The 113,156-nt window shown below is 54.7% G+C and carries 110 protein-coding genes, 2 tRNA genes and 2 pseudogenes (2 of these 114 only partly in view); 71 read left to right on the top strand and 43 right to left on the bottom strand.

The genetic code is table 11. The features are described 5' to 3' along the window. The 8 genes from tolA to nadA all read left to right on the top strand — a co-directional run. On the top strand, window positions 1–683 hold the 3' portion of the coding sequence (gene tolA / locus ACIGCM_RS13060) for a cell envelope integrity protein TolA (protein ID WP_397502487.1). The gene continues 325 nt to the left of window position 1, outside the view; only the last 683 of its 1,008 coding nucleotides appear in the window; the start codon falls outside the window, past its left edge; the stop codon is at window positions 681–683. Continuing rightward, window positions 680–1,978, top strand: coding sequence for a Tol-Pal system beta propeller repeat protein TolB (tolB, locus tag ACIGCM_RS13055; protein ID WP_397502486.1), 1,299 nt, complete (start codon window positions 680–682; stop codon window positions 1,976–1,978). Before tolA ends, tolB begins: the two co-directional genes overlap by 4 nt. Before the next feature lie 67 nt (window positions 1,979–2,045). Next, on the top strand, window positions 2,046–2,543 hold the full coding sequence (gene pal / locus ACIGCM_RS13050; RefSeq protein ID WP_397502484.1) for a peptidoglycan-associated lipoprotein Pal: 498 nt from the start codon (window positions 2,046–2,048) through the stop codon (window positions 2,541–2,543). 6 nt (window positions 2,544–2,549) lie between these two features. Continuing rightward, complete coding sequence (gene ybgF, locus ACIGCM_RS13045) at window positions 2,550–3,350, top strand: tol-pal system protein YbgF (RefSeq protein WP_397502483.1); 801 nt, start codon at window positions 2,550–2,552, stop codon at window positions 3,348–3,350. A gap of 169 nt (window positions 3,351–3,519) precedes the next feature. After that, complete coding sequence (queE, locus tag ACIGCM_RS13040; RefSeq protein ID WP_397502482.1) at window positions 3,520–4,167, top strand: 7-carboxy-7-deazaguanine synthase QueE; 648 nt, start codon at window positions 3,520–3,522, stop codon at window positions 4,165–4,167. Window positions 4,168–4,235: 68 nt separating this feature from the next. Further along, window positions 4,236–4,910 carry a 7-cyano-7-deazaguanine synthase QueC gene (queC, locus tag ACIGCM_RS13035; RefSeq protein ID WP_397502481.1) on the top strand — a complete coding sequence of 225 codons (675 nt, stop codon included), beginning with the start codon at window positions 4,236–4,238 and terminating at the stop codon, window positions 4,908–4,910. Window positions 4,911–4,967: 57 nt separating this feature from the next. After that, window positions 4,968–5,043: transfer RNA gene (locus ACIGCM_RS13030), tRNA-Lys, on the top strand. A 301-nt stretch (window positions 5,044–5,344) separates the two neighbouring features. After that, entirely contained in the window at window positions 5,345–6,403 is a 1,059-nt protein-coding gene (nadA, locus tag ACIGCM_RS13025) for a quinolinate synthase NadA (protein ID WP_397502480.1), read from the top strand. 49 nt (window positions 6,404–6,452) lie between these two features. Here nadA and ACIGCM_RS13020 read toward each other — a convergent pair whose 3' ends face one another. Beyond that, window positions 6,453–7,886 carry a M48 family metalloprotease gene (locus ACIGCM_RS13020; RefSeq protein WP_397502479.1) on the bottom strand — a complete coding sequence of 478 codons (1,434 nt, stop codon included), beginning with the start codon at window positions 7,884–7,886 and terminating at the stop codon, window positions 6,453–6,455. A gap of 204 nt (window positions 7,887–8,090) precedes the next feature. On the opposite strand from ACIGCM_RS13020, the gene ACIGCM_RS13015 reads away from it, so the two are divergent. From ACIGCM_RS13015 to ACIGCM_RS13000, 4 genes are all read left to right on the top strand, one after another. Further along, complete coding sequence (locus ACIGCM_RS13015; RefSeq protein ID WP_397502477.1) at window positions 8,091–8,342, top strand: sulfurtransferase TusA family protein; 252 nt, start codon at window positions 8,091–8,093, stop codon at window positions 8,340–8,342. 50 nt (window positions 8,343–8,392) lie between these two features. After that, complete coding sequence (locus ACIGCM_RS13010; RefSeq protein ID WP_397502476.1) at window positions 8,393–9,472, top strand: AI-2E family transporter; 1,080 nt, start codon at window positions 8,393–8,395, stop codon at window positions 9,470–9,472. A 238-nt stretch (window positions 9,473–9,710) separates the two neighbouring features. After that, window positions 9,711–9,938, top strand: coding sequence for a CopG family transcriptional regulator (locus ACIGCM_RS13005; protein ID WP_339487313.1), 228 nt, complete (start codon window positions 9,711–9,713; stop codon window positions 9,936–9,938). Further along, complete coding sequence (locus tag ACIGCM_RS13000) at window positions 9,922–10,188, top strand: type II toxin-antitoxin system RelE/ParE family toxin (protein ID WP_397502475.1); 267 nt, start codon at window positions 9,922–9,924, stop codon at window positions 10,186–10,188. Before ACIGCM_RS13005 ends, ACIGCM_RS13000 begins: the two co-directional genes overlap by 17 nt. Window position 10,189: 1 nt before the next feature. On the opposite strand, the gene ACIGCM_RS12995 is transcribed toward ACIGCM_RS13000, so the two are convergent. Beyond that, window positions 10,190–10,663, bottom strand: a complete 474-nt coding sequence (locus ACIGCM_RS12995) for a peroxiredoxin (protein ID WP_397502474.1) — start codon at window positions 10,661–10,663, stop codon at window positions 10,190–10,192. 71 nt (window positions 10,664–10,734) lie between these two features. Further along, on the bottom strand, window positions 10,735–11,292 hold the full coding sequence (locus ACIGCM_RS12990) for a glycine cleavage system protein R (protein ID WP_397502473.1): 558 nt from the start codon (window positions 11,290–11,292) through the stop codon (window positions 10,735–10,737). Window positions 11,293–11,685: 393 nt separating this feature from the next. Here ACIGCM_RS12990 and dapA point away from each other — a divergent pair, with 393 nt between their 5' ends. The 4 genes from dapA (at window position 11,686) to ACIGCM_RS12970 (ending at window position 15,948) form a co-directional block, all read left to right on the top strand. After that, window positions 11,686–12,564, top strand: a complete 879-nt coding sequence (gene dapA / locus ACIGCM_RS12985) for a 4-hydroxy-tetrahydrodipicolinate synthase (RefSeq protein WP_397502472.1) — start codon at window positions 11,686–11,688, stop codon at window positions 12,562–12,564. A gap of 17 nt (window positions 12,565–12,581) precedes the next feature. After that, window positions 12,582–13,700 carry an outer membrane protein assembly factor BamC gene (gene bamC, locus ACIGCM_RS12980; protein WP_397502471.1) on the top strand — a complete coding sequence of 373 codons (1,119 nt, stop codon included), beginning with the start codon at window positions 12,582–12,584 and terminating at the stop codon, window positions 13,698–13,700. 128 nt (window positions 13,701–13,828) lie between these two features. After that, window positions 13,829–14,698 (top strand): phosphoribosylaminoimidazolesuccinocarboxamide synthase, encoded by an 870-nt coding sequence (locus ACIGCM_RS12975; protein WP_397502470.1) that lies wholly within the window; start codon window positions 13,829–13,831, stop codon window positions 14,696–14,698. 143 nt (window positions 14,699–14,841) lie between these two features. Beyond that, window positions 14,842–15,948, top strand: a complete 1,107-nt coding sequence (locus tag ACIGCM_RS12970) for an endonuclease/exonuclease/phosphatase family protein (RefSeq protein WP_397502468.1) — start codon at window positions 14,842–14,844, stop codon at window positions 15,946–15,948. A 76-nt stretch (window positions 15,949–16,024) separates the two neighbouring features. Here the strand turns inward: ACIGCM_RS12970 and paaZ are convergent, their stop codons facing one another. The 12 genes from paaZ to paaF all read right to left on the bottom strand — a co-directional run bounded on the left by paaZ (window position 16,025) and on the right by paaF (window position 28,265). After that, complete coding sequence (gene paaZ, locus ACIGCM_RS12965) at window positions 16,025–18,076, bottom strand: phenylacetic acid degradation bifunctional protein PaaZ (protein ID WP_397502467.1); 2,052 nt, start codon at window positions 18,074–18,076, stop codon at window positions 16,025–16,027. 121 nt (window positions 18,077–18,197) lie between these two features. Then, window positions 18,198–19,274, bottom strand: a complete 1,077-nt coding sequence (gene paaE / locus ACIGCM_RS12960) for a 1,2-phenylacetyl-CoA epoxidase subunit PaaE (protein ID WP_397502466.1) — start codon at window positions 19,272–19,274, stop codon at window positions 18,198–18,200. Between the two features lie 25 nt (window positions 19,275–19,299). Then, window positions 19,300–19,833, bottom strand: coding sequence for a 1,2-phenylacetyl-CoA epoxidase subunit PaaD (paaD, locus tag ACIGCM_RS12955; protein ID WP_397502465.1), 534 nt, complete (start codon window positions 19,831–19,833; stop codon window positions 19,300–19,302). Beyond that, window positions 19,820–20,575, bottom strand: a complete 756-nt coding sequence (gene paaC / locus ACIGCM_RS12950) for a 1,2-phenylacetyl-CoA epoxidase subunit PaaC (RefSeq protein ID WP_397502464.1) — start codon at window positions 20,573–20,575, stop codon at window positions 19,820–19,822. Before paaC ends, paaD begins: the two co-directional genes overlap by 14 nt. An 8-nt stretch (window positions 20,576–20,583) precedes the next feature. Then, window positions 20,584–20,865 (bottom strand): 1,2-phenylacetyl-CoA epoxidase subunit PaaB, encoded by a 282-nt coding sequence (paaB, locus tag ACIGCM_RS12945; protein WP_397502463.1) that lies wholly within the window; start codon window positions 20,863–20,865, stop codon window positions 20,584–20,586. A 23-nt stretch (window positions 20,866–20,888) separates the two neighbouring features. Next, window positions 20,889–21,881, bottom strand: a complete 993-nt coding sequence (gene paaA / locus ACIGCM_RS12940; RefSeq protein ID WP_397502462.1) for a 1,2-phenylacetyl-CoA epoxidase subunit PaaA — start codon at window positions 21,879–21,881, stop codon at window positions 20,889–20,891. Window positions 21,882–22,089: 208 nt separating this feature from the next. Next, on the bottom strand, window positions 22,090–23,403 hold the full coding sequence (gene paaK / locus ACIGCM_RS12935) for a phenylacetate--CoA ligase PaaK (protein ID WP_397502461.1): 1,314 nt from the start codon (window positions 23,401–23,403) through the stop codon (window positions 22,090–22,092). Between the two features lie 97 nt (window positions 23,404–23,500). Next, on the bottom strand, window positions 23,501–24,706 hold the full coding sequence (gene pcaF / locus ACIGCM_RS12930; protein WP_397502460.1) for a 3-oxoadipyl-CoA thiolase: 1,206 nt from the start codon (window positions 24,704–24,706) through the stop codon (window positions 23,501–23,503). Beyond that, the gene (paaI, locus tag ACIGCM_RS12925) at window positions 24,699–25,148 is read right to left on the bottom strand and encodes a hydroxyphenylacetyl-CoA thioesterase PaaI (protein ID WP_397502459.1); all 450 of its coding nucleotides are present in this window, start codon (window positions 25,146–25,148) and stop codon (window positions 24,699–24,701) included. Before paaI ends, pcaF begins: the two co-directional genes overlap by 8 nt. Next, window positions 25,141–26,658, bottom strand: a complete 1,518-nt coding sequence (paaH, locus tag ACIGCM_RS12920) for a 3-hydroxyacyl-CoA dehydrogenase PaaH (protein WP_397502458.1) — start codon at window positions 26,656–26,658, stop codon at window positions 25,141–25,143. The genes paaI and paaH overlap by 8 nt, the downstream gene beginning before the upstream one ends. A 2-nt stretch (window positions 26,659–26,660) precedes the next feature. Next, the gene (paaG, locus tag ACIGCM_RS12915; RefSeq protein WP_397502457.1) at window positions 26,661–27,452 is read right to left on the bottom strand and encodes a 2-(1,2-epoxy-1,2-dihydrophenyl)acetyl-CoA isomerase PaaG; all 792 of its coding nucleotides are present in this window, start codon (window positions 27,450–27,452) and stop codon (window positions 26,661–26,663) included. A gap of 39 nt (window positions 27,453–27,491) precedes the next feature. Next, window positions 27,492–28,265 carry a 2,3-dehydroadipyl-CoA hydratase PaaF gene (paaF, locus tag ACIGCM_RS12910; protein WP_397502456.1) on the bottom strand — a complete coding sequence of 258 codons (774 nt, stop codon included), beginning with the start codon at window positions 28,263–28,265 and terminating at the stop codon, window positions 27,492–27,494. A 398-nt stretch (window positions 28,266–28,663) separates the two neighbouring features. Here paaF and paaY point away from each other — a divergent pair, with 398 nt between their 5' ends. The 5 genes from paaY to ACIGCM_RS12885 all read left to right on the top strand — a co-directional run bounded on the left by paaY (window position 28,664) and on the right by ACIGCM_RS12885 (window position 33,544). Next, the gene (gene paaY / locus ACIGCM_RS12905; RefSeq protein ID WP_397502455.1) at window positions 28,664–29,260 is read left to right on the top strand and encodes a phenylacetic acid degradation protein PaaY; all 597 of its coding nucleotides are present in this window, start codon (window positions 28,664–28,666) and stop codon (window positions 29,258–29,260) included. A 79-nt stretch (window positions 29,261–29,339) separates the two neighbouring features. Continuing rightward, the gene (paaX, locus tag ACIGCM_RS12900; protein ID WP_397502454.1) at window positions 29,340–30,263 is read left to right on the top strand and encodes a phenylacetic acid degradation operon negative regulatory protein PaaX; all 924 of its coding nucleotides are present in this window, start codon (window positions 29,340–29,342) and stop codon (window positions 30,261–30,263) included. A 106-nt stretch (window positions 30,264–30,369) separates the two neighbouring features. Next, the gene (feaR, locus tag ACIGCM_RS12895) at window positions 30,370–31,287 is read left to right on the top strand and encodes a transcriptional regulator FeaR (RefSeq protein WP_397502734.1); all 918 of its coding nucleotides are present in this window, start codon (window positions 30,370–30,372) and stop codon (window positions 31,285–31,287) included. A gap of 284 nt (window positions 31,288–31,571) precedes the next feature. After that, window positions 31,572–31,970 (top strand): c-type cytochrome, encoded by a 399-nt coding sequence (locus tag ACIGCM_RS12890; protein ID WP_397502452.1) that lies wholly within the window; start codon window positions 31,572–31,574, stop codon window positions 31,968–31,970. Window positions 31,971–32,056: 86 nt separating this feature from the next. Continuing rightward, entirely contained in the window at window positions 32,057–33,544 is a 1,488-nt protein-coding gene (locus tag ACIGCM_RS12885) for an aldehyde dehydrogenase family protein (RefSeq protein ID WP_397502451.1), read from the top strand. A 320-nt stretch (window positions 33,545–33,864) separates the two neighbouring features. On the opposite strand, the gene ACIGCM_RS12880 is transcribed toward ACIGCM_RS12885, so the two are convergent. The 7 genes from ACIGCM_RS12880 to ACIGCM_RS12850 all read right to left on the bottom strand — a co-directional run bounded on the left by ACIGCM_RS12880 (window position 33,865) and on the right by ACIGCM_RS12850 (window position 40,608). After that, window positions 33,865–34,389: a cytochrome C gene (locus tag ACIGCM_RS12880; protein ID WP_397502733.1), complete on the bottom strand. Its 525-nt coding sequence runs from the start codon at window positions 34,387–34,389 to the stop codon at window positions 33,865–33,867. Between the two features lie 7 nt (window positions 34,390–34,396). Next, window positions 34,397–34,918 (bottom strand): methylamine dehydrogenase light chain, encoded by a 522-nt coding sequence (locus tag ACIGCM_RS12875; protein ID WP_339487287.1) that lies wholly within the window; start codon window positions 34,916–34,918, stop codon window positions 34,397–34,399. A 19-nt stretch (window positions 34,919–34,937) separates the two neighbouring features. Further along, on the bottom strand, window positions 34,938–35,552 hold the full coding sequence (gene mauD, locus ACIGCM_RS12870; RefSeq protein ID WP_397502450.1) for a methylamine dehydrogenase accessory protein MauD: 615 nt from the start codon (window positions 35,550–35,552) through the stop codon (window positions 34,938–34,940). A gap of 2 nt (window positions 35,553–35,554) precedes the next feature. Continuing rightward, window positions 35,555–36,094, bottom strand: coding sequence for a MauE/DoxX family redox-associated membrane protein (locus ACIGCM_RS12865; RefSeq protein WP_397502449.1), 540 nt, complete (start codon window positions 36,092–36,094; stop codon window positions 35,555–35,557). Window positions 36,095–36,105: 11 nt separating this feature from the next. After that, window positions 36,106–37,257 (bottom strand): amine dehydrogenase large subunit, encoded by a 1,152-nt coding sequence (locus ACIGCM_RS12860; RefSeq protein ID WP_397502448.1) that lies wholly within the window; start codon window positions 37,255–37,257, stop codon window positions 36,106–36,108. 194 nt (window positions 37,258–37,451) lie between these two features. Then, window positions 37,452–38,777: a hypothetical protein gene (locus ACIGCM_RS12855; protein ID WP_397502447.1), complete on the bottom strand. Its 1,326-nt coding sequence runs from the start codon at window positions 38,775–38,777 to the stop codon at window positions 37,452–37,454. A 355-nt stretch (window positions 38,778–39,132) separates the two neighbouring features. Further along, window positions 39,133–40,608, bottom strand: a complete 1,476-nt coding sequence (locus ACIGCM_RS12850; protein ID WP_397502446.1) for an ATP-binding protein — start codon at window positions 40,606–40,608, stop codon at window positions 39,133–39,135. A gap of 239 nt (window positions 40,609–40,847) precedes the next feature. Between ACIGCM_RS12850 and ACIGCM_RS12845 the strand changes: the two genes are divergently transcribed. From ACIGCM_RS12845 to ACIGCM_RS12810, 8 genes are all read left to right on the top strand, one after another. Next, window positions 40,848–42,017, top strand: a complete 1,170-nt coding sequence (locus ACIGCM_RS12845) for an acyl-CoA dehydrogenase family protein (protein WP_397502445.1) — start codon at window positions 40,848–40,850, stop codon at window positions 42,015–42,017. Between the two features lie 200 nt (window positions 42,018–42,217). Beyond that, window positions 42,218–42,586, top strand: a complete 369-nt coding sequence (locus ACIGCM_RS12840) for a hypothetical protein (protein WP_397502444.1) — start codon at window positions 42,218–42,220, stop codon at window positions 42,584–42,586. 2 nt (window positions 42,587–42,588) lie between these two features. Then, window positions 42,589–43,089 (top strand): nuclear transport factor 2 family protein, encoded by a 501-nt coding sequence (locus tag ACIGCM_RS12835; RefSeq protein WP_397502442.1) that lies wholly within the window; start codon window positions 42,589–42,591, stop codon window positions 43,087–43,089. Next, window positions 43,086–44,228 carry an amidase gene (locus tag ACIGCM_RS12830; RefSeq protein WP_397502441.1) on the top strand — a complete coding sequence of 381 codons (1,143 nt, stop codon included), beginning with the start codon at window positions 43,086–43,088 and terminating at the stop codon, window positions 44,226–44,228. The genes ACIGCM_RS12835 and ACIGCM_RS12830 overlap by 4 nt, the downstream gene beginning before the upstream one ends. A 10-nt stretch (window positions 44,229–44,238) precedes the next feature. Beyond that, window positions 44,239–45,525: an aromatic ring-hydroxylating dioxygenase subunit alpha gene (locus tag ACIGCM_RS12825; RefSeq protein WP_397502440.1), complete on the top strand. Its 1,287-nt coding sequence runs from the start codon at window positions 44,239–44,241 to the stop codon at window positions 45,523–45,525. Next, window positions 45,518–46,018, top strand: coding sequence for an aromatic-ring-hydroxylating dioxygenase subunit beta (locus tag ACIGCM_RS12820; protein WP_397502439.1), 501 nt, complete (start codon window positions 45,518–45,520; stop codon window positions 46,016–46,018). Before ACIGCM_RS12825 ends, ACIGCM_RS12820 begins: the two co-directional genes overlap by 8 nt. Before the next feature lie 10 nt (window positions 46,019–46,028). After that, on the top strand, window positions 46,029–46,769 hold the full coding sequence (locus tag ACIGCM_RS12815) for an SDR family NAD(P)-dependent oxidoreductase (RefSeq protein WP_397502438.1): 741 nt from the start codon (window positions 46,029–46,031) through the stop codon (window positions 46,767–46,769). Between the two features lie 69 nt (window positions 46,770–46,838). Next, entirely contained in the window at window positions 46,839–47,792 is a 954-nt protein-coding gene (locus ACIGCM_RS12810) for a PDR/VanB family oxidoreductase (RefSeq protein ID WP_397502437.1), read from the top strand. 196 nt (window positions 47,793–47,988) lie between these two features. On the opposite strand, the gene ACIGCM_RS12805 is transcribed toward ACIGCM_RS12810, so the two are convergent. Continuing rightward, window positions 47,989–48,633 (bottom strand): response regulator transcription factor, encoded by a 645-nt coding sequence (locus ACIGCM_RS12805; protein ID WP_397502436.1) that lies wholly within the window; start codon window positions 48,631–48,633, stop codon window positions 47,989–47,991. Window positions 48,634–48,917: 284 nt separating this feature from the next. Here ACIGCM_RS12805 and hpaC point away from each other — a divergent pair, with 284 nt between their 5' ends. The 6 genes from hpaC (at window position 48,918) to ACIGCM_RS12775 (ending at window position 53,087) form a co-directional block, all read left to right on the top strand. Then, window positions 48,918–49,439, top strand: a complete 522-nt coding sequence (hpaC, locus tag ACIGCM_RS12800; RefSeq protein ID WP_397502434.1) for a 4-hydroxyphenylacetate 3-monooxygenase, reductase component — start codon at window positions 48,918–48,920, stop codon at window positions 49,437–49,439. A 23-nt stretch (window positions 49,440–49,462) separates the two neighbouring features. Then, entirely contained in the window at window positions 49,463–50,584 is a 1,122-nt protein-coding gene (locus ACIGCM_RS12795; RefSeq protein ID WP_397502432.1) for a muconate cycloisomerase family protein, read from the top strand. A gap of 16 nt (window positions 50,585–50,600) precedes the next feature. Further along, window positions 50,601–50,891, top strand: a complete 291-nt coding sequence (catC, locus tag ACIGCM_RS12790; protein ID WP_397502431.1) for a muconolactone Delta-isomerase — start codon at window positions 50,601–50,603, stop codon at window positions 50,889–50,891. 26 nt (window positions 50,892–50,917) lie between these two features. Then, the gene (gene catA / locus ACIGCM_RS12785; RefSeq protein WP_397502430.1) at window positions 50,918–51,850 is read left to right on the top strand and encodes a catechol 1,2-dioxygenase; all 933 of its coding nucleotides are present in this window, start codon (window positions 50,918–50,920) and stop codon (window positions 51,848–51,850) included. A gap of 164 nt (window positions 51,851–52,014) precedes the next feature. Next, window positions 52,015–52,725 (top strand): ferric reductase-like transmembrane domain-containing protein, encoded by a 711-nt coding sequence (locus ACIGCM_RS12780; RefSeq protein WP_397502429.1) that lies wholly within the window; start codon window positions 52,015–52,017, stop codon window positions 52,723–52,725. Continuing rightward, window positions 52,722–53,087 carry a cytochrome c3 family protein gene (locus ACIGCM_RS12775; protein WP_397502428.1) on the top strand — a complete coding sequence of 122 codons (366 nt, stop codon included), beginning with the start codon at window positions 52,722–52,724 and terminating at the stop codon, window positions 53,085–53,087. The genes ACIGCM_RS12780 and ACIGCM_RS12775 overlap by 4 nt, the downstream gene beginning before the upstream one ends. A gap of 20 nt (window positions 53,088–53,107) precedes the next feature. On the opposite strand, the gene ACIGCM_RS12770 is transcribed toward ACIGCM_RS12775, so the two are convergent. Then, window positions 53,108–54,547, bottom strand: coding sequence for an MFS transporter (locus tag ACIGCM_RS12770; RefSeq protein WP_397502427.1), 1,440 nt, complete (start codon window positions 54,545–54,547; stop codon window positions 53,108–53,110). 845 nt (window positions 54,548–55,392) lie between these two features. Here ACIGCM_RS12770 and ACIGCM_RS12765 point away from each other — a divergent pair. After that, window positions 55,393–55,644, top strand: coding sequence for a DUF2790 domain-containing protein (locus ACIGCM_RS12765; RefSeq protein ID WP_397502426.1), 252 nt, complete (start codon window positions 55,393–55,395; stop codon window positions 55,642–55,644). A gap of 173 nt (window positions 55,645–55,817) precedes the next feature. Next, entirely contained in the window at window positions 55,818–56,024 is a 207-nt protein-coding gene (locus ACIGCM_RS12760; RefSeq protein WP_397502425.1) for a hypothetical protein, read from the top strand. Window positions 56,025–56,056: 32 nt separating this feature from the next. Here ACIGCM_RS12760 and ACIGCM_RS12755 read toward each other — a convergent pair whose 3' ends face one another. Beyond that, the gene (locus ACIGCM_RS12755; RefSeq protein WP_397502424.1) at window positions 56,057–56,482 is read right to left on the bottom strand and encodes a hypothetical protein; all 426 of its coding nucleotides are present in this window, start codon (window positions 56,480–56,482) and stop codon (window positions 56,057–56,059) included. Window positions 56,483–56,612: 130 nt separating this feature from the next. Between ACIGCM_RS12755 and ACIGCM_RS12750 the strand changes: the two genes are divergently transcribed. The 3 genes and pseudogenes from ACIGCM_RS12750 to ACIGCM_RS12740 all read left to right on the top strand — a co-directional run bounded on the left by ACIGCM_RS12750 (window position 56,613) and on the right by ACIGCM_RS12740 (window position 59,039). Then, window positions 56,613–57,083, top strand: coding sequence for an Lrp/AsnC family transcriptional regulator (locus tag ACIGCM_RS12750; RefSeq protein WP_397502423.1), 471 nt, complete (start codon window positions 56,613–56,615; stop codon window positions 57,081–57,083). Between the two features lie 398 nt (window positions 57,084–57,481). Continuing rightward, window positions 57,482–57,679 (top strand): annotated as a pseudogene (locus tag ACIGCM_RS12745) (aromatic ring-hydroxylating dioxygenase subunit alpha); the annotation flags it as partial. Between the two features lie 112 nt (window positions 57,680–57,791). Beyond that, the gene (locus ACIGCM_RS12740; protein ID WP_397502422.1) at window positions 57,792–59,039 is read left to right on the top strand and encodes a M24 family metallopeptidase; all 1,248 of its coding nucleotides are present in this window, start codon (window positions 57,792–57,794) and stop codon (window positions 59,037–59,039) included. A gap of 552 nt (window positions 59,040–59,591) precedes the next feature. Here ACIGCM_RS12740 and ACIGCM_RS12735 read toward each other — a convergent pair. Next, the gene (locus ACIGCM_RS12735) at window positions 59,592–60,488 is read right to left on the bottom strand and encodes a LysR family transcriptional regulator (RefSeq protein ID WP_397502421.1); all 897 of its coding nucleotides are present in this window, start codon (window positions 60,486–60,488) and stop codon (window positions 59,592–59,594) included. 100 nt (window positions 60,489–60,588) lie between these two features. Here ACIGCM_RS12735 and ACIGCM_RS12730 point away from each other — a divergent pair, with 100 nt between their 5' ends. The 4 genes from ACIGCM_RS12730 (at window position 60,589) to ACIGCM_RS12715 (ending at window position 63,478) form a co-directional block, all read left to right on the top strand. After that, window positions 60,589–61,032: a cupin domain-containing protein gene (locus tag ACIGCM_RS12730; RefSeq protein ID WP_397502419.1), complete on the top strand. Its 444-nt coding sequence runs from the start codon at window positions 60,589–60,591 to the stop codon at window positions 61,030–61,032. 86 nt (window positions 61,033–61,118) lie between these two features. After that, window positions 61,119–61,601 carry a cupin domain-containing protein gene (locus ACIGCM_RS12725; RefSeq protein WP_397502418.1) on the top strand — a complete coding sequence of 161 codons (483 nt, stop codon included), beginning with the start codon at window positions 61,119–61,121 and terminating at the stop codon, window positions 61,599–61,601. Further along, window positions 61,570–62,337 (top strand): carboxymuconolactone decarboxylase family protein, encoded by a 768-nt coding sequence (locus ACIGCM_RS12720; RefSeq protein WP_397502417.1) that lies wholly within the window; start codon window positions 61,570–61,572, stop codon window positions 62,335–62,337. Before ACIGCM_RS12725 ends, ACIGCM_RS12720 begins: the two co-directional genes overlap by 32 nt. 247 nt (window positions 62,338–62,584) lie before the next feature. Continuing rightward, window positions 62,585–63,478 (top strand): aldo/keto reductase, encoded by an 894-nt coding sequence (locus ACIGCM_RS12715; RefSeq protein WP_397502415.1) that lies wholly within the window; start codon window positions 62,585–62,587, stop codon window positions 63,476–63,478. A 110-nt stretch (window positions 63,479–63,588) separates the two neighbouring features. On the opposite strand, the gene ACIGCM_RS12710 is transcribed toward ACIGCM_RS12715, so the two are convergent. From ACIGCM_RS12710 to ACIGCM_RS12695, 4 genes are all read right to left on the bottom strand, one after another. Beyond that, a complete protein-coding gene (locus ACIGCM_RS12710) occupies window positions 63,589–64,812 on the bottom strand; it encodes an MFS transporter (protein WP_397502413.1) in 1,224 nt (407 codons plus the stop codon). A 177-nt stretch (window positions 64,813–64,989) separates the two neighbouring features. Continuing rightward, complete coding sequence (locus ACIGCM_RS12705) at window positions 64,990–65,667, bottom strand: DUF4405 domain-containing protein (protein ID WP_397502412.1); 678 nt, start codon at window positions 65,665–65,667, stop codon at window positions 64,990–64,992. A gap of 43 nt (window positions 65,668–65,710) precedes the next feature. Continuing rightward, entirely contained in the window at window positions 65,711–66,175 is a 465-nt protein-coding gene (locus tag ACIGCM_RS12700) for a cytochrome P460 family protein (protein WP_397502411.1), read from the bottom strand. 19 nt (window positions 66,176–66,194) lie between these two features. Then, the gene (locus tag ACIGCM_RS12695) at window positions 66,195–67,355 is read right to left on the bottom strand and encodes an alpha/beta hydrolase (RefSeq protein WP_397502410.1); all 1,161 of its coding nucleotides are present in this window, start codon (window positions 67,353–67,355) and stop codon (window positions 66,195–66,197) included. Window positions 67,356–67,500: 145 nt separating this feature from the next. On the opposite strand from ACIGCM_RS12695, the gene ACIGCM_RS12690 reads away from it, so the two are divergent. Continuing rightward, on the top strand, window positions 67,501–68,394 hold the full coding sequence (locus ACIGCM_RS12690; protein WP_397502409.1) for a LysR family transcriptional regulator: 894 nt from the start codon (window positions 67,501–67,503) through the stop codon (window positions 68,392–68,394). Window positions 68,395–68,454: 60 nt separating this feature from the next. Here ACIGCM_RS12690 and ACIGCM_RS12685 read toward each other — a convergent pair whose 3' ends face one another. The 4 genes from ACIGCM_RS12685 to ACIGCM_RS12670 all read right to left on the bottom strand — a co-directional run bounded on the left by ACIGCM_RS12685 (window position 68,455) and on the right by ACIGCM_RS12670 (window position 73,541). Next, a complete protein-coding gene (locus tag ACIGCM_RS12685) occupies window positions 68,455–69,807 on the bottom strand; it encodes a c-type cytochrome (RefSeq protein WP_397502408.1) in 1,353 nt (450 codons plus the stop codon). Window positions 69,808–69,824: 17 nt separating this feature from the next. After that, window positions 69,825–72,071, bottom strand: coding sequence for a molybdopterin cofactor-binding domain-containing protein (locus ACIGCM_RS12680; protein WP_397502407.1), 2,247 nt, complete (start codon window positions 72,069–72,071; stop codon window positions 69,825–69,827). Continuing rightward, the gene (locus ACIGCM_RS12675; protein WP_397502406.1) at window positions 72,071–72,538 is read right to left on the bottom strand and encodes a (2Fe-2S)-binding protein; all 468 of its coding nucleotides are present in this window, start codon (window positions 72,536–72,538) and stop codon (window positions 72,071–72,073) included. Before ACIGCM_RS12675 ends, ACIGCM_RS12680 begins: the two co-directional genes overlap by 1 nt. Before the next feature lie 79 nt (window positions 72,539–72,617). Beyond that, window positions 72,618–73,541 carry an AraC family transcriptional regulator N-terminal domain-containing protein gene (locus tag ACIGCM_RS12670; protein WP_397502405.1) on the bottom strand — a complete coding sequence of 308 codons (924 nt, stop codon included), beginning with the start codon at window positions 73,539–73,541 and terminating at the stop codon, window positions 72,618–72,620. A 160-nt stretch (window positions 73,542–73,701) separates the two neighbouring features. Between ACIGCM_RS12670 and ACIGCM_RS12665 the strand changes: the two genes are divergently transcribed. The 3 genes from ACIGCM_RS12665 (at window position 73,702) to ACIGCM_RS12655 (ending at window position 77,635) form a co-directional block, all read left to right on the top strand. After that, the gene (locus tag ACIGCM_RS12665) at window positions 73,702–74,751 is read left to right on the top strand and encodes an NAD(P)-dependent alcohol dehydrogenase (RefSeq protein ID WP_397502404.1); all 1,050 of its coding nucleotides are present in this window, start codon (window positions 73,702–73,704) and stop codon (window positions 74,749–74,751) included. Between the two features lie 405 nt (window positions 74,752–75,156). Continuing rightward, window positions 75,157–76,788, top strand: a complete 1,632-nt coding sequence (locus ACIGCM_RS12660; RefSeq protein WP_397502403.1) for a hypothetical protein — start codon at window positions 75,157–75,159, stop codon at window positions 76,786–76,788. A 172-nt stretch (window positions 76,789–76,960) separates the two neighbouring features. After that, a complete protein-coding gene (locus ACIGCM_RS12655; protein WP_397502402.1) occupies window positions 76,961–77,635 on the top strand; it encodes an acetoacetate decarboxylase family protein in 675 nt (224 codons plus the stop codon). Between the two features lie 146 nt (window positions 77,636–77,781). Here ACIGCM_RS12655 and ACIGCM_RS12650 read toward each other — a convergent pair whose 3' ends face one another. After that, window positions 77,782–78,537 (bottom strand): SDR family NAD(P)-dependent oxidoreductase, encoded by a 756-nt coding sequence (locus ACIGCM_RS12650; protein ID WP_397502401.1) that lies wholly within the window; start codon window positions 78,535–78,537, stop codon window positions 77,782–77,784. Window positions 78,538–78,648: 111 nt separating this feature from the next. Between ACIGCM_RS12650 and ACIGCM_RS12645 the strand changes: the two are divergent. Further along, a pseudogene (locus ACIGCM_RS12645) lies at window positions 78,649–78,738 on the top strand (integrase); the annotation flags it as partial. A gap of 127 nt (window positions 78,739–78,865) precedes the next feature. Here the strand turns inward: ACIGCM_RS12645 and ACIGCM_RS12640 are convergent. From ACIGCM_RS12640 to ACIGCM_RS12630, 3 genes are all read right to left on the bottom strand, one after another. Continuing rightward, window positions 78,866–79,429, bottom strand: coding sequence for a type 1 glutamine amidotransferase domain-containing protein (locus ACIGCM_RS12640; protein WP_397502400.1), 564 nt, complete (start codon window positions 79,427–79,429; stop codon window positions 78,866–78,868). A gap of 432 nt (window positions 79,430–79,861) precedes the next feature. Beyond that, window positions 79,862–82,222: a DNA polymerase II gene (locus tag ACIGCM_RS12635; protein ID WP_397502399.1), complete on the bottom strand. Its 2,361-nt coding sequence runs from the start codon at window positions 82,220–82,222 to the stop codon at window positions 79,862–79,864. A gap of 413 nt (window positions 82,223–82,635) precedes the next feature. Next, window positions 82,636–83,577: a cupin domain-containing protein gene (locus ACIGCM_RS12630; RefSeq protein ID WP_397502398.1), complete on the bottom strand. Its 942-nt coding sequence runs from the start codon at window positions 83,575–83,577 to the stop codon at window positions 82,636–82,638. A gap of 110 nt (window positions 83,578–83,687) precedes the next feature. Between ACIGCM_RS12630 and ACIGCM_RS12625 the strand changes: the two genes are divergently transcribed. Next, the gene (locus tag ACIGCM_RS12625; protein WP_397502397.1) at window positions 83,688–84,920 is read left to right on the top strand and encodes an FAD-dependent oxidoreductase; all 1,233 of its coding nucleotides are present in this window, start codon (window positions 83,688–83,690) and stop codon (window positions 84,918–84,920) included. Window positions 84,921–85,285: 365 nt separating this feature from the next. Here the strand turns inward: ACIGCM_RS12625 and ACIGCM_RS12620 are convergent, their stop codons facing one another. Beyond that, complete coding sequence (locus ACIGCM_RS12620) at window positions 85,286–86,443, bottom strand: alpha/beta hydrolase family protein (protein WP_397502396.1); 1,158 nt, start codon at window positions 86,441–86,443, stop codon at window positions 85,286–85,288. Between the two features lie 342 nt (window positions 86,444–86,785). After that, entirely contained in the window at window positions 86,786–87,709 is a 924-nt protein-coding gene (locus ACIGCM_RS12615) for a LysR family transcriptional regulator (RefSeq protein WP_397502395.1), read from the bottom strand. 389 nt (window positions 87,710–88,098) lie between these two features. Here ACIGCM_RS12615 and ACIGCM_RS12610 point away from each other — a divergent pair, with 389 nt between their 5' ends. The 19 genes from ACIGCM_RS12610 (at window position 88,099) to ACIGCM_RS12520 (ending at window position 109,101) form a co-directional block, all read left to right on the top strand. After that, complete coding sequence (locus ACIGCM_RS12610) at window positions 88,099–89,025, top strand: LysR family transcriptional regulator (protein WP_397502394.1); 927 nt, start codon at window positions 88,099–88,101, stop codon at window positions 89,023–89,025. A gap of 108 nt (window positions 89,026–89,133) precedes the next feature. Beyond that, on the top strand, window positions 89,134–90,495 hold the full coding sequence (locus tag ACIGCM_RS12605; protein ID WP_397502393.1) for an amidohydrolase family protein: 1,362 nt from the start codon (window positions 89,134–89,136) through the stop codon (window positions 90,493–90,495). 10 nt (window positions 90,496–90,505) lie between these two features. Further along, window positions 90,506–90,943, top strand: coding sequence for a heme-binding protein (locus ACIGCM_RS12600; protein ID WP_397502392.1), 438 nt, complete (start codon window positions 90,506–90,508; stop codon window positions 90,941–90,943). 26 nt (window positions 90,944–90,969) lie between these two features. Further along, window positions 90,970–91,290 carry a nuclear transport factor 2 family protein gene (locus ACIGCM_RS12595; protein WP_397502391.1) on the top strand — a complete coding sequence of 107 codons (321 nt, stop codon included), beginning with the start codon at window positions 90,970–90,972 and terminating at the stop codon, window positions 91,288–91,290. A gap of 389 nt (window positions 91,291–91,679) precedes the next feature. Beyond that, window positions 91,680–92,621 carry a VOC family protein gene (locus tag ACIGCM_RS12590; RefSeq protein WP_397502390.1) on the top strand — a complete coding sequence of 314 codons (942 nt, stop codon included), beginning with the start codon at window positions 91,680–91,682 and terminating at the stop codon, window positions 92,619–92,621. Between the two features lie 8 nt (window positions 92,622–92,629). After that, complete coding sequence (locus ACIGCM_RS12585; protein WP_397502389.1) at window positions 92,630–93,016, top strand: Rieske (2Fe-2S) protein; 387 nt, start codon at window positions 92,630–92,632, stop codon at window positions 93,014–93,016. Between the two features lie 106 nt (window positions 93,017–93,122). After that, on the top strand, window positions 93,123–94,247 hold the full coding sequence (locus tag ACIGCM_RS12580) for an FAD-dependent oxidoreductase (RefSeq protein WP_397502388.1): 1,125 nt from the start codon (window positions 93,123–93,125) through the stop codon (window positions 94,245–94,247). A gap of 128 nt (window positions 94,248–94,375) precedes the next feature. Continuing rightward, window positions 94,376–96,055, top strand: coding sequence for a DUF1302 domain-containing protein (locus tag ACIGCM_RS12575; protein ID WP_397502387.1), 1,680 nt, complete (start codon window positions 94,376–94,378; stop codon window positions 96,053–96,055). 14 nt (window positions 96,056–96,069) lie between these two features. Then, window positions 96,070–97,446, top strand: coding sequence for a DUF1329 domain-containing protein (locus ACIGCM_RS12570; protein ID WP_397502386.1), 1,377 nt, complete (start codon window positions 96,070–96,072; stop codon window positions 97,444–97,446). Between the two features lie 68 nt (window positions 97,447–97,514). Next, a complete protein-coding gene (locus ACIGCM_RS12565) occupies window positions 97,515–98,615 on the top strand; it encodes a WD40/YVTN/BNR-like repeat-containing protein (RefSeq protein ID WP_397502385.1) in 1,101 nt (366 codons plus the stop codon). Window positions 98,616–98,619: 4 nt separating this feature from the next. Beyond that, window positions 98,620–101,109, top strand: a complete 2,490-nt coding sequence (locus ACIGCM_RS12560; RefSeq protein ID WP_397502384.1) for an RND family transporter — start codon at window positions 98,620–98,622, stop codon at window positions 101,107–101,109. Between the two features lie 142 nt (window positions 101,110–101,251). Further along, window positions 101,252–102,460, top strand: coding sequence for an MFS transporter (locus ACIGCM_RS12555; RefSeq protein WP_397502383.1), 1,209 nt, complete (start codon window positions 101,252–101,254; stop codon window positions 102,458–102,460). A gap of 28 nt (window positions 102,461–102,488) precedes the next feature. Further along, window positions 102,489–103,079, top strand: a complete 591-nt coding sequence (locus ACIGCM_RS12550; protein WP_397502382.1) for a malonic semialdehyde reductase — start codon at window positions 102,489–102,491, stop codon at window positions 103,077–103,079. Window positions 103,080–103,160: 81 nt separating this feature from the next. Then, window positions 103,161–103,739, top strand: a complete 579-nt coding sequence (locus ACIGCM_RS12545; RefSeq protein WP_397502381.1) for a cupin domain-containing protein — start codon at window positions 103,161–103,163, stop codon at window positions 103,737–103,739. After that, the gene (locus ACIGCM_RS12540; protein ID WP_397502380.1) at window positions 103,739–104,722 is read left to right on the top strand and encodes a fumarylacetoacetate hydrolase family protein; all 984 of its coding nucleotides are present in this window, start codon (window positions 103,739–103,741) and stop codon (window positions 104,720–104,722) included. The genes ACIGCM_RS12545 and ACIGCM_RS12540 overlap by 1 nt, the downstream gene beginning before the upstream one ends. A gap of 11 nt (window positions 104,723–104,733) precedes the next feature. Next, complete coding sequence (locus tag ACIGCM_RS12535; RefSeq protein WP_397502379.1) at window positions 104,734–105,729, top strand: NAD-dependent epimerase/dehydratase family protein; 996 nt, start codon at window positions 104,734–104,736, stop codon at window positions 105,727–105,729. Continuing rightward, on the top strand, window positions 105,722–106,510 hold the full coding sequence (locus tag ACIGCM_RS12530) for a cyclase family protein (RefSeq protein WP_397502378.1): 789 nt from the start codon (window positions 105,722–105,724) through the stop codon (window positions 106,508–106,510). Before ACIGCM_RS12535 ends, ACIGCM_RS12530 begins: the two co-directional genes overlap by 8 nt. A gap of 24 nt (window positions 106,511–106,534) precedes the next feature. After that, a complete protein-coding gene (locus ACIGCM_RS12525) occupies window positions 106,535–108,178 on the top strand; it encodes an arylsulfatase (protein ID WP_397502377.1) in 1,644 nt (547 codons plus the stop codon). 74 nt (window positions 108,179–108,252) lie between these two features. Further along, a complete protein-coding gene (locus ACIGCM_RS12520; protein WP_397502732.1) occupies window positions 108,253–109,101 on the top strand; it encodes a cache domain-containing protein in 849 nt (282 codons plus the stop codon). Window positions 109,102–109,141: 40 nt separating this feature from the next. On the opposite strand, the gene ACIGCM_RS12515 is transcribed toward ACIGCM_RS12520, so the two are convergent. Continuing rightward, entirely contained in the window at window positions 109,142–109,612 is a 471-nt protein-coding gene (locus ACIGCM_RS12515; protein ID WP_397502376.1) for a MarR family winged helix-turn-helix transcriptional regulator, read from the bottom strand. A 285-nt stretch (window positions 109,613–109,897) separates the two neighbouring features. On the opposite strand from ACIGCM_RS12515, the gene ACIGCM_RS12510 reads away from it, so the two are divergent. Continuing rightward, on the top strand, window positions 109,898–110,851 hold the full coding sequence (locus ACIGCM_RS12510) for a PDR/VanB family oxidoreductase (protein WP_397502375.1): 954 nt from the start codon (window positions 109,898–109,900) through the stop codon (window positions 110,849–110,851). A 29-nt stretch (window positions 110,852–110,880) separates the two neighbouring features. Beyond that, a complete protein-coding gene (locus ACIGCM_RS12505; RefSeq protein WP_397502374.1) occupies window positions 110,881–111,960 on the top strand; it encodes a Rieske 2Fe-2S domain-containing protein in 1,080 nt (359 codons plus the stop codon). Between the two features lie 140 nt (window positions 111,961–112,100). Here ACIGCM_RS12505 and ACIGCM_RS12500 read toward each other — a convergent pair. Then, a tRNA-Ser gene (locus tag ACIGCM_RS12500) sits at window positions 112,101–112,190 on the bottom strand. A gap of 147 nt (window positions 112,191–112,337) precedes the next feature. Continuing rightward, window positions 112,338–113,156: the 3' portion of a PLP-dependent aminotransferase family protein gene (locus ACIGCM_RS12495; RefSeq protein ID WP_397502373.1), read on the bottom strand. It continues 591 nt past the right edge of the window; only the last 819 of its 1,410 coding nucleotides appear in the window; the start codon falls outside the window, past its right edge — the gene reads right to left on this strand; its stop codon occupies window positions 112,338–112,340.

Genomic DNA, 113,156 nt, shown 5'->3' with positions numbered 1-113,156 from the left:
AGGCTCAAAAGGCCGAGGTCGCCAAGAAGGCTGACGAAGCGGCTAAAGCTGAAGCTGCCAAAAAAGCGGAAGCGGCAAAGGCCGATGCAGCCAAAAAAGCTGATATCGCCAAGAAGGCCGATGAGGCAGCCAAGAAGAAAGCCGCCGATGACGCGGCCAAGAAAAAAGCAGCTGAGGACGCTAAAAAGAAAGCGGCCGAAGATGCAAAGAAAAAGAAGGCCGCAGAGGACGCCAAGAAAAAGGCCGCCGATGATGCCAAGAAGAAAAAGACCGCTGAAGAGGCGCGTCGTAAAGCAGTAGAAGACAAAAAGGCCGCTGCCTTGGCTGAGTTGCTCGCAGATGATGTGGGGCACCAACAAGCACTGGCTGATGAAGTAGGCGATAAAGTCGCTGGCAACCTGGATGATCTGATCATCAAGTTGGTCAGTGAACAGTGGCGTCGTCCGCCTTCAGCTCGTAATGGAATGAGTGTTGAAGTGCTGATCGAGATGTTGCCCGATGGCACCATCACCAATGCCAGTGTGTCGCGCTCAAGTGGCGATGCACCCTTTGATAATTCAGCGATACAAGCTGTGCGTAACGTCGGCCGTATTTCTGAGATGCAACAACTTGATCGTGCAACGTTTGATAGCCAATACCGTAAGCGTCGCGCCATCTTTAAACCGGAGGATTTAGATCTGTGAATACCCTGATGCGTATCGTTCTACTGAGTTTGACCATGATGGTCGGCGCAGTACAGGCGGCTGATCCACTGGTTATTAGCACGGGTACTGACCGCGCTACACCGATTGCGGTTGTGCCGTTCGGATGGCAGGGCGGCAATGTGCTGCCTGATGATATTGCCGACATCGTTGGCAAGGACCTGCACAACTCAGGTGTTTTCGAGCCAATTCCACGGCAAAACATGATCAGCCAACCGACCCAGGCCAGCGAAGTTATCTATCGCGACTGGAAAGCGGTAAACGCTCAGTACGTCTTGGTCGGCAATATGGTGCCAGCTGGCGGCCGTATCCAGGTGCAGTACGCGCTGTTCAACGTTGCGACCGAGCAACAGGTATTGACCGGTAGCGTGGGTGGCACGGCTGATCAAATACGTGACATGGCGCATTACATTGCTGACCAGTCGTTTGAAAAGCTCACCGGCGTTAAAGGTGCGTTCTCCACTCGCTTGCTCTACGTAACCGCTGAGCGTTTCTCGGTGGACAATACCCGCTACACCCTGCAGCGCTCGGACTATGACGGCGCTCGTGCGGTAACCTTGCTGCAATCGCGTGAGCCGATTCTCTCGCCTTCATTCGCGCCGGACGGCAAGCGTATCTCTTATGTGTCGTTCGAGCAGCGCCGCCCACGCATCTTCGTTCAGCATGTTGATACTGGTCGTCGTGAACAAATCACCAATTTTGAAGGCCTTAACGGTGCGCCAGCCTGGTCTCCAGATGGCAAGCGCCTGGCTTTTGTGTTGTCGAAAGATGGCAACCCAGAAATCTACGTCATGGAGCTGGCCTCCAAGTCACTGCGTCGCGTGACCAATCAGTTGGGCATTGATACCGAACCCTTCTGGGGTAAAGATGGTCAAACCATCTACTTCACCTCGGATCGTGGCGGTAAGCCACAGATTTATAAAACCAATATCAATAGCGGTTCAGTTGAGCGTGTAACGTTTGTAGGTAACTACAACGCCAATCCAAAACTGTCTGCTGATGAGAAAACCTTGGTCATGATTCATCGCCAAGAAGGCTTCACCAACTTCAAAGTAGCGGCTCAAGACCTGCAGCGCGGAAACGTGCGGATACTTTCATCTACAAATTTGGATGAATCCCCCACTGTTGCGCCTAATGGCACCATGATAATCTTCGCAACCCGCCAGCAGGGTCGGGGAGTCTTGATGTTAGCGTCCGTAAATGGTCGCGTCAGGCTCCCTCTTCCTACCGCTCAAGGCGAAGTTCGAGAGCCTTCCTGGTCCCCCTACCTGAACTGATGCGGCGTTGTACTTTTGTTACTTTGCAATTTTGCTTAACACACTGGGGTTCATTAGGAGCTATATGATGGAAATGCTGAAATTTGGTAAGTTTGCTGCACTGAGCTTGGCTTTGGCTGTTGCTGTTGGTTGTTCTTCGAAAGGCGGCGACGCTTCTGGCGAAGGCGCAGTAGACCCTAACGCTGGTTACGGTGCTGACGCAGGTTCGGTTGACGGCAACATGAGCGAAGAAGCTGCTCTGCGTGCTATCACCACCTTCTACTTCGAATACGACAGTTCAGACCTGAAGCCAGAAGCCATGCGCGCGCTGGACGTTCACGCTAAAGACCTGAAAGGCAATGGCGCTCGCGTCGTTCTGGAAGGCAACACCGACGAGCGCGGTACTCGTGAATACAACATGGCTCTGGGCGAGCGTCGTGCGAAAGCCGTTCAACGCTACCTGGTTCTGCAGGGCGTTTCTCCTGCTCAGCTGGAACTGGTTTCCTACGGTGAAGAGCGTCCAGTTTCGACTGGCAACGACGAACAGTCGTGGGCTCAGAACCGTCGCGTCGAACTGCGTAAGTAATTCGATATGCAAACGTGCCGACGTCTCGTAAGCCTACTCGTTCTCAGCTTGCCACTTGTGGCATGGGCTGAGGTTCCAGTTATGGACAATAACTCGGGCAGCTACCCAGCGCCGAGTTATGAGGCGTCCGGTGCCTATGCAGGAGGCGGAGCGCAAGCTCCGGCCTCTGCGCAGAGTATGCTGTTTAATCAACTGCAGCAGATGCAGGATGAAATTGGCCGGCTGCGCGGCATGCTTGAAGAGCAGCAAAATGATATCCGGCAGATGAAACAAGAAAACCTTGAGCGTTATAAGGATCTTGATCAGCGGCTGAGCAGTGGGGCAGCAGGTGCTGCGGCCACGCAGAATTCTTCAGCGGATGGCGCCAATAACGCCGACGCGACACAAAACTCGAACAACGCCCAAGCAGGGGCGGGAGCGAGTGAGCCAGACCCAGAGAAGGAAAAGCTGTTTTACGACGCGGCCTTCGACCTGATCAAAGCTAAAGACTTCGACAAAGCCAATCAGGCGTTCAGCGCTTTTTTGCGCAAGTACCCTAAAAGCCAATATGCCGGTAATGCTCAATATTGGTTAGGTGAGGTCAATCTGGCTCAAGGCAATCTGCAAGGCGCAGCTCAAGCGTTTTCGGATGTTGCCCAGAAGTATCCGCAGCACAGCAAAGTCCCTGACTCAATGTTTAAGTTAGGTGATGTTGAGCAGCGCATGGGCGATCAGAACAAAGCCAAGAGCACCTTCCAGCAAGTCATTGCGCAATACCCTAATTCTTCGGCTGCGCAGCTTGCTCAGCGCAACCTGCAGCGGATGTAACCAGAGTCACCATAGTTTGTTAAACTTGTAAAAAGAGCGCCGTGCCCAGATTGAGCACGGCGTTTTCATTGGTGGACAGGCTAACTGTGCTTGTCCTGGGTGTGAATAGCACCTTTCTTTCCCGCAACGGAGGCGGACAGCCTGTTTAGCTGTCACGCCCGTGGCTTATATGCAAAAGACCCTGCGCATCACCGAGATCTTTTTCTCGCTGCAGGGGGAAACGCGAACTGCGGGTTTACCCACCGTATTCGTGCGCCTGACCGGCTGCCCCCTGCGTTGTCAGTACTGCGATACCGCTTACGCCTTCAATGGCGGCGAGCTCATGTCGCTTGACGCCATCATTGAAAAAATCGCCAGCTATTCACCGCGTTACGTTTGTGTGACCGGTGGCGAGCCCCTGGCTCAACCGAATTGCATTGCCCTGCTTGAGCGCCTCTGTGACGCCGGTTTTGAGGTGTCGCTGGAAACCAGTGGCGCACTTGATGTTTCGGCTGTCGATGCGCGCGTGAGTAAGGTGCTTGATCTTAAAACCCCGGGCTCAGCGGAAGTGGCGCGCAATCGCTACGAGAATATTGACCTGCTAACCCACAATGACCAGGTCAAGTTCGTCATTTGCTCCCGTGAAGACTACGATTGGGCGACGACTAAACTGATTCAGTACCGACTCAATGAGCGCGCCGGAGAGGTGTTGCTGTCGCCAAGCCATCAGCAGGTTTCAGCGCGAGATCTGGCTGACTGGATTGTCGCCGACAACTTGCCCGTGCGCCTGCAGTTGCAGCTGCACAAGATACTCTGGAATGACGAGCAAGGCCGCTAGGCGTAGCGAATCAGAATTTTAGTCTTCAATCTGTGTAAGCGTCGTTAACTAGGGCGCGAGGATTCAATATGAGTACCAAACGAGCCGTTATCCTGTTATCGGGCGGCCTTGACTCGGCAACTGTGGTCGCGATGGCCAAAGCTGAGGGCTATGCCTGTTACACCATGAGCTTTGATTATGGCCAGCGCCATCGCTCAGAGCTTGAGGCTGCAGAGCGTATCGCTGCGCAGTTGGGTGTGGTTGAACATAAGGTGATTGGCCTGAACCTCAACGGCATGGGCGGTTCAGCTTTGACAGATAGCAGCATAGACGTGCCTGAGGCCCCCTCTGAAGGGATTCCAGTCACCTACGTACCGGCACGTAATACGGTTTTCTTATCGCTGGCGTTGGGCTGGGCTGAGGTGCTGGGGGCTCGGGATATTTTCATCGGCGTCAATGCTGTGGACTATTCGGGTTATCCGGATTGCCGCCCGGAATTTGTCGAAGCATTTGAGCGTATGGCGAATCTGGCGACCAAAGCGGGCGTTGAAGGCAATGGTTTCCGGATCCAGGCGCCACTGCAAAACATGAGCAAAGCGCAAATTGTTCAAGCCGGTATAAATCAGGGTGTTGACTACGCTTTGACCGTCTCTTGCTATCAGGCAGATGACCAAGGTAGAGCCTGCGGTAAGTGTGACAGCTGCCGGTTGCGGAGCGAAGGTTTCAATGCGGCTGGCATCGCTGATCCAACCCGATATGCCTAAAAAATGCGTTAAAGGGTTGAATTGCTGAGTTAAATCAGTATTATGCGCCTCCGCAACGGGTCGTTAGCTCAGTTGGTAGAGCAGTTGGCTTTTAACCAATTGGTCGTAGGTTCGAATCCCACACGACCCACCATATTGCCTTTACCGCCACAGTAGTTGGCTGTAAAGGAAGAAAGCCCGAGTGTTCTCACCCAGAACCTCGGGCTTTTTTGTGCCTTTGTGTTTTAGCTGGATTGCAGGTTATGCAACTCAAGTGGTTTGAGCTGTGGGGCCTGATCGCGATATTATGACCGCCGCTAAACTGCGCTGAGGCCTGAAGATAACAGGCACGCGTCGTAAACCCTTTTGTACCGCTGTTTGTCCGGCGTTTGTACTGCCAACAGCAGGGGTATACTTGATTCCCGTGCTGATAGACCGTTACAGGGCCTGATGACATGACGCAGATTTCCGAACGCCTTCTGGTTCAGGCGCACTTAGATGCCAAGCAACCGGTCGCGCTGACCGCTGAGCAAGAAGCCTTCTATCGCGCTGAAATTGCCGCGGAGCTAAAAAAACAGAACGCTGTACTGGTCGCTCACTATTACTGTGACCCGGTGCTGCAAGCGCTGGCCGAAGAGACCGGTGGTTGTGTTTCCGACTCCTTAGAGATGGCGCGCTTTGGTAACCAGCATGAGGCGCAAACCGTGCTGGTGGCGGGCGTTAAGTTTATGGGGGAGACCGCGAAGATTCTCAACCCTGAGAAGCGCGTGCTGATGCCAACGCTGGAAGCGACTTGTTCATTGGATCTGGGTTGTCCGGTCAATGAGTTTGCGGCCTTTTGCGATCAGCACCCTGAACGCACCGTGGTGGTCTACGCCAATACCTCAGCTGCGGTAAAGGCGCGCGCTGATTGGGTGGTGACGTCAAGCTGCGCAGTAGAGATTGTCGAGCACCTGATGGACAACGGCGAGAGCATCATTTGGGCACCGGATCAGCATTTGGGGCGTTATATCCAGAACAAGACCGGTGCCGACATGTTGCTTTGGGATGGCGCCTGTATCGTCCACGAGGAATTCAAAGCCAAACAGCTTGAAGACATGAAGGCGCTCTATCCTGATGCCGCGGTGTTGGTCCACCCCGAGTCGCCAACTGCAGTGATTGATCTGGCTGACGCGGTGGGTTCGACCAGTCAACTGATAGCCGCGGCGCAAAGCCTGCCGAATAAGAAGTTTATTGTGGCAACCGACCGTGGCATTTTCTACAAAATGCAGCAGCTGTGCCCGGATAAAGAGTTTATCGAAGCACCGACGGCGGGTAACGGCGCGGCATGCCGCAGTTGTGCGCATTGCCCGTGGATGGCGATGAACACCCTTGAGCGTACCTTGAGCTGCTTGCGTGAAGGCAGCAATGAGATTTTTGTCGATTCAGCGTTGATTCCCAAGGCAATCAAACCTCTGACGCGCATGCTTGATTTCACCAAGGCGGCGCGGATGAGGCTGTCCGGTAACGCCTGACCCGGTAGGGCGGGTAACGCTTTTACCCGCCGTTGGTGGCTTTGTCGGTCTAGTTAAGCATTTCGTCAATGATGCGCTTCTCTTCGATCAGCTCACGCTGGCGGGCATCAATCCGTGAGGCCAGCTGGAAGTTGTTGGCGGCACGGCGTTTGGCGTAGTCGAGCTGCTCAATTGCCTGCTTATAATCGCCAACCAAGGCAAAGAACTCAGCGCGCGCTTGGTGCAGGCCGATTCTGTCGCCGCTGAGGCCGCGTACTTCAGCAACTTGATACCAAACGTCAGGATCTTTCGGACGTGACTTGAGAAGGGCGTTGAGCTTGCTCTCAGCGTCTTGGGTGCGGCCTTGACGGATCATCAAGTCGACCCGTGCCTGATTCAGCGGATAATTGTCTGGCGAGTCGTTCAGCATGCGCTCAAGGCGGCTTTGTGCGTCACTCAAGCGGCTGGCTGCTGTATCCAGATCAACCTGTGCCAGGTTGTAAGGGATCGACTTTGGTGATTTTTTCAGCAGTTGATCAAGAATTTCGCCTGCTTCTTTCTGGCGTCCACCCTTGATTAATGCAATTGCCAAACCGTAGCGCGCGGCATCATTTTTCGGGTTTTCCGTCATCTCAGCGCGAAAGCGCTTGGCTGCAAGGCCAGGCGTGCCTTCATAAAACAGCTGCACCCGGGCGCGCATGATCTGGTATTCCAGGCTGTCTTCTTTGCCGCCCTTAGGCAGCTGTGCTGCGCGGTTACGGGTGTCGGCAATCCGGGACTCAGAAACTGGGTGAGTCAGCAAGAACTCAGGCGGCATGCGGTCGTAACGGTATTGGCGCATCAAATGCTCAAACATCGTTGGCATGGCGGTGGGGTCGTAACCGGCTTTTTCGAGGTTGATGATACCAATGCGGTCGGCTTCCGCTTCGTTTTGCCGTGAAAAGCGCCGCTGTTCCTGAATCGCGGCCGCCTGGGTTGAGGCAATAGCCGCAATACCAGCATCACCAGCGCCGGCTGCTGCGGCGACAATCCCCGCAAGCATCGCCGCCATCACTGGCAGTTGCATACGTTGCTGAGCTTCAAGGCCACGCGCAAAGTGACGTTGTGATAAGTGAGCTAATTCGTGCGCCAGTACCGAGGCATATTCAGCTTCAGTCTCGGCATACAGAAACAAACCACCGTTAACCCCGATGATGCCGCCGGGTGCGGCGAATGCGTTGATCTGCGGGCTGTTAAGCAGCACAAACTCAAGCCGTCGGTCTGAGAGCTGGCTGCTTTCGCTGAGCCGATAAACGCTGGTCTCAACGAAGTCTTTGAGTTGCGGGTCGGATAGCTGGCTTACCTGGCCGCGCAATAGGCTAAGCCACGCTCGGCCCAACTGGTGTTCTTGCTGGGGTGAGACAATGGCCGAGCTGGCATCTCCCAGTGACGGCAAGTCGTTGGCGGCCTGAACTGAGGCAGACAGGCAGGCGAGCGTCAAAAGGGCGGGGCGCAGAAAATTCATTCAAGGTGCTCTTGGTTTTCTAGTGCACGTACTGTAGCTGTGATCAGGTTGCGATGACCAGCATGGCAAGCTCGGATTACATCGCGTATGTTGCGCCTCCTGCACGTGCACTCATGCGCATCCTCGGGCCATGGGTTTGTTCGCGGTGAAACAAGCAGTAAAGATATCAATGCTATTTTGCTGCAGAATTTTGGAGATTGTTTGATGACTGAGGTACAAGATTCGCCGCCAGCCTTCGATGCACAGGTTGATGCCAGCGGTTTGAATTGCCCTATGCCGCTGCTTAAAGCCAAACTTGAATTGAACAAGCTGGTAAGTGGCGATGTGCTTAAAGTGACAGCAACTGATGCCGGTTCACAACGTGATTTTCGTGCTTTCGCTACGCTGGCGGGCCACAGTCTGTTGCATGAAGAGGTGCAGGACGGGGTTTATCGTTATTGGTTACGCAAAGCCTAAAGAGCCCGGTCTTTAGTGCGGCTTCTTACTTGGTTGATCAAGGATTTTTAATGCTCAAGGTTTTACGTGATTGGCTGCACCGTTATTTCTCCGATGAGCAAGCGGTGGTATTGGCTGTTTTACTGGTTGTTGGCTTTGCCTTGATCCTGACCTTGGGTGGCATGCTTGCGCCTGTGCTGACGGGATTGGTTTTGGCCTTCCTTATGCAGGGCATGGTCGGTGCCCTTGAGCGCATACGGGTGCCTCACATCATTGCGGTGTGGCTGGTTTTTGCCATTTTTGTCAGCGCGCTTGGCTTAATTATTCTGGGCTTGCTGCCGTTGCTCTGGCATCAGCTAAGTACCTTGTTCAATGAATTGCCGCGGATGCTCGGTGAGTGGCAGTCACTGTTTATGATGCTGCCTGAGCGCTATCCGGGTCTGGTGACCGAAGATCAGATTGTGCAGTCGATCGAATCGCTGCGCGGTGGGGCGGGTCGGTTTGGGCAGTGGGCTTTGTCATTCTCCTTGTCGAGCCTGCCCGTGTTGATCAGCGTGATGATCTACTTGGTGCTGGTGCCAATCTTGGTGTTTTTCTTCCTGAAAGACCGTGAGGTCATCGGTGAGTGGTTCCGTGGATATTTGCCACAAGAGCGCACCCTGATTAGTCAGGTCGCCGCTGAGATGAACAAGCAGATTGCCAATTACATTCGCGGCAAGGTGATCGAAATCATCATTTGTGGCGTTGTGACCTACATTTCCTTTGCTGCGCTGGGCCTGAATTACCCGGCGCTGCTGGCGCTGGCGGTGGGGTTGTCAGTCGTGGTGCCCTATATCGGCGCGGTGGTTGTCACTGTGCCGGTAGCGCTGATCGGATTGTTTCAGTGGGGCTTTGGTGATCAGTTTCTGTATTTGATGCTGGTTTACTCGATCATCCAGGCGCTCGACGGCAACGTACTGGTGCCGCTGCTGTTCTCTGAGGCGGTCAATCTGCACCCCGTGGCAATCATCTGCGCGGTGCTGCTGTTTGGCGGCTTGTGGGGCTTCTGGGGCGTGTTCTTTGCGATTCCATTGGCGACCCTGTTCAAGGCGCTTTTGGACGCTTGGCCGCGGGTTGAGACGACCAGCCCTGCTGTGCAGCCTTGTGCTTAGTGATGTTTTTGGGTGTGGCAACGCGAAGCTTGCCCACCAAAACCTAAGTCACGGCGTACCACAAACAAGGCCACTATAGAAGTGGCTTTTGCTTATTTGATGCAATTATAAAGATGGGTGTTATAGGGCAAATAGCTTGTTTCACTGAGGCTCTGCTAATCGTAGAAGCGTCGCAAGCGTCTGTATCGAGTTAAGGCTTGTGATACATTGAATGCATGTATCACAGTGAGGTGCAGAAATGGCTACTTCAATCCGATTGGCTCCTGAAATTGAGCAGCGTTTAGCATTTTTGGCCGCTAATACCGGGCGCACCAAGGCGTATTATTTGCGGGAAATCATCGATCAAGGGCTGACAGAGATGGAAGATTACTACCTCGCAGCGGAAGTTCTGGAGCGCGTGCGCAAAGGCCAAGAGTCGGTGCATTCGCCAGCAGAGGTGAGGAAAGAACTTGGTTTGGACGATTGAGTACACACATACGGCCAAAACTCAATTACGTAAGCTTGATAAACAGTCAGCCAAGCGCATTCTCGATTATCTGGATGAACGGATCATTGGCAGAGATGATCCGCGCAGCACAGGCAAGGCACTCAGTGGTCCTTTGGGTGGCCTGTGGCGTTATCGGGTTGGCGATTTTCGGGTGATTTGCGATATTCAGGACGGCGCGCTACGCATCTTGGTTGTGCAGCTCGCCAATCGCCGGGATGTGTACCGCTAAATCAGGCTTTATTCAGCGCCTGAGCGACGGCCAGCACGGCATCAACGTGACCTGGCACTTTTACCCCGCGCCACTCTTGACGCAGCACACCGTTTTTATCGATCAGAAAGGTGCTGCGGTCAACGCCCATGTATTCCTTGCCATAAAGCTTTTTCAGCTTGATCACATTGAATAGGTTGCACACTGCTTCGTCTTTGTCCGAGATCAGCTCAAACGGAAAGCCTTGCTTGGCTTTGAAGTTTTCATGGGACTTCAAGCCATCACGCGACACGCCGAAAATCAGCGTATTCGCGTCTTGAAACTGAGCAAACTGATCACGAAAGCCTTGGCCTTCAGTGGTGCAGCCCGGGGTGCTGTCTTTGGGGTAGAAGTAAATCACCACTTGCTTTCCCTTCAGCGCAGACAGTTGAACCTGTTGCTCGCTGGTGGCGTGCGCCTGGAAGTCGGTTACCGGGGCATCAATGCTTACGCTCATAAAAACTCCTGCATAGCTGTTCGAATAGGTCTACTGCAGCCCCTAAGTGAAGGACTGCTGGCGCTTCAGGCTCAAGGCGTCTGTGGCCGCCAAGGCTCAATCAAGGCATCAAGGTTGAGCGCGTCGGCAAAATCCAGGAATTGGTCGCGTAGCCAGCTGATTTGTGTGCCTGCTGGCAGAGTCACGGTCAGCGTGGCGTTGAGCATGGTGCCGCCAGTTTGTGGTGCTTGGTAGGTATCACATGTCAGGTTTTCTAACTCGACGTTGTGGTCGATAAAGAACTGACAAAGCTCATTGAGGATGTCCGGGCGATACACCGAGCTTACATACGCAACGTAAGGCAAAGCCTGCGGGCGATTCTCGGTGGCGGCACTGCGAATTACATTGGCAGTGAAACTGTGCTTTTTAGACAGCGCAGGCAAGCTTGTTTCCAGTCGAGCCAAGGCATCCCAACTGCCAGTGATCTGCAATACCAGGGCGCTGAACTCTCCGTGTCGGCTTAAGCGTGTGCTGATCACTGCACAGCGATTTTCGTGGCTAGCGCGGCACAGGACATTGGTCAGCTCCATGGCATTGGGGCCAAGCGCGCTGATAACCAAGAATTGTTCGCGTACTGAGGGTGAGGTCATGCAGCCTTCCTAAAACAATGAGCGAGCGACTTTGTCTTCACAGCGTCGCTCAAAGAAGGAAGGGTAGCGAAAAGCGCCGCGAAGGGGAATCATCGCTCAAATAACCAGCGGATTAATTCCTTAAAAGCGAGTGAACCTGTAATCAACAAAGGATATTGATGCTGTAATAGGTCGTTTGTTGCGCATTTTGTTCAATTTACTCAGTGTGCAGCACGCATTCATTTACGTTGATATCAGGGCATATTTGCCGTTTTAGGCCCGGAATACCCCGCCCAATGGTTTAAAAGTACGGCTTGTGGTGCATCCACTTGCCGGTAACCCTAGCGCTTCGCTTGTGCAAGGCTCATAGCGCCAGTACCATTACGGCTCTCTTTTTTCGGCAGGAGCGGTTGCATGATTGCGGGCAGTATGGTGGCACTGGTCACTCCTATGGATGCACAAGGTGATCTCGACTGGGATAGCTTGAGCAAACTGGTGGATTTCCATCTGCAAGAAGGCACCAATGCCATCGTCGCGGTCGGCACCACAGGTGAGTCGGCGACATTGGAAGTGTCTGAGCACATTGAGGCGATCCGTCGCGTTGTTGATCAGGTAGCGGGGCGCATCCCTGTGATCGCGGGCACGGGTGGCAACTCCACGCGTGAATCGGTCGAGCTTACCCGCGCCGCTAAAGACGTGGGCGCAGATGCCTGTCTGCTGGTGACGCCGTACTACAATAAGCCGACCCAGGAAGGCCTGTACCTGCACTTCCGGCATATTGCTGAAGCCGTCGCGATTCCGCAGATTCTTTATAACGTGCCGGGCCGCACGGTCTGCGACATGCTGCCAGAGACCGTTGAGCGTCTGTCGAAGATCGACAACATCATCGGTATCAAAGAAGCCACAGGCGACTTGCAGCGTGCCAAAGAAGTAATTGACCGGGTCAGCAAGGATTTCCTGGTTTACTCCGGTGACGACCCAACGGCTGTTGAACTGATGCTGCTGGGCGGCAAAGGTAATATTTCGGTCACTGCCAACGTTGCTCCGCGCGCCATGAGCGACCTGTGTGCTGCAGCAATGCGTGGTGAGGCTGCTATCGCACGTGCCATCAACGACCGTTTGATGCCACTGCACAAGAATCTGTTCATTGAATCCAATCCGATTCCAGTCAAATGGGCACTGCACGAAATGGGCATGATGCCAGACGGTATCCGTCTGCCCCTGACTTGGCTGAGCCCGCGCTGTCATGAACCGCTGCGTCAGGCCATGCGCCAGTGCGGCGTATTGGTTTAATTGAGGAATTACTACGCATGAAGCGACTGGCCGGACTTACAACACTTGCCTTGATCATCTCCAGTACCAGCGGTTGCGGCTGGATTTGGGGTGAAGATGGTTACTTCCGTGATCGTGGTAGCGATTACCTGACCGCTCGTCAGACTGCACCAATGCAGCTGCCAGCCGATGTCCAAAGCAAGCCGCTAGACCCATTGCTGCCTATTCCACAGCAAGTTGCTACCGAAAACATCGAAGGCGAATATGATGTGCCGCGCCCGCAAGCCTTGACGGTTCAGGCCGATGCCAGTGAGTTTAGCTTGCAGAAGAGCGGTGCCTCGCGCTGGATTGTTGCACAACGTGTGCCTTCTGAAGCCTGGCCTGTGGCGCGTCAGTTTTATGAGTCCAATGGTTTTCGTATTGCTGAAGAGCGTCCGCAAACCGGTGAATTCACCACTGACTGGCAGCAGTTCAGTGATCTTTCTGCACCCATGGCCCGTCGTCTGAGTACCCGTGTTGCAGGTTCCACACCTGATGCTGAAACTCGCGTTCGTGTGCGTATCGAGCCGGGTGTGCAGCGCAATACCAGTGAAATCTACGTCGTCAGCGCAGAGCGCCCAGCGGGTAGCACTGCCGATGTTGCCTTCACGGATAAGAGCGTTAACGAAAGTCTTGACGCTGCATTGCTTGATGAAATGCTCGTGAGCATGGCACGTAGCGCCGAGCAGGGTGGTTCGGTTTCGTTACTTGCCGCACGTGACTACGATGCCCCAAGCCGTGTAAGCCTGTCGCAGGACGGTAACGGCAACCCAATCCTAAACCTCAGCTCGGATTTCGACCGCGCCTGGTCTGGTGTGGGTCGCTCGCTGGATTCGGCTGACGTGCGTGTCGACGACCTTAACCGTAGCCTCGGCGTTTACTACATCAACCTCGCGGAAGGTTCTAAAGCTAAAGAAGAGAAACCAGGCTTCTTCAGCAGTTTGTTTGGCAGCGAGCCGGATGAAGAAGAAATCGAAGCCCGTGCCGAGCGTTATCAGGTTCGCCTGACCACCGTGGGCGACAGTGTGCAAGTGTCGGTCGAGAAAGACATCAACACAGTGGCACCTGAAGATGTATCGCGCAAAATCCTTGGTCTGATTCAGGATAACCTGGGTTAAACCGATTACCACCTGACCCGCTCAGGTGGTTCAGATCCCGCGCAGGGCGGCCTCGGCAGCCTGCATGAAATTGATAGGCGAAACCCTGTGTTTCGCCTGTTTCGTTTGTTCAAGACGGAAACTTTGACATGACCACGCCAGTGACCCTCAGCCTGAAAAAAATCTACTCAGGTAAAGTCCGCGACCTCTATGAAATTGATGACAAGCGTATGTTGATGGTCGCAACCGACCGCCTTTCAGCGTTTGATGTCATTCTTGATGAGCCGATTCCAGAGAAAGGTAAAATCCTGACTGCGATTTCAAACTTCTGGTTCGACAAGCTCAGTGGGTTGGTGCCTAACCATTTCACTGGCGACAAGGTCGAAGACGTTGTCAGCGCCGCTGAGTTGCCATTGGTTGAAGGGCGTGCTGTTGTTGCCAAGCGCCTTAAGCCTGTGGCTGTAGAGGCGATTGTACGCGGCTACATTGCCGGCTCTGGTTGGAAGGAATACCAGAAAAGTGGCACCGTCTGCGGCATTCAACTGCCTGCTGGTCTGCAAGAAGCCTCCAAGCTACCTGCGCCGATCTTCACCCCTTCGACCAAGGCTGCTGTGGGCGACCACGATGAGAACATCTCGTTCGAGCAGTGCCAGGCAATCATCGGTGATGAACTCGCGCTGAAAGTGCGTGACACCGCTATTGCCCTGTACAGCGCTGCGGTTGAATATGCGGCCACACGCGGCATTATCATCGCCGACACTAAATTTGAGTTTGGCCTCGATGAAGATGGCACACTGACGCTGATGGACGAAGTGCTGACGCCTGACTCAAGTCGTTTCTGGCCTGCTGAAAGTTATGCAGAAGGCAGCAATCCACCAAGTTTCGATAAGCAGTTTGTACGTGACTGGTTAGAGTCTACCGGCTGGAATAAGCAAGCCCCTGCGCCAACCGTTCCGGCGGATGTCGCGCAGAAAACCGCTGATAAATACCGCGAAGCCTTGACCAAACTCACCACATAGTTGCATGTTGTATGAGAAAGGCGCTTAGGCGCCTTTTTTGTGGGTCAGGCTTGAGCCAGTCATACGCGTTTAGTAAATAGCTCGACCTAACTAGCAGGGTTTCTGCGGTTTCTGCTGGCGGGAATCTGTGGTGTCGGGGGAGCATGCAATATGCAGCAGGAGACCCTATGTTCATAGCGCTTACTATTGCGACGCTGTTTGTGGTCGTCGTCACGCTGCTGCCTATTTTAAAGTGCACGCATTGGACTGTCAGGGTCATGGATTTTCCGCGTGTGCAAATCGCCTTTTGCGCGGCGCTTACCCTGATGTTGCAGTTTTGCGTTCTCCCATCGCAGCCGATCCTGACAGCTTTGTTTATTCTGCTGACGGCGCTGTGTCTACTATGGCAGCTATGGTGGGTCGTGCCTTATACGCGGCTGTGGCCGGTTGAAACCAAAGCCTGCAAAACGCAGGACGTCAATAAACAGCTCAGCATCATGACTTCAAATGTCCTGCAAACAAATCGAAACAGCGATGCGTTAATTGAGATCGTTAACGACTATAAGCCCGATATTCTCGTCACCCTCGAATCGGACACTTGGTGGGAGAGCAGGCTCAGCGTGTTGAGCGCGCACATGCCCTACAGCGTTAAATGCCCGCTTGATAACCTCTACGGTATGCATGTGTATTCGAGGTTGCCCTTTAGCGACAGCGTCATTTCCTATTTAGTTGAAGACGATGTTCCATCGATACATCTGTTACTCGAGTTGCGCACGGGTGATAAGGTCCAGATGCATTTTGTGCATCCTGCCCCACCCAGCCCTACGGAAAACACTGAGTCGGCAGAGCGAGACGCTGAGCTGATTGTCATTGCTAAGCGTGTCGCGCAAACACAGCAAGCCGTCGTGGTCACGGGTGATCTCAATGATGTTGCATGGTCTACCTCAACCCGGCTTTTTCGTAAAATTAGTGGCCTGCTTGACCCGCGTATAGGCCGCGGTATGTTTAATACCTTCCACGTAAAGTATCCGTTTTTACGTTGGCCGTTGGATCATCTGTTCCACAGCTCCCACTTTACAGTGAAGGCTATCAAGCGGTTGCCTTCCATTGGCTCAGATCACTTCCCATTGTTGACCGTGCTTGTATTTGACCCCGAGTCCAGTGCTGATCAAGAAGGGTTAACAGCTGACAGAGACGATCATATTGAGGCCAATAAAACAGCCCAAGCTGAGCAGGTCAGTGAGGCCGATGTACCGGCGCTAAGTGGCTAGGACCATCAGCTCGTGCATGCATTTATTCAGCAAAAAGCCGGGGTATCCCGGCTTTTTGGTCTGTGCGTCCGCTTAATTAATTAGCTTTAAGCACCAGGGTCAGAATGTCGTAGCTGGCGACCAGTTCGCCATCCTGATTGGTCACTTCAACATCCCAAGCCACCACGCCTTGCGGCTCGCCTTTGGGGCTGGTTTTGCCTTGGTCGATTTTGCGCTTGCAGGTCAGGCGCGCCTGAATGGTGTCACCAATTCCGACTGGGCTGATAAAACGCAGGGTATCGAGGCCGTAGTTAGCCAGCACAGGGCCAACCCCCGGCGAGACGAACAAGCCGGCGGCAGCCGACAAGACAAAATAGCCGTGGGCGATGCGCTTGCCGAACTGCGATTCTTTGGCGGCGATGTCATCGAAGTGCATGTAGAAGTGGTCGCCAGACAAGCAGCCGAAATTGACCAGATCCGCTTCGGTGACGGTGCGTCTGTGGGTCAGCAGGGATTCGCCGATCTTCAGTTCTTCAAAGTAGCGGCGGAACGGATGCACCTCGGTTTCATAGACCTTGGCACCGCGCACGTATTCACCGGTGACAGCCATCAGCATGCTCGGCGAACCTTGTACGGCCGTGCGTTGCAGATAATGTTTAACTGCGCGCAGGCCGCCTAATTCCTCGCCGCCGCCGGCGCGGCCAGGACCACCATGTTTGAGGACCGGCAAAGGGGAGCCGTGGCCCGTGGACTCAGCCGCCGATTCGCTGTCAAGAATGTGCAAGCGACCATGCAATGCGGCAGCGGCGGGGACTACCCGTGCAGCGACTTGAGGGTCTTTGGTGATCAAGCTGGCAACCAAGCTGCCTTTGCCACGGGCTGCCAGGGCAATGGCTTCGTCAATATCATCGTAAGCCATCAAGGTGCTGACCGGGCCAAAGGCTTCGATATCGTGGGCACCGCCTTCTGCGTGCGGGTCACGGGCCAGCAGCAGGGTCGGTGCACAGAACGCGCCTTCAGCGACGCCTTCACCCAGCGGTGAGAAGCCATCTTTGGCACCCAGCAACATATCACTGCTGTGCAGCAGCGCTTGAATGCGCTCGGCAACGTCAGCCTGCTGGGCGTGCGAAGCCAATGGCCCCATGCGTACACCCTCAACCGATGGGTCGCCGGCAACCACTTTAGCCAGGCGTGCACGCAAGCGCTCAGCGACGGCATCAATATGTTTGGCCGGAACAATGGCGCGGCGGATCGCGGTGCATTTCTGCCCCGACTTAACCGTCATCTCGCGGGCAACTTCTTTAACGAATAGGTCGAACTCGGGATCGTCCGGGGTAATCTCAGGTGCCAGAATGGCGCAGTTAAGCGAGTCTGCTTCAGCGTTGAAGGGCACTGAGTTGCGGATAAGGTTGGGGTTGACCCGTAGCTTGGCGGCAGTGTCAGCCGAGCCGGTAAAGGTCACCACATCCTGGCCTTGCATGCGGTCGAGCAAATCACCCGTGCTGCCAATGATCAGTTGCAGGCTACCGGCTGGCAGCAAGCCCGACTCGTGCATTAGGCGCACTGTGGCTTCGGTGAGGTAGCTGGTAGCTGTGGCTGGCTTGATAATACACGGCATGCCCGCCAGAAAGCTTGGGGCAAATTTTTCCAACATGCCCCAGATCGGGAAGTTGAAGGCGTTGATATGAACAGCCACACCGCCGCGTGGCACCAGAATATGAGTCCCAGCGAAGGTGTTGAGTTTGCCCAGTGGCATGGCTGGGCCTTCGTGCACCACATTGCCGGAGGGCATCTCGCGCGCGCCTATTCCGGAGTAGGTGAACAGGGTGCCCGCGCCGCCTTCAATATCAATCCAGCTGTCAGCACGTGTTGCGCCGCTGTGATGGGATAGCGCATAGAGCTGTTCTTTGTGTTCCAGCAGGTATTTGGCCAGCGCCTTGAGGCGTTGTGCGCGTTGCTGAAAGTCCATCGCCATCAATTCGCTGATACCGCGTTGGCGGGCAAAGTCCACCGCTTCGGCGAAATCCAGGGTTTCTTCATGGGTGTAGGCGATGTGCTGACCGTTGATGGCGCTGCGTAATGATTGTGCAGCGTGCTGGCCGACCCAGTGCTCACCGATAAAACTTTGCAAGACAGTCTGTTGCGACATTTCAATCTCCAGAATAGGGCTGGCCTGAGGATTCAGGCGGTTGCGCGGCGCAGTTGATTTGTCACTGCGCGCCAGCGAATTAGGCGCAGGGCCAGCGCTAGCCCTGCGCAGCGCTAAGGGGTTAAAGCTCGTCGAAGTCGAGCACCACTTTGTCGCTCAGTGGGTAGCTCTGGCAGGACAACACGTAGCCTGCGGCAACTTCGTAGTCTTCCAGGGCAAAGTTGCTGTCCATCTCCACTTCACCTTCAAGCACTTTGCATTTGCAGGTGGAGCACACGCCGGCTTTGCAGGAGTAGGGCAGCTCGGCACCCTGTGCATTGCCAGCATCAAGAATGCTCATGCTGTTACGTGCCAGCTCGAAGCTTTTGCTGTGCCCGTCACTGGTCACGGTGATCTGGCATAGCGCGCTATCAACAACGGCGGCAGCCTGCCGTGCGGCGCGTTTTATATCGCTGCCGACGGCGGCAAACAGCTCGAAGTGAATGCGTTCGGCATTCATGCCATGGGCCTTGAGTTGGTCGCGCACGGTCTCGGTCATGGCTTGGGGGCCACAGATAAACGCCGCTTCCAGGCTGTTTACATCCAGCCAGCTTTTAAAAAACTGGGTGCATTTCTCGGCGTCGATATGGCCGTTGTACAGGTCGACATCCTGCTGCTCGCGGCTGAACAGATAAATGATGTTCAGGCGCTGTAGATACAGATTTTTCAGATCGCTGAGTTGATCGCGGAACAGTGTTGAGTTACTGGAGCGGTTGCCATACAGCAGGGTGAAGCGGCTATCGGGTTCGGTTTCCAGAGTCGTTTTGATGATCGACAGGATTGGCGTGATGCCACTGCCTGCAGCCACAGCCAGATAATGACCCTTGCGAGCTGGATCAAGCTCGACATGGAATGAACCACTGGGCGGCATCACTTCAACACTGTGGCCAGCTTTCAGGGTTTCGTTGGCGTAGCAGGAAAACAAACCGCCACCGACGCGTTTGATTGCTACGCGCAGGTCATCATCGTTGACGCCCGTACAAATCGAATAGGAGCGACGTACTTCTTCACCATTGATCTGGGTACGCATGACCAAATGCTGGCCTTGGGTGAAGCGGAATTCCTCGCGCAGCTCGCTGGGAATCTCGAAGGCCACCGAAACAGCATCACGGGTTTCTGCCCGAACTTCTTTGATTTTTAGGTTGTGGAACTTGCTCATTGTTATTCTCCGGCGATGGCTGCGCTCAGATGCACTTGAAGTAGTCAAAAGGCTCAAGGCAGTCGCGGCAGCGGTACAGCGCCTTGCAGGCGGTCGAGCCGAACTGGCTGAGCAGTTCTGTGTGGGTACTGTTGCACTGTGGGCAGCAAATAATTGGGGCCTCACCGAGTAAGCTGCGTTTACTGCTGCTGCCAACCGGTGGCGCAATACCGTAAACACGTAGCCGCTCGCGACCCTCATCGCTGATCCAGTCTGTGCTCCAGGCGGGTGTCAGGCGGCGTTCCAATTGAGGGGCTGCAAAGCCTGCCTGCTCCAGCGCCAAGCGGATGTCATCTTCGATCACTTCTGTGGCCGGGCAGCCCGAGTAGGTGGGCGTCACAACCAGATGCACATGGCCGTGCTGCCAATCAACTTCACGGACGATGCCCAAGTCCACCACGCTGACGACCGGTACTTCTGGGTCCATCACCTCATTAAGCACCTGCCAGGCGGCTGCAATATCGCTGGCCGATCCCGGGCGAGCGCCGTGGTCGCTGGTGATCAGCTCACCAGGTTGCATTGGGGTAAGTCCGTGGCAGGTACTGCATCTCGGCGAGAATCAAGCCCAGGTGCTCGGTGTGCAGGCCTTTGCGAGCACTGAGGTAGAAGTAGTTGGCTGGGCTCGGTAGCGGCAGCGTCGCCAGCTCGAAAATCTGTGTGACTGTTGCCAGCCATGCTTGACCCACGACCGTAGGATTTGCCGCCAGGTTGGCATCTGCCAGACGCTTTTCAGCCTCTTCGGCGTTGGCCAGTTCGACGGTAAAGCGCCAAAGCTGTTCGGTGGCAGCCAGCATGCGGTTGTGGCTTTCAGCCGTGCCATCACCTAAACGCTGTACCCACTCACTGGAGCGGCGCAGGTGATAGGTGACTTCTTTCAGTGCTTTGGCAGCGATACCGGCGATACGCTCATCGGTGCTGGCGCACAGTTGCTGCAACACCTCAAAGTGCCAGGCGTCATACAAAAATTGCTTGGTCATGGTCACGGCGTAGTCGCCGTTTGGCTGCTCGACCAGCAGCAGGTTGCGATAGGCGCGCTCATCACGGCCAAACGCCAGGTCGTCAGCTGTGCGTCCATCGTTAAGCAGCTCAGCGGCGTATTCCAGCCAGTTGCGTGCTTGGCCCACGAGGTCGAGGCCGACGTTCATCAGCGCCAGTTCCTCTTCAATGGCCGGTGCTTTGCCGCACCATTCGCACAGGCGCTGACCTTGGATTAGGGCTGTATCACCGAGGCGCAGCAGGTATTGGATCAGATCTTCGTTCATCTGCAACCTCACATGTGGCCGACTTCGGCCGGCAACTCATAGAAGCTGGCGTGGCGATAGACTTTGTCATTGGATGGATCAAACAGCGGCTCTTTCTCGTCTGGTGCCGAGGCGGTAATCAGCGCCGATGCGACAACCCACAGGCTCACGCCCTCATTGCGACGGGTGTACAGCTCACGGGCGTTTTCCAGGGCCATGGCGGAATCGGCGGCATGCACGCTGCCGACATGTTTGTGGTTAAGGCCGTGTTTGCTGCGTACGAAAACTTCAAAAAGGGTCCAGTCGGACATGGCAGTAATCTCCTTGTGCGCGATCAGGCGACGTCGCGTTTTAGTTGTTGTTTACGGGCATAGGCAACAGCGGCTTCACGAACCCAGGCGCCGCTTTCAATCGCGTTGCGGCGTGTGCTCACACGCTCCTGATTGCAGGGGCCATTGCCTTTGAGGACTTCATAGAACTCGTCCCACTGGATCTCGCCGAAATCGTAATGGCCGCGCGCTTCATTCCACTTCAAGTCCGGGTCCGGAGCAGTGCAGCCGAGCAGTTCGAGCTGAGGGATGGTCTGGTCAACAAAGCGCTGGCGCAGTTCATCGTTGCTCTGGCGTTTGATCTTCCAGGCCATCGATTGCGCGCTGTTTGGGGAGTGCTCATCACTTGGCCCAAACATCATCAGCGATGGCCACCAGAGGCGGTTGATCGAATCCTGAACCATGTCCTTCTGCGCTTGAGTGCCTTCTTGCATCATGGTCAGCAGCATTTGATAGCCCTGACGCTGATGAAAGCTCTCTTCCTTGCAGATTCGCACCATCGCCCGTGAATACGGGCCATAGGAGGTGCGCTGCAACACCACCTGATTGACGATAGCCGCGCCATCAACCAACCAACCCACTGCGCCCATGTCAGCCCAGCTCAGGGTCGGGTAATTGAAGATGCTTGAGTACTTGGCCTTGCCGCTGTGCATCTTGGCAATTTCGTCATCGCGGTCGGCTCCCAGGGTTTCCATGGCGCTGTACAGGTACAGGCCATGACCGGCTTCGTCCTGAATCTTGGCCATTAGCTGCAGCTTGCGCTTGAGCGATGGCGCACGCGTTACCCAATTGCCTTCTGGCAGCATGCCGACGATTTCCGAGTGGGCGTGCTGGGATATTTGACGGATCAGGGTTTGGCGATAAGCCTCGGGCATCCAGTTCTTGGCTTCGATCTTGATCTCGGCGTCGATGCGTTCCTGGAAGGCGCGTTCTTGTGGCTCCATTTCGTCCAAGGATTTGAGACGTTTAACACCCGTTTCGACGAGTTGTGCGTACATGCTGTGCCTCCAGCTATGACTTGTTATTAGGCGTGTGTGTATTTTTAAATGATACACAAATAAATATCAAACGATAAATGTTGTGTCGTAATTGTTTTTTCTCAAATTGGCACTGCTGCCGACCAGTGGTATGAGTTTGCAGCTGGATCAAGGGACTTTTCAGCAGGCGAAAAAAAGCCCCGCGAGTGCGGGGCTAGGGAAGCGGATCTTAGTTTGCGTTACGTTTGTCTATTACATGGCAAGCCTTGCCTTCTGAGCGCTTCAGGCTATGGAAAGGCTGAATAAGTACCCGGGTGCTGATGCCGATATGGGTCTTGATTTGCTTGGCCAGCTCCAGGCCGATGAGCTTTTGCTGAGTCTCATCCATTGCCTCTAATCCGTGGCGCAGTTCAACCAGGATATCAACGCTATCCATATTGCCATTGCGATACAAATGCATTTCATAAAATTCTGAAAGCTGTTTTATTTTCAGAACTTGCTCTTCAACTTGAGTTGGGAATACGTTGACCCCACGGATGATCAACATGTCATCGCTGCGGCCGGTGATTTTGTCCATGCGCCGCATGGGGCGTGCGCTGCCTGGAAGCAGGCGAGTCAGGTCGCGGGTGCGATAGCGGATCATCGGCAATGCTTCTTTGCTTAGCGAAGTGAACACCAGCTCACCCATCTGGCCGTCTGGTAGCACCGCGCCGGTCACTGGATCAATGATTTCGGGGTAGAAGTGATCTTCCCAGATGGTCGGGCCATCTTTAGTCTCCGCGCACTCCATGGCCACGCCAGGGCCCATGATCTCGGATAGACCGTAGATATCCAGTGCGGTAATACCGAGACGCTGCTCAATAGAGCTGCGCAATTCGGCCGTCCAGGGCTCGGCACCAAAGATGCCAAGGCGCAGCGATAGCTTGTGAGGGTCAAGGCCTTGGCGCTCGATCTCATCGGCGAGATTAAGCATATAAGAAGGGGTAACCATGATGATGTCAGGCTGGAAATCGCGGATCAGCTGGACTTGCTTTTCAGTTTGTCCGCCGGACATTGGGATCACGGTGCAGCCCAGGCGTTCAGCTCCGTAGTGAGCGCCAAGACCGCCCGTGAACAGACCATAACCGTAGGAGATATGAACCTTGTCACCCCGTTTGCCACCAGCCGCCCGGATCGAGCGCGCCACTACATTGGCCCAGGTGTCGATATCGTTCTGGGTGTAGCCAACCACTGTAGGTTTGCCTGTGGTGCCACTGGAAGCATGCACACGTACAACTTCGGATTGCGGCACGGCAAACATGCCGAAGGGGTAGTTGTCGCGTAAGTCATTTTTGCCGGTGAAGGGGAACTTGGCCAGATCTTCCAGGCTTTTCAAATCATCAGGATGCACGCCCAGCTCGTCGAAGCGCTGTCGATATAGTGGCACGTTGTTGTAGGCGTGGTTCAGGCTCCAGCGCATACGGTCCAGCTGGTGTTGACGCAAAGCATCGACGCTGACAGTTTCCATTGGGTCAAGCAGGGCATGTTGGGCGTTCATGTTCATGACATCACTCTATTTATTCTTGTGTGACAGCAGGCTAAAGCGCTGAAACAGTCAGCAGCGTAGCCGCTCCCGGTTGCTAGGGGCTAGGGTTACCCGTTCAAAGGCGTTCAATCACCATGGCGATACCCTGGCCGACACCAATGCACATGGTGCACAGGGCGTAGCGAGCTTGACGCTGCTCAAGTTCATGCAGGGCCGTAGTAACCAGGCGTGCACCGCTCATGCCCAGTGGGTGACCCAGCGCAATGGCGCCGCCGTTTGGGTTAACCCGCGCGTCATCGTCAGCCAGCCCAAGTTCGCGCAAGACTGCCAGGCCTTGTGCGGCAAAAGCTTCATTGAGCTCGATTACATCCATGTCGGCAAGCGACAGACCAGTCAGCTCAAGTACCTTGCGCGTGGCAGGCACCGGTCCAATGCCCATGATGCGCGGCTCAACTCCGGCTGTGGCCATGCCGACAATACGCCCGCGGGCTTTAAGGTCGTGACGCTGAGCCGCTTCGCTGCTTGCCAGAAGCAGGGCGCATGCGCCGTCGTTGACCCCAGAGGCATTGCCGGCGGTGATGCTGCCACCGTCACGAAAGGGCGCACGCAGTTTGGCCAGTTGCTCAAGGGTGGTGTCGCCGCGAGGGTGTTCATCCTGCTCGACTACTTTTTCAGCACCCTTGCGTTGGGCGATACGCACCGGAACGATTTCTTGGGCGAGGCGGCCATTGAGTTGTGCGGCAGCGGCGCGCTGTTGGCTGCGCAGTGCAAAGGCATCCTGGTCGGCGCGGGAGATGTTGAACTGTGCGGCGACGTTTTCAGCTGTTTCGGGCATCGAGTCGCTGCCGAACTGTGTTTGCAGCGTGGGATTGATAAAGCGCCAGCCGATAGTGGTGTCGAACAGTTCGGCCTGGCGGCCAAAGGCTTGATCGGACTTGCCCATAACAAAAGGCGCACGCGACATGGACTCAACACCGCCCGCGATCATCAGCCCGGCCTCATTGCAGCGCAGTGCACGTGCTGCATTGCCAATCGCATCCATGCCTGAGCCACACAAGCGGTTTAGCGTGGTCCCCGGAACCGTCACAGGTATCCCGGCGAGCAGGGCGGACATGCGGGCGACGTTGCGGTTGTCTTCGCCCGCCTGATTGGCGCAGCCATAAATCACATCGTCGACTGACGACCAGTCAACCTGGGGGTTGCGTTCAATCAAGGCACGAATCGGAATCGCGCCAAGGTCGTCCGCACGCACACTGGACAATGCACCGGCATAGCGACCAATCGGGGTGCGTACGGCGTCGATAATCAGGGCGTCAGTCATTTGCATTCTCCTGCGCGAGGACAGTACCGCGCACTTTGTAGGACTTACCGTGGAACAGGGCGAGCAGTTCGCCGCGCTGGTTTTCAATGCGCACGTCATAGTTGCCCGTGCGTCCGCCGCGGCTTTGTTCGGCTGCAACCGCTTTGAGTGTGTCGCCTTTAAAACCGGGGGCGATGTAGTCGATGCTGCAGCCCAAGGCAACGGTGGTTTCGTTGTAGGTGTTGCAAGCCATGGCAAAGGCCGAGTCGGCCAGCGCAAATAGGTAGCCGCCATGGCAAGTGCCGACACCTTGGATCATGTCTTCACGCACCTGCATGCTGACTTCTGCAGTGCCAGGGCCGCTGGCGAGTACCTGAATACCCATGCGTTGGCTGGCGATATCGCGGTTGAACAGGGCTTCGGTGCAGGCCTGAGCCAAGGATGTTGCGCTGTGATCAGTCATGGAAACGGCTCCCTTCAGCGACTTTGCGCCGTAACAACAGCGAAGGCCGGTAGCGTTCTTCGCCATAAGCGCTTTGTAGGTTATCGAGGGTTTTCAGCACCGTTGGCAGGCCGATTTGATCAGCCCAGGCCAGTGGGCCCATTGGATAATTAACGCCTGCACACATGGCCAGATCGATATCTGCTGCGGTGCCAACGTTATGCAATGCAGCATCGGCAGCTTCATTGGCCAGCATGGCTACAGTGCGCATAACCACCAGGCCGGGGATGTCAGTGAGCAAGCTGGATTTGATTCCACATTTGGCCAGCAGGCTGACCACTTGATTCAGCGCTTCGCCGCTGGTGCCTTTAGCACAAGCGAGGCCCAGGCGTGTGGCTTTGGTGTAGTCCTTGGCCAAGTCGATCAGCACCAGATTGCTTAGACCTTCCTGTTGGCTGCGTTGGCAGGCCATGCGCCCATCGGAAAGCGCGACCACAGCATCGCCAGCGCGCAGCAAGCCGCTGCCGTCGCGCTGAATAACCTTAATGCCCGCTGCTTTAATGCGCTCAACCAAGCCCTGTGCAGCACCAAGTGACCCTTCGACAACGCAGGTCTCAACCTGACAATCGGCACTCAGTTCGTCGACGCTAGGTTTTTGCGCATCAACGGCATAACTGTAGAAACCTTGACCACTTTTACGACCCAGATGACCGGCATCAACCAAGTCTTTTTGCATCAGCGACGGCTGAAAGCGCATGTCGTTGTAGTAGGCGTTGAATACCGAGCAGGTCACGGCGTAGTTAACGTCGTGGCCGATCAGATCGGTCAGCTCAAATGCGCCCATGCGGAACGCCCCGGCTTCGCGCATCAGGGCGTCCAGTGTTGCGCAACTCGCTGCGCCTTCTTGCAGGGCGCGCAGGCTTTCTGCGTAGAAGGGCCGCGCCACCCGGTTAACGATGAAGCCGGGCGTTGAGCGGGTGTGTACCGGCTTTTTGCCCCACGCCGCTGCGGTGCTATGAATGCATTGGGCAACAGCCGTTGAAGTAGCCAGGCCACTGACCACCTCGACCAGCGCCATCACCGGTGCTGGATTAAAAAAATGCATGCCGACAACGCGCTCTGGGTGCTGCATACCTGCCGCAAGCGCGGTCACAGAGAGCGATGAAGTGTTGCTGGCCAGAATGCACTCGGCGCTGCATAGGGCTTCAAGCTGAGCCAGTAGCTTACGTTTTACATCAAGATTTTCGACGATGGCTTCAATTACCAGGCTTGAGTCAGCCAATGCTTCGATAGAGCCTGCAGCCTGTAAGCGTGCGACGGTGGCGGTGCGCTTATCGGCGTCCAGTTTGCCACTCTCAACACGCTTGCCAAGTTGCCGGTCGATGGCCTCAATGGCCTCTGCGGCCGAACCTTCACGCATGTCGTACAGCTTGACGCTGTGGCCTGCTTGCGCTGCAACTTGGGCAATACCTGCGCCCATTGCGCCAGCGCCGATGACGGCAATCTGTGCCTGTGTACTAAGTGCTTGCATGCTTATTTGCCCTTGAATTCAGGGGTGCGCTTGTTCATAAAGGCGCTGACGCCCTCGCGGTAATCTTCGCTGCGTCCAGCCAGTCGCTGCAGATCGCGCTCAAGCTCCAGTTGCTCATCAAAGCTGTTACTCATGCTGGCATTGAACGCACGCTTGATCAGGGCCAGGCCGTAGGTCGGCTGTGTGGCCAGATGGCGAGCAAGCTTGAGGGCTTCTTGACGTAAGTCAGCATCATCGACCACGCGATAAATCAGGCCGAGTTGCTCGGCTTGCTCGGCGCTAATGCGTTCACCGAGCATGGCCATGGCTTTGGCCTTAGCCATGCCGACCAAGCGTGGCAGGCTCCAGGTGCCGCCGGAATCGGGCACGAGACCAATCTTGCAAAAGGCCTGAATAAAACTTGCGGAACGGGCGGCAATTGTCAGGTCGCAGACCAACGGGATATTGGCTCCAGCACCTGCCGCAACACCATTAACCGCGCAAATGACCGGCATGGGCAGGTCACGCAGTGTGCGAATCATTGGGTTGTAGAACTTCTCGATAGAGATGCCCAGGTCTGGCATCTGTGCATCGGGTGCCACATTGCGGTCGCTCAGGTCCTGGCCAGCGCAAAAGCCACGACCTTCGGCAGTCAGCAGCAGAACGCGAGCTTCGCCACTGTTGCGTACCTGCTTCAAGGCTTCACGAACCTCAAGGTGCATCTGGGTGTTGAAACTGTTCAGTTGCTCAGGTCGATTGAGGCTGAGCAGGGCGACGCCATTGTCGATGGAAAACAGAATGTGTTCGAAGTTCATGGCACTAACGCTCTCTTGATAAGCAAAGGTCGGCGGCGCTCATTGGCCGGTAAAGTGTGCTGTGCGCTTTTCCTGGAAGGCGCTGATGCCTTCCGCGCGGTCCCGGGTTCCGGCCAGCACCGTGAAGGCGTGACGCTCGAAACGTAGGCCGCTGGCTAAGTCGGTGTCTTGGGCTTTGAGCAGCGCTTCTTTGGCCAGGCGCACGGCCAGCGGTGCTTTCTGAGCAATCACGCGGGCCAGGGCGATGGCGCGCTCGACGGTTAATTCGGGTTGGGTAACTTCACTGACCAGGCCGGCGCGCTGAGCATGGCGCGCGTCAATGGCGACTCCCGACAGCACCATTTGCATGGCCAGTGATTTACCCACAGCGCGCAGCAGGCGTTGGGTGCCGCCAGCGCCGGGCATGATGCCCAAATTGATTTCCGGTTGGCCGAACTTGGCGTCTTCCCCGGCAATGATGATGTCTGCGTGCATAACCAGCTCACAGCCACCGCCCAAAGCGAAGCCATTTACTGCGGCAATCAGAGGTTTGCTGAAGCTGCTGATGCGTTGCCAGTGAGCAACCCTTGGGTCATTGAGAATGCCGACCATGTCGCGCTCGGCCATCTCATTGATGTCTGCACCTGCGGCGAACGCTTTTCGGCTACCAGTGAGCACCACAACGCGGGTGTCGGGATCTTGTTCGGCCGATATCAACTCGGCTGCCAGCTCACCGAGTAATTCGGTATTCAGGGCGTTGAGGGCCTCTGGGCGATGCAAGGTGATAAGTCGTACGCCTTGCTCGCAAGGTGAGACTTTCAATGTTTGAGGCATGGCAGGTGCCCTCAGTTTGCACGGCGGTAGCCGATGATTTTTGGTTTTATGTTTCTCCGCTCGGCTTCACGTTAACTGCACGTCGCCGGGAAAGTGGCTTGAGTATACGTATGAAGCGATACAAAACAATATGTAAAAGCATTAATTTTGTGTCTTATGCATGAGCGGTAGGCTTCCCGATATCTCGTATAAAGTGGCTTTAAATCGAGCGATATAGCTATTTCATGGGGTTTGAATAGGCCTTTATGCCTTGTGTTTACAGTAAAAACCGATACGCAATCATTGTGTTTTATGCTCTATTTTGATTTGATACAAAAATAATGATTAAGCAGCAAATAGCTTGTTGCTTTCGTGTTGAGAGGTCGCACTTATGTGTGTTGTCGTGACAGGGTTCAGCCATGGCCTGCTATAGCCTTAACGGCCTGACGCCGGTGGTTCATCCAACGGCCTATGTGCACCCGACTGCGGTGTTGATTGGCGATGTGATTATTGGCAAGGGCTGCTACGTCGGGCCGCTGGCCAGTTTGCGTGGGGATTTCGGTCGGATTGTTTTGCATGAAGGTGCCAACATTCAGGACACCTGTGTCATGCATGGTTTTCCCGACAGTGACACCTTGATCGAGCGCAACGGGCATATTGGCCATGGCGCTGTGCTACATGGCTGCCGGATTGGTGAAAATGCACTCGTCGGCATGAATGCTGTGGTGATGGATGGCGCTGTCATAGCGGCCAACTCCTTTGTGTCCGCCACCGCCTTTGTCAAAGCCGGGTTTAGCTGTGAGCCGCAATCATTGGTCATGGGCTCGCCAGCCATCACCAAGCGTCGCCTGAGTGACGAGGAGGTGGCGTGGAAGCTGGCCGGTACCCGCGAATATCAACAGCTGGCCCAGCGTTGCCTTGAACAAATGGTCGAATGCCAGCCCTTGACTGAAGTTGAACGCAATCGCGCTCGTCAGCAAGCCGGGGCCTATCGCACCAAGGGTGAGAGTTTGTGACGGTGCTTGCGGGCTGTGGGTTGGCCAGAATCAGGGCCAAACGGGTATATTCGGCATCATTTTCCAAGGTCGGAACCCAATGACGTCATTAGTCCCACTGCAGCAACTGATTACACGCTTTCAGGAGCAGACGCCGATTCGTGCCAGTTCTTTAATCATCACGCTCTACGGTGATGCTATCGAACCCCATGGCGGCACGGTCTGGCTGGGCAGTTTGATCCAGTTGCTTGAGCCAATGGGCATTAATGAACGGTTGATCCGCACTTCGATTTTTCGCTTGGCCAAAGATGGCTGGCTGTCTGCTGAAAAAGTCGGACGTCGCAGCTATTACAGCCTGACTGGGGCAGGGCGGCGACGTTTCGAGAAGGCTTTCAAGCGGGTCTATAGCGCGAGCTTGCCGACTTGGGATGGATCTTGGTGCTTGCTGCTGCTGACTCAACTCGACCCGGATAAGCGCAAACAAGTGCGTGAAGAATTTGAGTGGCAAGGTTTTGGTGCGCTTTCGCCGTTGATGCTCGCATGCCCGAGTTGTGATCGCACTGATGTAGTCGCAACCCTGCAAGAGTTGGCGGTGTTGGAAGACACCATCATGTTCGAAACCACCGCCCAAGACGTTTTAGCGTCCAAGGCGCTGCGCAAGCAGGTTCGCGAGAGCTGGGACATGGGCGAACTGGCTGCGCACTACAGCGAGTTTATTCAGATGTTCCGTCCATTGTGGCAAGTGTTGCGCGAACAAGACGATTTAGAGCCGTCGGACTGTTTTTTGGCGCGAACCTTGCTCATTCATGAATACCGCAAATTATTGCTGCGCGATCCGCAACTGCCTTCGGAGTTACTTCCTGGCGATTGGGAAGGTCGGGCGGCACGCCAGTTAGCCCGTAATATCTATCGGCTGATTTACAGCAAAGCCGAACAATGGCTGAACAATAGTTTGGAAACAGCCGATGGCCCTCTACCGGAGGTCGGAGAAGGTTTTTATCGGCGTTTTGGTGGGTTGAAATAGGTTAAATTAAGCAATTCATACCAGTGTCTGCGCGTTCAGTTGTTGGTATTTCCGTCAGGGGCGGCGCAGATCGCTCTAAAAGAATAATAGTGTGAGGCCAAGCATGATGGCAACTTCGTATGCACAAAGAACTGACAGCTTCGATCAGTGGCTCAGCCACATCAATCAAGTCTGTGGAAACTTTTGCGCTAAAACATTGGGCAATGAGTTCTTCGGCGCGGTGCGTGAGCACAAGGCCGGGGCGATCAAGCTTAGTTTTGTCGACGTTGCCCAAGCCCGGCTGTATCGAACTGGGCGCGAAATCGAGCGCAGTGAAGGCCAGAACTTTTATGCGGCATTCCAGCTGCATGGCCAGGCAAATATGGAGCAGGACGGTAAACGCGTAGTCCTGAATCCGGGTGACATCACCCTGATCGACGCAACCTTACCCAGTGACTTCACCTACAGTGAAAACTCCCGTCAACTCTCGCTGATACTGCCGCGGCGCTTGGTTGAGCAAAGTATGCGTTTTGGCCGTGTGCAGTGTGCCCAGAAAATTGCCGGTAGCTCACCCATCGCCACCCTGGCCAACCGTCTGGTCCTTGATGCTTCTCAACAGCAAGGGCTTAGCCTGTGTGAAAGCGAAGCCACGCTTGATGCCATCGTCAGCCTGCTGCGGCCGGTCATCGGTGGTGAGCAGATGGACGCGGACGTGCATGAACGCATGTTCCGCAAATGCATTAGCTTTATTGATGAGCATATCTGCGCAGATGAACTGTGCCCTGAATTACTGGCGCGTGAGGTGGGTGTATCGGTTCGCGGCCTGTATCGACTGTTCTCGAAAAAAGGCCTGGTTGTCGCGCAGTACATCAAGAATCGGCGCTTGGATTTTTGCGCCGAGTCCCTGCGTCATTCCACGGCGGAGCAGAAGCTTTCAGCGCTTGGCTATGCGTGGGGGTTTTCTGACTCCAGCTATTTCTCCACTGCGTTCAAAAATCGCTTCGGTGTTTCGCCGGGTGAGTACCGTAAGCGCTACCACCACTAAGACCCGGGCTGCATGCAACGCGCATCGCAGCCCCGCAACGCCATATCCCAATAAACCGTCCCATCGTTGGCCGCGGTTTCCTCGCTGTAGTCATAGGGTCATGCCATCCAGGCGTTTGGCAGACCTGCCAATATAAATGGCAGGCAGGATAAACCCTGCATCTTACCCACCAGTGAAAATCAGACTGTTATTGCTCTCAATTGGCATGCGCTTTGGCGTTGGGATGCATTTTTACTCTGGCCGCAGGCAGAAGATGTCTCGGCAGGTTTTGAGGTGTGGGTGTTATGCAAATTATTCAATTTCGCTTGAGTTTGGCTGGGCTGTTTCTGGTGCTCGCCACTCAAGGGGCGCAGGCTGCAATCAGCTGTTCAGCAACTGAGACGCAGCAAGGTCATAAGCTGTTCGATACCGACTGCTCGGTGTGCCACTCAGTGCAAAAAGACGCTGTTGGGATGATGGGGCCTGACCTCTTTGGTGTTGTCGGTCGCCAGTCCGGCAGTCTCCAAGGCTTCAGTTATTCGAAGGCGATGCGAGATCGCGCCAAGCCGTGGGACACCGACAGCATTCAAACCTTTATTACCCAGCCACAGGCTTTGGTTCCCGGTACCTACATGCCCTACATGGGTATGGATGATAAGGCCGGGCGTAAAGCTGTTGCTTGCTATCTCAGTGAACAAACGTAATTGAACGCATCGCTTCAGGGCTGCATGCAGGTCAAGGCGGCTGCTACGGGCAATCGTCATCAAACAAAGAATAATGAGGTGTGTTTATGAGCAATGTTGAATTACTGCCAGAAGTAAAAGCCTTTCTAGCCCGTCAGCACGGTTGTTTCATCAATGGCCAAATGGTTGTGCCGCAGGGGCCATCGTCCGCTGTGCTGAACCCTGCCACCGGAGAAACCATTGCCCAGGTTGCGGATGCCACTCCAGAGGTTTTGGATCAAGCCATCGCTGCGGCGCGAACGGCTCATGAAAAAGGTGTTTGGTCAGGTTTGCGTCCGGCTGATCGCGAACGCATTCTGCTCGACTTCACGCGTTTGGTGGAACAGCATGCTGAAGAGTTGGCGCAGCTGGAAACGCTGAGCCAAGGTAAGTCGATAAATATGGCGCGCATGCTTGATATCAACGCGACAGTTGAGTTCATGCGCTATATGTCGGGCTGGGCCACCAAGATCGAAGGCCAGACCCTCGATGTGTCGATCCCTATTCCAGAAGGTGCCAAGTTCACAGCCTTTGCGCGTCGTGAGCCGGTTGGTGTTGTTGCCGGCATCGTGCCGTGGAACTTCCCATTGATGATTGCAGCCTGGAAGTTGATGCCAGCGCTGGCGTGCGGCTGCACAGTGGTTATCAAGCCTTCGACTGAAACCCCACTGACCGCACTGCGATTGGCTGAGTTGGCGTTTGAGGCGGGTGTTCCGGCTGGCGTATTCAACTTGGTCACCGGTGGCGGCAACATTGGTGCTGCACTGGCCGCACACCCGGGTATTGATAAGGTTTCGTTCACCGGCTCGACAGCTGTTGGCAAGAGTGTCGGTGTCGCTGCGGTGCAGAACATGACCCGCTTTGCGCTGGAGCTGGGCGGCAAGAACCCGATGGTGATTCTGCAAGACGCCGATATCAACAAGGCGATTCAGGGCGCTCTGCTCGGTGGCCTGTTGAACAACGGCCAAGTGTGCGCAGCGGCTTCGCGTTTCTATGTGCACCGTTCGCGCTATGACGAGTTTGTACAAGGCTTGGCTGATGCTGTTGCGGGCATGCCGATTGGTGCCGGGCTTGATCAAAATGCTGCGATTAACCCGCTGGTTTCGCACAAGCAACAACTAAGCGTGCTTAAACATATTGAGCAAGCACGTGCCGATGGGGCCCGTGTTGTCACCGGTGGTACCCCGGTTGAAGGCGCTGGATTCTTTGTGCGGCCAACGGTGTTGGCTGATGTGACTCAGGCAATGGCTGTGGCCAAAGCTGAAGTGTTCGGCCCGGTGTTATCGGCCATTCCTTTCGACACTGAGGAAGAAGCCATACGCATGGCCAACGACAGTGAGTATGGTCTGGCTGCCAGTCTGTGGACCAACGACCTGACTAAAGCGATGAACCTGGTGCCTAAAATCCATGCCGGTACAGTCTGGGTCAACGCCCACGTATTGCTTGATCCGAACATGCCATTCGGTGGGGTTAAGCAATCCGGTATGGGTCGCGAGTTTGGCCGTGCAGTGATTGAGTCTTACACCGAGCTTAAATCCGTGTGTATTGCCCACTAAGGCCTGAGTAACATCAAAAGCCTGCCCGTCGTTCGCGCGATTGGCAGGCTTTTTTGTGTGCGCGGATTTATAGGTTGGAACAACGCGAAGCATGTCCGCCATGGATCAAGTAGCAGCAGGCATCGGGTTGAGCCGATAGCATGGCCGTTGGTTGCCACCTTTGGTGGGTGAAAAAAGCATCACCCACCCAACAATTCGTAAGCATTTGCTAGGGTGGCCAAGGCGAAACTTGCTCACCATTGTCCAAACACAATAAAAAACGCCCTGAGCAAGATGATTGCGCAGGGCGTAAAAGGTGGAGCATCACAAGAAGCTGGTACTCAGTAATCGTCCATGCCGTCGTTGATGCTGATGCCTTGGCTGCGCATCTCGGCGATTAATTTTGAACGTGTGCCCGGCAGGTTGAGCATCGCTTTGTGGCGTAACTGCGCGACCTCATCTGCGGTGTAGGGTTTGAAATCTTCCGGGGTGCTTGCGCCTGCCATGCCGTCTTTACGGATCAGCCAGTTAACCAGCTCCGCCAGTTGCCCGTCATTAAGCGCTGATTGCGCCATGCCAGGGACGCGGACGAGAAACTCGCGGCCACCTTCAACCTTGAGAAAGTTACCGACGAAACCTTTCATCTTCGGCACGTCATTGGCTTTGGAGCCCATGCCATCACCCAAATGGCAACCTGCACACTGCAACTCGTAGTTCACTGAGTTGCTGTACCCAGCCTGACCAATGGGCGTTTGTGGCGCCTCATTGCCGGGCGCTGGGCGCTGATTGGGGTTTGGAATGGAGCGCGCCATGGCTGCCGGAGCAACCATGGCGCAGGCCAAACCTGCAATCAGCAGGCTGCGCATGGCCAGGTTAAACCGCAACACCACGGATGACCGAAACGGTGCAGTGGTAGATGTGCGATTTGGCCGCCAGGCACCAGTTAACGTCGTTGTTGTTGAACGGACGGTAAGCTGGTTCTTCACTGTCGTTACGGGTACAAGCGCACTGGTTGCAGCTGTGCTTACCGCAGCAATCGTTATAGGAAATGATGTAATCCTTGCCATCGGCCGGGTTGCGGCAGGTGCCAATCCAGGCGACTTGCGAGGCCTCGGTGCCGGGTGGGCAAGAGGTCACGCTACCGCCACAGCAGCTACACAGAAAGCCGTCAATGGAGCAGTAGCGCCAGTAATCGCAGCTGTTTGGATCACCCGGGTCACCGGCTTGTGGCGCTTCGGCGGCCAGTGCTTTGCTGGTGCGGTCAATCGGCAATAGCAGGGGCAGGGCAGCACCCGCAACCAACAGGTTGCCCATGCGCGCCAGTAGTTTACGCCGTGAGGTGGTGTCGGCAACGCGTCGGGATGAGCGTTCGAACAGGAGGTCGATCAGTTTCATGGGGATCTCCTTTCCTTAATTAGTGGGCGTGAGTGTGAGGTTGAGTCTGGTTTTGCCCGTGCAGGTATTGCTGCAAGGTGGCGCTGCCCAGGTGCTCAGCTTCAAACAGGCTGTCGAGGTGTTCGCGCGAGTTGACCAAGCCTTTGGAGCGCAGCACGCCCGCTTTGTCGATCAACGCGGCGTATGGCAGTTTGCCGATCTGATAGGTCATGCCCACTTCTGGGCCGACGACGTAGATAGCGTCTTCGAGCTTGTGTTCACGGATCAGTTTTTCCTGAGCATCCATGTCGCCATCGCTGACAAACACCACATCCAGACGATCAGCCTGATCTTTGGCGATCGACTTGATGGCGGGCAGGAGCGATTTGCAGATTGGGCATGTCGGCGACAGGAAGAACAGCAGCTGGCCTTTCTCACCGGCGTAGCCGAAGTTCACCGGGCGACCCTTACGGTCGGCGGCAGTGACTTGCGGAGCTGGCTCGTTGACCGAGACGCCTTTATCGACCATCAGAGCGCCAGCAGGTGCCAGACGCGAGTGCAGTACGCCGATCTGGCGAACCAAGCCCATAACTGCAAATGCCAAGGCAATCAGCAGTGCCCAGAGCAGAACGTTGGAGACTATTAGGCCTTCCATAATTACCTTCCAATAAGTTTAGCGAGACGAGGACCGTTAGCCAGCAGGCTTTCGGCAGCAGAATAAATAAGCAGCGCGACCGCCGCGGCAGCGATTACCACAAAGCCATCAAATACCCCCATGTCGCGGGCATGGGGTGGCACGCTGGCAATCACTGCAAGCGCGGCCAAGATGCTGTTGCGCGCCAGCAATACCGGGCGCAGCGGTTGTGCTTGATCAGGCCCGGAGCAGCCGCAGTCAATGTCACTGCGCCCGCGCCACAGGTTGATTGCAATAGCTGCGCCATAGCCGAGCAGCAGAGCCGCCGCCATGGGGGCTGCAATAAACCGGCTGGCCGGGATCAGCAACGCCAACGCGATAGCCAATTCAATTAGCGGAATCAGGCGAGAGAGCGGTTTAACCAGTGCTTTGGGCAGCAACTGATAGTCCTCGACCTGGCTGGCGAATTTGCTTGGCGCTCGCAATTTATGGGTTGCCGCGCTGGCGAGAATCACCGCAATGGTGAGCGCACAAGCGATGACAAAAATTGGATCGGGTTGCATGGTTGTGCCTCTTAGTGACTCATCACCTGAGTGGTTGTCTTGGCCATCTTGTCCATGCTGCCGGTGTATTTACCGGTGGTGAGGTCGAAGATGTCCAAGCCGCCATCAATGTTGGCGCCTAGCAGCAGGGGCTTGTCGTCACTGGTGGCTTGCATGCTCCAGATCAGATTAGGCGACTCCATGGTGCCGATTTTTTTCTGGGTCTTAAGATCATAGACCCAGACCAGCGGGCTTGGGTCTTCCCACTTCATCGGCTCATGCGCGTCATGCATCAGCACATACAGGCGATTCAGCTTGGGTGCGATGGCCATCATCTGCCAGCCGCCTGGTGCCCAACCGGCTTTCTTTTCTTCATCGGTCACCAGCGACCATTGCTCCAGGGCTTTTGGTTCGCCGCTGGAGAAATCGACCGGGTAAACAGTGCCCAAGGTGGTGACGAAGTAATAGGTGTCGCCTTTCTTGACGGCGCGCTCGACCAGTTTGACCTGATTCGGGTCAAAGAATGGCGTGCGGGTGCGTTTGGCCTCTTTACCCTGATCATCCAAGGTTACGACTTGAATGCTGCCATCGCCGCAGAGTGAGGCAAAGCCACGCTTGCCAACCGGATAGTCGAGTACGCAGCCGGGAATCGAAATCTCCCCCGCCACTGATTTGCTTTGCGTATCGACGACAGTGACCGAGGTGGACGGTGTGAAGTTATACACGTAGACAAAACGGTCATCGCCGCTTGGCGAGATGCTGTAGCGCTGGGTTAGTGCCTCGGAGCGTTTCGATGGAATAACCACTTCCCAATCTGGCGCTAGCGTTGAGGTATTCCAGGCCGTAAGAACATCCGTGCGGGTGCCGCGAACGCCACGGGAATAGTACAGGTCGGCGCTGTACAGGTACTTCTGGTTATGACTCAGCGTCGAGGGCGCAGCGAAGCCTGTGCTGACCATGCCGAGCATCTTTTTTTGATCAGGGTCGATCACCATTACTCGGCCAGTGACGAAGTTGTCGAATTCAACATCGACCATATAGGCACGGTGCGGACTCGGCGGGAAGTCCAGCACGGTCTGGCCAACGCCTGCATCTGCCGGTAGTTCGGCAAAGGCACCGCTGATGCTGGCAACTGTTACGCCGAGCGCCAGGGCTGACTGTGCAAGGATCCTGGTTATTCGCATAGGGGAGCTCCCTTAATATTATTGGTCTGCTGTGTCGTGGAGTATCGATACAGGTCTGCTATCTGAGTCTGCCTTGTCGCGCAGATAAAGGCATTGTTGTGGCTGCCAAGCTATTGTGTAGCTGTGCCAGATCACAGCGAGTATCTGCACGTGCCTGCTCATAGAGTAGCTGAACGGTGTTGTTCACCAGCCGATCAGAAGGTGGTAAAGACCATCAGTTGGCTGTACAGATTGCTGTCGTTGCTGCCCAGCTGGGTTCCGCCTTGTTCGGCGCTTTTGTCCGGTTGATACAGGCCTATTAGCGGCATTATCACTACATTGTCTGTCACTGCCCATTCGGCATAGAGGTCGTACTCATTGCCGTCAGTATTGCCCAAGCTGCGGTCGATGGTGTCGAAGTTGAACGCCATGGCACCAATGCTCAGGTTTTCCAGCGGGGTGATCTTCAAGCTGACATTCTGGATACGCGAGTTGCTGTTAAACGGCCCGGCATAGTTGCCTGCCACTTCACCTTGAAACCAAGTGCCAAAGCCTCGGCTAAGCCCGTAAAAGAGTGGGTCGAACCCTTCAGAGAAACGGCTGTAGCGATAGCTCACGTAAGGGCTGGCGGGCAGGTCGGCGAACGTCCAGCCGGCTTCCATGTACCACGCGTCTTCAGTCGATGTGTGAGGTTTATCCTGTTTGGCGTATTCACCGGACAGAAACAGGTTTTCCACACCCGCGTTGCCCTGTGCACGCAAACTGTAGGTGTGCATGCCGTCGCGCTCTAACTGAGCAGGAGAGGCGTAGGCTTCATCGACGTCAGTGGTATTGATGTAAGTCAGGCCAACAGTGCCTGCGTCGGCGACGTGTTCTAAGGTGCCGACATACATTTCAGTCATGGCCTGTGCCGGGTTATCAGACTTTAACCACATCAGGTCGCCACGCCAGCCGGTTTCACCGCCAATGCGCAGTACGGCGGTTTCGTCGAAGGCTTTGCGTGCGGCCAAGTAGTAAGCGCCGCCACGATTGAAACTGCCATCGGCCAAGCCATTGCCCAGGTTCAGGGCGTCGCCATTAATCAGGAAGCCATCGCCAACCATCAGGTTCTGACGGCCAAAGGAAATGTCGATACCGTCAGCACCCAATACGGGAAACAGATCGCCTGATTTCCAGCCTAAGTATGCATCTTCAAATTTTGTGGTGCGCTCAGAGCCATCGGTAAAGCCCGCAGCATCGCCATCGCCCCATGTCGCCGAGCTCAGCAGCGATGCGGCACCATAAGCGGTGCCTACGCCTGCCAAGCCTTGATCGAAGCTCAAGCCATATTTGATATAGCCTTCTTGCCATGACGATGAGCCTTTATCCAGACGGCCAGACAACGCGTAGTTTTCCTGACTGTGGAATGCACCGTACATGGCTTCAATGTTGGCGTTTAGGTGGCTGTCGTCATCGGCGTATAGCTCATAGGCGCTGGCTTGACTGGCAACTGCGACGAGCGTTGCCAGAAGACTCAAGCGAAATGCTATCGACTTATTCATAGATCCGTTCCGTTTATTATTGGTGTTAGGGATCCTTTGAAAACGGTAGCGAGCGACGGAAGTACAAGGCAAAAAGCTGCGAAAAAGCGGAGTTTACGAGCTGTAAATGAGCATTTTGAGCAGTCTTTTAACGCGGTAATACCTAGCGCAGTGGTTTTCAGAGGTTCCTTGGCGTGTTGGCTCGCGAAGGTCCTCCTGATACTAAGGCGAAGCAAATGGCTGGCTTTTGTTTGGCTCTGCCATCGTTGTGTGTGTGCCTGCCAAAATTAGCTAGCAATGTTTATTGCCGGGCAGGAACAAGCACAGCCTGTGTCATTGCACCAGGCTGGCTGACTTGTCGATGCTGAGGTTGGGTTTAGCTCGGGGCGATTTGCGGCAGGGTGAAGCAGAACATTGCGCCGTGGGGGCTGATGTTTTGTGCCCAGATATCGCCACGGTGGCGGGCGATGATGCTTTTGCACAGTGCCAGGCCGATGCCGTTGCCACTGACTTTGGTGGTGAAAAAATCATCAAAGAGTTTTTCGTGTTGGCCCGCACCAATACCGCGACCTTGGTCTTCGACGCAGAGCATGACCTTGTCTTCGTGGCTGTGGGTGTAGATACGCAGTTTGCGCTGGGTTTGGGGCAAGCCTGCCAGTTCATCAATGGCGTTGAAGGCCAGATTCAGAATCACCTGACCGATCAAGACCCGCTCGCAGCTGATCATCAGCGCTTCATCGCAGGGCGCGAACTCAAGCTCGATGGCGCTGGGCTGGGCACGCAGGCTGATGAAGTAATGGCTGTCTTGCAGGATCTCGTTGAGGTCGACAAGTTGTTCCGCCTGATCAAGTTTGACCACATATTCTCGAACACTTTTGATGATCACCGAAGCATGTTCGATTTGCCGCACGGCGTTATCCAAACCCCAGGCTGCACTGGCTTGCGCCGGGTCCTGCTGATTCAGACGAATCAGCGTGCCCTCAATAAAGTTACGTGTGGCGGCCAGTGGCTGGCTGAGCTCATGGGCAATGGCCAGTGCCATTTCTCCCATGGCGTTGTGCCGGGCCAGGTATTCCAGCTTGCGTTCGCTGAGGCGTCGGGCCTCTTCAATATTGACCTGTTCGGTGACATCACGAAACAGCAGCAAGTGACCGCTTAAATCATCTTCAAGCTCAATAAACCGGCAAGTGGCGTGATGCCAATGCCAGTCATTATCGGCATGCTCAATACGGTATTTGACGCTGTAGGGCGCATGATTTGGCTGTTGTTCGCCAAAGCTGGCGAGCAGGCGCTCGCGGGATTTTTCATCGCATGCATCAACAAAACTATCGCCAACATTAAAGCGCCCAGTAGCGCCCAGCAGACGCTGGCCGGATTCACTGATAAAGCGAATCTGACCCTCACCGCTGAGCACCGCTACGCCTTCGGCAAGGTCTTGCATAAAGGCATTGAGCCGACTTTCAAAGCGCTTGAGTTGGCGCTTGACCTGCTCCTCTTTGGAAATGTCACGAAACTGCACTAAGAGCACGTCGCGCTGATTGAGGTGAACCAGGGTTGCCACTGCTTCGCAGAGGATTTCCACGCCTTGTTTGGAGCGATAGCCCCATTCAGTCACCTGTTGCCCAGTACGCACCGCACCTTCCAACCAGCGCAGGCCGTCGGCGCGGTGAAAGCCTCTGCCACTCATATCCGGTGCTTTCAAGGGCACCAGTTCTTCAAGGCTGAAACCGAGCACATCCAGTGCCGCCAGATTGGCCCAGAGAATTTCCTTGGTCTGGGCGTCATGCAGGATGGTGCACATCGGCATCGCCTCAAGCAGTGCCTGAAAGTCCTCGGTTCTGGGGGTAAACATGGTTGCGCTCTGCGGTGATGAAGGGCAAGCCGCCCGGTATGGGTTTTATACCTTCAGCCTAGCCCGAGTGCGCTTAGAAGTAACCCATCGGCGTCTAGGTGATTTCTTTAGAAAAGGCCGGGGTAGTCACTAATTTACGGCTGCACGCTCTAATTGAGCGGCACCTGCGCAGCTTCATAGACTGGCTCCATTCCTGGCTTGGACATCAAGCCACTACAAAAACAAATGGAGAAAACGCCATGTCGCACTCAGCGGTTGCCGAGAAAAGCACAGTGCTGGCCGATGCCTGCAAGGGCATTGATTCGCCAGCCTTTAAAGCTGTGCTGCAAGAGGTGCGTCAGCGCCGCGAGGAGTTTGATGCGTTGGGACACGTTCCCGCCGACATGATCGAGCGTTTTAAGTCGGTGGGTATTTATCGCGCCTCGACACCTAAGTGCTTTGGCGGTGATGCACTGCCACCTGCGCAATTTCTACAGATGATCGAACTGATCGCTCAGGCAGATGGTTCGGCGGGTTGGGTCGCCAGTTTCGGCAGCGCAAGCACCTACTTGGCGGCGCTGCCATACGCGACTCAAGCCAAGCTCTATGCCAATGGCCCAGACCTTGTGTTCGCAGGCGGCCTGTTCCCCATCCAACCTGCAGAAGCCATCGACGGCGGCTGGCGAGTCAGTGGCACCTGGAAGTTCGCCAGCGGCTGCAAAGGCGCTGACGTCTTAGGCGTTGGCATTGGCGGTGGACCTGGTGGCAAACCGCGCACGGCGATTTTTCCGGCGGACCAAGTTGAGATCGTTGAAAACTGGGATGTAGTCGGCCTCAAAGGCACCGGCAGCCACGACCTGCGCATCAAAAGTGGCGACATCCGTGATGAATGGACCTTCATCCGTGGCGGCGAGCCTTGCATCGATGAGCCGCTGTATCGCTACCCAACCGTTGCCTACGCCGCTCAGGTATTGGCCGTGGTCAACCTCGGGCTGGCCCGTGCCGCCTTGGATGAAATCAACCAGATGGCAGCCGGGCGCACCGGCGCAACCGGCGCGCCCAAACTGGCTGATCGCGCTTATTTCCGGGTTGAAGCGGCCAAAATCGAAGCGGACCTCTGCGCGGCACGGGCCTTCTTTTATGAGGCGACCCATCAGGTTTGGGATTCGCTGATGGCTGGCAATCCGGTGACTGATGAGCAAGTCGCTCACTTGCGTTTGGCAGCTACACATATGGCCCGTTGCGGTGCCGACGTGGTTAAGCGTGCCTACACCTTGGCCGGTATTGCCGCAATTTACTCGAGCCATCCGCTGCAGCGCTATCTGCGCGACTCGATAGTCGTGACCCAGCACGCCTTTCTCGGTGAAGGCATGTATGACGGCGCAGGCTCAGTGATGCTCGGTGTACAGCCTTTCCCCGGATTTCTCTGAGGGCCGTTGAAAAACTACTGCGCTAGGTATTGCCGCGTTGAACAGCTGCTCAAGATGCTCATTTAGGACAACTAAACTGCGCGCTTTCTCAGCTCTTCGCCTTGCACTCCCGTCGCTCGCTACATTTTTCCACTGGCCCCGTAGGGCCTCTTGGTGGTCGCAGTTGGTCCACCTCGACTTTATTACCTTAAGGATTAACCATGACTCAAGCCACTCAAGAACCGCTACGGGTAATGTTTTGCATCGGCATCACCCAGAATTTCTTTGACCTGCCCACCGGCCAAGGCCTCGATGTGTGGAAAGGCTTTAGCTCGATGATGGGCGCATTGGGTGCGATGCCTGGCATTAATGTACTGGGCGCTTTGGACGACGACCGCTTGATGGTCGGCCCGTCGACCACTTCGCCGTGGACCGTCTACATCATGGCCGACGTTGATTGCCATCATAGCGTGATCGACGCCTGCAACCTGTTTCGTACCACGCCGGTTGGCGAGTACAGCCTGTGGAAATACGCCAAGGTTGAAGCACGTATTGGCCGCCCACTGACCATTCCCGAAGCGGCGCGCTAGTCATGGACAGCGCTCTGCAATTGCAAGACTTGACCCAGCGCCTCGCCGTGCTTGAAGCCGAAGGCGCAATCCGTCGTCTGCTGGCGCGCTATATGGACCTGTGCGATGTGCCCCATGCCCCGGTTCAGGTTGAACAGTTGGCGGCGCTGTTTACTGAAGATGCGGTTTGGGAAGGCGTCGGCGCTCAGGCGGCCAAGAGTTTTGGTCGTCAGCAAGGCCGCCAAGCAGTAACAGCATTTGTTGCCAGCTACTTGCCGCCAGTCGAGCACTTCGCCCTGAATTTGCATTTGCTCACCAGCGAATCCATTGCGGTTGAACAGGGCGGTGTTACGGCGAGCGGTCAGTGGATCATGCAGCAAGTTTGCACCTACAGCCAAGGCGGTAGCGAGCTGTTCAGTGCGCGCTTGAATATCGACTTTGCCTGCGTCGATGGGCAGTGGTTGATTGCTCATTTCCGCACCTGTCGGTTGTTCAATACGGTTCTGGCGGAGCGTTCAGCATGAGTGCCTGGGTGAATAATATCGTGCTGGGCAATAGTGGCCTGCGCGTCGCAATCAAAGACTCAATCGACATTGCGGGTCAGCAAACCCGCGCTGGCAGCCGCGCGCTGGAAGACACCGCAGCGGCTACACAGCATGCCGATGTGGTTGGAGCAACGCTTGCGGCGGGCTGGCAGATTATCGGCAAGACCAATATGCACGAGCTGGCATTTGGTGTGACGGGCATTAACGCCTGGACCGGCACGCCGGTTAATCCGCAGGCTCCATTACGGGTGCCGGGCGGCTCATCCAGTGGTTCGGCAGCCGTCGTTGCCGCCGGTTTAGCGGATGTTGCCTTGGGCACCGATACTGGCGGTTCGGTGCGTGTGCCTGCGGCGTGCTGCGGTGTGTTTGGTCTTAAACCGACCTTTGGCCGAGTCAGCCGTGCGGGTGTTTATCCGCAGGTTACCTCTCTTGATTGTGTTGGCCCTTTTGCCGCCAACATGAGCCACCTGATTGCAGCCATGCAGGTGATCTGCCCCGGCTTTGAACCGGAGCCGTTGCCAAGCACTCAAGCGCGGATTGCATGGCTGGATGTTGAATCTGATCCGCTGATTAAAACCACCCTTGAACAGGCGCTTGATTGCGTCGGCTGGCAGCGCTCGGTGGTTGCCATCGACAGCTTTGCTGGTGCCTTTAGTGCTGGCTTGGCCGTTATTAATGCAGAGACATGGGCGGCCTTCGGCCATCTCACTGGCCAGGGTTTGCTGGGCGCTGATGTTGAGTCGCGCCTGCTCAATGCCAAGGCGACCAGCGCAGCCGATGTGGCTCAGGCCGAGCTGGTGCGCAGCCAATTTACTCAGGCCATCGATTCGGCGTTAGAGCAGGTGGATGTGCTGGTGCTACCCACCATGCCATGCCTGCCGCCGTTGCTTGCCGACGCCGCCAGCAGCCCCACAGTGGCGAGCATGACGGCGCTGGCACGGCCCTTCAATTTAAGCGGCCACCCGGCGCTGTCGGTGCCGGTACAACTGGCGGATGGCAGCCTCAGCGTGGGCCTGCAAATCGTCGGACGCAAAGGCGATGACGCCCTGGTCTGTGCCTTCGGCGCACAGCTTGAGCAAGCCTTGCGCGCCCAGCCAACTAATAAAAACCTTGTATGAGGACTTACCCATGAGTAGCCACGAACTCGGGCTGATCGCTAAAAGCTCAAGCCCTGACCAACTGGTGCAGGCTGATCGCGTTGACGTTTCGCTGTACCACGACCCAGAACTGTACGAGCAGGAACTGGAAAAGATTTTCTACCGCACTTGGGTATGGGTCGGCCACGAAAGTGAAGTGCGCAACCCCGGAGACTTTCGCACGACCACCATTGGTCGTCGTCCGGTGATTTTGGTGCGTGACAAAAAGAACAGCATCAATGTGCTGGAAAACCGTTGCCGTCACCGTGGCGCAACGGTGTGTGAAAAACACAAAGGCAATGCCACCGGATTCACGTGCCCCTACCACAGCTGGTCGTATGCGCTGGATGGCAAGCTGCGTGCGCTGCCGTATCCCGATGGTTACGAAGACATTCTCGATAAGAGCGAGTTGCCGCTTAACAGCCTGCGGGTTGGCAGCTATGCCGGGATGATTTTCGCCAGTTTCAATGATGACGTAGAACCGCTGGAAGACTTCCTCGGCGGTGCCAAACATTGGATGGACCTGTTTATGAAACAGGGCGCTGGGTTCCCGATCAAGACTCAGGGCGAGCACAAGTTCACCTTTAACGGTAACTGGAAAATCCAGCTGGAAAACACCACCGACGGTTATCACTTCCCGATCGTGCATAAGTCATTTATGTCGTCGGTCGATGAAGAAACCTCGGAAATGCTTTCGTTTATGACCGACCCCGAAGCCGTCACCCATGGTTTGGGTAACGGCCACAGCGTGATGGTCATGGTGCCTGAACACGTTGATCTGGAACACGACGACGGCAGCGAGCAACTGCAAGAACGCTTTGCCCATGTCACCGCTGAGTTGTCGAAAACCATGGAGCCTGCGCAGGTTCGGCGGATCGTCCGCTCGCTGCACGGCGCGGGTTTCAACCTCAATCTGTTCCCCAATGTTGCCATGTCGATGTCGTTCTTCCGCGTATTGAACCCACTGTCGGTCAAGCAAACCGAGATTCGTCACGTCGCGTTAGGTATGGACGGTGGCCCTGAGATCGCTAACCGTGAGCGCATGCGTATTCATGAGCACTTCCAAGGCCCATTTGGTTTTGGCAGCCCGGATGATGCTGAAGCTTGGGAGCGCGTGCAGCGTGGTGCCGAAGCAGGCCCGCAAGTACCGATTCTGGTCAACCGTGGCCTTAACCGTGAAGTGCTGGCAGACAACGGTGACAAGGTCTCCCATGCCACCGACGAAACCGGTATGCGCGAAGCCTATGCAATGTGGAAAAGGATGATGAGCAATGACTGAACACAACACGCTTGCTGGCCTGAACCAACCACTGGCCAAGGCTATTGAATTCATCTGGAACGAAGCCGCATTACTCGACAACAAGGACTACGCCGCCTGGGCGCAGTTGTGGAGTGAGGACGGTGTGTATGTGATCCCGATTGATCCTGAAACCCGTGATTTCGCCAGCAGCCTCAACTATGTGTATGACGATGCGCGCATGCGTGCGTTGCGTATCGAGCGTTTGTCCGCGGGCCACTCGCCTTCGGCAGTGGATGCGGCGCGTACCTTGCGCAGCGTCTCGCGTTTCAATCTGGTTGAGGCCAGTGGCGATGTGGTTGAAGTGACCTCAGCGCAACTGTTGTTTGCCTACAAGCGCGGTGTACACACACCGATGGCAGCCGAGCTTACTCATCGTATTCGCTTCACCAACGGTGCGGCCAAACTTGAGCAAAAAGTGGTGCGCCTGATCAATTCAACCGACAGCCTGAGCGCGCTCGGCTTCCTGCTTTAAGGAGAACACCATGAGTCGAGTGGCTTTGATAACAGGTGCAGCCCGAGGTTTGGGCGCAAGCATTGCTCAGCGCCTGCATGCAGCCGGGTATCGCGTGGCCTTGGCCGATGTGCAATTGGATGGCGTACAGCAACTGGCGGATCAGCTTGATCCGTCAGGTCAGAGCGCTGTTGCCTTGCAGTTGGATGTGCGCTTGAAGACCGATTTCCAGCAAGCCTGCGCAGTGCTAAGTGAGCGTTGGGGCGGCACCGATGTGTTGGTCAATAACGCTGGCAAGTCAAAAGTTGCGGCGTTAATGGACATCACCCCGGAAGAGTTCGACGAGTCGATGGCGATCAACCTGCGCGGCACCTTTGTGGGCTGCCAGGTGTTTGGTCAGCATTTTGCCGATCGTGGTTTCGGCCGGATCATCAACATTGCATCCCTGGCCGGGCAAAACGGTGGCACCGCAACCGGCGCGCATTATGCCGCCGCCAAGGGTGGTGTCGCGACGCTGACCAAGGTGTTTGCCCGTGAGCTGGCGGCCAAGGGCGTGACGGTCAACAGCATTTCACCGGGGCCGCTGGATTTGCCAGTGGTGCATGAAACGGTCGCGCCGAAACGGCTTGCACAGATCAAACAAATGATACCGGTGGGTGCGCTGGGTTCGGCTGATTACATCGCCGATACCGTGCTGTTGTTGGCTGCCGATAATGCCAGTTCGGTTACCGGGGCATGCTGGGATATTAACGGCGGTTTGTTTATGCGCTAAGGCGTATTGATTAGCTCCATTGACCCGGGCTGGAACCCCAGCTCCGGGTGTAATTCGTCAGGTGATGCGATGATGAAAGTCCGAATTGAAAAAATTGCCGATGAGGCTCAAGACATCCGCTCGCTGCGATTGGTGCGCGTTGATGGCCAACCGTTTGATGCCTATGAACCCGGCGCGCATGTGGATATCACCGGGCCAACCGGGGTTACGCGCCAGTATTCGCTGTGCAGTCCGCCGGATGATGGCTCGGCCTATTTGGTGGCGGTCAAGCGCGAAGCCAAATCTCGCGGGGGCTCGCAAGCCTTGCATGAGCTGGTGGAAGAGGGCGCAGAGCTGGAAATCGGCGTACCGCGCTGCTTGTTCCGTTTAGATGCCGCAGCCACATCCCACGTATTGATCGCCGCCGGCATTGGGGTCACGCCGATGTTGAGCATGGCATACCGGCTGCAAGCCAGCGGGCAACCTTATCGCCTGCATTATTTTGCCCGTGGCCCGGAGTTCGCAGCCTTTGCCGCGTTGCTGCAAACGCCGCCTTTTGCCGAGCATGTGCAGTTTCATTTTGGTGTCGAGCCTGCTCAGTTAGAAGCCGCCTTGAGTGAGTGTTTGGATCAGGCTGATGCACAGGCTCACGTGTACACCTGCGGCCCCGCGCCCTTTATGGGCAAAGTGGTGGAGGTGGCTGCACGTACCCGCCCGGAAGAGGCAATACACCTCGAGCATTTTCAGGCGGATCCGGCTGCACTTGAGGCGGCGACTGGCAGCTTTGAAGTTGAGCTCGCCAGCTCCGGTGTGGTCTTGCAAGTGCCGCAAGACACCCGTTTGGTTGATGTGCTGCAAGCGTATGGGTGTGACATCGACACTGAATGCCGTGAAGGCATTTGTGGCACTTGCATTGTCGAGGTGCTCGAAGGCGAGCCTGAGCATCGTGATAATTGCCTGTCGACAAAAGAAAAGGCTTCAAACAAGCAGATCTGCGCCTGCGTATCTCGCGCTAAAAGCACACGCTTAGTGTTGGACTTGTAGGCGGGTAACGCTTTTCTACCCGCCATTTGCAGGCTCAAATATGGGCTGTGTTTACCAATTTTGGTGGACAAGCTTCGCTTGTCACACCCTTGGCGAATTGACTTGTACGGCGGGTAACGCTTTTTACCCGCCATTTGCAGGCTTAAATATGGGCTGTGTTTACCGATTTTGGCGAACATGCTTCGCTTGTCACACTCTAGGCGCTCAATGATTCTTCGCTGTTGAGGCTCAAGACCTCACGCACCAACATGGCGATGCTGCCCACTTCCATTTTGTCTTTGATTTTGGTGCGGTGAACATCAACGGTTTTGACGCTGATGTTCAACTCCCGTGCAATCACTTTGCTGGCTTTGCCGTCGATCACCATCATCAACACTTCACGCTCACGATCGGTCAATAACCCAAGCTTGTCCTTGAGCTGCTGGCGCTGTTGCTGCTGGGCGTGGCTGTGTACGGCGGTCTTTAACGCGCTTTGAATGCGGTCAAGCATTTGCTGCGGGTTGTAGGGCTTTTCAACAAAGTCGATGGCACCGCTCTGCATGGCTTTGACTGTCATCGGTATATCGCCGTGGGCGGACACAAAGATGGTCGGCATGCTGATGCTGCGTGCATTAAGCATCTCTTGCAGCTGGAAACCACTGGTCTCGGGCATGCGTACATCCAATACCAGGCACGCCGGAAGGCTGGCATCGTAGTTGCGTAAAAACTCATCGGCACCGGCATAGCACTGCGAGGCAATGCTCACGGACTCCAGCAGCCAGGCCAGAGAGGTGCGCAGGGCTTGGTCATCATCAACGATATAGACAATGGGTTTGTGCTTATCACGGGGCAAGGCTTGCATATTGTTGTTCTCGTTGCTTCTGCCATCTAGCGGGTTGCATTCCCTGTGCTTGGGCACGTGTGGCGTTTTAGGGAGATTACCTACTCCTGAGGCTAATGACGATAAAGAAACTACGTAGTCGACTAGCGGAAAGCCCTTCGCACAATGGGAACCGTCTGGATATACCGGCCGTTGGGCGCGTCCTACTCTTGGCTCATCAAGTCATAGGCTGTTGTTTGCCGGTTGTCAGCGCAGCGCGCTAGCGCCAGTAAAGATGCAGCCCACTCTAATAAAAGGGCGACAGCATGAGCACTCTCGACCAGAGCCAAATTGATTTTCGCAATGCCATGGCGCAACTGCCAGCAGCGGTGAACATCATCACCACCAACGGGCCTTCCGGGCGTTGCGGCATTACTGCCAGCGCGGTGTGTTCAGTTACTGATTCGCCACCGACTGTTCTGGTCTGCCTGAACCGCAACAGCGCCATGCATGACGTGTTTCAGGACAACGGCAAGCTGTGCATCAACGTTCTGTGCAGTGATCAGGAAGACCTCGCCAAGCATTTTGCCGGGATGACCGAAGTGCCCATGGAGGAGCGGTTCGCTTGGGATATCTGGAACGCAGGCAACACCGACTTGCCCGTGTTGCGCAGTGCGTTGGTCAGCCTTGAAGGGCGCATCAGCGAGTGCAAATCAGTGGGCTCGCACTCGGTGTTGTTCGTCGAGCTTGATCAGGTCTCGACCCGTGAACAGGGCGATAGCCTGGTTTATTTCAATCGTCTGTTTCACCGCGTTGAACGCGCTGCACCTGCCGTCTGTGCCGGTTAACTGTTGAGTAAGGCTCTCGCACCATGACAGAAGCAATTATCGAACATATCAGCGCCACCCTCGTTGATCTGCCAACCATTCGCCCACACAAACTGGCAATGCACACCATGCAAAAGCAAACGCTGGTGATCATTCGCATTCGTTGCAGTGATGGCGTCGAAGGGATTGGTGAGTCAACCACCATTGGCGGCTTGGCGTACGGCAATGAAAGCCCGGAAAGCATTAAGTGCAATATCGATGCGTACTTTGCGCCCTTATTGCTTAACCAAGATGCCAGCAATATCAACGCCGCCATGTTGCGTCTGGACAAGCACATCACCGGCAATACCTTTGCCAAATCCGGAATCGAATCAGCCTTGCTCGATGCCCAAGGCAAACGGCTGGGCTTGGCTGTGAGCGAGCTGCTCGGCGGACGGGTGCGCGATAGCCTTGAAGTGGCTTGGACATTGGCCAGCGGCGATACCCAACGGGATATTGCCGAAGCTGAGCAGATGCTCGATCAGCGGCGTCACCGGCTGTTCAAGTTGAAGATCGGTGCCAACCCCGTGGCGCAGGATCTGGCTCATGTGATTGCGATCAAAAAAGCTTTGGGTGATCGCGCCAGTGTAAGGGTGGACGTTAACCAGTATTGGCCTGAGTCGGTGGCGCTAAAAGCCTGCCAGGTGCTCGGCGACAACGGCGTCGACCTGATCGAACAACCCATCGCGCGGATCAACCGCAGCGGTCAGATTCGTCTGAATCAACGCAGTCCTGCGGCGATCATGGCGGATGAGTCCATCGAAAGTGTCGAAGACGCGTTTAGCCTCGCCGCTGAAGGTGCAGCCAGCGTATTCGCCCTGAAGATCGCCAAAAATGGTGGCCCGCGTGCGGTCTTGCGCACGGCGCAGATCGCCCAGGCAGCGGGGATTTCCCTCTACGGCGGCACCATGCTCGAAGGCACCATCGGCACCCTGGCTTCGGCGCATGCCTTTATCACCTTGAAAGAACTGACCTGGCACACCGAGCTATTTGGCCCCTTGTTGCTTACCGAAGAGATCGTCACCGAGCCGCCGCAGTACCGCGACTTTGCATTGCATGTGCCACGCACGCCGGGCCTCGGTTTAACCCTTGACGAAGAGCGTCTGGCGTTCTTCAGCCGCCACTGACCGAAGGAAATCGCCAATGTTATTCCACATAAAAATGACCGTGAAACTGCCGCTGGATATGGACTCGGCTAAGGCTGCGCAACTCAAGGCAGAAGAAAAGGCTTTGGCCCAACGCCTGCAAGAAGAGGGCGTTTGGCGTCACCTGTGGCGCATTGCTGGCCACTACGCGAATTACAGCGTTTTTGATGTGCCCAGTGTTGAGGCGCTGCACGACACCCTGATGCAGTTGCCGTTGTTTCCCTACATGGATATCGAGGTCAACGGCTTGTGCCGCCATCCTTCATCCATCCATAGCGACGACCGCTAAACAACAATAAATAGAGGTAGCTGAGCATGACTGTGACTATTTCCCAAACGGCCGAACTTCAGGCGTTCTTCAAGCAAGCCAGCGGCTTTAACAGCGACAGCGGTAGCTCGCGTCTGAAGTCGATCATCCTGCGCATTCTGCAAGACAGCGCCAAGGTGATTGAGGACCTGAAAATCACCGATGATGAGTTCTGGAAAGCCGTTGATTACCTGAATCGTATGGGCAGTAATCAAGAGGCTGGGCTGCTGATCGCCGGCCTCGGCCTTGAGCATTTTCTCGACCTGCTGCAAGACGCCCGAGACGCTCAAAGCGGCTTGACCGGCGGCACGCCGCGTACCATCGAAGGCCCGCTGTATGTGGCTGGTGCACCGCTGAGCCACGGCCAGGCACGTATGGATGATGGCAGCGATCCAGGCGCAGTGATGTTTTTGCAAGGCCAAGTGCTCGACACCGATGGCCAGCCAGTGGCCGGTGCGATTGTCGATTTGTGGCACGCCAACACCAACGGCACCTACTCATATTTTGATGGCAGCCAGTCGGCGTTCAACCTGCGCCGGCGTATCGTCACCGACAGTGAAGGCCGCTATCAGGCTCGCAGCATTGTGCCGAGCGGTTATGGCTGCCCGCCGACAGGCACCACGCAAGAAGTGCTTGATCAGTTGGGTCGCCATGGCAATCGTCCGGCGCATATCCACTTCTTTATCAGTGCGCCGGGTTATCGCCACTTGACCACGCAGATCAACCTTTCAGGTGATAAATACCTGTGGGATGACTTCGCCTACGCCACGCGCGATGGGCTCGTAGCACCAGTGCGGTTCAATCAAGACCCGGCAGCGGCCAAAGCTCGTCAGGTTGAGGTTGGCTTTGCTGAAATCGACTTCGATTTCCAACTGCAAAAAGCCAGTGCCCCCGAAGCCGAACAGCCAAGCCAGCGCCCGCGTGTGGCCGTCTCGGTCTAAGGCTTAAGGCGCAACCAACCGCTACTTTTGTGCATCAAGGGTAGCGGTTGGCAAGCACAGCAATACGACTGGCAGGCAGGTTAAGGCTTTACTATCAACCTCGGGTGTAGGGTTGAGGATTGCTCTGTAAACTGAATCAGCAACTTTCTATTCGGTCGTGCTGTATGTGTGTGCTGGTTTTGCGCATCGCGCTTTGTCTTTTATTGCCCTTTGCGGCCATCTTTCTGCTCGGCGCTATGCCCGGGGTTAACCTTGCGTGGGATTTCTCCAATACCAGCGGTTTTATCGCCGGTGTGTTGTTTCTTTTGCTGTTCGCCTATACCGGCCAGCCCCTAAAGCAGCCTCGCCATGATGGCAAGTTTTTTATGGTGTTGCACCGCGACTTGGGCTTTGTCGCGCTGATCATGTTGCTGGTGCATGTCATTGTAATGTTGATTGATGAGCCCTTGGTGATCGATCAATTACTACCGGGCGCGCCTTGGCCGATGGTCGCGGGGAATGTCGCAACGCTGAGTTTATTGCTGATGTTGCCCATGAGTTTGACCGCCGTGCGCCGCCGTGTATGGAAAACCCATCAACGCTTTAAGCGGTGGCACTACGGGCTGAGCGCGGGCATCGTCGTGCTGACGGCCGTGCATATGATTGGCATCGGTTATTACAGTGGTTCGAGCACTAAGGTTGTGTTCTGGATTGTGCTTACAGCCATAGCATTGGCGTTACCCTTATTTAAATCCGGCAAGGCGCAAGTGGGGCCGGGCGGGCGCAGGCGGCACACGTCTTATTTAGCCACCATCTTGAGCATTGGCGTTTTGATCACCGGTATATTGCTCGCGGGTGGCTACTCGTTACTGGGCTATGTGGACTTGCCCCAATGACTTGGCGCTGGGGATTGTTGCTGAGCGTCCCGCTGCTGATTGCCTTCATCTTTGGCATCAGCGCCGGACATGATCATCTGGCCCGTAAACACCCAGTGCTGCCGATCAACTTTGAACACAACAACCACGGCAGCGTTAACTGCGTGGTTTGCCATCACGACTTCACCGATAAATCAGCCGCTGCCTCAGCAACCGGCAGTCGCACCTGCGTGCTCTGCCACAAAGAAACCCCAAGGCTGGCAGTCAATATCGAGCGCGACTTCCACAAACTCTGCGTAAGCTGCCACCTCAAACAACTGCAAACCTTCCACGCCAGCGGCCCAATTCGGTCGTGCAAGGCGTGTCATGTGGTGGGGCATTAGGGCAAGTAATCAACGTTGGTTTATGCCTTCCTCGCCAGCGTGCGACTGAGTTGCCTGTCTTCCAAACGCAAAGCGATCAGCAGCGGGATCAGGGTTATGCCTGCATCGATCAGCAAGAGGTGGTGGAAGGCTCGACTCAAAAGCTCATCGCTGAGAGTGACTTGAGCGTCTGGCAAGAGGTGCCAGAACAAGCTCGATAGCATGGCTGCGCCAACAGCACCGCCCAACCCTCTAAATAAACCACAGACGCCTGTTGCCGATCCAAGGTGCTGGATTGGCGCGGCGTTCTGCACAGCCACCAGTGAGGTTGGGAATTGCAGGCCCAGGGCGGTGCCGCAGAGCAATAGTATCGCCAGGGTCACAAACTCGTGCTGATTCGGCAGTAATGCCAGAAGAGCCAGGCTCAGTGGCAGCAACACGGCACCACTTAAAATCATAGGTTTATAGCGACCCAAATGAGCGCTCAGTTTGCCGCCAATAAAGGCACCCAATGGGGCACCAAAAGCGATTGCCATCAACTGTAAGGCACTACTTTGAATACCACCGGTGCCTTGGGCCTGGAGCGGGATAAGCACCCCTAGGCCGATGGCTTGGAAGCTGGCAAAAAACAGAATCAACCAGCCGGAGCGAATGGCTGGTATTTTTAGTAACTCAGGGGATATCAGCGGTTCCGGGGCACGATGCTGTTGCCACAGAAATAAAGCGGTTCCGACCAGTGCCAGTAGTAAAAAAACAGCGTTGTTGGCCGTCAGCCATTGCGGCTGTTGGCCGAGTTGGCTGATCAAAAACAACAGGCTGCCCAGCCCGACTATCAGCAAGGCGCTGCCTAGATAATCAATCTGCGCTTTGCGTCGGGTTTCGAGTAGGTTTGCCAGCCTTTGATGGCAGAGCCAGAGCGCCATAGCACCCAGTGGCAGGTTGATCCAAAATACCCAGCGCCATGACCAATTGCTGGTTAACAGGCCTCCGAGTAGCGGGCCAATCAGGCTGGCAAGGGCGAACATGCCACTAAACCATGCTTGGTAGCGGCCTCGTTCGGCGGGGGCAATCAAGTCGCCAATCAGGCCTTGAATAATTGCCATCAAGCCGCCTGCAGCTACACCTTGCAGCATCCGTGCGGCAACCAGTTGCGGCATGCTTTGAGCCAAGCCGCATAAACATGACGCCACAACAAACAGGATAATTGACACGCTGAGTAATCGGCGTCGTCCTAGCAAATCACCGAGCTTGCCGAAGATCGGTGTGCTGACTGTCATGGCCAGCATGTAGCCGGATACAACCCATGCCAGTAATTCCTTTCCCGATAATTGCCGGGCGATATCAGGCAATGCGACAGCCACGATCGTCTGGTCGAGTGCAGCCAGAAAAAGGCCAAGAATCAAACCGACTAGAACATGACGTAGTTGAGCTGGGCTTAACGGGACTCGCTCTGCCTGAGCAGGGTTAATCGGGGAGGTCATGCAATACATCCTTAAAGCTTACTGGCATTGATTGCCAGGCCCAGAAAATACCTGGTGCCTAGTGGCGCAAGATGGTTTACGGCGCGCATTGTAGTGGATTGTGATCACCCGCTTTTAGCTATTGCCAAAATTTCTGCTTTGAGATCTCTATTGCAAGCGGGTGTTTGAGGGGGGGCGTCAATGTCCGTGGCAATGAACCGCCCAGGCCGCCGCACTTCCTGCATGAGCCAGCGGTTTGTGTGCAGGTCGTTATCCTTGCCAGCGATGCTGGTGTTCCACCGTGGGCGATTTTCGCAACTGAGGGCGTGAAGGCTCAGCGACATGGCTACACCAAAGGCACCTAGCGTGAAGGCATCCGCGAGCAAGCTCGTAAAGCGGTGGCTACTCAGCGCTTTGCTCCGCCCGATGAGATCGACGTGTACTGCGCATTTACAGGCTGAGATCAGAGCGGCGCTTTGACCGGAATAACTCTGCTGCTGGGCGGTGGCAGCGACTCAGGTTTTTTGTGATCCGTGCTGGGGGACGACCTTCTTTTGTCCTCCTCTGTAATTTCATAGGGCCATCTAACTCTACTCACTGTACGCAGAGGAAAGAGCACAGGCTATTAGCGCTCCAATGGGAGGCAAGCACAAGCCATATAAATAGCCGATTTCTATCGGTGGTTTTTGGATGATTACCTTAAGCTATTCATCGCGCTAATATTTAGTACCGCTCTACTCAATTTCTTTAGCGCAGCAGCGGGTGTTTTGCTAGCTCCGTACCCGGCAACTACCGGCCTCAAACCTAAAAGTACGGCCCGCTAGCTGCCTGGATACAACCCTTTGATAAACTCAGGAGTGACCGACATGAAAGCAACCATCGCCCTCGCAGTAGCAGTATTGAGCCTGGCACCATCTGCCTTCGCCAGCAATTACGACCATCTCGAACTCGTTCAGTACAGCTACGACACCAAACTGGATGTGGCAAAAGTGATCTCGCTGACCGATGTCAGCCAAGAAAGAGGCGTGGTTCCTGTGATCATGATCTACAAAGACAGCCAGGGCGATGTACACAAAGTGCAGTTCCTACAGCTTGGCGGCCAGGACTCATCGGGTTAAGCCATGACTGAACACAAAACCGGAAGCCGAACGACAGACGTTTCGCTTCCGGTTTTTTATTGCCCGATAACTAAGTTGTGAACGTGGCAGGCCTTTAGAAACAGCGGACACGCTGTGCTTGTCACTCCTTACCTAAATTCGAGCCGTCCACACGGGCCGGTCTCGCTAGAAACATGACCGCTCATCAAGCAGAGCAAAGTTTATTGCCGACGTCCAATGAGCTCGATCCGCAGGGCGTCGCGAAGCTTAAAGACGTCGGCATGGATGTGACGGTGCTCAATGCAGGGGAGGTGCAGCTAATGCAGCCGCCGGTGCTCGCAGAATTCATCAAAACCACGCCAGATAGACAGGCGCTGGTTGATATGATCAAACAGCTTTAGCCTGTTCTTATCTGAGTAATTTCCTGCCTCATTCATCCTGCGATGAACTGGGATATTTGCTGTTCAACTTGGTGATTCTGCGTGGGATCGTAAGCATCAACTTGCGCCAATTTTTCTGCGAGGCCTAACTCGGTCTCCGCGGTGTTCTCTGACGCCAACTTCGTCATCTGCAGTTCTACCTGAAACACCGAGACCAGGGAACGCATCTTTTGTGCAATCACATTTGCCCGCTGCACGCTCAATCCCAACTGCTGAATGCTTACCTGCAAGCACCCATTGTGCTGGCAGGCGACAACGCTCAACGGCACCAATCCGAGCTGGGTGAAATAACTCAACAAACGGCAGAGTATTTCAGACTCAACTTCTGTTGTGATTACGAACGAGGCGTTGAGTGGCAAGTCCTGTCCCAGCGGGGCATCCGTATCCGCAAAAAGTACGGCAGCATTGAGTGAGTTCATAGTCTTTAGTGTCCAGCTGAAAGATATGACTAGTTTGGGGGCGGCTTTAAGAAAATTCTGGTCTTTAATTCACCTGTATGCAGTTTTTTTAAATAGACTATTCGTATGAATCTGCTTTTGGGGAATTTTTATGTCAGTCACTTTGGATGCATTTGATAAGCGCATTCTTGAGTTATTGCAGGTTGATGCGACCCTTTCCACGGGTGAAATTGCCGAGCGTGTCGGATTGTCTCAGTCACCTTGCTGGCGCCGCATTCAGCGATTAAAGGATGAAGGCGTGGTGCGTGCTCAAGTGATGCTCCTTGATCGCAAAAAAATCGGCTTACACACGCAAATATTTGCCCAAGTCAAACTCAATGCCCATGGTCGCTCAAACCTCACTGAATTCGCTGAGTCGATTCAGGGTTTTCCCGAGGTAATGGAATGCCATGTGTTGATGGGCTCGGTAGATTTCATGTTGCGCATTGTGACCTCCGATATCGAGGCGTACGAGCGTTTCTTCTTCGAGAAATTGTCTCTCGTCCCAGGCATTCAAGAGATCAACTCTACCGTTGCCCTATCAGAAATAAAGTCCACCACATCCTTGCCAATCCCTAGATAGATGGTGGGCATGTGTCACCGAGCAACTGGGGGAATGAATCGCCCCAAATTTCTTAGACACTTTCCAGGCTCGGTTGCGCTCGATGGCTAGCGCTACACCCTTACCACTGCCAATGCACAAGGTGGCAAGTGCCTCCACCGTCTCCCTTTCTTTGCGCCTCATCAGATTCTGCTGCATTACCAGCATCTGAAAGCGTTGATCAACAATCCTCGGGCATGGCGTGTGTGTCGCTCTGATGCATGAATTCAGCATGCTTGAGTTTATGATTAAAAATCATAAATCGTGATGTAAATATCGTTTGTCGAGCGATGCTCGTTTTCTCGAAACTCACTGCCAACGGACGATGTACGGTGAGCGTGCCGAACATTTCACCCCGTGCCCAGCAGGGGAAAGCAATAATGAGCAATACCGCCTTGCAACAAATTCCTGCGCAGCATCTGGAAACCGTACTTAACCCGATTCATCAAGCCACCGGGTTGAGCAATGAGTTCTATACCCATCAACATTACTTCGAATTGGAGCCTGACTAGGTGATGGGCAAAACCTGGGCCTGTGTCGGTTTTGCCTGCGACCTGACCAAGAGCGGCTCGGTCAGAGCACGCAGTGCGACAGAGCGATCTACGAGACTGAAATAGCCACGGCGTTGAATTGTCCATGAAACCCGAATTTGATCTTTCTTTCTCCTATTGCGATTAACGGAATCAACGTATGTTTGAAAATAAGAATAAATACCCTACTGGCGATCACTCCTCCCAACCCTTACACAACCCGGTCACTTTGGAAACACTGCAAGAGGCGCGTGCCTACCGCCTGCAACGGGTGCGCGATCAATTACTGGCGCGCGATTGTGCTGCCATCCTGCTCTATGATCCGGTCAATATCCGCTATGCCACTGACACCTCGAACATGCAGGTGTGGACCTTGCACAACTTCGCTCGTTACGCGTTGGTGTTTGCCAATGGGCCAGTGATCCTGTGGGAGTTCCACCGTTGCGAACACCTGCACGAGGGCATCAGTCTGATCGATGAAGTGCGCGAAGCGGTCAGTTGGAGTTATTTCGGCGCCGGTTCGCGGATATCCGAGAAGGCTGCCATTTGGGCCCGTGAAATCGTCGAGGTGGTGCGCGAGCATGCGGGTGCCAACGCGCGCCTGGCCGTGGACAAGGCAGACTTCGAAGGGCTTGAGCTACTCCAGGCTCAGGGGTTGAGCCTGGTCGAGGGGCACAGTCTGATGGAGGAGGCACGCAAGATTAAGTCAGCCGCCGAACTGGAATTGATGCGCTGGACCATCAAGGTGTGCGAGAAAGGCATCCAGCGCATGCATGATGAGCAGCGCCCGGGCATGACCGAGAACCAACTGTGGGCCTGGCTGCACTACGAGAACATCCGTCACGGTGGAGAGTGGATCGAAACCCGCCTGCTGGCCTCCGGGCCTAGAACCAACCCGTGGATGCAGGAGTCCAGCGATCGGGTGATGCAGGAAGGTGAAATCATTTCCTTCGACACTGATCTGATCGGACCCTATGGCTATTGCGCGGATATATCCCGCGCCTGGACCGTCGGTCACGTTGCCCCTACGACTGAGCAGCGCAAGCTGTATTCGCTGGCCCATGAACAGATTCAGCACAATATGGCGCTGTTGCGCCCTGGCCTGAGCCATCGCGAGTTCGTTCAGCGATCTTGGGATATTCCACAGCCTTATCAGCACAACCGATACTGCTGCGTCGTACACGGTGTTGGTTTGGCCGACGAATATCCGGCACTGGCGCATAAAGGTATTGCTTGGGAACGCAGTGGTTATGATGGTGTTTTCGAGGAAAACATGGTGATTTGCGTAGAAAGTTACATGGGCGAACGAGGAGGGAAGGAAGGTATAAAACTTGAACAACAAGTTTTAATTACCCAAAACGGCAGCGAGGTGCTTTCGCATTATCCGTGGCAGGAGGACTGGTTGTAAGTCGTGTGTTCATGTGAAATTTGGGAGTAGAAAGAGTGTATGTGGTCCGCTAGTTTCGATAGCTGTCTGTAGTGGATCGAGTGGTTGGCATATTTTGGCATCTAATACGCGCAGGTGTATGAAGTTCCACTCGCTGGGGCGCTCACAGAAAGTCTGTTCATCCTGATCTACTGAAGGGAACCCGCATGGATTCCCGAAATTCCGGTAGACGTAATGTCCTACATGCGAAGTTGCACCGAGGAAGATACGTACAACGACTAAGTACAGCGTACAAACAAAAGCCCCCCGAAACGCTAAGAATTTCAGGGGTTTAAGTATTGAATAGTGGCGGGAAGATAGGGATTCATACCCCGCAGCCAGCTTTGACAGTCCGCTCAAGGCCACTGAAAGTGGGTGTTTAAGGATATTCGGGGGATTGGAGCGGGCTGCATAGCCCTGCGGTTTTTCTTAAACCCTGTATGCGTAATCTACGTCAATTATCTGCGCTTATACCTACCTAATAACGCTAGGCTAGTGATGAGTTCAATGTTTGCCTCTAAAGCCCCTAGCGACTCAACTGGATACAATACGCAGGTGATCCACTACCACGCGAAATGCCGCTGTTTGTTGACGGCGGCTTGGGTAATACAAGTGGTAGCCTGGAAAGGGGTCAGACCACTGTGTCAGAATTTCTCGCAATGAGCCGTCATCCAAATGAGGCTGAACTTGGCTGTTTGATAGCTGCGCAATGCCAACGCCAGCAAGGCAAGCATCAAGAATCTGCAGCACGCTGTTCATAATTAATGGGCCTTTAACCCGAACTCGGAATTCATTCTCGCCACTGCCGAATTCCCATGCATAAAGACCTCCATGGGTGGGTAGGCGCAAATTAATACAACGGTGAGCGGCCAAGTCCTCCGGTCGCTGTGGCGTGCCATGCTTGGTTAGATAGCCCGGTGTTGCCACTGTCACCATGCGCATTTCCGGCCCTATAGGCATGGCCACCATGTCCGCATCGATGATACCGCCGAGTCGGACTCCCGCATCGAAGCGTTCGGCGACAATATCGGTGAGCCCGTAATCGGTGATTAGCTCTACGGTCACGTCAGGGTAGGCACCCAATATGGGCAATAGCTTGGGCCACAAAACATAACGTGCGGCAAACTCATCAGCGGTAATCCGCACGGTGCCGGCTGGGTGTTGACGCAGGTCAGAAACGGCACCGAGATGACCTTCGATCTGATCCAGCAGTGGGGCTATCTCGTTCAATAGCTTCTCGCCTGCTTCGGTGCGCGTCACGCTGCGGGTGGTACGTGTCAGCAGCCGCACACCCAGTCTCTCCTCTAAGCCGCGTATGGTCTGGCTCACCGCTGAAGGGGAAACGCTCAAGCGGGCTGCTGCGCGGGTGAAGTTCCCCTCTTGCGCTACCGTTACAAAGACAACGAGATCGTCCATTCCGCTAACAAACATTATTAAGCTCAGCTTCATACCGAATTCTATATTTTGCGTATACACGAAGTAATTGCAAGCGGTTACATTTTCCGTATAGCAACCGATTGAGGAAATCGACATGAGTGACACCGAGCTGGCCAACGCCGATATGCAAGTTCACCGAGCAGGCTCGTCACAGGCCATCGAAGGGCCGCGTGACTGTTTCACCGGTCGGGTGCGCATCGACCGTATTTTTACCGCACCGGCTCCTGCTCGAGTTGGTGTTGCAGTGGTCAACTTCGAGCCGGGTGCGCGCACCAACTGGCACACTCATCCACTGGGCCAAGCTCTGCTCGTTACCGATGGGGTGGGCTGGACTCAATGCGAGGGTGGGCCAAAAACCGAAATCCGCTCCGGCGATCTAATCTGGTGCAACTGCGGACGTCGCCACTGGCATGGCGCTACTGACACTACGGCCATGCAGCACGTAGCCATCAATGAATACCTTGATGGCAAGCCCGTTGACTGGTTGGAGCCGGTAACTGACGAAGTCTTTCTCGCCGGGCCTGTGAAGAAAGACTGACTTGATCCCCTTTGAAAAGCTGCAAAAGTTGTTACGCGCTGTACTGCAATAACCTATCGAACTGACACATCAACAAGGTGAACTGCATGAATACACACGTCTTGAAAATGGCATTCTGCATGGCTGGTCTGCAGGCCACCTTGGCTTTTGCCGAGAGCGAACAGCAGATCGTTCGGGCGGGCGAGCAGGCATCAATTCCCGGCCCTGAGCAGTTCTTCACCGGACGCGCACGCATCGATCCGCTCTGGCCTGCCGATGAGCACATCAACACGTCCGGTGCGCTGGTTACTTTTGAGCCCGGCGCTCGCTCCGCATGGCACACCCACCCGGCAGGCCAGCGTCTTGTGGTCACCTCGGGCGTAGGCCTGACTCAGGAAGTCGGCAAGCCGATCCAGGTGATTCGCCCCGGCGATGTGGTCTGGTGTCCGCCGGGTGTTAAGCATTGGCACGGTGCGGCAGCGAAGACGGCGATGACGCACATCGCGGTTACAGCCACTCTCGATGGTAAGAATGTTAACTGGATGGAGAAAGTGACCGATGAGCAGTACGACCAAGCACATCAAGAGTAAGTCGAACTTGGCCATCGGTGCACTCACCTTAGCCTTGGGGCTAGGCGAACTTAACCAGACAGCCACTGCTCAGGAGAATCAGAACATGACAGCATCCACCTCGGCCAGCATCAGCGATACCCTCAATGCTCGTCAGCAAGCGATCGTACCGGTTGCTGCCTTTGCAGCCGTTGGTGACATCGCCGGACTTAACGCGGCACTCAATCGAGGCTTAGATGCCGGGCTGACCATCAGCGACGCCCGCGAAATTTTGGTCCAGCTTTACGCATACGCTGGCTTCCCGCGCAGCCTCAATGCATTGTCTGAGCTGATGAAAGTCGTGGAGGCTCGCAAGGCCAAAGGCATTAAGGATGAGCCCGGCAGCGAGCCCAGCCACCCTGCGCCCAAAGGTGATGCATTGCTGGCTGTTGGCACTGCAAATCAGACCAAACTGTCTGGTTCACCGGTTGAGGGCCCGTTGTTTGACTTTGCCCCAGTGGCCAACGAATACCTTCGCACCCACCTGTTCGGCGATATCTTCGAGCGTGACAACCTTGACTGGCAGAGCCGCGAGTTGGCCACCGTGAGCATGCTCGCGGCGCTACCCGGTGCCGAGCCGCAGCTACAGGCACATATGCGCATCAGCATGAATACAGGGCTCAGCGCAGCGCAACTTCGCCAACTGACCGAGGTATTAGCTGAACACGTCAGCGATGAAATGGCCGGGCGTGCGCGGCAAGCGCTTGAGCGCCAGTAAGCAGTATCAAGCCTCCAGCAGTGAGTTCAACTGGAGGCTTTCCTTTAGCTCGGCGTCAGCTTCTAGCCAGAATGTTCTCAGGCGGGAGCAACAGCACGAGCCGCGACCTAAATATCTAAGTTCGCCTCAATCAACCTGACGCAGCACTTAATCGCCTTATCTGAACGTGTTGATCGTTGAGGCGTGCTTGCGCGTTGGTATTCAGCGGCCGGTAACCCCAAGCTAGTCACCAGAAGAGAGAGTTAACATGTCAGCGAAAAGCGCTGTAATCAAATTGAATAACGGCCTCGAAATGCCCATGTTGGGACTTGGCGTTTACGAAGCTTCACCAGAAGAAACAGTAAGTGCAACTCGCGCCGCTATCTCTGCGGGATACCGCCTCATTGATACAGCGAAAGCCTATCGCAACGAAGCACAAGTGGGAGAAGGCTTGCGAATGAGCGGGATCGACCGCTCAGAATTATTTGTGACAACCAAACTGTTCAATTGCGACTATGGCTACGACAGTGCATTACGGGGATTTGATGAAAGTCTTCAAAAGCTGGGCCTTGAGTACTTGGATCTATACCTGCTTCACTGGCCGACGCAAAATTGGCAGGCAACCCTTCAATCATGGAAGGCGCTGGAACGACTACTTTCGGAAAAACGAGTCAGGTCCATCGGCGTCTGCAATTTCCTGGAAGGCCACTTGGACATGCTGCTGTCTGAAACCCAGATTGTCCCGGTAATCAATCAGATTGAACTGCATCCTTACTTCAACCAGAAATCACTTATTCGCAAGAACAAGGATTTGGGAATCGTAACTGAGGCATGGTCGCCAATCGGTGGAGTCAAAAATTATGGTAGCTGGGACCAATATGGTGGAGCGAAGGATCCGCTGGCCGAACAAGCAATCATCGCGATAGGTCAGGCTCACGGTAAGACTCCAGCCCAAATCATTCTTCGGTGGCACATCCAGAATGGAGTGGTCGCTATCCCCAAGTCGACCAATGCAGAGCGCATTGCTCAGAATATCGATATTTTCGACTTTGCTTTGACCGCCCAGCAGATGGCGCAGATCGATGCATTGGAGGCGGGGATGCGGGCAGGTCCCCACCCGAAGGATGTCGACACCGACAGTTTTGCCGAGCATGTGCGCTAACCGCTTCGGTTGCTTACGTTAAGTTTATTCAAGGGCTGCATTGCAGCCCTTTTTTGAGCATTATTTCAGGTAGACATAGCGTCTATGTCAGACCTGACTCGCCGAGGACCTCATGCTGCTTGAGTTTGTTGTGAACGAGAGGTCACAAAGGTAAGCACAGCGGCAATCAACAGCACGATCGAACTTGCAATGAATGTGCTTTGATAACCGCTTGTATCAAATAGAACCCCTCCCAGCGTTGAGCCGAGTGCAATGCAAAGTTGAATCACGGCGACCATAAGTCCACCGCCGGCTTCCGCGTCATCAGGCAAAGCTAGGGCGACCCAGCTCCACCATCCGACGGGGGCCGATGTCGCCAATAGCCCCCAAAGGCCTAAAAGCACCGCCACCGGAACAACCCACGCCCCCAGCATAATCAGTGATACGGCGATTGCCGCCATCAAGCATGAGATTACGATGATTGTGCTGTAAAGCCCGCGTTTAAGGAAAATGCCAATCAGAGCAGTTCCAATGAAACCTGCCACACCAAGTACCAGTAGGATTAACGAGAGCGTGGGAGTGCCGACATGCGTCACCGTTTCGAGAAATGGCCGCACATAGGTGAACAGCGCAAATTGCCCCATGAAAAAAGCGCCGCTAGCTGCCATACCCAAAGCCACGTCCTTTCTTTTAAGTAATTTGAAAACATTCTTGGACTTAGAGCGCGCCGTTGAGGTTTTCATGGAGGGCAGGCTGATCCACTGCCATGCCAGAACGATGATCGCGGTAGGAACCAACGCAAAGAAAGCGCCGCGCCAACCCACTATGGACCCTAGATAACTTCCGAGGGGAGCCGCAATTACAGTAGCGAGAGCATTACCGCTGTTGAAGATTGCTAACGCTTTGGGCACCTGGTCTGAAGGCACCAAACGCATGGCTGTAGCAGCCGACATCGACCAGAACCCGCCGATTACGACACCGATGAGTGCACGTCCCGTCATGTAGATGAGGTAGTTCGGCGCCAGCGCGACAATTACGCCTGATATGCCCATTAGCACAGTGAAACCGAGCAGCATGGGCTTGCGGTCAAGGTCGCCGGCGATCCAAGTGATCAGCAGGCTCGTGATTACGGCAAATGCCCCTGAGATGGCAATGCCTTGGCCAGCCATTCCTTCGCTGATACCAAGGTCGGTTGCGATCGGTGTCAACAGGCTTACTGGCATGAATTCGGAGGCTATGAGCGCAAAGACACAAAGTGTCATTGCGTACACAGCACTCCAGTGAGCTTCCTGAGTTTGGGCGTTTTTGGACGCAGAGAGAGCGCCATCAGCGGCTGTGCTGGGGGTATCGATCATAATAAAACCTGTGACTGTATATAGTTTTGCCCATCCTGAAGACCGCCCCATTCAACGAACGGTTACGGTGAAACAATAGGCGTTTGTACGAGAGCGAAACTCCGGGTAGTTCAAAGCTACAAGGGGCGTCGTTTGAAAAAAGTTGGCAGCGTTTTGAAGGCAGTCTTGCTCGATTCTTCAATCAACCATGCGGCGGTGGCGCCAATATGCCATTAGGTAGTACGTGGCAATCGCCGGGAGTGCGAGGACACTGGCCCAATGCCCGAAAAATGGCGCGACAGAGGTCTTGAAGTTCCAGACATCGAGGCTGTAAGTGAAGGTGATCTTGGTCCAGATATCGAGTACTGAAAAGCTCCAGATCCCAAGACCAAAAACCAACACCACTGCTATACGAAGCGCCAGATTTTGGATTGCCCCATCGGCTGACAACCCTAGTCCTGAGCGGATTGATGTGATCACTCTTGGCCAATGGAGGCCAAGGTGGATGCCGACCAAAATCATTACCCAGTAGGCCGAGAACCAATGAATCTCTCGCAGGTAAATACTGTCTGGGATCGGCAGCGCACTGAACAGTGATTTAGAGATCACAATGCTAGTCACCAGTAGGATCGTCATGTTGATGATCAGCAGCATATGCAGCGCCACAATGACGGAGCGGCGGCGATCATATCGTCCCTTGAGTAAACGCTTGAACCAGACACGGTTCTGCACAATGTGCCACGCTAGCAACCCGAACAGCGCTGTGCCGAAGATCTCGTGCGGTACGTTTTCCAGCCACCAATAAGCGAGCGAGAGCAAAAGGAAGATTGCCATTGCGCCCGGCAACAGTAGACGTGAGACAAGGGAAGACTTCACCACGAGATGCGTCCTTTATCCGGCGTGGATAGCTGGTCAGCGATCAAGGCGTGAAGCTCCTTGCATCGTTGTAAGTGAACATGTATTGCCGGCTTTGACGGGACTGATGACAGGAGTAACAGCGTGCGGGACTTTCATCGTCAGTTTTGAGTTCACGCTCGGGCGTGTAGGCTTGATATGCCCAATCGTCCGGGCCGTCGCCTTGTTTTTCGGCTACCAAATAACGGGCGAGAACGTCATGTTGGTGGTCTACCAAAACGATATGAGTTCCGGTCGGAATGGGTTGCCCAGCTTGAATAGCATCAATGGCCGTCTGAGTGGTGAGCATATGCTCGCGCGTTACACCACGGCGAACCGTGGTGTAGTGAACGAGCGACTCAAGATCAGGAAAGCTTGCTGTCTCCGTATTGGCAAACGCCAACGATGGAACTGCGGCCATCGGGAGGGCGATGTAGGGCAGCGCGCCCATGAACGCAGATAACGTTAAGCTTCTGATTTTCGTCTTCATCGCCAGCTCGCTCTAGTATTTACGCCAAATTCTTCTGGAAAAAAGCCGTCAGTTTATCGAACGGAATTTTGTCCATTTGATCGTACAGATCAACGTGGTCTGCATTGGGCACGATCAGCAGTTCCTTAGGCTCGGAAGCTACCTTGATCACGTCTTCGGAGTAATAACGCGAATGGGCATTTGCGCCCGCGATGAGCAGAATTGGCCGCGGGGAAATCATCTCTATGTTCGCGTACATAGGGAAGTTGAAGAACGACATTGGGGTCGTCGCTGTCCATGCCGTTGATGAGTTGATTCCTCTGGGGTGGAAGCCACGCGGGGTCTTGTAATAATCAAAGAATGAGAGCAAAACCGGGTCTGGGTTTTCAGGTAGCGTTTCGGGCAGTACACGCTGGCCTTGAATAATATTGCCCTTATCGTCAAACGGCACTTCGTGATAGCCCAGTGCGTATTTGCCGCTCTCTGCATCTTTCCAGCGCTGTTCAGCCAAATAGTCCAGGACCTTATGGCGCTGCTCCATGGTGTAGCTGTCTTTGTAGCTGCGGCTCATGCTACGGGACATGTCATACATAGAGGCCGTCGCTACCGCTTTGATGCGCGAGTCGCTTGTGGCTGCGGTTAATGCCATACCGCTGTAACCACAGATACCGATGACGCCGATGCGGTTACGGTCAACGTTGGACTGCAAGCCGAGAAAATCTACCGCGGCGCTAAAATCTTCGGTGTTGATGTCTGGCGAAGCCACATTGCGCGTCTCACCGCTGCTTTCACCTGTAAATGACGGGTCAAAGGCCAGCGTCACAAAGCCACGTTCGGCCATGGTTTGCGCATACAAACCCGATGCTTGTTCTTTAACTGCGCCAAAAGGGCCGCTTACGGCAAGAGCAGCGAGCTTGCCACTGGCATTCTTCGGTATGTAGAGGTCTGCCGCCAAGGTGATTCCGTAACGGTTTTTGAAGGTGACCTTCTTATGATCGACCTTGTCACTTTTACGGAAGGTCTTATCCCATTTGCTGTCGAGTTTCACCTCTGACTGAGCAAAGGCCGAGCCACTAGGAATAAAGGCGCTTACGCCGATGGCAGCAAGTCCAGTACCGGTCATTTTCAACATGTTGCGCCGACCCATATCGGTTTCAAGCGCATACTGATGATCGAGGGTCTGTTCGTTTAATACTGTCATGGAGGTCTCCTTAGAGTTAAACCGCTGGCGATGCTCGACTGACGGCTAAGGTGCATTTTCCTCGTTATACAGCTAGGCTACTAGCTACTAAATAAGTAACAGCCTTATAAGCTGTACTAATTAATTGTTTGTGCGAGACTGGGGCATGAATAAACGTAACTTCAATGATCTAGTTGCATTCGTGACTGTCGCCCGGGAAGGCAGTTTCACTCGGGCCTCGGCGGTGCTGGGTGTTACACAATCAGCCCTGAGCCAGACCATCAGTGGCTTAGAAACTCGGTTAAAGATTCGCTTGCTCACCCGCACAACACGCAGCGTTTCGCCCACCGTAGCAGGCGAAAAGCTGCTTAACGCCATCGGCCATCGATTTGATGAGATTGAGGCAGAGCTAGACATTCTGACCGAGATGCGTGACAAGCCAGCAGGGACCGTACGGATCACCAGCGGTGATCACATATTGCGTAATACCCTTCTGCCCAAGCTAACGCCGCTTATGCTCGAATACCCAGATATCAACATTGAGTTCGATGTGAGTTATGGCTTTCGCGACATCGTGCAAGATCGTTTCGATGCAGGTGTGCGTATGGGCGATACCATTGATAAGGACATGATCGCCGTGCCAATTGGCCCCCAATTGCGCATGGCTGTGGTTGCTTCACCCGATTATTTTGCGCTTAACCCTAAACCAAAATCCCCGCGCGATCTGTTGAAGCACAGGTGCATCAACCAGCGCATGCAGACCTCTGGGGGGATTTATGTCTGGGAGTTCCAGCGACGTGGGCGCGAGTTGAACGTCCGTGTGGACGGCCAAGTCGTCTTCAACACCTCGCCTAATATTGTCGATGCGGCACTGGCCGGACTCGGCATCGCCTGGCTACCAGAAGAAGAGTTTGCGCCGCACATCGAGCAAGGACGCTTGATTCGAGTCTTGGATGAATGGTGTCCTTCCTTTCCCGGTTATTTCCTTTACTACCCAAGCCGGCGACAACCATCCCCAGCCTTCACGCTCGTAGCGCAAGCACTGCGCTACGAGCGTTGATGCAGGCGAATTCTCAGCCTGTTGGTGGGCGATAGATCAACACGTCCATCAGGTGCGTGGTTAACGCATTTGTAAAATGATCGGACTGCTGCTGGCCGGGTCAGTGCGCTCACGCAGTTCGTTTACCGCCTGAGCGTCTACCGCTGGACTCTGGTTCCCCCAGGTGCTTTTCACAAAGGTCAGCACGTCTGCAATCTGCTGATCGGACAATTGTTGCCTGAATGCCGGCATTCGGTATGCGTCCGGCACACCTGCCATAACAACACGCTGTGACCCATTCAACGTGATGTTAATTGCCGACGCGCTTTCTTTGGTCAGCGCAGACGTGGCACCTGCAAGCGGGGGGAAGGATTCCGGCTGACCTTGGCCGTCAACCCCATGACAGGACGCGCAATGGGTGACATAGGTGCGCGCACCGGGTGTATCCAGCTTCGTTGCTGCAGATACAGCCTGATATTGCCAAGGTGCACCGTCGCGCTGACTATCGCCGGGTAGCGACTTTAGGTAGTGGGCAATGGCGGCCAAGTCGTTATCGCTCATGAACTGCGTGGAGTTGTTGAATGCCTCGGTCATTGATCCGAATACAACGGCGTGTTTGTTGCGACCAGTCTTAAGGAACTGCGCGATTTCCGGCTCGCTCCAGCGTCCTAGACCGGTGTTGTGATCAGTGCGCAGACTCGGGGCGTACCAGCCGTCGAGTAAGGCGCCGGAGACAAATGCTGCGCCGGATTCGTCTAGCGCTTTCTCATTGAATGCCAACCCCCGTGGCGTGTGGCAACTGCCGCAGTGCCCCGGACCTTGAACCAGATAGGCACCACGATTCCACAGTTCATCTTTTTCAGATTTCGTTTCGTAGGGTGTGCTGTCGGTGAACACAGCATTCCACAGCGCGATTGGCCAACGCATGTTGAGCGGCCAGGGAATTGAACTGGCAATATTGGCTTGCTTGACTGCAGGCACGCCTTTCATGAAAAAGGCATAGAGGGCGTGAACGTCGTCATCCGTGAGCTTGGCGTATGAGGGGTAGGGCATCGCCGGATAAAGGCGACGGCCACCCGGCGCTACACCGTGGCGCACGGCTCGGTCGAACTCGGCCAGGCTGTATCTGCCAATTCCGGTCTCATCGTCTGGGGTGACATTGGTGGCGTGGATGGCTCCCAGCGGTGTGGCCATTTCCAAGCCCCCCGCAAAGGGCTTACCACCCGGCACGCTGTGGCAAGCGACGCAGTCACTGAGGCGGGCAACGTACTCGCCACGGCTGACGAGCCCCTCGTCGATGTCATTGACGGTCGTCTGGTCGCCTTCCAAAGGCGAGGCGGGCTCGCGATTGACATACCAAACTAGCAGGGCTGCCGCGACTAGGCACGGCACGGCCAGCCAGCCAGCGGTTCTTACGAATCGGCTGTTGTTCATGGGCACTCCAGTGCGGGTCAGCTAAATGAATGTCGGCTCAAAGGGATGCTGCGCACGCGCTTACCGGTTAATGCCGCCACGGCATTAACCACTGCTGGTGCAACTGCCGGCAACGGTGGCTCTCCGACGCCGCCCATTTTTTCACCACTTTCGACAACCCGAACATGGACTTGAGGCATGCGCGACGGTGGCAGAATTGGATAGAGATCGTAGTTACGCGCACGGGGCATGCCGTCCACATAAACCGATTCCTCCACCAGTGTTTGCGATAAGCCCAATGCAACCGCACCTCTGACCTGAGCATCAACAATCGCCGGGTTGACGATGCTCCCTGGATCGATCGCCTGCCAGATGTCGTGCACCTTGACCTGGTTGTTCTCGATCGAAACTTCCGCGATCACCGCTGTATGTGTTCCGAACGGAGACGCCATGGCAACGCCGCGCGCCCGCTTGCTGCCATCCTCAGCGGTGAACGGTCCTCGTTTCCAGCCGCCCGACAATTCACCAACGGCATTGAGTAATGTCGTCAGGCGTTGGTTGTCACGCAATAGATGCAGGCGCAACTCGAAAGGGTCCTTGCCGCCTTTTTCGGCGAGTTCGTCCAAGAAGGACTCATAGAAAAAGTCATTCAATGAATTGCCCACAGACCGCCAATAACCCAGCATGACCGGGCCTTTAACATAGATCTGGGCGATTCGTTTGTTGGGTATCGCGTACGACTTACCGGCCAGTCCTTCAAGCGCAGTCGGGTCGAGACTGTCACCTTGCTTGCCGGCAATGCCTTCTGTTGGTCCTTCTGTTGCACTTACTGCTTCGATTGTTGTTGGCCAGCCTTCGTCGTCCAGCGCGCCGCGAAAGTTGACCGCAGCAACGGGGCGCAGCACATCGCGTAGAAACTCTTCTTCGCGGCTCCAGATCATCTTCACCGGACGCCCGACAGCCTTGGCTAATGCGATGGCTTGCGGGTAAGGACTGGCTGAGTCATACAGAAAATGCCGCCCGAAGAAACCGCCGAGCATGGGTGAATGCACGGTGATCTGTGCCTGGTTGAGGCCGGTGAGCTTGGCAATGTCCCCACGAAACATGTCCGGTGCCTGGTTTGGTAGCCAGACATCGAGTGTACCCTCTGGATTGAATCGGGCGAGGGCAGAAGGGGGCTCAAGTTGGCCATGATTCAGGTATTGGTTATGGTAGGTGGCTTCGATCTTGGTTTTGGCGTTGCTCAGTGTATCCGCTACCCTTCCTTCGTTTTCAGCATCACGGGCCGGACCTTTCACGGATGCCAGTTTTTTGAAGTACTCATCACTGGAGAAATCCGCTGGCATGGGCCGTACTTTGCTGTCAGCCGCGGGCTCTTGCCAGTCGACCTGAACCGCCTCTACTGCCCTTTTGGCGTGCCACCAGCGCTCAGCCACCACGGCTACTGCACCTGGCAGGCGGTGAACTGAATGCACGCCTTTCATAGCCTTAACCTGTTCTTCATTGCGCAGGTTGCCCACGGTCATGCCCAAGCGCGGAGCATGCTGAACAGCGGCGTGAAGCATACCGTCGACTTTTAAATCGATGCTGTAGAGTGCCTTGCCGGTGGATTTGTCATAGGCATCCAGGCGTTTTACGGGTTTACCGATCCAGCGGAATTGGCCGGGATCACGCAGTTTCACGCTGGCAGGATCTGGCACGGGCAGGTCCATGGCGCGCTCCGCCAGTTCGCCGTAAGCGATGGAGCGACCGGACGCGGCATGCACCACTTTGCCTGGCTCAGTGGACAGTTCACTCACTGGCACGCCGAGTTTCTCCGCTCCCGCCTGTAGAATCATGGCTCGGGCCAATGCTCCCAAACGGCGCATGGTGGGGTAGGACATTCGTACGGACATGCTGCCGCCGGTGATACGCATGCCGTTATCCAGTACCACATACTCTTCGCCAGCTGGCGCTGCCTCGACGAAGAAGTGCGCCGGGTCGACATCCAGCTCCTCACCGATGATTTGCGCCATGGCGGTGAACGTCCCCTGACCACCTTCCATGAATGGACACAAAAAATGCACGCTGCTGTCGGGTCGAATCTCCAGAAAGACCGGTACTTGTGTTCCTCGTTGAACGGTCGCAGCGGCTGCCTGCACGCGAGCCGATCCAAGTGGTAACCCAAGGCCCAGCACCAGAGCGCCCACGGCAGTGCCCGTGAGAAAACGGCGGCGGGACAGATTGACAGGGTCTGTGAGCGACAGCGTGGACAGGTCTTTAGCCGCATCGATAGGGGTGCGCATCAGACGTTCTCCTTCTGTGAATCTTGACCCGCAAGATCGTGAATCGCAGCGTTGATGGCGTTGTAGGTGCCACAGCGGCACAGGTTAGTCATTGCCGCTTGAATCTGCGCGTCACTGGGCTTGGGATTTTGTTTGAGCAGCGCGGTGGCCGCCATCACTTGTCCAGACTGGCAATAGCCGCATTGAGCAACTTGCTGATCAACCCAGGTTGTAACGACGCGCTTGCCCACTTCATCTGATTCGATGGCCTCGATCGTCGTTATTTCGCGGCCGACAACTCCAGCCACTGGCATGACGCAAGAGCGCACCACGTTGCCGTCTACCAAGACCGAACAGGCACCACATTGTGCCAGTCCACAACCGTATTTGGTGCCGGTCATACCCAGGTCATCGCGGATCACCCAAAGTAAGGGCGTGTCTGCATCGGCATCGACTTGATAGATCTTTTGATTGATTCGTAATTCCATGTCTCACCCGCTAATCATCGGTTGATAGGCATTGTTATAATTGGCGACGCGCTTCTTGGCTCGGCTGTTGACCCGGCTATTACATTTGTGCGCGGATACTTTCATAGGGTTTGCTTCGCACGCTGGCGATGTCACGGCTGGGGGTGACCCCAAACATTCGCCCGTATTCACGACTGAATTGCGAAGGGCTTTCGTAGCCGACTGCAAAGGCGGCTCGTGAAACATCCAGATGCTCGTTGAGCATCAGGCGGCGCGCTTCATTGAGGCGCATCCACTTCTGGTATTGCAGCGGGCTCATGGCGGTGAGCTGACGAAAATGGTGATGAAATGTCGGCGCGCTCATTTGTACTTTGGCGGCCAGTTCATCGATACGCAGCGGCTGGGTAAAATTGGCCTTGAGCCAGTCAATTGCTTTGGCGATGCGATAGCCTTGCCCATCAACGGCCGCAATCTGTCGCAGCCGCGGCCCTTGATCACTGCTCAGCAGGCGGTAGTGAATTTCGCGCAGGATCAGCGGCGCAAGTACCTGAATGGCATCAGGCTCATCGAGCAAACTTACCAGCCGATCGACTGCCCCTTCCAGCGCCGCGCTCATGTTTGCGATCCCGACCCCTTTACCCACGGCTCGCTCGCGTGTGGCTGGAAGACCGATTTCGGCGATCACCTCTGCCAGTATTGAGATGTCCAGTTTCATCACCAATCCAACGCATGGGTGCTCGTTACTTGCGGTCACCACTTCTGAGTTGGCGGGCAGATCCAGTGATGTAATGACGAAATTCGATGGGTCATAGCTGTAACCTTCGCCGCCGATCCATAGCCTTTTCTCGCCTCGGGCCACCAAAATTAGGCTCGGCTCAATCATGCAAATAACTGGCGGTGCTGCTTGTTCACGGCGAAATAGCGTAACGCCCGATATCGGCGTCTCGATGTCTCCGGGCTGATGTATTCGACGGGCAATATTCGATGCCAGCATCGTTGTCTGGCTATCACGGTTGTGAGTCATGGTGACGTACTCCTGATAACCGAACTCTAGCCCGCGCTGAAAGCGTTTACTAACACTCGACTGCATCCTCAGCGGATTGGGCAAGTATTCAATAGGAATGCGCTAGGGAAGGGGCACCTCGTACCCTGACAATGGCTCGAAATGTAACAGGAGATATCAAATGCAAGTAGCTGCCTATGGTGCCCATGCGGGTGATAAGCCTCTCGAATCACTGCGCATCACTCGCCGCGAACTAAGCGCCGAGGATATTCGGATCGACATCGCATATTGTGGCGTCTGTCACTCTGATCTCCACCAAGTTCGAGCCGAATGGGAAGGTACACAGTTTCCCTGCGTGCCGGGTCACGAGATTGTGGGGCGCGTTGCGGCAGTTGGGCCGAATGTCACCAACTTCGCACCGGGTGATCTAGTCGGCGTCGGCTGCATCGTCGACAGTTGCAAGCATTGTGAGGAGTGCGATGCAGGTCTGGAGAACTACTGCGATGACATGGTCGGTACCTACAACTTCCCCACGCCAGATGCTCCGGGTTGGACGCTCGGGGGATACTCCCAGGCAATTGTGGTTGATCAGCGCTACGCGCTGCGCATTCGTCATCCCGAGGCACAGTTGGCGGCCGTTGCACCATTGTTATGCGCGGGCATCACAACTTGGTCACCTCTTAGGCACTGGAAGGCTGGCCCCGGTAAAAAAGTAGGCGTGGTCGGGATCGGTGGTTTAGGCCACATGGGTATCAAATTGGCTCATGCACTGGGTGCCCACGTTGTGGCGTTTACCACCTCCGAGTCCAAGCGCGATGCAGCTAAAGCACTGGGGGCAGACGAAGTTGTAGTCTCGACCGATGCAAAACAGATGGCCGCTCACCTGAAGAGCTTCGATTTGATTATCAATACTGTCGCCGCGCCTCACGACCTGGACGCGTTGCTGGTACTGATTAAGCGTGACGGCGCGATGACCTTGGTAGGCGCACCCGCGTCGCCGCATCCATCGCCTAACGTGTTCAACCTGATCATGAAGCGCCGCACGCTCGCCGGTTCGATGATTGGCGGTATTCCCGAGACTCAGGAAATGCTCGATTTTTGTGCCGAACACGGCATCGTTTCGGACATTGAGCTGATTAGTGCTAATCAAATCAATGACGCCTACGAACGCATGCTCAAGGGCGACGTCAAATACCGTTTCGTGATCGACAACGCCACACTAGCCGATTGAGGTTCTCCAGTTCGGGCTTTGCTCGCAGGGATTACCTTTTTGTGATCAACCGCGGGCGGCCTGAGAATAATCGGGGGCAGACCACGATATTGATGTTGCTAACCGTCCGCTTCTGGCCGACTCCTGTTTGTTGTAATCGGCAGTTATCGGCCGAGGCTGTGTAAAAACGCTCGCTCAATTTCGAGGTTCACGTTGCTACGTGAAATCTTCGGAAATTTTCCTCGCTGGCCCGGCTGGAATTCGCGAGGGAGCGCGGAATTTGCTCGTTTTCTGAGCAGCGTTCATTCTCGAAAACGTTTTTACACGGTCTGGGCCAAAAGCGGACGTTTAGATCGAAGTTTGCGCCGGATCGCGTTGTCTACTTTACTCTTAGCGCATTGGACGCAGGAACTTAACGGAGACACTATGGACCCTAAGCAGCGCGCAAACTTCACCCGACGGCAGTTTATCCAAACGTTTGCGGCAGCAAGTGCTTTAGGCTCTCTTGGCTTTCATCCACTTAGTTGGGGGGCGGCTGCTGATAGCTGGGACGAAGGTCAGCTCAAGCACATCATTCCCGCCGCCAACCATGAGCGGTTTCTAATCAAGACTTCATTCAAACAAGCGCTTGGGTTCACGCCACGCTTGATGGTGGATGGCAAACCGGTAAGTGGCATCAAAACTGATATTGCGGGACGTTTTTGGCGGTTCGACGCATCAACGCTTAAACCCGACACGCGCTATGAGTTGCAGATTACGGACCCAGCAGGTAAAGCCCTATGCGGCACTTGGCCGCTGAAAACCTTCCCAGCCCCAGACGCCCGCCCGGAGCACCTACGCATTCTTTCCTACACCTGCGGCGGCGGTTATGACAGCGCGCCACTGCACGGTAAAACCACGTTTCTCGACATGGCGGTGCGCAAGCGTTTGTTGGCACGCGGTATGTCTCATGCACCGGATATCGTCATCGCCAATGGCGACCATATTTACTGGGACTTGACGACAACCTTTGCCAAGGTCGCCCCGGACTACATGAAGAAGGAAATGTGGGGCAAATTCGGCGAGCTGGATATCAGTGTGCCGATGATGCATCCGAAGAATGCTGAAACCTTTATGAAAGTCTGCGACTACCAAATTGCGGGGCTTTACGGCACGACACTGCGCTCCACTCCCGCCTACTTCCCTACAGACGACCACGACCTGTTTGAGAACGATGAGTACGACGCCATCAACGTCACGCTACCGACCGATACCTATGGCTTGCTCGGAGCGGAACAGACCCAGCAGTTGTATTACCCAGAGTACCTACCTGACGCCAATCGGCCGGTCTGGTTGCCCGGTGGTGACAGAGCCGGTATGGCGCCCGATACCAATATGACCTTCGGTACGTTGCGCTACGGCTCATTGCTAGAGGCTGTCATGTACGACTGCCGCCGCTATGTGAACTACAAGGGCGACCACGCTCAAGTTATTCCCCAGTGGGTGGAGGACTGGCTGATAAAGCGCACGGTGACCGAAGACACCAGCCACTTTTTACATGTACCGTCACTGCCGTTCGCCTACTCCTCGGGCAAGCTGGGCGACTGGTATCCCGATCTGCTCGATGCCAAATCCGGGAAGATGGTTCTGTATGAAGAAAAGCCTGGGTGGCAGCGCGGTTGGTTCGGCCAGCACCAGCGCTTGATAAGTGCCATCGCGTCTCAAGAGAAGCGGGCACCGGCGATTATTCAAGGTGATTTCCACGCATCGTCTGCTGGCAGAATCCACCGTAGCGGCGAGTTGCATTTGCCACGGTCAGTCGATGTAGTGCTCACCGGCACATTAGGTACAGGTGACCTGGTATTCCCATCCTCTTTTCGCGCTGTGGAATCTAAACCTTCGCAGTTAATCGGCATGGAGGAGGCCCTGAAAATTACCGAAAAGAATGGCTTCAGCATTATCGACATCACACCAGACAAGATGACCTTCACCATGTACATGTACCGCCCACCGCAAGATGCGGCAGAGATCGACACCATGAAACCGGCCTTCGTCTACGAGATTGCACGTAAGGCCTGAGTGCACTGATAGCGGGTCAATTACATTGATTCGCTCAACGCTGGAGAAAGTCATGTCGAAGCAGTACGCAACGCCTCTGTCACCACGCGGCCTATCGAGCATCACGCCCGCACCTCCCTGGCACTACTCTGGCGACTTCTTGATGGTGGAGTTTTGAGCCAACCCGGCAGCTTTGGCGGCGACTTTGCCAGAGAGCCTTACTCTCGACCCGGACTCAAAGGGACATGCCGCTGCGCTATTCTTTGATTGGCAGTTTACCGGTCAGAACGATGAATTTCTTGACCCTGCACGATATCAATATCGCGAGTTTTTTATCCTAGTGGACGCACTGCACCAGGGAAAACCAGTTTCCTATTGCCCCTACATTTTTGTCGATAATGATTCGGCAATGATGCGCGGGTTGATTCAGGGGTTTCCCAAGCGAATGGGCGAGGTTCATCTTTCTCGTGCATTTACTGCTCCAGGCCCCGCGGCGTCTCAGGTCGCTGTTGGGGCTAGGTTCGCAGCTACGGCATCGTCAGCCGGACAACGCTTGGCACACGCCGAAGTCAAACTGACCGAGAAACTTGAGGATCTGTCCAAACTTGGCTTGAGCGCTCGACCCATCGTCAACATGCGTCACTTTCCCCGCCTCGCAGCCGGGCAACATGACAATCCTGCCGTGCATGAACTCGTGATGGCTATAACGGACAACACGCAGCTGGTTGAAGTGTGGACCGGCGAAGGGCAGCTCACCCTGCCCATCGTAGATCGCGAAGAGGTTTCAGACTTGGCTCCGGTACGGGTTGGCGCTGGCTTCCGGGCCTCTATGTCCTATACCGTGACGGATCTCAAGATCCTGGTGTAATTGGTTCAACTCCATGGACATTGAAGGACTGTTTTTGGTCAATTTCAGCCTGTAGTGAAGGTCTGCTTTTGGCAGAAAGCTGCCAGCCAGCATTATCAAAATTGTGATTTGCCTCCTTTGTTTCTTCGCAGAGAGAGCAGATCCAGTTAGCTTGCAGTCCAGCCGCCGTCAATAACGAGGTCTGCTCCGGCCATAAAAGCTGAGTCATCTGAGGCAAGAAATGTAGCCGCGGCCGCGATATCTTCCGGGCGTCCAAGTCGCTTGAGCACTGTTTTGCTTTCAAACGATTTACGCATTTCTTCTGGGTTGCTGCTGCTGGCAAAAACATCTTCTAGTAATTGTGTGGCAACTGGCCCGGGGCATAAGCAATTCACCCGAATCCCTTGGGGGCCATGGTCTATTGCCAGTGCCTTGCTCAACATCACCACGCCACCCTTTGATGCACAATACGCCGCCACACCGGCCTCGCCGACTAAGCCAAGCTCAGAAGCTATATTTATAATTACGCCTTTTTTTTGCTGCTGCATGAGCGGGATTACTGCCCGTGCGCAGAGAAAAACCCCTTTGAGATTGACGCTCATCAGGTAGTCCCATTCAGACTCGGTCGTATCCACAACTGTCTTGGCAAACTCGACACCGGCATTATTGACCAATATATCAATGCAACCGAACTCACTGGTCGTCTGTTGAATAAGCGCTTTTACGTCAATGTCGCTGCTGACATCAGTCTTAACGTAAATGGCTCGGCAGGTCGCAGTGCTCAACGTCTTGGCTTGTTCGCTGGCATCCACTATATCGGCCAGTACAACCTGAGCACCTTCACTAATAAATCGTTGTGCAATAGCGTACCCGATGCCGCGGCTGGCCCCTGTTACGATCGCTACTTTATTGCTTAATCGCATGACGCCCCCTGATGGTTAATCGCATGCTGCACGGCGCAGCTGTTTGTTATTGATGAGTGGTCCATGAACACCATTACTCACTTCAAACATCAACCGCGGAACAAGGGAAAGCTTGTCGGTCACATGAAGCTTGAAAGCACCTTGCGATTCCACGGGGTTGAGGTCGATGATGCTTTGGAAATGTCGGAGCACACTAAAATCTGGCCCTACACAAGGGCAGTCGAGTCAATACCGTCGCTATCGGCCAGAAGCCAAACGCCCAGACTGATTTCAGACCCCAGTCACTGATCCAGTTGCCAGTCAGTTGAACCCTTGACGTACCTGCGGCTTAGTCGGCCTCAAGCGCCGTAGCGATAGTTTCTGTGAACGCCGGAATATCTTTGGGCGTTCGCGAAGTAATCAAAGTCCATCCATTGGCTTGGCATTGTTTGACTTCAACATCTACCCAGCCGGCCGCACCGGCATTTTCCAGGTCGAGCTTGACGCTAGTGTAGGAGGTGAGCGTCTTGCCATTGATTATTCCAGCGTTGATTAACAGCCAAGGCCCATGGCAAATCGCAGCGATTATTTTTCCCGCACTGGCGAACTCCTTCGCCAGGCGCTGGGCGTTCTCATCCAGACGCAGCGTATCGGCGTTGACCGTACCGCCTGGAATCACAAGCGCATCAAAATCCGACGCTTTGAGCCCCGCCAGCGAAACCTCAGACTCGACAGTGCGATCTTTCTCAGTGTCATGAACAAATGTCTGGGTAGTGCCGCCGTCAGATGAGGCATGAGTGAGCAAAGCACCCTGTGCCTTGAGTGTTTCCAACGGTTTTATCAATTCATCCCGCTCGATCCCAGTGTTCGATGTGATGAACAATACTTTTTTACCTGCTAGTCGATTACTCATGGCGTTCACTTTGGCCTCTTGTCTAGGTAATAAAGGAAGCATGCGGGTGATGATTTATCCGTCGCATTGAAGATGTGAGGTCGGAGCAGTTTGGAAAGTTCACCCGGATTTCCCCGAGCACAATGGCGCTGAGTGACGCCTGCGGGCCGAGAACGCTAAATTCATGCCTGTAAGAACTGGGCAGTTAAAAGCGTCACCAGCCTGGGCCCGGGACAACAGGCTGCATTGCGCGCTGTATCCTGATTTTCGTGTGGCATAAAAAGAATGCACGAACAGGTACGCCCATGGCTGATTTGGCGAATGAGCGCCCGTTTAATGCCCGCAACAGCTGAAATCTGGCCGCAATTGGTCGATTCCTGCCTACCAAGGCTACGGTGCCTCTTGGTCAATTCCTTGTAATACCCGAATAAAGGCTGCAGGCGAGGGTGGTCCTTAAAACAAGCCCAGCTGGCCGCCAATCAAGGTGCTGAAGTCGTCATCAACAAACGGCAGAATGGCGTCCGCAACCGGTTGCAGCTGGCGAGTCAGGTAGTGGTCGTAGTCGATTGATGCGCGGCGAATTTCCAGAGGCTCGGGGCCGCTCTTGCTGATGACGTAACTGATCCAGCCGCCATTCTGGTATTGCATCGGCCTGCCCAACTCGGCGTTGTATTCGTCCGCTGTGCGGGCGGCGCGTACATGTGGCGGTACATTACGTTGGTAATCATTGAGCGGTCGGCGCAGGCGCTTGCGGTAGACCAATAGTTCATCCAGTTCACCCGCCAGCGTGCGTTGCACGTAGTCGCGAACATAGGCCTGATACGGTTTTTGGTCGAAGATCAGTTGATACAGCCCGCGTTGAAACTGTTGAGCCAGTGGCGACCAGTCACTGCGCACGGTCTCCAGGCCTTTGTAGACCATTTCCGAGGTGCCGTCGCTGCGCCGCACCTTGCCGGCATAACGCTTCTTGCTGCCTTCCTCCGCGCCGCGAATTGTCGGCATCAGGAAGCGGCAATAGTGGCTCTCAAACTGTAATTCCAGCGCACTCTCAAGGCCGTAGTGCTGCTGCAAATGCGTCTTCCACCATTGATTGACAGTGGCTACCAGCTCGCGGCCGATACGGGTAGCATCGGCCTCGCTGTGCGGGTGCTTGAGCCACACAAATGTCGAGTCGGTGTCGCCGTAAATCACCGCGTAACCCTGGGCCTCGATAAGCTCGCGGGTCAGGCGCATGATCTCGTGGCCGCGCAGGGTAATGGAGGAGGCGAGGCGCGGATCGAAGAAGCGACAGCCACTGGAACCCAGCACTCCGTAGAACGCATTCATGATGATTTTCAGCGCTTGCGACAGGGGCGCGTTGTGCTCACGTTTGGCTGTCTCGCGGCCATCGGCAACCCGCGCCACTATCGACGGCAGGCAATGGGTTTCGCGCGAGAAGCGTGCGCCTCTGAAACCGGCGACCGAATGTGCATCATCCGGCTGCTGCAGGCCTTCGATCAAGCCGACCGGGTCGATCAGGAAGGTGCGGATGATTGATGGGTACAGGCTCTTGAAATCGAGCACCAGCACTGAGTCATACAAGCCCGGCTGCGAGTCCATCACAAAACCGCCAGGGCTGGCTTCGGGCGGTCGCTCGCCCTGATTGGGCGCGACATATCCCTTGCGGTGCATCAGCGGCATGTACAGGTGCGTAAAGGCGGCCACCGAGCCGCCGCTGCGATCCGCAGGCAGGCCGGTGACACTGGCGCGCTCGAGCAGAAAGCGCAGGAGTTCGGTCTTGGCGAAGATGCGGGTTACCAGTTCGCAGTCCTTGAGGTTGTAGTGCGCCAGCGCCGGCTTGTCTTCGGCGAACATCCGGTTGATTTCATCCATGCGCTGGTATGGCGTGCTGATCGACTTGCCCTCGCCAAGCAGGGTCTGCGCGACGTTTTCCAGGCTGAATGAAGGAAAGCTCCAGGTGGCTGAGCGCAAGCCTTCGATGCCGTCGATAATCAGCCGGCCCGCCGCTTCTGCGAAGTAGTGGCTGCGGCTGCCATGTTCGCGCCAGAGCAATTCGCTGTTGCCACGCCCAAGCAGTAGGGGTACGGCCAGCCTGCGTGCGTGCTGGTGGAGAATGCGCAGGTCAAACTGCACCACGTTCCAGCCAATAATTGCGTCGGGATCGTGGGTGGCAAACCACTGGTTGAGCTGCCGCAGCAGTTCGACTCTTGAGGCGCAGTACTGCAGGTTGAAGTCGAGCGGGGTCGCATCGCCATTCGCCGGGCCGAGCATGTACACATCGCGCTGGCCGCATCCTTCAAGTGCTATCGAATACAGCTCGCCATCTTCTGTGGTTTCGATATCCAGCGAGACCAGCCGCAAGGTCGGGCGATAGTCTGGAGCCGGCTTGAGTTGCGCGTTCGTCACGATACCGTCTGCATCGACAGTGCCTGCAAAACTCAGCCCCGCGGTGATGAAGCGCTCCATAAGGTAACGTTCGGGCGGGCGAATGTCGGCCTCGTAAACATCCACGCCGGATTTACGCAGCAGTTTGTCCAGCTGCATGAGTTGACGATATTGCTGGCAGTACAAGCCAAGCACCGGGCGTTGCTGAAAGTCGCGCAGCCCCAGCGTGCGTAAATCGCAGCCCGCCTCATTGGCGAGCAAGGCTTCAACGTGCTGGCGCTGCTCGGCCGGAATAAACGCAACCGAGGTTTGCAGCGGCAAGCGCAACTGGCGCGGGCCCTGATCGGTTGCCAGCCAGAACTCCACCACGCTGCCGCCTGGCGTATCACGCCAATGTCGCGACAAAATAAAACCGTGTTGAAATTCCACTAAGCCCATCCGCACATTGCATTAACTGGCTGATTCTACCTGTCTGGCGCAGCGTCTGTGCACTAACCGGGCTAACGGCGAAACTGCATGCCAGTTCACCAGCAGCTTGCGTTCGACGTGACTTGTCATGTGCAGTTTATGGTCACCGATTGCAGCGGATTTGCCCCGTAAACTTTCTGGCCATGATTGGCAGAGAACGGCCCAGAGAGTGTAAAAACGCTTCGCCAAAATTTTAGTGCACGCGTCTACGTTAAATCTGAAACTTATCGGCACCTCACAGATGTGGATTTCGCGTAGAAGCGCGATTTCCATTCCGGTTTTGAGTACCTGTCGCGCTGAAAAACGTTTTCACACAGCCTCGGCCATGAGCGGTCATACATCATCTGTAAGCTAGGCAAGCTGATTTGCGTCAGTTAGCAGTACTGGTTGCGGTACTGCCGGGGCGACATGGACATACGTTCGTGGAAAGCCTTGCGAAACACCCGGTCGGACTGGTAGCCCACAGCTGAGGCGATCTGCGCCACGGAGTCGTTACTGTCGCTCAATAGTTCTGCTGCCAGGCTAATACGCCATGCATTAAGGTAGTCGATGGGCGATTGACCAATCAGTCGGCAGAAGCGAGCGGCGAAAGTAGATCTCGATAAATTGGCGGCCGCAGCCAGCAGTGGCACGCTCCATTTGCGCTGAGGCGCCTCATGAATGGCCAGCATCGCCTTGCTGATGTACGGGTCTTGTAGGCCCTTCATCCAGCCAGGAGAAAAGCCGTTGTTGGTAAGGATGTAATTGCGCAGCAGGCTGACCATGATCAGCTCTGCCATATGTTTGGCTACTGCGTAATAGCCAGGTCTTTCGTCTACCAGCAACGCCTCAATGGCCGGGCGAGTATGGTTGAGAATGCTGGCTTCTCCCTCGCGCATCACAATGAAGTCCGGTAGCGCGGACAGTGCAAAGGATCCATGTCCACTGTGTATGCTGAATGCCAAGCCGATCAAGCGACAGCGCTCACCGCCCCCACCATGAACGACGGAAATTGCCGAGCCGGGCTGCACACTGCGATCCAGCTTGGGCGAACGCAAGTCACTCCAATTCAGTTTATGAATGTCAGTGGCAGCAACACCTGATTGAGACAGCAATCGGCATTTGCCGCCACATGGAACCAATAATGTGTCGCCAGTCGCAAGGTAAAGGGTCTGTCCTGCGGAGGTTTCTACTACAAAACGTCCCTCGGTGACGATGAAGCAGAAACCAGGCTGATAGTCGCGAACTTCCACGCCCCAAGGCTCTGACAGATGCCAACTAGAGATGCTGGTCGATTCAATTTTCAGCATTGAAAGAAAGTGGCTCAGCAAATCCATTTCGGCTCAAAATTAAGAGTATTTATCCGGAAATATAGATAGATACGTATTTATTGTCCAGAAAAGAGCATCCACAATGCCGGCACAATAACAAACCGAGGTATTTGCGAATGCGTGTCGAACCTAGCCTCCAATGGCGTCCTGGAAAACGAGTTGCGGTGATCGGTGCGGGGCCGGGTGGTGTCTCTACCGCGCTAGCTCTGAAGCAGCAAGGTTTCGATGTGCTCGTCTTCGAGAAGCAGCCAGAGCCTAAGCCTTTGGGCGGGGCCGTACTGCTGAGCGTTCCTGTACTTGCCGTGTTGCGTCATTACGGTATCGACTTGAACAACTTCGGCTCATTCACTGTCACCGAGTTTCGGAATAATAAAAATCAGCTACGTTCGCGCCTCCCCTTTAATAAGTCGGTAGAAAAGTCCTTCGGTATTAACGGCTGGCACTACGGCATGCTTCGTTCCAATGCCTTTGCGAAAATGATGGAGCTCATGCCAGAAGGCATGCTGGTACCTAATTCGGACTTTGACCACTACACGCAGACAGCGGATGGGGTGACCGTTAACTTGAAGGATGGCAAGACCATTGAAGCTGACATCCTTGTCGGTGCCGACGGTATTCGTTCCGGTGTGTCGCACCAGGCCTTCGGTGACCCTGGGCTGTTTCATGTTGGGCTGCGCGTTTGGCTCGCCTGGTGCGATCCTATTGATGGTATTCCGCCGCAAACCGGACGCATCATCCACTCGCATAAGTACCAGGCCAGCTTCTTTCCGATGCTGCACGACGGAAAGCCGGGATATGAATGGTGGGTTGTGGAGCCCTGCGAGGAAAATGCCCCCACGCCTGCTGACATTGCCAGCCACCTCGGCAAAATTCTGAGCAAGTTCCCCGATCCACTCCCTCGTTTTCTACAGTCGACTAATCTGGAAACCCAGATTTTCAAGTGGGACATCTACAATCGCCCTTCGTTAAAACAGTGGAGTAATGGACGTGTGGTGTGCCTGGGAGACGCCGTGCATCCGGTGTCACCTTATGCCGCATACGGCATGGGTATGGCTATTGAGGATGGCTATTTTCTTGCCAAGGCACTTGCAGGCTCCGACTTGAATGATGCTAGGCAGGTTAGTAACAGCTTCCATGAGTTCGAGTCACAGCGGGTGGACTATGTAAATAACCACGTAGAATTCGCAAGGAAGCTTGGTAATACGTTCCATCAGTTGCCCTATCCACTAGCGAAACTGCGAGACTTTGTCTTCGACCGTACCAGCATCCTCGACCGAATGATCCGTCACGATTACTTGGCAGATGCGGAGAAAATGTCGTTGATGATGCAGGAGCTGCACCAGGCGTAATTCGACGTTGGAGAATAATGATTCTGCTTTACGAACAGCTCACCAGCAGTCTAGGGCGCGGCTGTTCCGCAGTTTTAGATGCCGACTCTCCAGGACAGTGAAGTCTTTGATAGCCCCATGTTTGATGAGCTCATTCCTTGAGGAAGAAGCAGCTATGTCGACCGAATAGCGGGCCTCAAACTGTCCGCTTTTGGCCGATTCCTCCCTGTCGTCAACATGGTCAAATCGAATGCAATTGATTGGTCAGTGAGCTTGTCGTTGTGGCCGCTCACAGTGATATGTGAGCGACTCTAATGGACTAGTCGTCACGCCTGAGCGTGACGACTTTTATGCGCTCAATTGCGCATCAGCAGATTGGCGACGATCTAAGCCGTTCGGCCACCCAGGTTTTCAGCAACCCAATCAGCAATGTATTGACCGGCATTAATTGAGTTGTCGAAGCTTGAGTGCTGCACGCCACCTTCACGTTCGGTGAAAATTTTCAGCTCGCGCTTTGGGCTATTGACCAATTGCTCGTATGTGCGGTGTGCCCACTTCAGTGGGATCTGTGAGTCCTTCTCTCCGTGGGTTACGAGGAAGGGGACCTTGATGCGCTCGACCACGCCATCGAGGTGTACGTTTTCGGCGATGGCCATAAACTCCTCAATGGTTTCGCCACCCCACACCCAACGAACGTGCTCCCAGTAGTGAGGGACCGGGAAGCTACCTTCACGTTCTAAGCGACGCTTCTGCACATCTCGCCAATCGTGGTTTGCGCCCCAGACTACGCCGCAGGCGAAGCGTGGTTCAAAGGCCACAACACGCGGGCAGTAATAACCGCCGAGCGACACGCCTTCACAGCCGATGCGCTTGGCATCGACATCTTGGCGATCTTCCAACCAATCAAATACACGGCTTCCCCAATGCTCGGCGTCATAGCGTGCCTTCAGGTCGTGCAGGCGCAAGGCTTCGCCGGTGCCGGGTTGATCGATCAGTAGTGACGAGACGCCGCGTTTTGCTAACCAAGCCGGCAGGCCTACGCGGTATTTCATTTCTTTGGTTGAATCCAAACCGTTTAATTGGACTAGAAGCGGGGCCGGGCCGTCGACACCTTCGGCGCGCACGTACAGACCGGAAATCACTTTGCCTTCGTATGGGATTTCTACGCGTTCGCAGTTTTCGCCCGACAGCTTAAGGCCTTTGGCGAAGGTTGCGAGGAAACGTTGATATAGCTCAGCTCGACCTTCTGCACCGTGAGCCTGAAGACGTTCGCAAGTCAGGTAATAAGTGGCGGCGCGATTGTACTTTTCACCGGCAGAGAGCAGTCGGCCTTTCTCTTCATCTTCGCTGGCAAGCGAGCAAAGTTTATCGGCCATCTTTGCCCAGGTTTCGCGGAAGGCTTTGGTGCCAGCGGCATCAGGTTGTTTTGCAGCTTCTTGCAAAGGCGCACACATTTCCTCGATTTCGCCAATGCGAGCGCCCATCTCGATGGCGAGGTTTACAGACAAATTCCAAACGTAATTGGTAGGGAAGTAGCGAAACATATTGTTGTTTTCCTCAGCTGTTTCTAATGATCACTAGCGCTTTGCTGGCTCTAGACAGACCGCAATTTGAAACCGATAGATGTGAAGTGTCTGGTTATTCCGGCGGTTAAAAAGTGGTGTTGGCGTCGGCAAAGGCCAGCCAAGCAATGATTGCTGAAGCAAGCTCGCATGGGTTTGAGGATTCGACAAATTGCTAATTAGGATGCCAGCCATCGGCAAATGCGATACCTGGGCGTTGACTGAGAAGGTTGCAAAGTCGGCTTAGGAGGGAGAGGGGGGCAACCGAGTTGTCGCATGGTGTTATGCAGGATTTGGCCGCCATCCTTGGCCCATAAGCTGTTGTCAGGCCGCCGCTTCGGCATCATTGGTTTGCGCCATGCCAATCAATTTCTCACGTAACCAGCGCAAAACCGGATCCCGATCAAGGCTGCGATGCCAACTCATGAATTCCTTCATAACGGGCAGTTCCACGGGCGGCGGCAGGATTCTTAATGGCAGGCTGCGAGCATAGAGTCGTGCTAAACGACTGTGCATAGTGGCAACGCGTTCTGTGCCGATAACCAGTTGAGCCAAGGTATTAAAGTCGTGCGTAATGACCTCTAAGCGGCGTTTACAGCCGTATTGATTCATAAACCATTCCTCGATCCCTGGGGTGCGACTGCGGCCAAAGGCGACAGATACGTGGCCAAGCTCCAAGTAACGCTCGAGGCTCATCGTTTCACCAACGCTGGTATTGCCTTCCCACACAACACAGACGTGCTCCTCATCAAAAAGCAGCTGAGAGGGGTGCTCTTGGGGCATGTAGTTTTCTGGGGCAATGAGTAAATCAACCTCTCCTCGCATCAGCATCTCCATCGAGGTTTCCCCCGGGCTCATCAGCTCGAAGGTGATTTGAGGTGCTTCGTAATTAACGGCTTGGATCACCTCAGCAAACAGGACGCTGATGAGGTAATCCGAGGCCATGATGCGGAAGTGGCGTTTGCTCTTGGCAATATCGAGCACGGGTTTGGCAGTTATTGATGTCTGGATTTTTAACAGCACTTCACGCACTGGAATTTCCAGGTCTTTGGCCAATGGGGTCGGCATCATTTTACGCCCCACTTGAACCAGCAGGTCGTCTTCAAAATAGGTTCGCAGTCGACCGAGCACACCGCTGGTTGCGGACTGAGTCATATGCAAACGGCCAGCAGCACGGGTGATGTTTTGCTCGTCAAGCAGCACATCGAGCGCCACCAGGAGGTTTAAGTCCAAGTGTTTGAAACGCATATCAGGCTTCTCATTGTTGTATTTATTTTGGCGATACCCTGCATCCGAACTAACGATTAGTCAAATTGTTGATGGGCGCAGACTTTTTGCGGGTTGGCCGCTATTGGCCTCCAGAGTATTTACCAAAACCAGCCAGCCCAGACGCTTCGCAGACTTTGAGTACTGCTACAGATGGATGGGGCAGAGGTATCTATAAGTACGATACATAGCATTGCCAATCGCGATAGGTTGAGGTCAGTGGGTTCGTGACAGAGTTATGAGCCTTAGGGTTTGATCTGCCCTTTACCACTCATAACAATTTGTACGTGCAGTCAAAACTACTAGATTCGTGCGGGAACCCGCCGTAGACAGGCTGAAAACGTGTAAACCAGCAACGATGATCTATAAGCATGCGCTATCACGGACTCGACCTAAACCTGTTGGCAGTGCTTGATGCGTTGTTTACTGAGCAGCATGTCACGCGTGCCGCAGGACGGTTACACCTGACTCAGTCGGCGGTGAGTGCGGCTCTAGGCCGATTGCGTGAACACTTTGATGACCCTTTGTTTGTGTTGGTGGGCGGTAGCATGTTACCGACCTCGCTAATGCAACAACTGTATCCACGCATACATGATGTATTGGCAATAGCCCGTGATATTGCCGTAGCCAATACTGGGTTTGACCCCGGCAATACTCAACGGCGCTTTAAGATTCTGGCGTCGGATTATGTGATCGCTGTATTGATGCCGCATGTACAGCGCCAGCTTGCCAAAATTGCGCCCGGGATTGATCTGCAATTCGTCACTTTGGTGCCGCAGCGCGCAGTAGAGCAGGGCGGCTTGGTGGACGAAGCTGTGGAGCAACAACATTGTGACTTGGTGATTTTGCCCCACGCTCACCGCTCCCTCAGGCACCCCAGTTCTGCGTTATTTGAGGATGGTTTCAGGACTATTGCTTGTCGCGATAATCCTCACATCACCGATGGCCTTACGTTGGAGCGTTATCTTGCGTTACGCCATGTTGTCCGCGCGCCGGGCGCTGGCGGGCCGGGCAGCATGGAAGCTGAGTTTCTTGCCAGTCAAGGTCTGGAGAGACGTGTCGCCGTGACGGTGGAGCAGTTCGCTTTGATTCCGGAGTTTGTGCTGGGCAGCGACTGTATTGCCACGCTGCACCAGCGACTTGCCTTGCTCTACGCTCAGCGCTTTTCCTTGCTTGTGTTGGAGCCACCCTTGCCAATACCGCCGACACTACAAGTCATGCAATGGCACGCTTATCAGGATAGCGATCCGGCGCTACTATGGCTGCGGCAACTGCTGCTTGATTCTGCAACTATCTGATTCTATTAACTATTAATTTTCAGAATGAGGGGCCAGCAATAACATTCACTTCCTCGAGCATGACCGCGCAGCTAGCGTGGTGGCACTCCAACAACAGGTGCCAATCTCATGTCACGAATACACGTCAATTGCCAAACGCTGTTTACCGGTTTGGAAGATCAGGCACGGCAACAGCAAACGCTGGTCATTGAAAACGGTATGTTCAGCTACGTTGGCTCACGCGCTGAAGCGCCACAGCCGACACCGGGTGAAGCGGTTATCGATGCTGGCGACCATTTTGTGATGCCGGGTCTAGTCGATGTTCACACGCATTTGGTTTTTGGTAATGCCAAGAGTGAAGAAGACATCGACCTGCATGTCTCTCCGGAATTTCGCGCCTTGCGCGGGCTGTTTTTCACCCAGCATTTATTGGCTGCAGGCTACACCTCTGTAGTCGTACCTGGGGATGCAGGTCAATGCAGCATCGCCGTGCGCAACTCGATTAACGCCGGCATGTTCACCGGCCCGCGCATCGCCGCCAGTAGCAACGTGATTGCTAACCGGCAAAGCCTCAATGATTGGTTCCCGAGCTGGGTAGGCACGCCTGAATACTTCAGTGGTCGTTTGTGCGCGACGCGTGATGAGCAAATCGGCGAGATTCGTCGCCAAGCTAAAGACGGTGTAGACGTCATCAAGATCGCGATGGATGGCCCGCACTTCCGTCCAAATGGTGAGCACATTGCGGCGTTCACTGAAGAAGAAACTCGGATTATGGTCGAGGAAATTCATCGTCTGGGTAAGAAGGTGGCGGTGCATGCTTATGGCCGCGAGGCGGTTCTGTATGCCGCGAAGGCCGGGGTTGATGTGATTTTTCATGGCTTCTTCATGGATGATGAGTGCATTGAAGCCATCCTTAAATCAGGCAGCCACTTAGCGCCGACATTCACCATGTTGGCCAACAATGTGGAGTTCGCCGAGGACTATGAAGCATCAACCAAAAGTGGTTACGCGGCCATGCAACGCCGGGTGATCGATGTTGGGTGTCGCAATCTTCGTCGTGCCCGTGAAGCAGGCATTCCCTTTATGACGGGCAGCGACAGTGGTTTTGCCATTACTCCGTACGGGGAATGGCATGCTCGTGAAATCGAAATTCTGGTTGACTGGCTGGGCTTCACTCCAGCAGAAGCATTGCGTGCAGCCACTTCGGTATCGGCAAAAATGTTGCCGGCATCGCAACCGGTGGGTGCACTGGAAGTCGGTCGCCGCGCGGACTTTATTTTTGTCGATGGCTCACCTCTTGAGAATGTCGCGATTTTGCAGGAGCGCAGTCGCATTCGTAGCGTTTACCTTGGCGGCAAGCGCGTCGAACCGACGGTGCCGGGATACGACCCGAATAAGGTCTCTGACTTCAATACCGTGAAGTGGTCCGAGCTGCACACTCGCCAGCGCGCGGTCGAAATGGGCAAGCGCCCGGCCAGAATCGATCAATAAGGAGCCGCGTATGCACAAACTTACCCTTGAAGCTGCATCAATCATGGTTGATGCAGCACTGGCCGAAGGTCGCCGTTTAGGTTTAGCTCCGCTGTGCGTGGCAGTACTGGACGCAGGCGGTCATTTGCTCGCGTTAAAGCGCGACGAGAAGTCCAGTTTATTACGTCCACAGATTGCCAACGGCAAGGCCGCGAGCGTGCTTGGTATGGGTTTTGGCGGTCGCGAATTGGCCAAGCGCGCGGCAGCGATGCCAGCCTTTTTCAATGCGTTGAGCGATTTGGCAGGCGGCAATATGGTGCCTGTACCCGGTGGTGTATTGATTCGCAATGCCTTAGGCGAAGTGTTGGGCGCCATAGGCATTACCGGCGATACCTCAGATAACGATGAGCGCTGCGCAATAGCTGCTGTTGTGGCAGCGAGCTTGGTAGCTGATCACGGTGAGCTGTAAATTTCAATCAACAGGTAAAACACACAATGAGCGAACAAAAAATTGCACAAATTCTCGAGGCTGAGCGGCTGCGACGTGTCGCCTTGGTTGAAGAAAATCATCAGCAGGTTGAACGTCTGTTTGCTGATGATTTGGTCTATGTGCATACCACGGGCCTGATTCATAGCAAGGCTGATTACTTGGCCTATGCGCGTGATGTTGTGCGCTATGTGGATGTGCAGCGTGATCAACTTGAAGTCCGCCTTTATGGCGATACGGCGGTAATGACCGGGTTTCAAACCAATACTATGCAAAAACGCAGCGACACCACTGTCATCAAAGGGGAAGGCTTTGTAACTCAAGTCTGAGTGCATGGCGCGCAAGGCTGGCAGATGTCTTCATTCCATGGCAGCAGACTACCAAGTTGATTAGGCATTTTTAGCCTTCATAAATACTGCAAAACCGACCTTGCCACTTGAGCAGTGCGACCAACGTGTTGTGCTGTTTCAGTGGCTTTTTGTTGTCGCGGCGAGTGAAGCGAATCTGTATTGAGCAAGGATTGATCAATGCCCTCAAGTATCGCGTTCGCTGATAGGTCACATCCCAACACACGATTAGTCGCCAACAGTTGTTTACGCCAATCTCTGCGCAGTGCTCTGGTCAAACCAGTGACGCCACCATCGAACATCGGACAGCTACTTGATGAGTAAGTAAAACCTGTTGCTGTTCGCACTATAATTTTAATGGAGTGGTAGCCATGAATATCATTGGCCTTGATACCCTGATTTTTGGTGTCGACGACATCCAAGCCTGTACTGACTGCTTGCGTGACTATGGTCTGACCCCCGTTGACGCTAACGAGCAGGGCGGCCGTTTCGAGGCGCTTGATGGCACCTCGATCATCATTCGTCATGCAGACAATAGCGAACTGCCTGCTGCTATCGGTCCAGGACCGTCGCTGCGCGAAACCGTATACGGTGTAGCAGCCATCGATGACCTAGAAGCTATTGCAGATGAGTTAGGTAAAGACCGTGAAGTCAGCCGCGGTGCTGATGGCAGTGTGCACAGCGTTGATGACATGGGGTTTGCTATTGGTTTTCAGGTAACCGTACGTCGTCCCTTCAGCGCCCCGGCTGACCTGACCAACGCACCAGGCAGTGAGCCGCAGCGACCGCTAAATCAACCCGGCATCACATTGGATATGCCGGCTGTACCGCGCACGCTCTCCCATGTCGTGTATTTCGTCCCCGACGCAGCAAAAGCAGAGGCTTTCTATGCTGAACGCTTGGGTTTCAGAACCACTGACACCTTTGTTGGTGTAGGTCCATTTATGCGTCCTGCTGGCGCAGATGATCACCATTGCTTGTTCATGATCCAAACCCCACCTCACATGAAGGGCTGTGAGCATTTCACCTTTCACATGGGCAGTGGCACCGAAGTGTTGCTGGCCGGACGGCGGTTTGAGCAGAGCGGCTGGACTAGCTTCTGGGGCCCTGGTCGTCACCTGTTTGGCTCCAATTGGTTCTGGTATTTCAACAGCCCTTTGGGCTGCCACATTGAATACGATGCTGATATGGACAAGCACGATGACGAATGGGCTGCCCGTCAGGCACCGATGTCAGCGGATAACTCTCAGCTGTTTCTCTTCACGTCCCGTGAGAAATGGGCACCAGGTGGCCCGCCTCCGAAGCAGGGATAAGTGCGCCCATGTCCTTTGAATCTATCGTGCTGTGTCGGCTCGATGAATTGAGCGAGGGCCAAGCGCGCGGGTTTGATCCATTGCAGCGCGGCAAAGACAGCGTTTTTGCCGTACGCAGCAACGGTCAGTTGCGGGTGTACCTCAATAGTTGCCCGCATCTGGATGTGCCGATGCAGTACCGCAAAGACCGTTTCCTCTCGGCCGATGGCCAGATGATTGTCTGTTATGCGCACGGTGCGCAGTTTCGGATAGACGATGGCGAGTGCGTGTACGGCCCCTGTTTAGGTCAGCGATTAACCCTCCTTGAACACTCGCAAGAACAGGGGTGGTTGACCCTGAACGTCGCGCAACTGAAGCGTATTGAGGTATCGCGTTTGGCGATAGATCGCATCTGATCATGCGATTAGTCAAATCGGTCATTTGACGAGAAGCTGTTTAAAAGCGTCGCCGCACATGCCTGTGATCGGTAGTCGCAAACAAAAACAAAAAGTGAGATTTGTAATGACTACAGCCAGTAAAGTGTTAATCGTCGGTGGTGGTATTGGCGGTCTGTGCGCTGCAATCGCCCTGCGTCGCAAAGGTATTGAGGTCGATCTGGTTGAGCTCAAAGCTGAGTGGACGGTTTACGGTGTCGGCATTATTCAGCAGAGCAACGTTGTACGTGAAATGGCTAAGCTGGGTGTGCTTGATGGTTACCTCGATGCTGCTTACGCATTTGAAGACGTGACGATCAATACCACTGGCGGCCAATTATTGGCGCGTATCCCAGGCCAGCGCTTAGCGGGGCCTGAGTACCCGGCAAATGTTGGAATCTCACGTTTAGCATTACACAAAGTACTTAGTGAAACCGCGATTGAACTTGGTTCCAACGTGCGCCTAGGGCTGACGGTAGATACCCTTACGCAAGATAGCGACGGTGTGGACGTTCAGTTTACCGATGGTTCGCAAAGCCGTTACTCGCTGGTTGTTGGCGCAGATGGTTTATATTCCAAAGTTCGAAGCATGCTCTTCGGCGATAAGTACATGCCACGTTTTACCGGGCAATCGGTGTGGCGCTACAACTTCCCACGCCTGCCTGAAATCGATCATCTGGCTAACTATCAGGGCCCTGCTGGCAATGCGGGTTTGGTGCCGCTGGCTGATGATCTGATGTACATGTTTCTGACTTCACACGAGCCCTCCAATCCATGGATGGACACCAGCACCCTGGCAGCTGAAATGCGTTCGCGTCTGAGTGGTTTTTCCGGTCCCATTGGAGAGCTGCGTGAACAAATTACAGATGGCGAAAAGGTTGTCTACAAACCACTGGAAGTTGTGTTTGTTGATGAGCCTTGGTATCGCGATCGCGTGTTATTGATCGGTGATGCCGCTCACGCGACTACTCCACATTTAGGGCAAGGTGCCGGGATGGCGATTGAAGACGCCATCGTTCTCAGCGAAGAGCTGACAGCAGGCGGCCCTATCAATGACGTATTGCAGCGTTTCATGGCGCGCCGCTTTGAGCGTTGCAAATACATTGCTGAAAGCTCAGTACTGGCCGGTGATAAAGAAATTGCTCACGACCAGAGTTTTGACCGCATCGGTTTGGTTAAACAGATGTTGGCCAGAACGGCTGAGCCGGTCTAGAGACTCGGGCGAATCCGCCCTATTTAACGAGTAACCAACTAATCCCCTTCACCCGCATGTCTTGCGCGGGGTTGGGGGAGCTATATCCGGAAACCAACACCCATACAACAATAATGAGGGTTTTTTCGATGGCTATTCGCAAGAGAGCCGGCGCACGGCTTGCGCCATTCCCGATGACAATGGCAGCCGCCTTGGTGATGTGTGCCCCACTGGCTCAGGCATTTCAGATCGATACTGGAAACTCTGATGTCAGCCTGCGTTGGGATAACACGTTCAAGTACAGCAGTGCTTGGCGCACGCAAGATCAGAGCAGCAAGCTGGCTGAAGGGCAAGTGGCGCTGAACCAGGACGATGGCGACCGCAATTTTGATAAAGGCTTGATCTCGAACCGCCTGGATATCCTCTCAGAAATGGACCTGGCTGTTGGTGATTTCGGTGCCCGTCTCAGCGGTGCAGCTTGGTATGACACTGTTTATCAGGATGACACGGATAACGATGACCCAACCCGCGCCAACCAGCGTTCAGTTGCCTACGATGAATTCACCGATGACACCCGCCACTTACACGGTGGTGACGGCGAATTGCTTGATGCCTTCGTCTACTGGAATGGCGAGTTGGCTGAGCGTGCGCTGTCGGTGCGCCTTGGTCAACATGGTTTGGTTTGGGGGGAAAGCCTGTTCTTTGGTGCCAATGGTATTGCTGGCGGCATGGCGCCAGTCGATGTGGTTAAAGCGGTTTCGGTTCCCAATACCCAGTTCAAAGAGATTGTTCGTCCCGTTAACCAAATCTCGGCCTCCTACCAAATCAGTGATGACGTGTCCTTGGGCGCTTACTATCAGCTCGAGTGGGAAGAAACGCGTCTGCCAGGTTCGGGCAGCTATTTTTCTGTCAGCGACACGATCGGTGAGGGTAACGAACGACTTATTGTCGGCGCACCTTTTCCTGGCTTTTTGGGCGGCAACCCCAACAGCCCAGCTGCTTTTTTTCACGGCAATGACAAAGAAGCACGCAGTTCGGGCCAAGGGGGGCTGCAGCTTAAATACAGCGCCGACACAGTTGAATACGGTCTGTATGCGATTCAATACCATGACAAAAGCCCCAAGCTTTACCTAAAGCCTAGTGCAACTGGCCCTGATTTTGGCACGGGTAAAATCGGCGAGTACTACTGGGTCTACCCAGAAGACATACAAGCCTTGGGCACCAGTTTTATCACCACGGTTGAACAGTTCAGCTTTGCCGGTGAAGCGTCGCTGCGCTGGAATATGCCATTGGTTTCAAACGGTGTAACCATCACTCCAGGGGTTGAGGCCGACAACAACAACCATGCGCTCTATGCCGTTGGCCGTACTGCACATATCAACCTCAATACCATTGCTTCATTTGGTCCTTCATTCATTTCCCAAGAATCCAGCTTGGTCGGTGAGATTGCCTGGAACCGCCTGCTAAGCGTCAGCAAGAACAGGGAAGCACTGTCCCCAGGTGCGACGGATGATGGTCTGGGCCTGAAGTTGGTGTTTGCGCCAACCTACCGACAAGTGTTCTCGGGCGTCGACATCAGCGTTCCGGTCGGTGTCAGCTATTTCCCGATGGGTAAATCGGCAGTCGTCAGTTCATTTGGTCCTGATAACGGTGGCGACATGAACATCGGCATCTCCGTCACCTACAAAGAACGCGTCACCGCTGGCCTTACCTACACCCATTATTACGGGCCTGAAGACACCAACCTCGATGCGGCGTCTCACTTCACCTTTAAGCAGTCGCTGAAAGACCGGGATTACCTGGCTTTCTCCGTCAAGACCACGTTCTAAGAGGACTTGAACACATGACCCACTCATTCAAACTCAAAGCCCTGTGCATTGCTTTGCTCGGTGGTTTTGCGCTCACTGCAAATCTTGCGATGGCTGCTGTTTCTGCCGAAGAAGCCGCAAAATTGGGCACTACATTGACCCCGCTGGGCGGCGAGCGAGCTGGCAATGCTGATGGCTCTATCCCGGCTTGGGACGGCGGCTACACCAAGGTTGACCCAGCCTATAAAGAAGGTGGCAAACGTTCAGATCCCTTCGCCAATGAAAAACCTTTGTTCAGCATCACCGCGAAGAACTTGGCGCAGTACGCTGACAAGTTGAGCGATGGCACCAAGGAAATGTTCAAGCGTTATCCGGATTCCTATCGCCTTGATATCTACCCAACGCATCGCACTGCAGCGGCGCCTAAATGGGTATATGACAACACGCTGAAGAACGCCACTGCAGCCACATTGGTAGACAGCAGTGCAGGTCCGATTCCACAAGGTGCTTATGGCGGTATTCCATTCCCCATTCCAAAGAATGGCGATCAAGCGATTTGGAATCACATTCTCAACTGGCGCGGAACCTCCATTGCGATGCACTTCCGTCACTACCTGATTACGGCTGATGGCAGTCAGGTCATGACCACCGACGGCAAAGCGCTACAAGAAATGCCGTATTACTACCCCGAAGGCTCGGCAGCTGATTTCGATGGTGATTACTGGCTGTTCCGTCTGCTCAACGTAGGCCCACCGATTCGCGCGGGTGAGCAGATTATGGGGCGCACCAACGTTAATGGTGACAAGTCGCAGGCACACGTTTATCTGGCTGGTCAGCGCCGTGTGCGCAAATTGCCAAATGCGTGCTGTGATACGCCTACACCGGCCACCGCCGGGGTTATGACCTTTGACGAATTGTCCGTCTATCAAGGCCGTCTGGACCGCTTCAAATGGAAGTTAATCGGCAAGCAAGAAATGTATGTGCCGTACAACACCAACAAGGTCCAGGCGGCAGCGAAGCCTGAAGACTTGTTCGAGAAGCACCACATGAACCCTGACTACGTGCGTTGGGAATTGCATCGCGTTTGGGTGGTTGAAGCCGATTTAGCCCCTGGGATGCGTCACCAGCTACCTAAAGGCCGCTATTACCTGGATGAAGATACCTGGCAGGCTCTGCTCGGTGACCGTTGGGATGCCAGTGGCCAGTTGGCCAAGACCCTTTGGGCGCTGCCTGCAGTGATGCCGGATATCCCTGCCCACGCTGTACTGTCTTCTGGATTCTATGATCTGACCTCTAGCGCCTGGTTTATCCAAAACGTCTATACCGGATTACCTGAGCAGTATGGTGTTGTTGATCGCTATAAAAAATCTGAGTTCAAGCCGGCGGTAATGGCCGGGCAGGGCGTGCGTTAACGCTTATGCCGCGTCGGGTCTTCCCCTGCGGAAGGCCCGTTGGAGCTAAGTATTTTTTGAGGTGTGCGATGAACAGATTTACCCGGGCAAAGACTTGGTTGTTAGCGTTAAGTCTGCCGCTGGTAGCGGTGCCTAGCTTGGCCAATGAGATGACTATAGGGCCAGTATTGGCGACATCAGCGCTTCATACTGACCTGGCTGCGCAAGCTGTATTGCTCGATCTTGCTAGAGCCGGAACGCGTCTTGTGGCTGTTGGTGAACGCGGCACCGTGGTGCTATCGGATGACAACGGCAATAGCTGGCGTCAGGCCGATGTTCCGGTTTCTGTTGGCCTGACAGCTGTGCAATTTGTCGATGCCAAGCAGGGGTGGGCGGTCGGCCATGCAGGTGTGGTGTTAGCAACTGTCGATGGCGGAGATCACTGGAGCGTTCAGCTCGATGGTGTTCGTGCTGCGAAGATCGAGCTGCAGTCTGCGCAGCAGGCCCTTGCCTCCGCTGCTGATGCTGAAACCGCACAGGTTCGCGTCGATGCAGCTCAACGCTTAGTTGATGACGGCCCGGATAAGCCATTCCTGGCGCTGGATTTTGTTGATGCCAAGCGCGGTGTGATTGTCGGCGCATATGGTTTGGCCATGCAAACCCATGACGGCGGTGCCAGTTGGCAGTCGCTCATGGGGCAAATCGATAACCCCATGGGTATGCACTTGTATGGCGTCGCCCATCAAGGACAGCGGTGGTTTTTGGCTGGTGAACAAGGGTATTTAGCCCGTTCTGATGACGATGCGCAGGTCTTTACTGCGCTGGAAAGTCCTTATGAAGGCAGTTTTTTTACCCTGCAAATGATGGGTAATGATGAGGTGCTTGTTGCCGGCCTTAAAGGCAAGGCATTCCTCTCTTCTGACGCTGGAGAGACATTTGCGGCCGCACCGGTAATTGCGCCCGTTTCATTTAGCGACTCGATTCGTTTGGCCGATGGCCAAGTCTTGCTGGTCAATCAGGCGGGGGGAATATTTCGCTCCAGCGCTAGCAGCGCCAACCTGCAGCCAGTGGGTAAACCTCTTGGGCGACCAGTGGCGAGCCTAATCCAAGCGGCCGATGGCGCTCTTGTTGTTGCCGGGTTCACCGGTTTGATGCGTATTTCTCCAACTGCATCCTCTGTTTCGGAGTGAGGTCATGAAGCCTTCTAACCAACCTTTTGACCCGTCGTCAGCGGATGTTACGCGTTTCGATCCGCGTTCCGGTTCGGTGCTGGAGCGAGCGCTGTTTAATCATCGCATTTGGGTGTTGATTCTATGTGCGCTGACTACGTTGTTTCTCGGCTATCAAGCGCTGCGCGTTGAACTCAATGCCAGCTTCGAGAAAATGATTCCAACCCAGCATCCATACATTGCCAACTACCTGGAGCATCAGCACGAGTTGACTGGCTTGGGTAATGCGTTGCGCATCGCGGTGGCCAATAAGAAAGGCGATATTTACAACGCCGACTACCTTAAAACCCTGCAAGCCTTAAGCGACAAACTGTACTTGCTCCCGGGCGTTGATCGCGCCTACATGAAGTCATTGTGGACGCCCGCGACTCGGTGGGTTGCCGTGACAGAAGATGGCATGGATGGCGGCCCGGTAATCCCTGATGAATATGACGGCAGTCCTCGTAGTCTGGGAGATCTGAAACGCAATGTGCAGCTGTCCAATGAGATCGGACAGTTGGTGGCTTTCGACCAGCAGTCCAGCATTATCTACGTTCCGCTGCTGAGTAAAACTAAAGACGGACAGCCACTTAACTACGCCGTGCTGTCTGATCAACTGGAGTCGCTACGCCAGGAATACGCCAGCGATAGTGTCGATATTCACATCACCGGCTTTGCCAAAAAAATTGGTGATCTGATCGCCGGCCTTAAGCAAATTATCTTGTTTTTCGCTGTGGCGATTATCATTACAACCGTGGTGCTCTATTGGTACACACGCTGCGTTCGCAGCACTTTGCTTGTTGTTGCGTGCTCGCTGGTAGCGGTTATTTGGCAGCTGGGTTTACTGCCGGTGCTGGGCTTCCAGCTTGACCCTTATTCTGTGCTAGTACCCTTCTTGGTGTTTGCCATTGGCATGAGCCACGGCGCGCAGAAAATGAACGGCATCATGCAGGATATCGGACGCGGTATGCACCGCGTTGTAGCCGCTCGCTTTACATTCCGACGGCTGTTTCTCGCCGGGCTAACCGCACTGTTGTGTGACGCAGTGGGTTTCGCGGTGCTGATGATTATTAAGATCCAGGTTATTCAGGATCTGGCCGTCATCGCCAGTATCGGCGTAGCGGTACTCATCTTCACTAACCTGATTCTGTTGCCGGTGTTGCTGTCTTATGTCGGCGTCAGCGGTCGTGCGGCGCAACTGAGCCTTAAGAGCGAGCAAGCAGAGGAAGCTGGCCTTGAGCGTCATGCCTTCTGGCGTTTTCTTGACCTGTTTACCCGCCGTGGTTGGGCGAGCCTTTGCATTGCTGTGAGTCTGGTGCTGGCAGTTCTGGGTTTTATGGTCAGCGAGCATTTGCAAATCGGTGATTTGGACGCAGGTGCTCCGGAGTTGCGTGCTGATTCGCGTTACAACCAGGACGATAGTTATCTCACAACGCATTACGGTGCGAGCAGCGACGTATTTGCCGTCATGGTCAAAACCCCAGCCAGCGCCTGCTCAAGCTATGAGGTTTTACGCAAAGTTGATGCCTTGGATTGGCAGCTGCGCAACTTGAAAGGGGTGGACTCGACCAACTCATTGGCTTTGCTCAACCGTCGTGTCCTGGTTGGTTTGAGTGAAGGCAACCCTAAATGGTACGAGCTGCAAAATAACCAAGCGATGCTCAATATGATCACCGCTGCAGCTCCGCGTGGGCTGTACAACGAAAACTGCAGTTTGCTGACTCAGTATGCGTACCTGACCGACCATAAGGCCGCAACGCTGACCCGTTTAGTCGATCATGTCGAGCAGTTTGCCGCTGCCAACAACACAGATGATGTGCAGTTTCTGCTGGCGGCGGGTAGTGCCGGTATCGAGGCAGCAACCAATATTGTGGTGAAGCAGGCCAACCGCGAGATGCTGTTTTGGGTCTATGGCGCGGTGATCATTTTGTGCCTGATTACCTTTCGCTCATGGCGCGCAACCATCTGCGCTGTGATCCCACTGATGCTGACGTCCATTCTCTGCGAAGCCCTGATGGTTGGTCTCAACATCGGTGTAAAGGTGGCAACGCTACCGGTTATTGCTTTGGGTGTCGGCATCGGGGTCGACTACGCCTTGTATGTCATGAGTATTTTGCTCAGTCATTTGCGCCAAGGCTCAAGCCTCTCCGAGGCGTATTACCGGGCACTGGTTTCCACCGGCAAGGTGGTGATGCTTACCGGTATTACGCTGGCCATCGGCGTAGCGACTTGGATTCTTTCACCAATCAAGTTCCAAGCGGACATGGGCGTACTGCTGGCCTTTATGTTCGTCTGGAACATGGTCGGTGCACTGGTTCTGTTGCCAGCGTTGGCCTACTTCCTGTTGCCGGTTAAACGCAGCGAGCAAGCTGTAAATAATGAACCCCATAGGGCCAAGCATTCGCGCAATCAAACAGCGCGTTCGAAAACTGAGCACAGCAAAGACGCGTCGCTGGCTACCAGCAGCGTGCACTGATGTATGAACGCTTAATAACAACAAGAGAGTAGGCCCATGTCCGAAGTGAAGCGATTTGTGTTGCGGTTATGTAGTGCAATTACTAACGGCTTAGCACTTTACGGTGCCGCTGTTTGTTCGGTGCACTTGCTGGAGAGCGGCAATGAGTACTGAGCGTAAAGCTGGATTGGCACAGTCAACGCTGTTACTGCTTGGCAGTTGTTTACCGGTATTGGGGGCAGTGCTGTTAGCCCCAGTCTTGCCCCGGATGCAAGAGCACTTTGCCACGACACCAGGCGCGGCGGTGCTGGTGCCCATTGCGCTGACACTACCTGCACTGATTATCGCGCTCTTGGCACCCTTTGCTGGGATTATCGCCGACCGGTTTGGGCGTAAACCGTTATTGCTTGTGGCCATGCTGCTTTACACCCTGTGTGGGGTACTGCCGCTGTGGCTGGACTCGTTGCAGGCCATCGTTATCAGTCGCGCTGGCATTGGCCTGGCCGAAGCAGCAATCATGACCTGCTGTACAACCTTGATGGGCGATTATTACGACGGGGCACGCCGTGAGCGATTGTTCGCATTGCAAATGGTCGCCACCTCGCTCTCTGCTGCATTGTTTATGGCGATTGGCGGCGCACTGGGAGAGAGTGGCTGGCGAACCCCCTTTGTGCTCTATGCCGTTGGGCTGCTGTTCTTGCCTCTTATGGCCAAATTGCTCTGGGAACCTGTTGCCCAAAACCTAAACACTAGCCAGCCCAGCACTGCCCATAGCTTTCCTTGGAAGACGCTGACCCCCCTTTATTTATTGGCGGTGTTAGCAGGCGTTAGCTTGTTTGTGGTGCCGGTACAGGCGGGCTACCTACTTAATTTGCTGCATGTGACTGCACCGCAGCAAATTGGTTTGACCATGGGCTCTAACCAACTGGGCGTTTTGGCCGGAGCGCTGAGCTTCAGGCTCCTTAGCGGTATACCAGCACACCGGAATATGGTTGTGGCATTCATTCTTGCTGGGGTTGGTGGTTTGCTGATGGCCAAGGCAGGTAACCATGCGCTGGTAATCGCGGCCGTGTTTATTAATGGCGTGGGCATCGGTCTGATGCTGCCAACGTTGATCACTTGGGTAATGGCTCAGGTTGATTTTAGTCAACGAGGGCGGGCGGCTGGTTGTTTTACCGCCGCAATTTTTGCGGGTGAGTTTGCCAGTCCCTTGGTGGTCCTTGCATTCACGGGCGGTGCCATCCAAGAGTTGCCTGCTGCACTGAGCGTGCTTGCTATCGCCCAACTGATTATCGCGGGCCTGTGTCTTGGTTTACCGCGTTTGCCGGGCTTAGCCCCAGTTGCAACTACGACGGCTCAGCCAATCCATTAAATAATCCCAGAATTGAAGAGAAAATCTTATGACTCAAGCGCTCAGTGCTGCTGCACTTGACCAGCTCTTTTTGCAAGCGCGCTCACATAATGCCTGGCTCGATCAACCTGTCACAGACAGCGACTTGCAACAGCTTTATGAACTGCTTAAACAGGGGCCTACCAGCAATAATTGCTGCCCGGCACGGTTTGTTTTTGTGCGAACGGATGAAGCCAAGCAAAAGTTACTGCCCGCACTTAAAGGCCATAACGGCGAGAAAATGTTGCAAGCACCGGTCACCGCGATTGTTGCCTTTGACAGCCGCTTTTTTGAATTTCTTCCCGAGCTTTTTCCAATCTATGACGCAGCAGCCCCTTACCGGGAAAACCCAGAGGCTGCGCATATCGCAGCCTTACGTAACGGCAGTCTGCAAGGTGCTTACTTGATGTTGGCTGCACGTGCCTTGGGTTTGGATTGCGGGCCGATGTCCGGCTTTGACACTACTCAGGTTGATGAGGCGTTTTTCACCGATGGGCGTTGGAAGAGCAACTTCCTTTGCAGTCTTGGTTATGGCGACGCCAGCAAGTTGCGTCCTGCGGGCCCGCGCCTGTCTTTTGCTCAGGCGTGTGAGCTTATTTGATCGCCGGCAACGTGACCAGCAAGCGCTCTATTAACGTGCTCCGTTGAAAGCGATGTTTGCACCCATGATAAGGAGTCGAAGTTGAACAAACTTCCAAGTTTTAAACGTGTGGTCACAGGCCACGATGCCCAAGGTATGGCCATTGCTGCTTTGCTCGGCGCGACCACTAATAATTTTCCGTTGAAAGCCGTGCCCGGTACGATTTTTTATGAAGTTTGGAACAGTGCCTCCAGCCCGGCACCGTTAGACAACGCCACTGACCCCACCGAAAAGCCACTGCAACTCAGCCCGAGCCCGTTGGGCAGTCTGATACGGGTTGTCGATATTCCACCAGACAGCGTGCAGAACCAGGTCAGTGCCGAAGAAGCTGCTGCAGCCTTTGCTGAAATCGGTGAGTCCCATGCCGGTACCGGCAAGGCTGACTCCAAGCACAAGCTAATGCATCGCACTGAAACCCTTGATTACGGCATCGTCACCGAGGGTGAGGTTGTATTGGTTTTGGACAACGAGGAAGTGTCCCTAAAACGTGGCGATATTGTCGTGCAACGTGGGACCAACCATGCCTGGAGTAACCGCACCGAGGAGATGGCACGCATGGTTTTCATTCTGCTCGATGGCAAATTTGCTTCTGAGTTAATGGCGTCACGAGGAGAGCACTGATGAAACTGGCAAGCTTAAAAAGCAGTACGCGTGATGGTCGACTGGTTTTGGTCTCACGAGATTTAACTCACGCATTGGACGTGGCGCATATCGTCGCCACCTTGCAATTGGCTATCGAAAATTGGGCCGTCGTTGAACCGCAATTACAAGCTTTGTATCAGCAGTTAAATGACTACAGCGCAGAGGGTGCCTTCGCCTTTGATCCGGCCCAGGCCATGGCCCCAATGCCACGGGCTTATCAATGGTTAGATGGCTCGGTATTTCTCAATCACGGTACCTTGATGCAGAAGGCGTTCAACCTTGAACCAATAGAGGGTGCAGACACTACACCACTGATTTATCAGGGGGCGGGGGACGATTTTTTCGGTGGTCGTGATGACATCAAGCTCCCAAGTGAAGCCCAGGGCATCGACTTTGAAGGTGAATTTGCGGTGCTGGTCGATGAAGTTCCATTGGGCTGTTCGCCAGCGCAAGCGCGCGAACACATCAAGTTAATTCTGCAGGTCAATGACATCAGCTTACGAGCATTGGCCCCCCGTGAAATGAAAACCGGTTTTGGTTTTCTTCAAGCCAAACCGTCATCAAGTTTCGCTGCGGTGGCCGTGACGCCAGATGAGCTGGGCGATGCCTGGAAAGACTCACGGGTGCACTTACCCCTACACGTGCACTGGAATGATCAGTGGTTTGGGCATCCAAACGCTGCAGAAATGAATTTTAATTTTGCTCAGTTGATTGCCCATGCCGCGCTGACCAGGCGTTTGGGCGCAGGCACTGTGATTGGCTCAGGTACTGTCTCCAACGCTGATCGCAGTGCCGGTTCGGCGTGCATTTCTGAGCGCCGCGCTATTGAGATGATCGAGCATGGCGAGCCACACACCGGCTTTATGCATTTTGGTGATCGTGTGCGCATGGATGTGTTCGGCGCAGATGGCCAGTCGATATTTGGGGCAATCGATCAGCGCGTTGTTCAGGCCATCAATTAAGGAGCATGACGATGCGTGTGATTGTCACAGGAGCGAATGGTTTTGTCGGTCGTGCCTTGGTTGAGCGACTGCTGGCAGATGGCGAAATTCGCGGCGAAGCGATAAACCGTTTGATATTGCTTGACCAGGAGTTGCAAGGGTTTAGCAACGATCCACGGTTGCGACTTCATCCCGGCAGTGTGACTGACGCAACTTTACTGCGACGAGTATTGGCGGACGGTATTGATGTGATTTTTCACCTGGTGAGCTTGCCCGGTGGCGCCGCTGAAGAACAGTACGCACTGGGTTACCAAGTCAACCTTCTGGCCAGTCTTGAGCTGCTTGAACAGATACGTGCAATGCCCACCGTTCCGGTGTTGGTTTACGCCAGCAGCGTGGCGGTTTACGGGGGTAACCTGTCTGCGCGGATGGATGAGTCAGCAGGCCTTAAGCCAGAACTTTCCTATGGCGCGCACAAATCGATGATTGAAACCGCCATCAACGACGTTTCCAGGCGTGGGGAGGTGGATGGTCGCGTCGTACGCTTACCCGGTATTGTCGCCCGCCCGCAGCAGCCCAATGGTTTGCGCTCAGCATTTATGAGCGACTTGCTACACGCCTTCGCGGCGGGCGAAAAATATTGCTGCCCCGTCTCAGAACAGGCGACTGCCTGGTGGATGTCCGCTCATTGTTGTGTCGACAACCTGCTGCGTGCTGCCAATTTAAACACTGATGAGCTGGAAGGCTCACGGGTCTGGCAATTGCCATTGTTGCAATTATCCATTGAGCAAGTTCTTGATGCGCTGGGTAAGACATACGGCGAGGAACGCCGCAAGTTGATTAGCTTCAATCCGGACCCGCAGCTTGAGGCTTTGTTCGGGCAATACCCTCGAATGAGCACACCTACTGCGCGTGCCCTGGGTTTTCGTCACGACGGATCTGCCGCGAGTTTGATTCGAAATTCTCTTAAACCATTAACCAAGGCACGGCGTAAAGCGTCCGTGCAGGAGTCGCTCGCTCATGATTAAGTCAAAACGTCGGTTGGTGGACCTGTCGGTCACATTAGAAAACAACCCTTACACAGACCCGCCGCCATTGTTGCCGAAAATTGAATACACCGATCATCAACAGGGTTGGCCGGAAATGGCGGCCATGTTTCCGGGGCTCGAGAAATCTCAACTACCCGGCGATGAGTCATGGGCGGCAGAACGCCTGAGCATCACCACGCACAGCGGCACGCATATGGATGCGCCTTGGCATTACGCCTCGACCACTGATGGCGGTAAACCCGCGTTTGGGATTGATGAATTACCGCTGGATTGGTGCTTACAGCCAGGGGTAAAGCTGGATTTTCGGCACATGGCTGATGGGCACGTGGTGACGGCGGCAGAAGTTGAAGCGGAACTCGCTCGCATTGGCCATGAGTTGCAGCCGCTCGACATTGTCTTGATCAACACCCGTGCAGGCAGTATTTTCGGCCAGCCCGGCTACCTCGATGCGGGGGTTGGCATCGGACGTGAAGCAACTATGTACATGCTTGAGCGCGGCGTGCGGGTTGTCGGTACGGATGCTTGGAGCTGGGACGCGCCCTTCAAGTACACGCGTGAGCGATTCGCTGAGAGTGGCGATGCGTCAATTATCTGGGAAGGTCATAAAGCCGGTCGTGATATTGGCTATGGCCAAATGGAAAAACTGGCCAATCTTGAAAGCCTTCCGGCAACAGGATTTACCGTTTCTTGCTTTCCCTACAAAATTAAGCACGCTTCGGCGGGCTTTGTTCGGGCCGTGGCAATTTTTGAAGATCAATAGTGCGATAAAAATAAGAGAGTGCAGATGATTAGCTCAAAATTTTCAGGGGCTCTGTTGTTCAGCTGCTTAGCCCTTAGCAATGCCTCGTACGCCGCTGTTACCGCGGCACAACCCAATATTCTGCTAATTTTGGCCGATGATTTGGGCTATTCAGATTTAGGCGCGTTTGGCGGTGAAATCAGCACGCCACGCTTGGATACTCTGGCCAATAGCGGGTTGCAGTTGACCGGTATGTACGCCGCGCCAACCTGCTCGCCAACGCGTTCGATGCTGCTATCCGGCACAGACAATCACTTGGCCGGTCTGGGCACGATGGCCGAAGGCATGCAGCCATTTCAACGCGGTAAACCCGGTTATGAAGGCTATCTAAACCAGCGTTCTTATTCGATGCCACAACTGTTGGCCGAAGGTGGCTATCACACAATGATGGTGGGTAAATGGCACCTAGGTCTTGAGCCTGAACAGGGTCCTGCGCAACGGGGGTTCGAGCAGTCGTTCAGTATGCTCGAAGGCGGCGCTGCCCACTTTAAACCTTCAGCTGATGCACCTAGCTTGCTTGAACAGGTTCATTATGTGGAGAACGGCAAGCCTGCCCAGTTGCCTGACGATTTTTACTCGACCGACTTTTACACCGACAAGCTGCTGAGCTATCTGAAAAGCAGCAAAAAGGATGGCAAACCCTTCTTTGCTTACGCGGCTTACACCTCGCCGCACTGGCCTCTGCAAGCTCCAGAAGCGTATCTGGATAAATATAAAGGGCGTTATGACAAGGGCTATGACAGCACTCGTTTAGCACGCATTGAGCGGATGAAAAAGCTCGGCTTATTGCCGACGGACTTTAATGCTGCGCGGACAATTCCGGCGAATCCTAACCTGCCAGGCTGGGAGCAGTTGACTGCTGAGCAGCAGAAGACTGAAGCGCGCAAGATGGAAATCTACGCGGCCATGGTCGATAACCTCGACCATAATATCGGCCGTTTGCTTGATTATCTGCACGAAAGTGGCCAATACGAAAACACCCTGATCGTATTTATGTCGGATAACGGCGCAGCAGGGGAGAACCATGCACAGTGGTACAAGCCGGGTAAGCTCACCGATAACAGCTACGCAAACTTAGGTCGGATCAATTCCGAGATCGACTACGGCGTGCGTTGGGCTGAAGTCAGTGCTGCGCCCTTTCGCCTGTTCAAAGGCACAACTGCCGAAGGTGGCATAAGTGTTCCGGCAATTGTGAAACTACCGGGTGCCAAGCCGCGTCAAGGGCGTGAAAGTGGCGTCGCTCGTGTCGATGATCTGCTGCCAACTTTCTTGTCGATTGCCGGTATTAAAGCTCCTGCGGTTGCAGATAAGAACCCTATTACCGGTACTTCCATGCTGCCGATGTTGGAAGGAAAGGCCAATCCTGCGCCAGTGTTAGCGGGTGAGTTATTTGGCAATGCATACCTACGTGAAGGCAATTTAAAACTGCTGGGATTACGCCCCTTGGGCTTCGGTGATAAGCCACAACCTGTGCAATGGACGCTGTACGATTTGGCCCGTGATCGCGGAGAGACAACCGATCTTGCGGCCAGTCAGCCACAGGATGTCGAGCGCCTGAAGAAACGCTGGCTGGCCTATACACAGCAGGTTGGTGTGGTTTTCCCGCCGGTACCGGTTGCCAAGCAGTAACAGGCGACGGACCTCGTGGTTATAACCCCAACTGTGCGGCATGCGCCGCACAGTTGTTATGGAGTGTTATGAGTATGCGCATTATCAAGTACCTCAGTTTTGCCTTGCTTGCAGTCTTTGCCACGTGTGACCTTGCGCTAGCGGCCGACGTACATACGGCACAAGAGGCAAGGGCAAGTAAGCTCCTGAACAGCGCGGTGGCGTATTACCGCACTCAAGGTGATGCCGCATTTGCCGCGTTTAGCCGTCAGGGCGAATTTATTGACGGCGAGCACTATGTGTTTGTGGTTGATAGCAAAGGCACCATGCTGGCCAGTGGCGGCAGCTCAGCTGTTTTGATTGGGCGCGATGTGAGTAAAGCAATAGAGCCCGAGCTTAATAAAGCCTTTCAGGCGGCCTTGCTGAGCGACGAAGATGGTCAGGTGCGCAGTGCTGAATATCGCTGGCTCAACGTGCGTGACGGTCGAGTGGAGCGCAAGAAGGTCTTTTATCAGCGTGTGGGTGATCGAATACTCGCCGTGGGCTTGTACTTACCACGAGCAACCCCTGCACAGGCAGAGACGTTTCTTGATCGCGTGGCCCAAGAGTTGGGTAAAAACGCTGATGGCACCCTTGAGGCGATCAACAACCTGAGCGCCGATTATCACGAGGATGATTTATACGCCTTTGTCATCGATCTGCGTACAAAGCGCTACGTTGCCCACGGCTACAACAGACGCCTTGTTGGGGTGGATTTTTCGAGCATTGTCGATCCGGAAGGCAGGCCAGTGGGTAAGCCTATGCTGGCCTTGATCGAGAAGGCAGAACGAGCAGGGTATGACTATCGCTGGAAAAATCCAGTGACCAGTAAAGTGGAAGACAAGCATGCCCTGATGCGCAAAATTGGTGGTTATATGATTGCTGTCGGTTATTACCGCAAATAGCTGTTAGTCGATCCGGCCGCATGCCCATCGCTTAATTAGCTTAAGGCGCTGCTGGGTCATATTCGTTCACCTGCGCCACTTTGGTTTGTAGGCGTGCGAGCAAGTTGATCAGGGTTTCGACCTCAGTTGGATCGAGGTCACTCAGCAGCCGCTGCTCTCGCTCCAGCGCCACCTTCAGCACGCGGTCATGCAGGGCTCTTCCTTCAGCAGTGAGGCTGACGGCATAGCGTCGCGCGTCTTGGCTGTCGACTTGACCGGTTATGCGACCGGCTTTTTCCAGAAGCTGTAGCGAGCGGCTGACCGCGCTTTTATCAAGGCCAATAACCTGGCAGATGCGATTCGCCGTAATTTGATCTTCTACCGCCATTAGGGCGATTACCCGCCATTCAACCACGCCAATTCCAAAGTGCTTGCGATAGCTAATCGACGCGCCCGTGGATAACTTGTTGGCCAGAAAAGTGAGCATGGCTGGGACGTATCTTGACAGGTCAAGCTGTGAAGAATCTGACATGAAAGCAGCAACCTCAAAAGTTAGATAAACGGCACGCATAAATTAGTTGACACCGCAACTAAATGGTTGGATTCTACTCCTAACCACGCGATGCGTGTGCTGCCCATATCATATGCGACAGCAGAACTTACAAGAATAAATAACAGGTAGTTGCAATGAACCGTAAAACCATAGCCTGCCACCCTCGGCATGTTCCTGCACGCACCAGACCTCCATAACCCGCGCTAGCGCACCACAAATCCACTATGTGTTTTTTGCAGCCACTTTGTTGTGGAGGGTCTTTTTATGCTTCAAGTTTTAGTCAGGCACAAGGCCATCGAGGCCGATGGCATAGTTAGCTTTGAGTTAAGTGCTCTAGATGGCGTTCTTTTACCGGCATTTACCGCAGGCGCCCACGTAGATGTTAATACCCCTTCCGGGATTACTCGTCAGTACTCACTGTGTAATCCTCCGGGTGAGCGTCATCGTTATGTGATTGGGGTGTTGAAAGACCCTCTGTCCCGTGGTGGTTCGCAGGCTATGCATGAACAAGTGGAGCAAGGCCATACCTTGCAGATCAGTGAGCCGCGCAACCTCTTTCCTCTAGCCGTAACAGGTAAGAAACATCTGTTGATCGCGGGTGGCATTGGCATCACTCCGATATTGGCGATGGCTCATGCGCTTGAGCAGCAACAGGCAAACTTTGCTTTACATTATTGTTTTCGCTCAAGGGCTCGCGCCGCTTTTCTGGGCCAGCTTGAGCGCGCCCCATTCGCTAAGCGAGTGACCCTGTACGACGGAAGTCGAGAGGGGAGTGCAGTGTTGGATGCTGATGCCCTCCTGCAGAATCCAGAGCATGACCGGCACCTTTATGTGTGTGGTCCGGTTGGCTTTATAGAACACATTCTCAGTGCAGCGAAAGCGGCTGGATGGCCAGACGATCATGTGCATCGAGAGTTCTTTGCCGCCGCGCCTGTCGAGCATGACGCGGATCAGCCTTTTGAAGTTGAGCTGGCGCAGTCAGGAAAAATCTTCCACATCCCGGTAGACCGGTCGGTATTTGAAGTACTGGATGAGGCCGGTATTGAGGTTGAGAGTTCTTGCGAGCAGGGCATCTGTGGCTCCTGCATTACCCGCGTTCTCAGCGGTACGCCGGACCATCGCGATCAGTTCATGACTGATGCGGAACATGCGGCTAACGACCAATTCACCCCCTGCTGCTCGCGCTCCAAGACCTCCCGCTTAGTTTTGGACCTGTGACCTATAACGACAAACCTGAGAGAACAATAATGACAACCTCGAACAATCAATCTCTGGCCTACGATGTAGCGCCTGCTTCACCGCTACCCAGTTTTCCCCTGGATCAATGGTATGTGGCCGCATTAGGCTGGCAACTAACTGACAAACCAGTGGGCCGTACCTTGCTGAATAAACCTGTGGTGCTGTTCCGTACTTCAGATGGGCAAGTGGCTGCTTTGGAGGATCGTTGCTGTCACCGCGCTTTGCCGCTCTCTCATGGCACGCTGGAGGCTCAAGGGCTTCGCTGTGGATATCACGGTTTGATGTTCAACTCCGCAGGCAAATGTGTGGAAATTCCCGGTCAGGAAAAAATCCCCAGCAAAGCCAAAGTTCCTGCTTATCACGTACGCGAGCGAGACCAGATTGTTTGGATCTGGTTTGGCAGCGATAAACACCCAGAACCCACCTATGAGCCACCTGCTTATGATGTGCATAGCAGCGGCAAATACATCTTTGATGGCGATGTCTATCACTACGATGCCCCTTACCAACTCATCCACGACAACCTGATGGACCTTAGCCATCTGGGGTACGTTCACCTACGTACTATTGGTGGCAATGCCAGCATTCATATGAATGCCGAAATGAAGGTCGAGAGTGACGAGCGCATGGTTAAGGTTACCCGCCACATGCCGGGCTCAGTACCACCACCGACCTATGTGGCCGCATACCCGTTTAAAGACAAGGTTGATCGTTGGCAGGAAATCGAATTTCACGTCAGTCATTTGCGCATTTGGACCGGTGCGGTTGATGCCAATACTGACTCTCTGCTTGACCCTGATCGTGGCGGTTTTCACATGCGCGGCTTCCATGGTGTTACCCCGGAAACCGACACCACCAGCCACTATTTTTGGACGATGTCCACCAATCCTGAAAACGATCATGAAGCTGTCAAAGCCAAAGTGATTGAGCAAACGGCCCTTACCTTCGATGAAGACAAAGTGGTCATTGAAGCGCAGTACCAGAACATGTGTCGCTTCGGCTCACCGCCGATGATTGATATCCATGTGGATGTGGGCGCAAATCGCGCACGTAAGATCATCGAACAGCTTCGGCAGGCCTCTTGTTAAGCCTCAGTGGATGGGGCATGGGGGAGCTGTAGCCGAGCGTTTGGGGGAATGTAACGCAAAGTCATTCCCCCAAATTTCCCCCAAAAGGGCCTGAAACGAAAAAGGCCCCAGAGGCGAAAACCTCTGGAGCCCTTGTAATATGGCGGGAAGATAGGGATTTGAACCCTAGGAACTGTTGCCAGTTCAACGGATTTCGAATCCGTCCCGTTCGGCCACTCCGGCATCTTCCCACAGCGGCGCGCATAATATCAGCTGATTGCCGTTTGGCGAAGCCCATTCTGTAATTTTTCGCATATTTTCATGTGCTTGCGACGGATGACGCTGTTCGGGAGGATGGTTGGGGCGGTTTAGTTCGCGTGGTTAAGCAGGCCGGTTGATTAGCTGCTTTGTGCGATTAGGTGCCTTAGGTGTTCGCAATTTGCATCCAGACCGGTCTCGGTGATGTTGGTTACACCGAGTAGCAAACCGGATTGCTTGTGCTGAGTTTGTGCATACCAACTGGACAGTGGAGTAGGCGCCAGATCAAACGCTGCTGCCTGTTGGGCGATCATCTTGTCGTCAGTATCCCTGGGCAGTTTCAGCAGCAATGCCAGCCCGGCCATTGCTTCGGTCGCAGCGGGTATTTGTAATGAGTGGCGCAGTAACTCAAGGCGGTGTTTGTAGATGCGTTTCATCCTACGCAGGTGACGCATGTAATGGCCTTTGCGCATGAATTGGGCCAACGCGAGTTGGGTGACTATTGATGAGGCGGGTGCTAGCGCAGCAGCTACATCGGCAAAGTGGTTGGTGTGTTCGGCGGGTACCGAGATAAAACCCATACGCAGGGCTGGGCTGACGGTCTTACTGAAAGTGCCTATGTGAATTACCCGCCCGTAACGGTCGAGTGAGGCGAGTGCCGGTGCTGCTCGGCCATAGAGTTGCAACTCGCTCAGGTAGTCATCTTCGATGATCCAGCTGTTATTTTGTCCGGCCCATTCGAGCAGTTGGTGGCGACGTGACAAAGACAATGTCATACCCAGCGGTGCCTGTTGCCCTGCGGTGACTACCGCGAGTGCAGCATCAGGGGCGCGGGCAATGCCGTTGTCGACATTGATGCCTTGTTCATCAACTGCAATTGATACGGTGTCTAACCCGGCGATGGCCAGGGCCGTGCGTGTGAGTGGGTATCCGGGCTCTTCCACCCATGCGGTTTGCTT

This window comes from Pseudomonas sp. NPDC078700 (genome assembly GCF_044542375.1).
Taxonomy (GTDB): Bacteria; Pseudomonadota; Gammaproteobacteria; order Pseudomonadales; family Pseudomonadaceae; genus Aquipseudomonas.
The sequence above is the reverse complement of the archived record's forward strand: the minus strand, read 5'-3'. Positions and strand labels throughout refer to the sequence as shown.

Coding starts and splice junctions, on each gene's coding strand:
- ACIGCM_RS12650 (WP_397502401.1), bottom strand. CDS start 78,537: ATGCGATTAAGCAATAAAGTAGCGATCGTAACAGGGGCCAGCCGCGGC.
- ACIGCM_RS12755 (WP_397502424.1), bottom strand. CDS start 56,482: ATGAACTCACTCAATGCTGCCGTACTTTTTGCGGATACGGATGCCCCG.
- ACIGCM_RS12715 (WP_397502415.1), top strand. CDS start 62,585: ATGTCAGCGAAAAGCGCTGTAATCAAATTGAATAACGGCCTCGAAATG.
- ACIGCM_RS12820 (WP_397502439.1), top strand. CDS start 45,518: ATGACTGAACACAACACGCTTGCTGGCCTGAACCAACCACTGGCCAAG.
- ACIGCM_RS12535 (WP_397502379.1), top strand. CDS start 104,734: ATGCGTGTGATTGTCACAGGAGCGAATGGTTTTGTCGGTCGTGCCTTG.
- paaY (WP_397502455.1), top strand. CDS start 28,664: ATGGCCTGCTATAGCCTTAACGGCCTGACGCCGGTGGTTCATCCAACG.
- ACIGCM_RS12585 (WP_397502389.1), top strand. CDS start 92,630: ATGTCCTTTGAATCTATCGTGCTGTGTCGGCTCGATGAATTGAGCGAG.
- ACIGCM_RS12740 (WP_397502422.1), top strand. CDS start 57,792: ATGTTTGAAAATAAGAATAAATACCCTACTGGCGATCACTCCTCCCAA.
- bamC (WP_397502471.1), top strand. CDS start 12,582: ATGAAGCGACTGGCCGGACTTACAACACTTGCCTTGATCATCTCCAGT.
- paaA (WP_397502462.1), bottom strand. CDS start 21,881: ATGTACGCACAACTCGTCGAAACGGGTGTTAAACGTCTCAAATCCTTG.
- ACIGCM_RS12795 (WP_397502432.1), top strand. CDS start 49,463: ATGACAGAAGCAATTATCGAACATATCAGCGCCACCCTCGTTGATCTG.
- ACIGCM_RS12805 (WP_397502436.1), bottom strand. CDS start 48,633: ATGCAAGCCTTGCCCCGTGATAAGCACAAACCCATTGTCTATATCGTT.
- ACIGCM_RS12520 (WP_397502732.1), top strand. CDS start 108,253: ATGCGCATTATCAAGTACCTCAGTTTTGCCTTGCTTGCAGTCTTTGCC.
- ACIGCM_RS12630 (WP_397502398.1), bottom strand. CDS start 83,577: ATGGATTTGCTGAGCCACTTTCTTTCAATGCTGAAAATTGAATCGACC.
- ACIGCM_RS13010 (WP_397502476.1), top strand. CDS start 8,393: ATGCTCAAGGTTTTACGTGATTGGCTGCACCGTTATTTCTCCGATGAG.
- ACIGCM_RS12550 (WP_397502382.1), top strand. CDS start 102,489: ATGACTCAAGCGCTCAGTGCTGCTGCACTTGACCAGCTCTTTTTGCAA.
- nadA (WP_397502480.1), top strand. CDS start 5,345: ATGACGCAGATTTCCGAACGCCTTCTGGTTCAGGCGCACTTAGATGCC.
- ACIGCM_RS12835 (WP_397502442.1), top strand. CDS start 42,589: ATGGACAGCGCTCTGCAATTGCAAGACTTGACCCAGCGCCTCGCCGTG.
- catC (WP_397502431.1), top strand. CDS start 50,601: ATGTTATTCCACATAAAAATGACCGTGAAACTGCCGCTGGATATGGAC.
- ACIGCM_RS12865 (WP_397502449.1), bottom strand. CDS start 36,094: ATGCAACCCGATCCAATTTTTGTCATCGCTTGTGCGCTCACCATTGCG.
- feaR (WP_397502734.1), top strand. CDS start 30,370: ATGGCAACTTCGTATGCACAAAGAACTGACAGCTTCGATCAGTGGCTC.
- ACIGCM_RS13015 (WP_397502477.1), top strand. CDS start 8,091: ATGACTGAGGTACAAGATTCGCCGCCAGCCTTCGATGCACAGGTTGAT.
- paaF (WP_397502456.1), bottom strand. CDS start 28,265: ATGCCTCAAACATTGAAAGTCTCACCTTGCGAGCAAGGCGTACGACTT.
- hpaC (WP_397502434.1), top strand. CDS start 48,918: ATGAGCACTCTCGACCAGAGCCAAATTGATTTTCGCAATGCCATGGCG.
- ACIGCM_RS12875 (WP_339487287.1), bottom strand. CDS start 34,918: ATGAAACTGATCGACCTCCTGTTCGAACGCTCATCCCGACGCGTTGCC.
- ACIGCM_RS12590 (WP_397502390.1), top strand. CDS start 91,680: ATGAATATCATTGGCCTTGATACCCTGATTTTTGGTGTCGACGACATC.
- ACIGCM_RS12690 (WP_397502409.1), top strand. CDS start 67,501: ATGAATAAACGTAACTTCAATGATCTAGTTGCATTCGTGACTGTCGCC.
- paaH (WP_397502458.1), bottom strand. CDS start 26,658: ATGCAAGCACTTAGTACACAGGCACAGATTGCCGTCATCGGCGCTGGC.
- ACIGCM_RS12880 (WP_397502733.1), bottom strand. CDS start 34,389: ATGCGCAGCCTGCTGATTGCAGGTTTGGCCTGCGCCATGGTTGCTCCG.
- ACIGCM_RS12555 (WP_397502383.1), top strand. CDS start 101,252: ATGAGTACTGAGCGTAAAGCTGGATTGGCACAGTCAACGCTGTTACTG.
- queC (WP_397502481.1), top strand. CDS start 4,236: ATGAGTACCAAACGAGCCGTTATCCTGTTATCGGGCGGCCTTGACTCG.
- ACIGCM_RS12890 (WP_397502452.1), top strand. CDS start 31,572: ATGCAAATTATTCAATTTCGCTTGAGTTTGGCTGGGCTGTTTCTGGTG.
- ACIGCM_RS12525 (WP_397502377.1), top strand. CDS start 106,535: ATGATTAGCTCAAAATTTTCAGGGGCTCTGTTGTTCAGCTGCTTAGCC.
- ACIGCM_RS12860 (WP_397502448.1), bottom strand. CDS start 37,257: ATGCGAATAACCAGGATCCTTGCACAGTCAGCCCTGGCGCTCGGCGTA.
- ACIGCM_RS12855 (WP_397502447.1), bottom strand. CDS start 38,777: ATGAATAAGTCGATAGCATTTCGCTTGAGTCTTCTGGCAACGCTCGTC.
- ACIGCM_RS12620 (WP_397502396.1), bottom strand. CDS start 86,443: ATGTTTCGCTACTTCCCTACCAATTACGTTTGGAATTTGTCTGTAAAC.
- ACIGCM_RS12700 (WP_397502411.1), bottom strand. CDS start 66,175: ATGAAGACGAAAATCAGAAGCTTAACGTTATCTGCGTTCATGGGCGCG.
- ACIGCM_RS12720 (WP_397502417.1), top strand. CDS start 61,570: ATGAGCAGTACGACCAAGCACATCAAGAGTAAGTCGAACTTGGCCATC.
- ACIGCM_RS12640 (WP_397502400.1), bottom strand. CDS start 79,429: ATGAGTAATCGACTAGCAGGTAAAAAAGTATTGTTCATCACATCGAAC.
- ACIGCM_RS12850 (WP_397502446.1), bottom strand. CDS start 40,608: ATGTTTACCCCCAGAACCGAGGACTTTCAGGCACTGCTTGAGGCGATG.
- ACIGCM_RS12775 (WP_397502428.1), top strand. CDS start 52,722: ATGACTTGGCGCTGGGGATTGTTGCTGAGCGTCCCGCTGCTGATTGCC.
- dapA (WP_397502472.1), top strand. CDS start 11,686: ATGATTGCGGGCAGTATGGTGGCACTGGTCACTCCTATGGATGCACAA.
- ACIGCM_RS12680 (WP_397502407.1), bottom strand. CDS start 72,071: ATGCGCACCCCTATCGATGCGGCTAAAGACCTGTCCACGCTGTCGCTC.
- ACIGCM_RS12610 (WP_397502394.1), top strand. CDS start 88,099: ATGCGCTATCACGGACTCGACCTAAACCTGTTGGCAGTGCTTGATGCG.
- queE (WP_397502482.1), top strand. CDS start 3,520: ATGCAAAAGACCCTGCGCATCACCGAGATCTTTTTCTCGCTGCAGGGG.
- ACIGCM_RS12575 (WP_397502387.1), top strand. CDS start 94,376: ATGGCTATTCGCAAGAGAGCCGGCGCACGGCTTGCGCCATTCCCGATG.
- ACIGCM_RS12505 (WP_397502374.1), top strand. CDS start 110,881: ATGACAACCTCGAACAATCAATCTCTGGCCTACGATGTAGCGCCTGCT.
- pcaF (WP_397502460.1), bottom strand. CDS start 24,706: ATGACTGACGCCCTGATTATCGACGCCGTACGCACCCCGATTGGTCGC.
- ACIGCM_RS12670 (WP_397502405.1), bottom strand. CDS start 73,541: ATGACTCACAACCGTGATAGCCAGACAACGATGCTGGCATCGAATATT.
- ACIGCM_RS13005 (WP_339487313.1), top strand. CDS start 9,711: ATGGCTACTTCAATCCGATTGGCTCCTGAAATTGAGCAGCGTTTAGCA.
- ACIGCM_RS12735 (WP_397502421.1), bottom strand. CDS start 60,488: ATGTTTGTTAGCGGAATGGACGATCTCGTTGTCTTTGTAACGGTAGCG.
- ACIGCM_RS12810 (WP_397502437.1), top strand. CDS start 46,839: ATGATGAAAGTCCGAATTGAAAAAATTGCCGATGAGGCTCAAGACATC.
- ACIGCM_RS12565 (WP_397502385.1), top strand. CDS start 97,515: ATGAACAGATTTACCCGGGCAAAGACTTGGTTGTTAGCGTTAAGTCTG.
- ACIGCM_RS12750 (WP_397502423.1), top strand. CDS start 56,613: ATGTCAGTCACTTTGGATGCATTTGATAAGCGCATTCTTGAGTTATTG.
- ACIGCM_RS12725 (WP_397502418.1), top strand. CDS start 61,119: ATGAATACACACGTCTTGAAAATGGCATTCTGCATGGCTGGTCTGCAG.
- catA (WP_397502430.1), top strand. CDS start 50,918: ATGACTGTGACTATTTCCCAAACGGCCGAACTTCAGGCGTTCTTCAAG.
- ACIGCM_RS12510 (WP_397502375.1), top strand. CDS start 109,898: ATGCTTCAAGTTTTAGTCAGGCACAAGGCCATCGAGGCCGATGGCATA.
- ACIGCM_RS12615 (WP_397502395.1), bottom strand. CDS start 87,709: ATGCGTTTCAAACACTTGGACTTAAACCTCCTGGTGGCGCTCGATGTG.
- ACIGCM_RS12770 (WP_397502427.1), bottom strand. CDS start 54,547: ATGACCTCCCCGATTAACCCTGCTCAGGCAGAGCGAGTCCCGTTAAGC.
- ACIGCM_RS12760 (WP_397502425.1), top strand. CDS start 55,818: ATGACCGCTCATCAAGCAGAGCAAAGTTTATTGCCGACGTCCAATGAG.
- ACIGCM_RS12995 (WP_397502474.1), bottom strand. CDS start 10,663: ATGAGCGTAAGCATTGATGCCCCGGTAACCGACTTCCAGGCGCACGCC.
- ACIGCM_RS12685 (WP_397502408.1), bottom strand. CDS start 69,807: ATGAACAACAGCCGATTCGTAAGAACCGCTGGCTGGCTGGCCGTGCCG.
- paaG (WP_397502457.1), bottom strand. CDS start 27,452: ATGAACTTCGAACACATTCTGTTTTCCATCGACAATGGCGTCGCCCTG.
- ACIGCM_RS12675 (WP_397502406.1), bottom strand. CDS start 72,538: ATGGAATTACGAATCAATCAAAAGATCTATCAAGTCGATGCCGATGCA.
- ybgF (WP_397502483.1), top strand. CDS start 2,550: ATGCAAACGTGCCGACGTCTCGTAAGCCTACTCGTTCTCAGCTTGCCA.
- pal (WP_397502484.1), top strand. CDS start 2,046: ATGGAAATGCTGAAATTTGGTAAGTTTGCTGCACTGAGCTTGGCTTTG.
- ACIGCM_RS12765 (WP_397502426.1), top strand. CDS start 55,393: ATGAAAGCAACCATCGCCCTCGCAGTAGCAGTATTGAGCCTGGCACCA.
- mauD (WP_397502450.1), bottom strand. CDS start 35,552: ATGGAAGGCCTAATAGTCTCCAACGTTCTGCTCTGGGCACTGCTGATT.
- ACIGCM_RS12730 (WP_397502419.1), top strand. CDS start 60,589: ATGAGTGACACCGAGCTGGCCAACGCCGATATGCAAGTTCACCGAGCA.
- paaB (WP_397502463.1), bottom strand. CDS start 20,865: ATGTCCGACTGGACCCTTTTTGAAGTTTTCGTACGCAGCAAACACGGC.
- ACIGCM_RS12515 (WP_397502376.1), bottom strand. CDS start 109,612: ATGTCAGATTCTTCACAGCTTGACCTGTCAAGATACGTCCCAGCCATG.
- paaC (WP_397502464.1), bottom strand. CDS start 20,575: ATGAACGAAGATCTGATCCAATACCTGCTGCGCCTCGGTGATACAGCC.
- ACIGCM_RS12975 (WP_397502470.1), top strand. CDS start 13,829: ATGACCACGCCAGTGACCCTCAGCCTGAAAAAAATCTACTCAGGTAAA.
- ACIGCM_RS12830 (WP_397502441.1), top strand. CDS start 43,086: ATGAGTGCCTGGGTGAATAATATCGTGCTGGGCAATAGTGGCCTGCGC.
- ACIGCM_RS12845 (WP_397502445.1), top strand. CDS start 40,848: ATGTCGCACTCAGCGGTTGCCGAGAAAAGCACAGTGCTGGCCGATGCC.
- ACIGCM_RS13020 (WP_397502479.1), bottom strand. CDS start 7,886: ATGAATTTTCTGCGCCCCGCCCTTTTGACGCTCGCCTGCCTGTCTGCC.
- paaZ (WP_397502467.1), bottom strand. CDS start 18,076: ATGTCGCAACAGACTGTCTTGCAAAGTTTTATCGGTGAGCACTGGGTC.
- paaD (WP_397502465.1), bottom strand. CDS start 19,833: ATGCAACCTGGTGAGCTGATCACCAGCGACCACGGCGCTCGCCCGGGA.
- ACIGCM_RS12605 (WP_397502393.1), top strand. CDS start 89,134: ATGTCACGAATACACGTCAATTGCCAAACGCTGTTTACCGGTTTGGAA.
- ACIGCM_RS12840 (WP_397502444.1), top strand. CDS start 42,218: ATGACTCAAGCCACTCAAGAACCGCTACGGGTAATGTTTTGCATCGGC.
- ACIGCM_RS12825 (WP_397502440.1), top strand. CDS start 44,239: ATGAGTAGCCACGAACTCGGGCTGATCGCTAAAAGCTCAAGCCCTGAC.
- ACIGCM_RS12625 (WP_397502397.1), top strand. CDS start 83,688: ATGCGTGTCGAACCTAGCCTCCAATGGCGTCCTGGAAAACGAGTTGCG.
- paaX (WP_397502454.1), top strand. CDS start 29,340: ATGACGTCATTAGTCCCACTGCAGCAACTGATTACACGCTTTCAGGAG.
- paaE (WP_397502466.1), bottom strand. CDS start 19,274: ATGAGCAAGTTCCACAACCTAAAAATCAAAGAAGTTCGGGCAGAAACC.
- ACIGCM_RS12815 (WP_397502438.1), top strand. CDS start 46,029: ATGAGTCGAGTGGCTTTGATAACAGGTGCAGCCCGAGGTTTGGGCGCA.
- ACIGCM_RS12560 (WP_397502384.1), top strand. CDS start 98,620: ATGAAGCCTTCTAACCAACCTTTTGACCCGTCGTCAGCGGATGTTACG.
- paaI (WP_397502459.1), bottom strand. CDS start 25,148: ATGACTGATCACAGCGCAACATCCTTGGCTCAGGCCTGCACCGAAGCC.
- ACIGCM_RS12580 (WP_397502388.1), top strand. CDS start 93,123: ATGACTACAGCCAGTAAAGTGTTAATCGTCGGTGGTGGTATTGGCGGT.
- ACIGCM_RS12570 (WP_397502386.1), top strand. CDS start 96,070: ATGACCCACTCATTCAAACTCAAAGCCCTGTGCATTGCTTTGCTCGGT.
- ACIGCM_RS12530 (WP_397502378.1), top strand. CDS start 105,722: ATGATTAAGTCAAAACGTCGGTTGGTGGACCTGTCGGTCACATTAGAA.
- paaK (WP_397502461.1), bottom strand. CDS start 23,403: ATGAACATGAACGCCCAACATGCCCTGCTTGACCCAATGGAAACTGTC.
- ACIGCM_RS12600 (WP_397502392.1), top strand. CDS start 90,506: ATGCACAAACTTACCCTTGAAGCTGCATCAATCATGGTTGATGCAGCA.
- ACIGCM_RS12710 (WP_397502413.1), bottom strand. CDS start 64,812: ATGATCGATACCCCCAGCACAGCCGCTGATGGCGCTCTCTCTGCGTCC.
- ACIGCM_RS12780 (WP_397502429.1), top strand. CDS start 52,015: ATGTGTGTGCTGGTTTTGCGCATCGCGCTTTGTCTTTTATTGCCCTTT.
- ACIGCM_RS12595 (WP_397502391.1), top strand. CDS start 90,970: ATGAGCGAACAAAAAATTGCACAAATTCTCGAGGCTGAGCGGCTGCGA.
- ACIGCM_RS12885 (WP_397502451.1), top strand. CDS start 32,057: ATGAGCAATGTTGAATTACTGCCAGAAGTAAAAGCCTTTCTAGCCCGT.
- ACIGCM_RS12665 (WP_397502404.1), top strand. CDS start 73,702: ATGCAAGTAGCTGCCTATGGTGCCCATGCGGGTGATAAGCCTCTCGAA.
- ACIGCM_RS12695 (WP_397502410.1), bottom strand. CDS start 67,355: ATGACAGTATTAAACGAACAGACCCTCGATCATCAGTATGCGCTTGAA.
- ACIGCM_RS12540 (WP_397502380.1), top strand. CDS start 103,739: ATGAAACTGGCAAGCTTAAAAAGCAGTACGCGTGATGGTCGACTGGTT.
- ACIGCM_RS12970 (WP_397502468.1), top strand. CDS start 14,842: ATGCAATATGCAGCAGGAGACCCTATGTTCATAGCGCTTACTATTGCG.
- ACIGCM_RS12990 (WP_397502473.1), bottom strand. CDS start 11,292: ATGACCTCACCCTCAGTACGCGAACAATTCTTGGTTATCAGCGCGCTT.
- ACIGCM_RS12660 (WP_397502403.1), top strand. CDS start 75,157: ATGGACCCTAAGCAGCGCGCAAACTTCACCCGACGGCAGTTTATCCAA.